This is a genomic window from Aurantiacibacter rhizosphaerae (genome assembly GCF_009807005.1).
GTDB classification, from domain to species: Bacteria; Pseudomonadota; Alphaproteobacteria; order Sphingomonadales; family Sphingomonadaceae; genus Alteraurantiacibacter; species Alteraurantiacibacter rhizosphaerae.
Genome location: NZ_WUBR01000001.1, coordinates 110,813 through 224,302 on the forward strand (window position 1 = coordinate 110,813; position 113,490 = coordinate 224,302).

At 61.9% G+C, this 113,490-nt stretch carries 112 protein-coding genes, 3 tRNA genes and 1 pseudogene (2 of these 116 only partly in view); 61 read left to right on the forward strand and 55 right to left on the reverse strand.

Translation table 11 applies throughout. The features are described 5' to 3' along the window. Positions 1-217 carry the start of a COX15/CtaA family protein gene (locus GRF63_RS00575; protein ID WP_160484085.1) on the reverse strand. The gene continues 851 nt to the left of window position 1, outside the view, so only the first 217 of its 1,068 coding nucleotides appear in the window; its start codon is at positions 215-217; the stop codon falls past the left edge of the window. A 126-nt stretch (positions 218-343) separates the two neighbouring features. Here GRF63_RS00575 and GRF63_RS00580 point away from each other — a divergent pair, with 126 nt between their 5' ends. The 3 genes from GRF63_RS00580 to GRF63_RS00590 all read left to right on the forward strand — a co-directional run bounded on the left by GRF63_RS00580 (position 344) and on the right by GRF63_RS00590 (position 2,374). Further along, entirely contained in the window at positions 344-712 is a 369-nt protein-coding gene (locus GRF63_RS00580) for a MerC domain-containing protein (protein ID WP_237392240.1), read from the forward strand. Positions 713-734: 22 nt separating this feature from the next. Next, complete coding sequence (gene thiS / locus GRF63_RS00585) at positions 735-1,730, forward strand: sulfur carrier protein ThiS (protein ID WP_160485310.1); 996 nt, start codon at positions 735-737, stop codon at positions 1,728-1,730. Positions 1,731-1,843: 113 nt separating this feature from the next. Next, positions 1,844-2,374: a hypothetical protein gene (locus GRF63_RS00590; RefSeq protein ID WP_160484087.1), complete on the forward strand. Its 531-nt coding sequence runs from the start codon at positions 1,844-1,846 to the stop codon at positions 2,372-2,374. Between the two features lie 56 nt (positions 2,375-2,430). On the opposite strand, the gene GRF63_RS00595 is transcribed toward GRF63_RS00590, so the two are convergent. Together GRF63_RS00595 and GRF63_RS00600 are read right to left on the reverse strand one after the other, a co-directional pair. After that, on the reverse strand, positions 2,431-4,113 hold the full coding sequence (locus tag GRF63_RS00595; protein ID WP_237392241.1) for a hypothetical protein: 1,683 nt from the start codon (positions 4,111-4,113) through the stop codon (positions 2,431-2,433). Between the two features lie 157 nt (positions 4,114-4,270). Further along, positions 4,271-6,067 carry an AMP-dependent synthetase/ligase gene (locus tag GRF63_RS00600; protein ID WP_160484088.1) on the reverse strand — a complete coding sequence of 599 codons (1,797 nt, stop codon included), beginning with the start codon at positions 6,065-6,067 and terminating at the stop codon, positions 4,271-4,273. A gap of 141 nt (positions 6,068-6,208) precedes the next feature. Here GRF63_RS00600 and ggt point away from each other — a divergent pair, with 141 nt between their 5' ends. Next, complete coding sequence (gene ggt, locus GRF63_RS00605; protein ID WP_160484089.1) at positions 6,209-7,939, forward strand: gamma-glutamyltransferase; 1,731 nt, start codon at positions 6,209-6,211, stop codon at positions 7,937-7,939. Here the strand turns inward: ggt and GRF63_RS00610 are convergent. Then, positions 7,936-8,973, reverse strand: coding sequence for a quinone-dependent dihydroorotate dehydrogenase (locus GRF63_RS00610; protein WP_160484090.1), 1,038 nt, complete (start codon positions 8,971-8,973; stop codon positions 7,936-7,938). The genes ggt and GRF63_RS00610 overlap by 4 nt on opposite strands. A 319-nt stretch (positions 8,974-9,292) precedes the next feature. Between GRF63_RS00610 and GRF63_RS00615 the strand changes: the two genes are divergently transcribed. From GRF63_RS00615 to GRF63_RS00670, 12 genes are all read left to right on the forward strand, one after another. Further along, the gene (locus tag GRF63_RS00615; RefSeq protein WP_160484091.1) at positions 9,293-11,098 is read left to right on the forward strand and encodes a DUF885 domain-containing protein; all 1,806 of its coding nucleotides are present in this window, start codon (positions 9,293-9,295) and stop codon (positions 11,096-11,098) included. Positions 11,099-11,125: 27 nt separating this feature from the next. Next, positions 11,126-12,019 carry a helix-turn-helix domain-containing protein gene (locus GRF63_RS00620; protein WP_160484092.1) on the forward strand — a complete coding sequence of 298 codons (894 nt, stop codon included), beginning with the start codon at positions 11,126-11,128 and terminating at the stop codon, positions 12,017-12,019. A 114-nt stretch (positions 12,020-12,133) separates the two neighbouring features. Next, positions 12,134-12,550 (forward strand): SUF system Fe-S cluster assembly regulator, encoded by a 417-nt coding sequence (locus tag GRF63_RS00625; RefSeq protein ID WP_160484093.1) that lies wholly within the window; start codon positions 12,134-12,136, stop codon positions 12,548-12,550. Further along, positions 12,547-14,043, forward strand: coding sequence for a Fe-S cluster assembly protein SufB (sufB, locus tag GRF63_RS00630; RefSeq protein ID WP_160484094.1), 1,497 nt, complete (start codon positions 12,547-12,549; stop codon positions 14,041-14,043). The genes GRF63_RS00625 and sufB overlap by 4 nt, the downstream gene beginning before the upstream one ends. After that, positions 14,040-14,600 (forward strand): DUF559 domain-containing protein, encoded by a 561-nt coding sequence (locus GRF63_RS00635; protein WP_160484095.1) that lies wholly within the window; start codon positions 14,040-14,042, stop codon positions 14,598-14,600. Before sufB ends, GRF63_RS00635 begins: the two co-directional genes overlap by 4 nt. 3 nt (positions 14,601-14,603) lie before the next feature. Next, positions 14,604-14,870: a hypothetical protein gene (locus tag GRF63_RS00640; protein ID WP_160484096.1), complete on the forward strand. Its 267-nt coding sequence runs from the start codon at positions 14,604-14,606 to the stop codon at positions 14,868-14,870. Further along, on the forward strand, positions 14,857-15,603 hold the full coding sequence (sufC, locus tag GRF63_RS00645) for a Fe-S cluster assembly ATPase SufC (protein WP_160484097.1): 747 nt from the start codon (positions 14,857-14,859) through the stop codon (positions 15,601-15,603). Before GRF63_RS00640 ends, sufC begins: the two co-directional genes overlap by 14 nt. Next, positions 15,600-16,346: a SufD family Fe-S cluster assembly protein gene (locus GRF63_RS00650; RefSeq protein WP_160484098.1), complete on the forward strand. Its 747-nt coding sequence runs from the start codon at positions 15,600-15,602 to the stop codon at positions 16,344-16,346. The genes sufC and GRF63_RS00650 overlap by 4 nt, the downstream gene beginning before the upstream one ends. After that, complete coding sequence (locus GRF63_RS00655; RefSeq protein WP_160484099.1) at positions 16,343-16,738, forward strand: hypothetical protein; 396 nt, start codon at positions 16,343-16,345, stop codon at positions 16,736-16,738. The genes GRF63_RS00650 and GRF63_RS00655 overlap by 4 nt, the downstream gene beginning before the upstream one ends. A gap of 8 nt (positions 16,739-16,746) precedes the next feature. After that, positions 16,747-17,916: an aminotransferase class V-fold PLP-dependent enzyme gene (locus tag GRF63_RS00660; protein ID WP_237392242.1), complete on the forward strand. Its 1,170-nt coding sequence runs from the start codon at positions 16,747-16,749 to the stop codon at positions 17,914-17,916. Positions 17,917-17,933: 17 nt separating this feature from the next. After that, positions 17,934-18,449: an SUF system Fe-S cluster assembly protein gene (locus GRF63_RS00665; RefSeq protein ID WP_160485312.1), complete on the forward strand. Its 516-nt coding sequence runs from the start codon at positions 17,934-17,936 to the stop codon at positions 18,447-18,449. After that, positions 18,449-18,814, forward strand: coding sequence for a HesB/IscA family protein (locus tag GRF63_RS00670; RefSeq protein WP_202131532.1), 366 nt, complete (start codon positions 18,449-18,451; stop codon positions 18,812-18,814). The genes GRF63_RS00665 and GRF63_RS00670 overlap by 1 nt, the downstream gene beginning before the upstream one ends. Before the next feature lie 18 nt (positions 18,815-18,832). On the opposite strand, the gene GRF63_RS00675 is transcribed toward GRF63_RS00670, so the two are convergent. From GRF63_RS00675 to GRF63_RS00685, 3 genes are all read right to left on the reverse strand, one after another. Further along, positions 18,833-19,774 carry a hypothetical protein gene (locus tag GRF63_RS00675; RefSeq protein WP_160484102.1) on the reverse strand — a complete coding sequence of 314 codons (942 nt, stop codon included), beginning with the start codon at positions 19,772-19,774 and terminating at the stop codon, positions 18,833-18,835. Between the two features lie 92 nt (positions 19,775-19,866). After that, complete coding sequence (locus tag GRF63_RS00680) at positions 19,867-20,301, reverse strand: hypothetical protein (protein WP_160484103.1); 435 nt, start codon at positions 20,299-20,301, stop codon at positions 19,867-19,869. A gap of 28 nt (positions 20,302-20,329) precedes the next feature. Further along, complete coding sequence (locus tag GRF63_RS00685; protein WP_160484104.1) at positions 20,330-21,064, reverse strand: EI24 domain-containing protein; 735 nt, start codon at positions 21,062-21,064, stop codon at positions 20,330-20,332. A gap of 80 nt (positions 21,065-21,144) precedes the next feature. Here GRF63_RS00685 and GRF63_RS00690 point away from each other — a divergent pair, with 80 nt between their 5' ends. Further along, positions 21,145-22,155: an adenosine kinase gene (locus tag GRF63_RS00690; RefSeq protein WP_160484105.1), complete on the forward strand. Its 1,011-nt coding sequence runs from the start codon at positions 21,145-21,147 to the stop codon at positions 22,153-22,155. Positions 22,156-22,161: 6 nt separating this feature from the next. Here the strand turns inward: GRF63_RS00690 and GRF63_RS00695 are convergent, their stop codons facing one another. Next, complete coding sequence (locus GRF63_RS00695) at positions 22,162-23,211, reverse strand: MBL fold metallo-hydrolase (protein WP_160484106.1); 1,050 nt, start codon at positions 23,209-23,211, stop codon at positions 22,162-22,164. Positions 23,212-23,372: 161 nt separating this feature from the next. On the opposite strand from GRF63_RS00695, the gene GRF63_RS00700 reads away from it, so the two are divergent. Continuing rightward, positions 23,373-23,873 (forward strand): ComEA family DNA-binding protein, encoded by a 501-nt coding sequence (locus tag GRF63_RS00700; protein WP_160484107.1) that lies wholly within the window; start codon positions 23,373-23,375, stop codon positions 23,871-23,873. Positions 23,874-23,889: 16 nt separating this feature from the next. Here GRF63_RS00700 and GRF63_RS00705 read toward each other — a convergent pair whose 3' ends face one another. Continuing rightward, positions 23,890-24,462 (reverse strand): ferric reductase-like transmembrane domain-containing protein, encoded by a 573-nt coding sequence (locus GRF63_RS00705; protein ID WP_160484108.1) that lies wholly within the window; start codon positions 24,460-24,462, stop codon positions 23,890-23,892. A gap of 17 nt (positions 24,463-24,479) precedes the next feature. Beyond that, on the reverse strand, positions 24,480-25,763 hold the full coding sequence (purD, locus tag GRF63_RS00710; protein WP_160484109.1) for a phosphoribosylamine--glycine ligase: 1,284 nt from the start codon (positions 25,761-25,763) through the stop codon (positions 24,480-24,482). Between purD and xseA the strand changes: the two genes are divergently transcribed. From xseA to GRF63_RS00730, 4 genes are read left to right on the forward strand one after another with little or no spacing between them, the layout of a single operon-like run. Beyond that, positions 25,762-27,213, forward strand: a complete 1,452-nt coding sequence (xseA, locus tag GRF63_RS00715; protein WP_160484110.1) for an exodeoxyribonuclease VII large subunit — start codon at positions 25,762-25,764, stop codon at positions 27,211-27,213. The genes purD and xseA overlap by 2 nt on opposite strands. A gap of 37 nt (positions 27,214-27,250) precedes the next feature. Continuing rightward, complete coding sequence (locus GRF63_RS00720) at positions 27,251-27,454, forward strand: DUF2093 domain-containing protein (RefSeq protein WP_160484111.1); 204 nt, start codon at positions 27,251-27,253, stop codon at positions 27,452-27,454. A gap of 50 nt (positions 27,455-27,504) precedes the next feature. Beyond that, positions 27,505-28,413, forward strand: coding sequence for a peptidoglycan DD-metalloendopeptidase family protein (locus GRF63_RS00725; protein ID WP_160484112.1), 909 nt, complete (start codon positions 27,505-27,507; stop codon positions 28,411-28,413). Positions 28,414-28,429: 16 nt separating this feature from the next. Continuing rightward, the gene (locus GRF63_RS00730; RefSeq protein WP_160484113.1) at positions 28,430-29,431 is read left to right on the forward strand and encodes an esterase-like activity of phytase family protein; all 1,002 of its coding nucleotides are present in this window, start codon (positions 28,430-28,432) and stop codon (positions 29,429-29,431) included. A 38-nt stretch (positions 29,432-29,469) separates the two neighbouring features. Here the strand turns inward: GRF63_RS00730 and rpmB are convergent, their stop codons facing one another. After that, complete coding sequence (gene rpmB, locus GRF63_RS00735; protein WP_160484114.1) at positions 29,470-29,769, reverse strand: 50S ribosomal protein L28; 300 nt, start codon at positions 29,767-29,769, stop codon at positions 29,470-29,472. A 139-nt stretch (positions 29,770-29,908) separates the two neighbouring features. Here rpmB and GRF63_RS00740 point away from each other — a divergent pair, with 139 nt between their 5' ends. Further along, the gene (locus GRF63_RS00740; protein ID WP_160484115.1) at positions 29,909-30,364 is read left to right on the forward strand and encodes a nucleoside deaminase; all 456 of its coding nucleotides are present in this window, start codon (positions 29,909-29,911) and stop codon (positions 30,362-30,364) included. A gap of 64 nt (positions 30,365-30,428) precedes the next feature. Here the strand turns inward: GRF63_RS00740 and GRF63_RS00745 are convergent, their stop codons facing one another. From GRF63_RS00745 to GRF63_RS00815, 15 genes are all read right to left on the reverse strand, one after another. After that, a complete protein-coding gene (locus GRF63_RS00745) occupies positions 30,429-31,316 on the reverse strand; it encodes an alpha/beta hydrolase (RefSeq protein WP_160484116.1) in 888 nt (295 codons plus the stop codon). 121 nt (positions 31,317-31,437) lie between these two features. Next, entirely contained in the window at positions 31,438-32,154 is a 717-nt protein-coding gene (locus GRF63_RS00750) for a ribonuclease T2 family protein (RefSeq protein WP_160484117.1), read from the reverse strand. Beyond that, positions 32,135-32,563: a hypothetical protein gene (locus GRF63_RS00755; RefSeq protein WP_160484118.1), complete on the reverse strand. Its 429-nt coding sequence runs from the start codon at positions 32,561-32,563 to the stop codon at positions 32,135-32,137. Before GRF63_RS00755 ends, GRF63_RS00750 begins: the two co-directional genes overlap by 20 nt. Further along, a complete protein-coding gene (gene nadC / locus GRF63_RS00760; RefSeq protein WP_160484119.1) occupies positions 32,560-33,423 on the reverse strand; it encodes a carboxylating nicotinate-nucleotide diphosphorylase in 864 nt (287 codons plus the stop codon). The genes GRF63_RS00755 and nadC overlap by 4 nt, the downstream gene beginning before the upstream one ends. Before the next feature lie 117 nt (positions 33,424-33,540). Further along, positions 33,541-34,335 (reverse strand): LytR/AlgR family response regulator transcription factor, encoded by a 795-nt coding sequence (locus tag GRF63_RS00765; protein ID WP_160484120.1) that lies wholly within the window; start codon positions 34,333-34,335, stop codon positions 33,541-33,543. Continuing rightward, on the reverse strand, positions 34,332-35,555 hold the full coding sequence (locus GRF63_RS00770; protein WP_160484121.1) for a sensor histidine kinase: 1,224 nt from the start codon (positions 35,553-35,555) through the stop codon (positions 34,332-34,334). Before GRF63_RS00770 ends, GRF63_RS00765 begins: the two co-directional genes overlap by 4 nt. A 79-nt stretch (positions 35,556-35,634) precedes the next feature. Next, positions 35,635-36,327 carry a DsbA family protein gene (locus tag GRF63_RS00775; protein WP_160484122.1) on the reverse strand — a complete coding sequence of 231 codons (693 nt, stop codon included), beginning with the start codon at positions 36,325-36,327 and terminating at the stop codon, positions 35,635-35,637. 9 nt (positions 36,328-36,336) lie between these two features. Next, positions 36,337-37,710, reverse strand: a complete 1,374-nt coding sequence (locus GRF63_RS00780; protein WP_160484123.1) for a M48 family metalloprotease — start codon at positions 37,708-37,710, stop codon at positions 36,337-36,339. A 47-nt stretch (positions 37,711-37,757) separates the two neighbouring features. Further along, entirely contained in the window at positions 37,758-38,810 is a 1,053-nt protein-coding gene (locus GRF63_RS00785; protein WP_337189589.1) for a phosphatase domain-containing protein, read from the reverse strand. A 148-nt stretch (positions 38,811-38,958) separates the two neighbouring features. After that, positions 38,959-40,392 carry a PAS domain-containing protein gene (locus tag GRF63_RS00790; RefSeq protein WP_160484125.1) on the reverse strand — a complete coding sequence of 478 codons (1,434 nt, stop codon included), beginning with the start codon at positions 40,390-40,392 and terminating at the stop codon, positions 38,959-38,961. A 116-nt stretch (positions 40,393-40,508) separates the two neighbouring features. Continuing rightward, entirely contained in the window at positions 40,509-40,922 is a 414-nt protein-coding gene (locus GRF63_RS00795; protein WP_337189590.1) for a DUF2141 domain-containing protein, read from the reverse strand. A gap of 32 nt (positions 40,923-40,954) precedes the next feature. Further along, the gene (locus GRF63_RS00800; RefSeq protein WP_160485314.1) at positions 40,955-41,668 is read right to left on the reverse strand and encodes a sterol desaturase family protein; all 714 of its coding nucleotides are present in this window, start codon (positions 41,666-41,668) and stop codon (positions 40,955-40,957) included. Between the two features lie 129 nt (positions 41,669-41,797). Further along, positions 41,798-42,340, reverse strand: coding sequence for an MmcB family DNA repair protein (locus tag GRF63_RS00805; RefSeq protein WP_160484126.1), 543 nt, complete (start codon positions 42,338-42,340; stop codon positions 41,798-41,800). Positions 42,341-42,429: 89 nt separating this feature from the next. Beyond that, the gene (locus GRF63_RS00810) at positions 42,430-42,825 is read right to left on the reverse strand and encodes a hypothetical protein (RefSeq protein ID WP_237392243.1); all 396 of its coding nucleotides are present in this window, start codon (positions 42,823-42,825) and stop codon (positions 42,430-42,432) included. 58 nt (positions 42,826-42,883) lie between these two features. Next, entirely contained in the window at positions 42,884-43,693 is an 810-nt protein-coding gene (locus GRF63_RS00815) for a hypothetical protein (protein WP_160484127.1), read from the reverse strand. A 167-nt stretch (positions 43,694-43,860) separates the two neighbouring features. Here GRF63_RS00815 and GRF63_RS00820 point away from each other — a divergent pair, with 167 nt between their 5' ends. The 4 genes from GRF63_RS00820 (at position 43,861) to GRF63_RS16760 (ending at position 46,297) form a co-directional block, all read left to right on the forward strand. Next, positions 43,861-44,256, forward strand: a complete 396-nt coding sequence (locus tag GRF63_RS00820) for a DUF6152 family protein (protein WP_160484128.1) — start codon at positions 43,861-43,863, stop codon at positions 44,254-44,256. 105 nt (positions 44,257-44,361) lie between these two features. After that, a tRNA-Arg gene (locus tag GRF63_RS00825) sits at positions 44,362-44,438 on the forward strand. A gap of 140 nt (positions 44,439-44,578) precedes the next feature. Continuing rightward, a complete protein-coding gene (locus tag GRF63_RS00830) occupies positions 44,579-45,520 on the forward strand; it encodes a hypothetical protein (RefSeq protein WP_160484129.1) in 942 nt (313 codons plus the stop codon). Positions 45,521-46,000: 480 nt separating this feature from the next. Then, on the forward strand, positions 46,001-46,297 hold the full coding sequence (locus GRF63_RS16760; protein WP_419865946.1) for a Rap1a/Tai family immunity protein: 297 nt from the start codon (positions 46,001-46,003) through the stop codon (positions 46,295-46,297). Between the two features lie 94 nt (positions 46,298-46,391). On the opposite strand, the pseudogene GRF63_RS16765 reads toward GRF63_RS16760, so the two are convergent. The 8 genes and pseudogenes from GRF63_RS16765 to GRF63_RS00865 all read right to left on the reverse strand — a co-directional run. After that, positions 46,392-46,547, reverse strand: a pseudogene (locus GRF63_RS16765) (hypothetical protein); the annotation flags it as partial. After that, complete coding sequence (locus GRF63_RS00835) at positions 46,492-47,172, reverse strand: hypothetical protein (protein ID WP_160484130.1); 681 nt, start codon at positions 47,170-47,172, stop codon at positions 46,492-46,494. The gene GRF63_RS00835 and the pseudogene GRF63_RS16765, both read right to left, overlap by 56 nt. Then, positions 47,172-47,987 (reverse strand): hypothetical protein, encoded by an 816-nt coding sequence (locus GRF63_RS00840; RefSeq protein WP_160484131.1) that lies wholly within the window; start codon positions 47,985-47,987, stop codon positions 47,172-47,174. Before GRF63_RS00840 ends, GRF63_RS00835 begins: the two co-directional genes overlap by 1 nt. After that, complete coding sequence (locus GRF63_RS00845) at positions 47,984-48,274, reverse strand: hypothetical protein (protein ID WP_160484132.1); 291 nt, start codon at positions 48,272-48,274, stop codon at positions 47,984-47,986. Before GRF63_RS00845 ends, GRF63_RS00840 begins: the two co-directional genes overlap by 4 nt. A gap of 192 nt (positions 48,275-48,466) precedes the next feature. Next, positions 48,467-48,655, reverse strand: a complete 189-nt coding sequence (locus GRF63_RS00850; protein WP_160484133.1) for a hypothetical protein — start codon at positions 48,653-48,655, stop codon at positions 48,467-48,469. 3 nt (positions 48,656-48,658) lie between these two features. Then, entirely contained in the window at positions 48,659-48,847 is a 189-nt protein-coding gene (locus tag GRF63_RS00855) for a helix-turn-helix domain-containing protein (RefSeq protein WP_160484134.1), read from the reverse strand. Positions 48,848-48,936: 89 nt separating this feature from the next. Beyond that, positions 48,937-49,512 (reverse strand): hypothetical protein, encoded by a 576-nt coding sequence (locus GRF63_RS00860; RefSeq protein WP_160484135.1) that lies wholly within the window; start codon positions 49,510-49,512, stop codon positions 48,937-48,939. After that, positions 49,509-50,669, reverse strand: coding sequence for a tyrosine-type recombinase/integrase (locus tag GRF63_RS00865; protein ID WP_160484136.1), 1,161 nt, complete (start codon positions 50,667-50,669; stop codon positions 49,509-49,511). The genes GRF63_RS00860 and GRF63_RS00865 overlap by 4 nt, the downstream gene beginning before the upstream one ends. A gap of 102 nt (positions 50,670-50,771) precedes the next feature. Between GRF63_RS00865 and GRF63_RS00870 the strand changes: the two genes are divergently transcribed. Then, positions 50,772-50,854: transfer RNA gene (locus tag GRF63_RS00870), tRNA-Arg, on the forward strand. 35 nt (positions 50,855-50,889) lie between these two features. On the opposite strand, the gene GRF63_RS00875 is transcribed toward GRF63_RS00870, so the two are convergent. From GRF63_RS00875 to GRF63_RS00900, 6 genes are all read right to left on the reverse strand, one after another. After that, positions 50,890-52,218, reverse strand: coding sequence for a sugar porter family MFS transporter (locus GRF63_RS00875; protein WP_160484137.1), 1,329 nt, complete (start codon positions 52,216-52,218; stop codon positions 50,890-50,892). A gap of 2 nt (positions 52,219-52,220) precedes the next feature. Continuing rightward, a complete protein-coding gene (locus tag GRF63_RS00880; RefSeq protein WP_160485316.1) occupies positions 52,221-53,096 on the reverse strand; it encodes an ROK family protein in 876 nt (291 codons plus the stop codon). A gap of 2 nt (positions 53,097-53,098) precedes the next feature. Next, the gene (locus GRF63_RS00885; RefSeq protein WP_160484138.1) at positions 53,099-54,640 is read right to left on the reverse strand and encodes a glycoside hydrolase family 32 protein; all 1,542 of its coding nucleotides are present in this window, start codon (positions 54,638-54,640) and stop codon (positions 53,099-53,101) included. Between the two features lie 2 nt (positions 54,641-54,642). Beyond that, on the reverse strand, positions 54,643-56,040 hold the full coding sequence (locus GRF63_RS00890; RefSeq protein WP_160484139.1) for an alpha-amylase family glycosyl hydrolase: 1,398 nt from the start codon (positions 56,038-56,040) through the stop codon (positions 54,643-54,645). Continuing rightward, a complete protein-coding gene (locus GRF63_RS00895; protein WP_160484140.1) occupies positions 56,033-57,559 on the reverse strand; it encodes an MFS transporter in 1,527 nt (508 codons plus the stop codon). Before GRF63_RS00895 ends, GRF63_RS00890 begins: the two co-directional genes overlap by 8 nt. Positions 57,560-57,675: 116 nt before the next feature. After that, on the reverse strand, positions 57,676-58,749 hold the full coding sequence (locus GRF63_RS00900; protein WP_160484141.1) for a LacI family DNA-binding transcriptional regulator: 1,074 nt from the start codon (positions 58,747-58,749) through the stop codon (positions 57,676-57,678). Between the two features lie 124 nt (positions 58,750-58,873). Between GRF63_RS00900 and GRF63_RS00905 the strand changes: the two genes are divergently transcribed. The 7 genes from GRF63_RS00905 (at position 58,874) to GRF63_RS00935 (ending at position 71,172) form a co-directional block, all read left to right on the forward strand. Continuing rightward, positions 58,874-59,572: a DUF6445 family protein gene (locus tag GRF63_RS00905; RefSeq protein WP_160484142.1), complete on the forward strand. Its 699-nt coding sequence runs from the start codon at positions 58,874-58,876 to the stop codon at positions 59,570-59,572. 206 nt (positions 59,573-59,778) lie between these two features. Beyond that, positions 59,779-62,580 carry a TonB-dependent receptor gene (locus GRF63_RS00910; RefSeq protein ID WP_160484143.1) on the forward strand — a complete coding sequence of 934 codons (2,802 nt, stop codon included), beginning with the start codon at positions 59,779-59,781 and terminating at the stop codon, positions 62,578-62,580. Positions 62,581-62,695: 115 nt separating this feature from the next. Further along, on the forward strand, positions 62,696-64,210 hold the full coding sequence (locus GRF63_RS00915; protein ID WP_160484144.1) for a tryptophan halogenase family protein: 1,515 nt from the start codon (positions 62,696-62,698) through the stop codon (positions 64,208-64,210). Further along, positions 64,207-66,066 carry an alpha-amylase family glycosyl hydrolase gene (locus tag GRF63_RS00920; protein ID WP_160484145.1) on the forward strand — a complete coding sequence of 620 codons (1,860 nt, stop codon included), beginning with the start codon at positions 64,207-64,209 and terminating at the stop codon, positions 66,064-66,066. The genes GRF63_RS00915 and GRF63_RS00920 overlap by 4 nt, the downstream gene beginning before the upstream one ends. Next, on the forward strand, positions 66,063-67,658 hold the full coding sequence (locus tag GRF63_RS00925) for an alpha-glucosidase (RefSeq protein WP_160484146.1): 1,596 nt from the start codon (positions 66,063-66,065) through the stop codon (positions 67,656-67,658). The genes GRF63_RS00920 and GRF63_RS00925 overlap by 4 nt, the downstream gene beginning before the upstream one ends. Then, entirely contained in the window at positions 67,655-69,691 is a 2,037-nt protein-coding gene (locus GRF63_RS00930; RefSeq protein ID WP_160484147.1) for a glycoside hydrolase family 97 protein, read from the forward strand. Before GRF63_RS00925 ends, GRF63_RS00930 begins: the two co-directional genes overlap by 4 nt. After that, entirely contained in the window at positions 69,688-71,172 is a 1,485-nt protein-coding gene (locus GRF63_RS00935; RefSeq protein WP_160484148.1) for a tryptophan 7-halogenase, read from the forward strand. Before GRF63_RS00930 ends, GRF63_RS00935 begins: the two co-directional genes overlap by 4 nt. Before the next feature lie 10 nt (positions 71,173-71,182). Here GRF63_RS00935 and GRF63_RS00940 read toward each other — a convergent pair whose 3' ends face one another. Continuing rightward, entirely contained in the window at positions 71,183-72,379 is a 1,197-nt protein-coding gene (locus tag GRF63_RS00940; RefSeq protein WP_160484149.1) for a M20 metallopeptidase family protein, read from the reverse strand. A gap of 248 nt (positions 72,380-72,627) precedes the next feature. Between GRF63_RS00940 and GRF63_RS00945 the strand changes: the two genes are divergently transcribed. Both GRF63_RS00945 and GRF63_RS00950 read left to right on the forward strand, forming a co-directional pair. Then, the gene (locus GRF63_RS00945; RefSeq protein WP_160484150.1) at positions 72,628-73,656 is read left to right on the forward strand and encodes a diacylglycerol/lipid kinase family protein; all 1,029 of its coding nucleotides are present in this window, start codon (positions 72,628-72,630) and stop codon (positions 73,654-73,656) included. Then, positions 73,653-74,546: a hypothetical protein gene (locus GRF63_RS00950; RefSeq protein WP_160484151.1), complete on the forward strand. Its 894-nt coding sequence runs from the start codon at positions 73,653-73,655 to the stop codon at positions 74,544-74,546. The genes GRF63_RS00945 and GRF63_RS00950 overlap by 4 nt, the downstream gene beginning before the upstream one ends. A gap of 3 nt (positions 74,547-74,549) precedes the next feature. Here GRF63_RS00950 and GRF63_RS00955 read toward each other — a convergent pair whose 3' ends face one another. Beyond that, positions 74,550-75,035, reverse strand: a complete 486-nt coding sequence (locus tag GRF63_RS00955; protein WP_160484152.1) for a DUF2141 domain-containing protein — start codon at positions 75,033-75,035, stop codon at positions 74,550-74,552. Positions 75,036-75,269: 234 nt separating this feature from the next. Between GRF63_RS00955 and rpe the strand changes: the two genes are divergently transcribed. The 6 genes from rpe to dxs all read left to right on the forward strand — a co-directional run bounded on the left by rpe (position 75,270) and on the right by dxs (position 83,028). Next, entirely contained in the window at positions 75,270-75,935 is a 666-nt protein-coding gene (rpe, locus tag GRF63_RS00960; RefSeq protein ID WP_160484153.1) for a ribulose-phosphate 3-epimerase, read from the forward strand. Beyond that, complete coding sequence (locus GRF63_RS00965) at positions 75,932-77,851, forward strand: heparinase II/III family protein (RefSeq protein WP_237392244.1); 1,920 nt, start codon at positions 75,932-75,934, stop codon at positions 77,849-77,851. Before rpe ends, GRF63_RS00965 begins: the two co-directional genes overlap by 4 nt. Before the next feature lie 10 nt (positions 77,852-77,861). Continuing rightward, positions 77,862-79,484 (forward strand): bifunctional phosphoribosylaminoimidazolecarboxamide formyltransferase/IMP cyclohydrolase, encoded by a 1,623-nt coding sequence (purH, locus tag GRF63_RS00970; RefSeq protein ID WP_160484154.1) that lies wholly within the window; start codon positions 77,862-77,864, stop codon positions 79,482-79,484. 322 nt (positions 79,485-79,806) lie between these two features. Next, complete coding sequence (msrA, locus tag GRF63_RS00975; RefSeq protein ID WP_160484155.1) at positions 79,807-80,481, forward strand: peptide-methionine (S)-S-oxide reductase MsrA; 675 nt, start codon at positions 79,807-79,809, stop codon at positions 80,479-80,481. Positions 80,482-80,546: 65 nt separating this feature from the next. Next, complete coding sequence (locus GRF63_RS00980; RefSeq protein WP_160484156.1) at positions 80,547-81,011, forward strand: Fur family transcriptional regulator; 465 nt, start codon at positions 80,547-80,549, stop codon at positions 81,009-81,011. Between the two features lie 85 nt (positions 81,012-81,096). Beyond that, the gene (gene dxs / locus GRF63_RS00985) at positions 81,097-83,028 is read left to right on the forward strand and encodes a 1-deoxy-D-xylulose-5-phosphate synthase (RefSeq protein ID WP_160484157.1); all 1,932 of its coding nucleotides are present in this window, start codon (positions 81,097-81,099) and stop codon (positions 83,026-83,028) included. A 95-nt stretch (positions 83,029-83,123) separates the two neighbouring features. Here the strand turns inward: dxs and GRF63_RS00990 are convergent, their stop codons facing one another. The 3 genes from GRF63_RS00990 to GRF63_RS01000 are packed head-to-tail and all read right to left on the reverse strand — an operon-like array spanning position 83,124 to position 87,525. Beyond that, on the reverse strand, positions 83,124-84,497 hold the full coding sequence (locus tag GRF63_RS00990; protein ID WP_160484158.1) for an amidohydrolase family protein: 1,374 nt from the start codon (positions 84,495-84,497) through the stop codon (positions 83,124-83,126). Then, positions 84,494-85,882 (reverse strand): amidohydrolase, encoded by a 1,389-nt coding sequence (locus GRF63_RS00995; protein WP_202131533.1) that lies wholly within the window; start codon positions 85,880-85,882, stop codon positions 84,494-84,496. The genes GRF63_RS00990 and GRF63_RS00995 overlap by 4 nt, the downstream gene beginning before the upstream one ends. Positions 85,883-85,887: 5 nt before the next feature. Then, positions 85,888-87,525, reverse strand: coding sequence for a peptide MFS transporter (locus GRF63_RS01000; protein WP_160484159.1), 1,638 nt, complete (start codon positions 87,523-87,525; stop codon positions 85,888-85,890). A 176-nt stretch (positions 87,526-87,701) separates the two neighbouring features. Here GRF63_RS01000 and GRF63_RS01005 point away from each other — a divergent pair, with 176 nt between their 5' ends. Both GRF63_RS01005 and GRF63_RS01010 read left to right on the forward strand, forming a co-directional pair. After that, entirely contained in the window at positions 87,702-88,040 is a 339-nt protein-coding gene (locus GRF63_RS01005; protein ID WP_160484160.1) for a GntR family transcriptional regulator, read from the forward strand. A 180-nt stretch (positions 88,041-88,220) separates the two neighbouring features. Then, positions 88,221-88,505: an integration host factor subunit beta gene (locus tag GRF63_RS01010; RefSeq protein WP_160484161.1), complete on the forward strand. Its 285-nt coding sequence runs from the start codon at positions 88,221-88,223 to the stop codon at positions 88,503-88,505. 133 nt (positions 88,506-88,638) lie between these two features. On the opposite strand, the gene GRF63_RS01015 is transcribed toward GRF63_RS01010, so the two are convergent. Next, positions 88,639-91,212, reverse strand: a complete 2,574-nt coding sequence (locus GRF63_RS01015) for a TonB-dependent receptor (RefSeq protein WP_160484162.1) — start codon at positions 91,210-91,212, stop codon at positions 88,639-88,641. Between the two features lie 328 nt (positions 91,213-91,540). Here GRF63_RS01015 and GRF63_RS01020 point away from each other — a divergent pair, with 328 nt between their 5' ends. From GRF63_RS01020 to GRF63_RS01065, 10 genes are all read left to right on the forward strand, one after another. Then, positions 91,541-92,353 carry a CmcJ/NvfI family oxidoreductase gene (locus GRF63_RS01020; RefSeq protein ID WP_160484163.1) on the forward strand — a complete coding sequence of 271 codons (813 nt, stop codon included), beginning with the start codon at positions 91,541-91,543 and terminating at the stop codon, positions 92,351-92,353. Positions 92,354-92,443: 90 nt separating this feature from the next. Then, the gene (locus tag GRF63_RS01025; protein ID WP_160484164.1) at positions 92,444-93,673 is read left to right on the forward strand and encodes a serine hydrolase domain-containing protein; all 1,230 of its coding nucleotides are present in this window, start codon (positions 92,444-92,446) and stop codon (positions 93,671-93,673) included. 11 nt (positions 93,674-93,684) lie between these two features. Further along, the gene (locus tag GRF63_RS01030) at positions 93,685-94,104 is read left to right on the forward strand and encodes a carboxymuconolactone decarboxylase family protein (protein WP_237392245.1); all 420 of its coding nucleotides are present in this window, start codon (positions 93,685-93,687) and stop codon (positions 94,102-94,104) included. Beyond that, a complete protein-coding gene (locus GRF63_RS01035; RefSeq protein WP_160484165.1) occupies positions 94,104-94,592 on the forward strand; it encodes a nuclear transport factor 2 family protein in 489 nt (162 codons plus the stop codon). Before GRF63_RS01030 ends, GRF63_RS01035 begins: the two co-directional genes overlap by 1 nt. Then, entirely contained in the window at positions 94,592-95,002 is a 411-nt protein-coding gene (locus tag GRF63_RS01040) for a nuclear transport factor 2 family protein (RefSeq protein ID WP_160484166.1), read from the forward strand. Before GRF63_RS01035 ends, GRF63_RS01040 begins: the two co-directional genes overlap by 1 nt. Further along, positions 95,002-95,769 carry an SDR family NAD(P)-dependent oxidoreductase gene (locus GRF63_RS01045; RefSeq protein ID WP_160484167.1) on the forward strand — a complete coding sequence of 256 codons (768 nt, stop codon included), beginning with the start codon at positions 95,002-95,004 and terminating at the stop codon, positions 95,767-95,769. Before GRF63_RS01040 ends, GRF63_RS01045 begins: the two co-directional genes overlap by 1 nt. A gap of 4 nt (positions 95,770-95,773) precedes the next feature. Then, the gene (locus tag GRF63_RS01050; RefSeq protein ID WP_160484168.1) at positions 95,774-96,919 is read left to right on the forward strand and encodes a serine hydrolase domain-containing protein; all 1,146 of its coding nucleotides are present in this window, start codon (positions 95,774-95,776) and stop codon (positions 96,917-96,919) included. Between the two features lie 13 nt (positions 96,920-96,932). After that, the gene (locus GRF63_RS01055) at positions 96,933-98,510 is read left to right on the forward strand and encodes a phytoene desaturase family protein (RefSeq protein WP_160484169.1); all 1,578 of its coding nucleotides are present in this window, start codon (positions 96,933-96,935) and stop codon (positions 98,508-98,510) included. Then, positions 98,507-98,719 (forward strand): hypothetical protein, encoded by a 213-nt coding sequence (locus tag GRF63_RS01060; RefSeq protein WP_160484170.1) that lies wholly within the window; start codon positions 98,507-98,509, stop codon positions 98,717-98,719. Before GRF63_RS01055 ends, GRF63_RS01060 begins: the two co-directional genes overlap by 4 nt. Positions 98,720-98,724: 5 nt before the next feature. Next, positions 98,725-99,516 carry an SDR family NAD(P)-dependent oxidoreductase gene (locus tag GRF63_RS01065; RefSeq protein WP_160484171.1) on the forward strand — a complete coding sequence of 264 codons (792 nt, stop codon included), beginning with the start codon at positions 98,725-98,727 and terminating at the stop codon, positions 99,514-99,516. On the opposite strand, the gene GRF63_RS01070 is transcribed toward GRF63_RS01065, so the two are convergent. The 5 genes from GRF63_RS01070 to GRF63_RS01090 are packed head-to-tail and all read right to left on the reverse strand — an operon-like array spanning position 99,513 to position 104,268. Then, positions 99,513-99,896: a hypothetical protein gene (locus GRF63_RS01070; protein ID WP_160484172.1), complete on the reverse strand. Its 384-nt coding sequence runs from the start codon at positions 99,894-99,896 to the stop codon at positions 99,513-99,515. The two genes, GRF63_RS01065 and GRF63_RS01070, sit on opposite strands and share 4 nt — an antisense overlap. Before the next feature lie 60 nt (positions 99,897-99,956). After that, positions 99,957-100,838, reverse strand: a complete 882-nt coding sequence (locus tag GRF63_RS01075; RefSeq protein WP_160484173.1) for an NAD(P)-dependent oxidoreductase — start codon at positions 100,836-100,838, stop codon at positions 99,957-99,959. Next, a complete protein-coding gene (locus tag GRF63_RS01080) occupies positions 100,835-101,659 on the reverse strand; it encodes an N-acyl homoserine lactonase family protein (RefSeq protein WP_337189591.1) in 825 nt (274 codons plus the stop codon). Before GRF63_RS01080 ends, GRF63_RS01075 begins: the two co-directional genes overlap by 4 nt. Before the next feature lie 43 nt (positions 101,660-101,702). Next, positions 101,703-102,605 carry an MBL fold metallo-hydrolase gene (locus GRF63_RS01085; RefSeq protein WP_160484174.1) on the reverse strand — a complete coding sequence of 301 codons (903 nt, stop codon included), beginning with the start codon at positions 102,603-102,605 and terminating at the stop codon, positions 101,703-101,705. Positions 102,606-102,618: 13 nt separating this feature from the next. Continuing rightward, the gene (locus GRF63_RS01090) at positions 102,619-104,268 is read right to left on the reverse strand and encodes a GMC family oxidoreductase (protein WP_160484175.1); all 1,650 of its coding nucleotides are present in this window, start codon (positions 104,266-104,268) and stop codon (positions 102,619-102,621) included. A gap of 118 nt (positions 104,269-104,386) precedes the next feature. Between GRF63_RS01090 and GRF63_RS01095 the strand changes: the two genes are divergently transcribed. The 5 genes from GRF63_RS01095 to GRF63_RS01115 all read left to right on the forward strand — a co-directional run bounded on the left by GRF63_RS01095 (position 104,387) and on the right by GRF63_RS01115 (position 109,164). Continuing rightward, a tRNA-Leu gene (locus GRF63_RS01095) sits at positions 104,387-104,472 on the forward strand. Positions 104,473-104,663: 191 nt separating this feature from the next. Beyond that, a complete protein-coding gene (locus tag GRF63_RS01100; RefSeq protein ID WP_160484176.1) occupies positions 104,664-105,293 on the forward strand; it encodes a PilZ domain-containing protein in 630 nt (209 codons plus the stop codon). Positions 105,294-105,384: 91 nt separating this feature from the next. After that, complete coding sequence (locus GRF63_RS01105) at positions 105,385-106,998, forward strand: NAD(P)/FAD-dependent oxidoreductase (RefSeq protein ID WP_160484177.1); 1,614 nt, start codon at positions 105,385-105,387, stop codon at positions 106,996-106,998. A 3-nt stretch (positions 106,999-107,001) separates the two neighbouring features. Next, positions 107,002-107,403: a GtrA family protein gene (locus GRF63_RS01110; protein ID WP_160484178.1), complete on the forward strand. Its 402-nt coding sequence runs from the start codon at positions 107,002-107,004 to the stop codon at positions 107,401-107,403. Positions 107,404-107,415: 12 nt separating this feature from the next. Continuing rightward, positions 107,416-109,164, forward strand: coding sequence for a hypothetical protein (locus GRF63_RS01115; protein ID WP_160484179.1), 1,749 nt, complete (start codon positions 107,416-107,418; stop codon positions 109,162-109,164). Positions 109,165-109,186: 22 nt separating this feature from the next. Here the strand turns inward: GRF63_RS01115 and msrB are convergent, their stop codons facing one another. Genes msrB through GRF63_RS01130 form a run of 3 tightly spaced genes read right to left on the reverse strand, consistent with a single transcriptional unit; the run spans position 109,187 to position 111,904 of the window. Next, on the reverse strand, positions 109,187-109,684 hold the full coding sequence (msrB, locus tag GRF63_RS01120) for a peptide-methionine (R)-S-oxide reductase MsrB (protein WP_160484180.1): 498 nt from the start codon (positions 109,682-109,684) through the stop codon (positions 109,187-109,189). 10 nt (positions 109,685-109,694) lie between these two features. After that, positions 109,695-110,960: an ABC transporter permease gene (locus GRF63_RS01125; protein ID WP_160484181.1), complete on the reverse strand. Its 1,266-nt coding sequence runs from the start codon at positions 110,958-110,960 to the stop codon at positions 109,695-109,697. Then, a complete protein-coding gene (locus tag GRF63_RS01130; protein WP_419865939.1) occupies positions 110,957-111,904 on the reverse strand; it encodes an ABC transporter ATP-binding protein in 948 nt (315 codons plus the stop codon). Before GRF63_RS01130 ends, GRF63_RS01125 begins: the two co-directional genes overlap by 4 nt. 78 nt (positions 111,905-111,982) lie before the next feature. On the opposite strand from GRF63_RS01130, the gene queG reads away from it, so the two are divergent. Further along, entirely contained in the window at positions 111,983-113,032 is a 1,050-nt protein-coding gene (gene queG, locus GRF63_RS01135; protein WP_160484183.1) for a tRNA epoxyqueuosine(34) reductase QueG, read from the forward strand. Here queG and GRF63_RS01140 read toward each other — a convergent pair. Continuing rightward, positions 113,016-113,490 carry the end of an NAD(P)/FAD-dependent oxidoreductase gene (locus GRF63_RS01140; protein WP_160484184.1) on the reverse strand. It continues 749 nt past the right edge of the window, so only the last 475 of its 1,224 coding nucleotides appear in the window; its start codon lies off the right edge, out of view — the gene reads right to left on this strand; the stop codon is at positions 113,016-113,018. The two genes, queG and GRF63_RS01140, sit on opposite strands and share 17 nt — an antisense overlap.

The following is a 113,490-nucleotide window of genomic DNA, read 5'->3' on the forward strand; positions in this document are numbered from 1 at the left end:
CTGCCTGCCAGTCCGCCTGGCTGAGCGGGGGGAGCGCGCCCGTCACCGGCTTCCACTGCGTGATGGAAAGGCCGCTTTCCGTCAGCCGGGTGATGCCGCCCACGGCCACCATGATCAGCACCAGCGTCGCCACGATGAACAGCCAGCCCGCAATCGCGCGCGGGCGAGCGCGCGTGATGACGGGCGGTGAAGCTGCGGGAATTGCTGTTGCGACCATAGGCCTAGCGATTTGCAACTTTGGCAGGCAAATCGCAAGCATCCCTTTGGATTGCGCAGCACCGGCGTGGCAAATGTTGCAACATTACCTCTTGCGCAATGTTATGACGTTACATACATGGTTTGCATGGCTTCGATCACCCCCTGGATTCGCGGTCGCCTTGATCGCGCCGGCGTTATGCTTTCCGCGCTGTGCCTCGTGCATTGCGTGCTTGGGCTGGTGCTGGTTGCTGGTCTGGGTATTGGCGGCACCTTTCTGCTTGATCCTGATCTGCATCGCTGGGGCCTACTTCTGGCCACCATCGTGGCAGGCGTTGCCATCGGCCTTGGCGCGATACGCCATCGGCGGGCCATGCCCTTTGTCGTGGCGATGACGGGCCTCACCTTCATGGGCGGCGCGCTGGCCGTGGGCCATGGCTTTGAAGAGGCTATTCTGACCATGATCGGTGTCACCCTTGTGGCCGCCGGGCACATCCTCAACTTGCGCCACGCCTGACAGGGCTTATGTGGCGCTGGTGATGACCCAGCTAAAATCCCTTACCGTCAACGGTGAAACCCGCCGTTCCCCCGCAGCCACCATCGCCGATCTCGTGCGCGAACTGGGCCTGAAGCCCGAAAAGGTCGCGGTGGAGCACAATGGCGAAATCGCGCCGCGCTCCACTTTGGAGGAGGCTGCCCTGGCAGAGGGGGACCAGCTGGAGATCGTGCATTTCGTGGGCGGCGGATCCGGCGCGGATAGTGCGGATGATGATAGCTGGGAAGTTGCCGGGCACCGGTTCAACAGCCGGTTGATCGTGGGCACGGGCAAGTACAAGGATTTCGCCCAGAATGCCGCCGCGGTGGAGGCTGCCGGAGCCGAGATCGTAACGGTGGCCGTGCGCCGCGTGAATATCTCCGACCCGAACCAGCCCGTGCTGATGGATCATATCGATCCCAAGAAGGTCACCTACCTGCCCAACACCGCAGGCTGCTTCACTGCCGACGATGCGATTCGCACGCTGCGACTGGCAAGAGAGGCCGGTGGCTGGGATCTGGTGAAGCTGGAAGTGCTGGGCGAAGCGAAAACGCTGTATCCCAACATGGTGGAAACCCTGCGCGCCTGTGAAGTGCTGGCCAAGGAGGGGTTCAAGCCGATGGTATACTGCACGGATGATCCCATCGCGGCACAGCAGCTGGAACAGGCGGGCGCCGTTGCCATCATGCCGCTTGGCGCGCCTATCGGTTCCGGCCTTGGCATTCAGAACCAGGTGACCATTCGCCTGATCGTGGAAGGCGCCAATGTTCCCGTACTGGTGGATGCAGGCGTCGGCACCGCGTCCGATGCGGCCGTGGCGATGGAGCTGGGCTGTGACGGCGTGCTGATGAACACCGCCATTGCAGAGGCGAAGGATCCCATCCGCATGGCCCGCGCCATGAAGCTGGCGGTGGAAGCAGGGCGAGAGGCCTACAGGGCCGGGCGCATGGGCCGCCGCAAATATGCCGATCCCAGCTCTCCGCTGGCGGGCCTTATCTGACGCGGTGAATCTCCTGCCTCGGCAGGCTTGCGAAACAATCACCTCCCGATGCACACGATAAATTAACCATAGGCGCGCAAACCTCCTTGCATATCCGCAAAGGAAGGGTCGCAATGGGGTACGAGTCGAAGACATTTTCGCTGACGATCGCAGAGATGCGGGAGTTTGCAGGCTTTGCCGAACATGAGCAGCGTTTTATCGAGCGATCACTCGATATCGCGCTGGCCCGCAACGATGCCTTCAAAAGCTGGAGCGGATCGCCCGCAGATCAGCGCGCCATTCGCGGCCAGTACCTGGCCTATCGCGAACTGCGCCAGTTGCGCGGCATGATCCCTGCCGGCGATGGTTTTGATGGGCTGGAAGGCCTGATGGGCCCGCTGATGCGTATCTCCGCGCAGGATATTGCGCTGGAACAGATCGATTGCTTTTCCGCCTACCGTTTCCTTTACGAGCGCCTGCTGGGCGCTGCGGTGCGCCCTTTCCTTCCGGCAGCATTCTGCGCTGCGGCCGCATTGCCCCAGATCCGCCCTGAACGCCGACGCATGCTGCTGCAAAGCCTTAGCGAGGCTGCGGCCACGGCGCCTGCATGGTCCGGCAAGGAACCGGCCTTCTACCCCGAAAAGGTGGAAGTCGAAGCCGCCTAAAGCTCTAAAAAGCGTGGGGCCCGCCCTCATCAGAAGGCAGGCCCCGGCCCATTCGATCAGAACGCTACCTGTGCGCCTGCCAGGATCACGTTCGTATCCACGCCCTGCTCTGACCAGGTGCTGCCATCCGGGAAGTTGCCGCCGGACAGGAAGTTGAGCGGCACGAACCCGTCCACATGCACGAACTCGCCAAACAGGTTGACGTTCGCCATGGGGAACCACGATCCGCCCAGCACGATCTGGTTCTGGCGTTCCCAAGGGGCACCGTCTTCGCCAGAGATGAACTTGGAGAATTCCGCCGAAAGCGCGAAGGCGCGGCGCTGTGCGCTGGCCACTTCCTCGCCAAAGCCCACGCGGCCACCAAGCGTGAAGGATTCCGCCTTCACCGCGCTGAACTGGCTCAGCGGGTTGGTGGGAATGGGGACCGCCGTACCGGCCCATTCATCGGTGGTGGTGGCATACTCACCCAGCAGCGTAACCGGCCCGTAAGTCAGGCGGCCATAGGCGGCGACACCGGGATTGTTGTCCGCACACGGGTTGAAGTGGAACACCGGATAGCCCTGGCAATAGGCGGTGCCGTGCTGATAGCTGGCGCCCACCATCACGGCATTGCCTTCTCCGCCAAGATCAACCGTGTAGCGTCCGTCCACGGCGAAGTTGTTGGCGCGTGAAGGGACAGAGCTACCCAGCACCGGGTTGTTGGCCGCGCGGAACTGCGAACCGCCCTGGATCAGCATGCCGCGCACGTGCAGCCCGCCCGAAACGAAGCCTGCCTGCGCACCGTAGGCGAGGCCGGCAAAGGCGTGCCAGTTGGTGGAATTGGTGAATGGGCTGACCGTGTCGTTCAGGCCGAAGGGCACATCCATCTTGCCCAGCAAAGCGTAAACGGGAAGCGCATCCAGATCGCCATACATCACCCAGCCGCGGCGCAGCTGCACCTGGTTGCGGGTGAGCGCGGTGATCGTGCCCTGGCCAAAGCTTTGCTGCGGATCATAGAGAAATTCCGCAAAGGCCGTAACACGCGGTGCAACGCGGGCCGTCACTGCCAACGATGCAGAGTGCAGCACCACTTCGGAGACATGATCGCCCAGCTGGTTGGCGCTGGTGGGGTGGCGCATCAGATAGCCGAACTTGTCGTCCGTATCGGTCCACTGGTAATTGGCGATTGCGGTAACTTGGCCCGACAGAGTTACGCGATCCGACAGCTCCCCTTCCTGCAGCGCGGCAAGCTGGATCAGCGGCTTGGTGTTCACATTCTCCGCATGGTCCAGGATGCGATAGGCATAGGTGGGGTTCGTACCCACGAAGTTCTCGGAGCCTGCAACCTGCATTTCGCGCGGATCGTCAACCTCCGTCACCGTGTCCACCGGACCGCGCGAGGCGCTGGTGTTGGCGGCCACCACGGTGCCGCCGGGAATGCCATCCTGTGCGGTGGCTGCGGGGGTATCGGCCCCTGCTGCGGATGCACCGGGTGCGGAAAGGGCGAACGCGCCATTCTCGTTTGCGGCGATATCGCCCTGCACCGCATTGTCCTGCAGCGCATCCACTTGTGCGCGCAATTGTGCGTTTTCGGTTTCCAGCTGCTGGAAGCGTGCCTCCAGTGCTTCAAGCCGCTCCAGCATCGCTGCATCCTGCGCGGCGGCAGGCATGGCGATGGCAACCGATGCACCCGCCAGCAGGCAGGCGACACGCATACGCAAACGGCCATGCATCGCATGGTCGCGAATAAACGAACTCATAATTTGTATTCCCCTATTTGCCCCGCCGCGCCCAATGCGGCGGAACAGTCCATTAGTCCCGGCAGCGCGATGGTGCGCTGCAGCGGGGCCGGTTACTTAGGGAAGGTGGTTTTAATAGAGTGCTAACGCAGTTATACACAACAATTGCAGAGTGGATTTAGTATAAATCGTCCAGCTGGTCCTGATAGTTTTCACGAATCTGCATGCGGCGAATCTTCATCGTCGGCGTCATCATGTTGTTATCGACTGTAAAAGCTTCATCCGCCAGCACGAACTTGCGGATTTTCTCGATTACCGACAGATCCTGATTGGTGCGATCGATGGCGGTTTTGATTGCAGACCGAAACGCGGGAAGTTCTTGCAGTGCCGCCATATCGAAGGGCTCGCCGTTCTCTCTTGCCCATTGCACGGCCCATTCAGGATCCGGCACCACCAGCGCCACCATGTAGGGCCGCTTGTCGCCTGAAACCATCGCCTGGCTGATCTCCGGCTGCAGGGTCAGCATCCCTTCCAGCTTTTGCGGCGCGACATTATCGCCCTTGTCGTTGACGATGATGTCCTTCTTGCGGTCGGTAATCTTGATGCGGCCCTTGCTGTCGATATGGCCGACATCGCCTGTATGCAGCCAGCCATCGCGAATGGCGTTCTCCGTATCTTCGGGCCGCTGCCAGTAGCCCAGCATTACCAGCTCTCCGCGAACCAGGATTTCGCCGTCATCGGCAATCTTCACCTCGACCCCGCGCAGCGGCGGGCCGACGGTGTCCAGCTTAATCCCGGCGCTGGGATAGTTGCAGGCGATCACCGGCGCGCTTTCGGTCTGCCCGTAACCTTGCAGCATGGTGAGGCCCATCGCTTGGAAGAAGCCGCCCACTTCGGGGTTGAGCGGCGCGCCGCCCGATACCAGCGCCTTTACCCGGCCGCCAAAGCGCTGCTTTATCTTGGGGCGCAAAGTGGCCGACAGCAGCATCTCGTCCGGCTTGGTGAGCAGACCGTCCCTGCCGGAAACCTGCTTTTCCCCCAGCGCGAAGGCGCGGCCCAACAGGAAGCGGGCGAGGCCGCCCTGCTTCTCGATCGCCTTGATCATCTTGCCGCGCAGCACTTCGAAAAGGCGCGGCACCACCACCATGACGGTGGGGGATGCTTCCTCCAGATTGCTGGAAAGCTTGTCCAGCCCTTCGGAGAACCAGATATCCGCGCCCAGGCCCAGCGGAAGGTAAAAGCCCGCCGTGTGTTCGAAAGCATGGCTCAGCGGCAGGAAGGAGAGGAAGCGTTCCTCTTCCCATCCCAGGTCGTGCTCGATCACATGCGCCGCCGCGCTGACGTTGGAGAGGATGGCGCCGTGGTGCAGCATCACCCCGCGCGGGGCGCCGCTGGTGCCGCTGGTGTAGATGATGCAGGCCATGTCGCGGCGCGTGAAACCGGCGATCCGCGCATCCACGGCCTTGCGCGCCGCTGCCGCATCGCCCGATGTCATCTCTGCCCATTGGTGGATCTCGATGGAGCCGGATTGCGAGGATGGCACGGATTCAATCGCGATAACCTGCTGGCCGCGCCCCGTTTTCATGATTGCGGGAAACAGCGCCTTGGTCAGCTTGGCATTGCCCACCACCACCGCGCTGGCGCCTGAATCATCCAGCACGTGGCTGTGATCACGCTCTGTATTGGTGGTGTAGGCAGGGGTGGTGATGCAGCCTGCCGCCATGATGGCAAGATCGGCGATGCACCATTCGGGGCGATTTTCCGCAACCACCATCACCCGGTCACCATCGCGCAGGCCTATGCTGCGCAGCTTTTCAGCCAGCAGGCACACTTGCTCTGCCGCCTCGGCATAGGAGGTGGAGGTCCATTCGCCGTCGATCTTGGCGGTCAGGAAGGGTTTGTCTCCACGCTCGCCCGCGCGCTGGAGAAACAGCGCGACGAGGCTGGTGGCGTTGTCGATATCGACGAGTTGCATTGCGCGATGCTCTCCCTAGGTGCCGGACCGCCTTGTCTTATCGTCCGGGCATTGGTTCGTTAGCGGGAGTTAGGCGGCAGGGGCGCAGGGGGCAAGCCTGCTTCATTGCCAGCAGGGGTAGAGGTGGATATGGCCATTGGCATGTCGCTCTCTCGAATTTGCGCCGCTGCTGCCGCACTCGCTCTTGCTTCCTGCACCACGCCGACGGCTGAAACTGCGGTCGAAACCTCGGCAGAGGTCGCCGCCGAGCAAAACGAGGTCGCGCCCTTCGTGGTTGCCGCCAATCCGCTGGCAGCGCGCGCCGGGATGGATGTGCTGGAACGCGGCGGCAATGCGGCAGACGCGGCGCTGGCGGTGCAGGCGATGCTTTCCCTGGTGGAGCCGCAAAGCTCCGGCATGGGCGGTGGCGCATTCCTGAACTACTTCAATGCCGAGGATGGCAGCGTCACCATCTACGACGGCCGCGAAACTGCGCCGGCGCAGGCCAGCCGCACGATGTTCCTCGATAGCAATGGCAAGCCGCTGGGCTATCGGGAAGCCGTGGTGAGCGGGCGCGCAACGGGCGTTCCCGGCGCTGTCGCCGCGCTGGCCATGCTGCATGAAGAGCACGGCGCCTTGCCGTGGAATGGCCTGTTCGACGATGCCATTCGCACGGCGGATGAAGGCTTCGTCATCAGCCCACGTTTGGGCAATTTCCTGTCGCGAGACTTTGCACAATTGTCCCAGCCCGATGCCGCTGCCTATTTCGCGCGACCCGATGGCACGCGCATGCAGACGGGCGATCTGTTGCAGAACCCCGCCTATGCCGATTTTCTTCGCCGCCTGTCGGCCCATGGCATTTCCGCCCTGTATGAAGGCAGCACGGCGGCGCAGATCGTGCAGCGCACGCGCGCCGCGCCGCGCGGCGGCACCATGACGATGGCCGATCTTGCGAATTATCGCCCGATAAAGCGCCAGCCGGTGTGCAACCCGTGGCGCGAATTTCGCGTCTGTGCCCCGCCGCCCCCTTCCAGCGGGGCTGCGCTGCTGCAATTGCTGGCCCTGCTGGAACACACCGATATCGCCGCGCGCGGGCCGGACGATCCGCAGGCCTGGTTCCTGTTCGCAGAGGCCAGCCGCCTGATGTATGCAGACCGCGATGCCTATTTCGGAGACGGGGACTTCGTGAATGTCCCGGTGGCAGGCCTGCTGGATGCAGATTACGTGGATGCGCGCGCCGCGCTGATCGGGCCGCGTGCGGCAACAAGCGTGCAGCCGGGCAATCCGGCGGGGGCAGGGCAGGTGTTGGACGATCTGACGCAGGAGCCTGCGGGCACATCGCATTTCATCGTGCGCGACGGGCAGGGCAATGTCCTGTCCATCACCACCACGGTGGAATCCATTTTCGGCACCGGGCGCATGGTGGATGGCTTCTTCCTCAATAACCAGCTGACCGATTTTGCCTTCAACCCCCTGCAACCCAATGGGGACGAATCGCCCAATGCCGTGGCACCGGGCAAGCGTCCGCGATCATCCATGTCGCCGCTGATCCTGCTTGATGAGGACGGGCACTTCGCTGGTGCCATCGGTTCTGCCGGGGGCAATTCGATCCTTGCCTATGTGGCCAAATCGCTGGTGGCCGCGGTGGACTGGGGTCTGCCAATGCAGACCGCGCTGGCGCAGCCCAACCTTGTGGCGCGCGGCGATCGGCCTGGCGGAGAGGTGGGCGCATTCGATCCGGCAATCCTTGAAGGGCTGGCGGAACGCGGGATAGACCTTGCGCCCGGACAGGGAGAGGATTCTGGCGTTCACGCCGTGCTGATCCGCAATGGCGAAGTGGACGGCGGATATGATCCGCGCCGCGAAGGCGTTGTGCTGGTGGGTGAACGCTAGGGCGCTTCGCTGCCCACGGCCTGTGCGATTGAGGTAAAGCCGTCGCGCTTCATCAGTTTTACCAGCCCCTTGGTAAGCTGCTTGGCAATGCCGGGGCCGCGATAGGTCATGGCGCTGTACAGCTGCACGAGGCTGGCGCCTGCCCGGATGCGCTCCCACGCATCTTCCGCCGTCGCGATGCCGCCAACGCCCACCAGCGGCACCGCACCGCCGGCGGCCTTGCGAAAGGCGCGCAGCGTTTCCAGCGCCAGGGGCTTTAGCGGTGCCCCCGAGAGACCGCCGGTTTCGCGTGCTGCGGCAGAGGCGAGTTCTGGCCGTGAAATCGTGGTGTTGGCCACGATCAGCGCGCCCAGTTTCTTGTCCATCGCGATGCGGGTGATCGCATCCACATCCGCCGGTTGCAGATCAGGCGCCACCTTCAGGAACACGGGCGGACCTGTCTCGCCGCGCGCTTCCAGCACACCGTCCAGCAATTCCACCAATGCCCCCTCGTCCTGCAGGGCGCGCAGGCCGGGCGTGTTGGGGCTGGAAATGTTGACGGCCAGATAGGTGGCGTCTGGCGCCATGATGCGCGTCATCGCGGCGTAATCGGCAATGCGATCCGCGCTGTCCTTGTTGGCGCCGATATTGATGCCGAGCACACCCGGCCTGTCTCCGCGCGCAGCGACTCGCACCGCGGCAGCCTCTGCCCCGCCATTGTTGAATCCCATGCGATTGATCACCGCGCGGTCTTTTTCCAGCCGGAACAGGCGCGGCTTCGGATTGCCCGACTGTGGCAGCGGCGTGATGGAGCCGACCTCCACGAAGCCGAAGCCCAGCCCCAGCAGCGCGTCTGCCACCTCAGCATCCTTGTCGAACCCGGCGGCCATGCCAACCGGATTGGGAAAGGTAATCCCGGCCACCGTGGTTTCCAGCGGACCGCCGGGACGCGCGGGTTTCCCGGCGGGCAGCGCCTTCAGCGCCTTTATCGCGATGGTGTGCGCGCGCTCTGCATCGAGCGTGAAAAGGGCAGGGCGGATAAGCGAATAGAACATGTCGCCCCCTTGGCAGCATGGCGCACTGTCGCGCAATCCCCTGCTCTCTACCACCACCATGAATTAACAAATGCTATTGCGGATTATTATTAAAATTGACGTGATTCACGTAAAATGACGCCTTCTTACAATTGCTGAGCGCAAGAATCGCGTAGCTGGTTCTTGCGACCCGAAGGGCTCGAGGCGCTTATTGCCATGAGTTCTCTACTTGAACAGGGCGGCTCACCTTTCGAGGGGAGCCGCCCTTTTTTTGTGGGCTTCCGGTAATCGCCCGCATCCTCTAGGTCTGGCGCACCAATAAAGAGGACGCAGCCCCCCAATGATCCGCCAGACATTTCGACTCGCACTGACATTTTCCAGCGCGCTTGCCCTTGCCGCCTGCGCCACCACCGCGGACATGGGCAATGGCGATATGGCCGCGGCGCAACCGCAGGTGCCAGCCGATATCGGCACGTTCTTCGAACAATATAACGAAGCGCAACTGGCGCTTTCGCCTGAGACGAAGGCCTATCGCGGCATTCGCGATGTGGATTACAGCAAGTGGAACGACCGCAGCGAAGCGGCAGACGAGGCGCGCGATGCCCTGCGCGATGAATGGCTGGAACGGATGCGCGCAGGCTATGATCTTGCCAGCCTCTCGCCAGAGGATCAGCTGTCCTATCGCCTGTTCGAAGCGACGGCAGAACGATCGGCCCTGCTTGATCCCTTCCAGGACTACGGCTGGTTCTTCGATCAGATGAATGGCGAGCAGAGCGGTATTCCCGCTTTCCTGATCAACACCCATGCCGTGCAGGATGTGAGCCAGGCGCGCGATTACATCGCCCGGATCGAGGGGATTGCCCCGCTGCTGAACACGCTGATCGCCCGTTCCGCCCTGCGCGCCGATAATGGCGTGATGCCGCCGGACTGGGTCTATCCCTATGTCCTGTCCGATATTCGCAACATGCTGGATGCGGGCACGGACAACGCCGTGCTGGAGGATTTCCGCAGCAAGGTGGCTGAACTGGATATCGACGATGCCCAGCGCGCCGCACTTGTTGCCGATGCGCAGGCCGCCTGGCGTGACAATGCGGCCCCGGCCTACGCCCGCCTTCTCACAGAAATGCAGCGCCAGCAGGCGATGGCACCGGACAAGGACGGGATCTGGCGCTTTCCCGAAGGCGCGGCCTATTATGATGCGCTGCTGGAATATTACACCACCACCGAACTGACCGCAGACGAGATCCACAATATCGGCCTGCGCGAAGTGGAGCGTATTCACAATGAAATGCGCTTCATTATGCAGGAGGTTGGCTTTACCGGCACCCTGCAGGAATTCTTCGAATTCACCCGCAGCGATCCGCGTTTCTATCACACCAGCCGGGAGGATTACCTTGCGGAGGTGAGCGGCGTGATGGACGCGATGGAAGCGCGCCTGCCCGATTATTTCATCACCCTGCCGGAATATGAATTGCAGGTAAAAGCCGTGGAGGCCTTCCGCGAACAGAGCGCGGGCAAGGCCTTCTACCAGTCGCCCGCCACCGATGGATCGCGGCCCGGCACCTATTACGTGAACCTGTATGACCTCAACTCCATGAGCCGGAACGAGCTGGAGGCGCTGGCCTATCACGAGGGTCTGCCCGGCCATCACTTGCAGCGCGGCATCCAGACAGGGCTCGGCGATCTGCCGCCCTTCCGCCGCTATGGCGGCTTCACCGCCTATACCGAAGGATGGGGCCTCTATTCGGAGGAATTGGGCAAGGACATGGGCTTCTACACCGATCCCTATTCCGATTTTGGCCGCCTGCAGATGGAACTGTGGCGCGCGGCGCGGCTGGTGGTGGATACGGGCCTCCATTCCAAGCGCTGGAGCCGCGAGGAAGCCATCGCCTATCTGCAAGAAAACACGCCCAATCCCGAAGGCGATATCCGCAAGGCCATCGAACGGTATACCGTCTATCCCGGACAGGCGACTGCCTATATGATCGGCAAGCTAAAGATCATGGAATTGCGCGAACGGGCGCGCGAGGCATTCGGGGAGGATTTCGACATTCGCCAGTTCCACGAACTGGTGCTGGCCAACGGACCTGTTCCCCTGTCCATACTGGAAGAACAGGTCGACGCATGGATTGAAGAGAAGAGCTGACGCAACATTAGCCGAGGGGGTCGCGCGATGAAACGGGAAATCATGCCGGGCGGAGAGCTTACTCCGCCCAACCAGATTGAAATCGATTATTTCGAGACTGAAGGCGACATCGCCAAGCTGGTTACCGTTTTCTATCACTTCCGCTGCGATGATCCGGTGGTGCGGGATATCCAGCCCGCTGCCATCGGCCACCTCTCGCTGTTTCCCAGGGGCAAGGGCAAGATGTTCCTGCCCGATGGCGGGCATGACACCTCGCAGGAGGTGAACCTGCTCACCCCGCTCTCCTGCGCCTTGCCGATCGAGGTGGACGGCCCGTTTCACGCTGTGGGCGCCGCGCTTTCTCCGCTGGGCTGGGCAGCGCTGACCGGGCTGCATGCGCAGGGTCATGCGAACCGGCTGTACAAGGCCGCCGACTGGATGGATCCGGAGATCGAGGATATCGGCACCGGCCTGTGCGCCGCCTATCGCGACGGAACGGCCAGCGCGGCCGACATGGTTGAGGCGCTGACCGGCTTCATCCTCACACGTGCCAAGCTGCCGCGTCCGCGCCATTTGCAACTGATGGCAAGCGTGGGTGATTGGCTGGCGGGACAGATGCTGCCCGCTGTTGAAGACCTTTATGCCGCAAGCACCTTCTCCCGCCGTCAGACGCAGCGGCTGGTGGAGCAGTATTTCGGCGTGCCGCCTGTAACCCTGCGCCGCAAATACCGCGCCCTGCGCGCTGCCGCAGCACTGTCCCGGCCTGTTCTTTCGGCAGAGGAGGAGGCGGTGATCTATGACGCGTTCTACGATCAGCCGCACATGATCCACGAAATCCGCGAATTCGTGGGCCGCACGCCTGCGCGGCTGTGCGATGACGGGTCTCCCTATCTGAAAGAACTGATCGACAAGAAGAACCTGCGCGAACTGGGCAGGGGCTGATCAGGCCGCTCGAAGGTGCAAATCGCTAACGACTCGCAACAAGCGGAAATGGCTTGATTACGTAGGTTTTACGCATAGGTGACCAATCAGAACAATTTGGTCTGATTAGAAACAATGCGCCTTTCGAACCTTGCAGATTACGCCGTCGTCACGATGAGCCAGGCTGCCCGCCATTGCGGCGGTGGGCGCACAAGTGCGGCTGAACTGGCCGAACAATCGGGCCTGCCTGTCCCCACCGTGCAAAAGGTGGTGAGCAAGCTGACGGCGGCTGGCCTGCTGCGCTCCACCCGCGGCACCGGCGGTGGGCTGCAACTGGCGCGCCCGGCGGCGGCTATTAGCCTGGCTGACATTGTAGAGGCGGTGGAGGGGCCGATTGCGCTCACCTCCTGCGTGGATGGCGGACGGCATGATTGCGCGCTGGAGGGCAGCTGCGCGGTGCAGCCGCACTGGCCGATCGTGAACACAGCTTTGCGCAGCGCACTGGCGGATGTCTCGCTGGTGCAGCTGGCAAGAACGGAAGAAATGGCATGAACGAACAAGTCGAACTGAAGGCCAAGCCCGAACGGGATGCCGAGGCACGCGAGGCAGCCGACAAGGCCGCCGAGTACGAGCATGGCTGGTCCTCCGATATCGAAACCGAATTTGCGGAGAAGGGTCTGAACGAAGACACCGTCCGCTTCATCTCGGCCAAGAAGAAAGAGCCGGAATGGATGCTGGACTGGCGCCTGAAGGCCTTCCGTCTGTGGCAGGAGATGGAGGAGCCGAACTGGGCCAAGCTCGGCTACCCGGAAATCGATTACCAGGATGCCTATTACTACGCTGCGCCCAAGAAGAAGGAGCAGCTGGAATCGCTCGACGAACTCGATCCGGAGATCAAGTCCGTCTACGACAAGCTGGGCATTCCCTTGGCAGAGCAGGAAGTGCTGGCCGGCGTGAAAGGCGCGCGCAAGGTTGCCGTGGACGCGGTGTTCGACTCCGTATCCGTCGCCACGACTTTCCGCGAGGAATTGAAGAAGGCGGGCGTCATCTTCCTTTCCATCAGTGAGGCCCTGCAAGAGCATCCTGACCTGGTGAAGAAGTGGCTGGGCAAGGTCGTGCCCACGCGCGACAACTATTTCGCCTGCCTCAACGCTGCGGTCTTTTCCGACGGCACCTTCGTCTACATCCCCGAGGGCGTTCGCTGCCCGATGGAACTGTCCACCTATTTCCGCATCAATGCGGAGAACACCGGCCAGTTCGAACGCACGCTGATCATCGCCGAAAAGGGCAGCTACGTCAGCTATCTGGAAGGCTGCACCGCGCCCATGCGTGACGAGAACCAGCTGCACGCCGCAGTGGTGGAACTGGTCGCCATGGAAGATGCGGAGATCAAGTATTCCACCGTGCAGAACTGGTATCCCGGCAATTCCGAAGGCGTGGGCGGGATCTACAACTTCGTGACCAAGCGTGGCCTCTGCCAGGGCGCACGGTCCAAGATTTCGTGGACGCAGGTGGAAACCGGCAGCGCGGTGACGTGGAAATACCCGTCCTGCGTGCTGAACGGGGTGGACAGCGTGGGCGAGTTCTACTCCGTCGCCGTGACCAACAATCACCAGCAGGCCGACACCGGCACAAAGATGATCCACAATGCCAGCGGCACCCGCTCCACCATCATCTCCAAGGGGATTTCGGCTGGCAAGAGCAACAACACCTATCGCGGCCGCGTGGCGATTGCCGCCAATGCCGACAATTGCCGCAATTATACCGAGTGCGACAGCCTGCTGCTGGGCAGCGAATGCGGCGCGCACACCGTGCCCTATATCGAGGTGAAGAACCCCACCGCCCAGATCGAGCACGAGGCAACCACCAGCAAGATCAGCGACGATCAGCTGTTCTACGCCATGCAGCGCGGCTTGGGTGAGGAAGAGGCCGTGGCGCTGATCGTCAACGGCTTCGCCAAGGAAGTGCTGAAAGAGCTGCCGATGGAATTTGCGGTCGAAGCGCAGAAGCTGCTGGCGATCTCGCTTGAGGGGAGCGTGGGGTGACCGAACGCAAGAAACTGCAACTGCGCGATCCTTCCGAAACCGCCGAAGCCCCCGCGATCAAGAAGCGTGGGCGCGGTTGGGAAATCAGCGACAAGCGGCTCGACAATTTGCATGAGCAGGCGCGCAAGATGCGGCGTCATGCCTCCGAGGCGCACAAGGCGCTGGCGGAGCGCTTTTCCAAGGCGGCTCTGGGTCGCCACACCTTCAAGCGGTTCGCCGTGGTGGGCAGCGCGATCGTCGACTTCAATTGCCACACGCTCGGCATGGCCATCGTGATTGACGAGGAAGGCGACGACGAGAAGCTTAATCGCCGCCGCGACAAGTCACTGGAAGCCGTAGGCGTGAAGGTGATGCACATCAAGGCCGCCGATATCCTTGAAAATATGGACGATGTGCTGGCCCGCATCACCGCCGGAATGCGCCTGCGCATTGCCGACAAGGGCGAGGCCCGCCGCCGCCACGAGTCCGAACATCCGCGCCAGTCCCGCCCCCGCTACGATCGCGACGGCAACGGCCCGCCGCGCGGCGATCGCGGCAACAGGGGCGAGCGAGGGTGACGCATGAGTGCATCGATCGACAGGCTGGTCGCCATGGCGAAGGGTGAGGGCATGACCGGCGAACTGGTCCACTGGACCAAGGCCGACGTGTGGACCTTCCAGGGCCCCATGCCGGACGCCATCATGGCGGCAGGCACGGCAGACCCGGCGGTCGACTATTACTGGCAGGCCGCCAACGGCCCGCATCGGGAAGACACAGGATTTATCGACGGCGCGGCAAAAATCGCGATCTCGTTTGACAAAAAGAAAGACGACAATGCTGAAAATTGAAAACCTCCACGCCGAAATTGACGGCAAACCGATCCTCAAGGGCCTTTCGCTCGAAGTGAACGCGGGCGAGATCCACGCGATCATGGGACCGAACGGCGCGGGCAAATCCACGCTGGCCTATGTGCTGGGCGGCAGGCCCGGTTATGAGGTTACGCAGGGCAGCGTCACCTTCAACGGCAAGGACCTGTTCGAAATGGAGCCGCATGAGCGCGCTGCTGCCGGCATGTTCCTGGGCTTCCAGTATCCCGTTGAAATTCCCGGCGTTTCCAACGTGCAGTTCTTGCGCGAGGCGCTGAATTCCCAGCGCAAGGCGCGCGGCGAAGAACCGCTTTCGGGCGGTGAATTCCTGAAGCTGGCTAAGGAAAAGGCCGCCCTGCTGAAGCTCGACATGGAAATGCTGAAGCGCAACGTGAACGTCGGATTCTCCGGCGGTGAAAAGAAGCGTAACGAGATGGTGCAGATGGGCATCCTCGATCCCGCCTTCGCCGTGCTGGATGAAACCGATTCCGGCCTCGATATCGATGCGCTGAAGGTGGTGGGCGAGGGCATCAATGCCATCATGCGCAAGCCTGACAAGGCCGTAATGCTGATCACCCATTACCAGCGCCTGCTGGACTATGTGCAGCCTGATTTCGTGCACATCCTGGCCGCTGGGCGAATCGTCAAAACCGGCGATGCCGAGCTTGCCAAGCAGCTGGAGGCCGAAGGCTATGACGAGGTAATGGCCGCATGAGCGAACTCCCGACAATCCGTGACGAATCCTGGCGCTATGCCGATTTCGATGCTGTCGCAAAGCTGGGCGTGGAGGCGCTTGACCAGTGGCAGGACGTGTCCGTCGCTGACGGCGAAACGCATCGCCACTGCATGATCGTGGGCGGCGATGCGCCAGAGGTGCACCGCATCCGCCTGAACATTGGCAAGAGCGCACGGGCCGAGTTCTTCGTGGTCGTGATCGGCGATGATTACACCCGCGTGGAGGTGGAAACCGACCTTGGCGAGGGCGCGCATTTCGAATTTGGCGGCGTCACCATCGGCGGCGGCGATGCCGTGCGCGAATTCGTGACCCGCACCGCGCATGACCGGCCCGATGCCACCTCCAACCAGGTGGTGCGCGCCGTGCACTGGAACGAGGCGACAGGCAATTTCCTTGGCGCGATCAACGTGGGCCGCGAAGGCCAGCGCACCGATGCGGGCCAGGATTTCAAGGCGCTGGTGCTGGAAAAGGGTGCCACCGCCAATGCCAAGCCTGAGCTGGAAATCTTTGCCGACGATGTGAAATGCGCCCACGGCGCCGCCATCGGCCAGATGGACGAAATGGCGCGCTATTACATGGCCAGCCGCGGCATCGCGCCCGATGTGGCGCAGCGCCTGCTGGTGCGCGCCTTCATCGCCGATGCTCTCGCCGCGCTGGAGGACGAGGCAGAGGCAGAACGCCTGCTGGAAGCCGCGCTGAATGTGCTGGAGGCCCGCAGGTGAAGCGCGCCCTCGCCATCCTCCTCGCACCGCTGGCACTGGCCGCCTGCGCCACCACGCCGGTGATCGATGCGCCGCCCGCCAGCGCCTATACCCCGCTGAGCATCCCGGATCGCGCCTTCCAGTCCGAGGAGCAGGTGGCCGATTTCTACCTCAACCGCGCCAACACCGATGATGCCGAGATCACCCGCGAGATTGGCCGCGATGGGACCGGCCTTGGCAGCCGCATGATCCTTGTCACCACCGATGGCTATCGCGACGATTCCGTGATCGGAGAGCAATGGCGCATCGTGCTGGGTGAGGCTGACGATGGCTATCGCGTGCTGCAGGCGGGCATCCGCTACAATTGCGCGCGCGGTGCAAATCCGGGATGGAGCCGCAACCTGTGTCCGTAACGCAAACAATGTCTCGCAAGGCTGATTTTCCCGGCCTCGTTACTGCTGAGGGCAAGCCCTGGCATTACCTCGATTCCGCGGCCACGGCGCAAAAGCCACAAGTCGTGATCGATGCCACCAGCGATGCGATGGGCAAGGATTACGCCACCGTGCATCGCGGCGTCTATTCCCGCTCTGCCGAAATGACGCTGGGTTACGAGGCCGCACGCCGCACCGTGGCCAGCTTCATCGGCGGGCAGGAGGACGAAATCGTCTTTACCCGCGGCGCGACCGAGGCAATCAACCTGCTGGCCTATAGCTATCCGGACAAGGGGCGCGTGCTGCTGTCCGAGCTGGAGCATCATTCCAACATCGTGCCCTGGCAACTGGCGGGCTGGCAGGTGGACGTTTGCCCGCTGACAGACGATGGCCGAATCGATCTGGATGCTGCAGAGGCCATGCTGACGCGCGAGCACAAGATGGTCGCTTTCGCCCATGTCTCCAATGTCCTTGGCAGCATGGTGGATGGAAAGCGCGCTGCTGATCTGGCCCATGCGGTGGGCGCAAAGCTGCTGCTGGACGGGTGCCAGGCCGTGCCGCGCCTGCCGGTGGACGTTGCCGCGCTGGATTGCGATTTCTACGCCTTCAGCGCGCACAAGCTGTACGGCCCCACCGGCATCGGTGCGCTGTGGGGGCGCGCTGACCTGCTGGCCGCCATGCCCCCGTGGCAGGGCGGCGGCGCGATGATCGACAAGGTCGGCTTCGATGCCACCACCTATGCCCCGGCGCCACAAAGATTCGAGGCGGGCACACCTGCCATTATCGAGGCTATCGGCTTTGCCGCGGCCTGCGATTACGTGTCTGACATCGGGCGGGAAGCTATCCATCGTCACGAGGCAGAGCTTGTCCGCCAGACGCGCGAAGCGCTGGGCGCGATGAACGATGTGACGCTGTTTGGCCCCGATGACAGCGCCGGGATCGTGAGTTTCCTGATCGACGGGGTTCACCCGCACGATCTGGGCACCATATTGGATGAAGAGAACGTGGCCATTCGCGCAGGACATCACTGTGCGCAGCCGCTGATGGAAAAGCTGGGTATCACCGCCACCGCGCGCGCCAGCTTTGGTATTTATTCCGACGAAGACGACGTCGCCGCGCTGATCCGCGGTATCGAACGCACCAAGAGGATTTTCGGCTGATGGAAAATCAGGAAGACATGTCTCAGAAGGACGACAAGGATTTCATCGCAGCACCTTCGCCCACGGAGAACGTGGTGGCGAAGCCGCCCCGCGCCCGCGTTTCCGACGCGCCGCTGCCGGAGGAGGAGCCGGAGGAGGAATCCGCAGGCGAGAAGCTGGAGCGCAAGCGTGATTACCTGGAAGGGTTCCTGCAGAAGAAGCCCGAGGGCGTTGCTCCGGGTGAACCGGGCGGCGAGGTGCACCAGTCGGTAATCGATGCGCTGAAGGAAATTTACGATCCGGAGATCCCGGTGAACATTTATGACCTTGGCCTGATCTATAATGTCGAAGTGGCGGAAGATGCGGACGTGAAGGTCACCATGACGCTGACGACGCCCAATTGTCCGGTTGCCGAAACCATGCCCAACGAGATCGAGATGCGCGTGATGAGCCTGCCCGGCGTTCGCGATGCAGAGGTTGTGGTAACGTGGGATCCGCCGTGGGATCCTGCCAAGATGAGCGACGAAGCGCGGCTTGAACTGGGGATGCTGTGATGAGCGATACCAAGACAAGAACCCGCCCTGCGCCAAAGGCTGCCGTCATCCTTACGCCCGCTGCGGAGCAGCGCGTGGCGGATCTGATGGCGCGCGCGCCGGACGATGCGATCGGCGTAAAGCTGTCCACACCGCGCCGGGGCTGTTCAGGCCTCGCCTATTCGGTGGACTATATTTCCGAAGAACAGGGTTTTGACGAAAAGATCGAAACGCCCGGTGGCACCTTCTACATCGACGGCGCCAGCGTGCTGTATCTGATCGGCAGCACGATGGACTGGGTGGAGGATGATTTCACCGCCGGGTTCGTGTTCGAAAACCCCAATGCCAAGGGTGCCTGCGGCTGCGGCGAAAGCTTCATGGTCTAGGCCGTCTGGCCAGACCACTTACGCTACGCCGGTTTCTTCTGCGATGAAGCCCAGCAACGCCTCGTCATAGGCGTCCACTTCGCCGCTGGCGGCGATCTGCTGGTCCAGCCATGCCTGTTCGATGCCGTTTACCTCGGCTTCTGCGGCAACCTGCTCTGACCGGCTGGGGCCTTCGTCCTTTTTGCCGAACACCACACCAAACGCATTGGGCGCGCTTTTTGCCATATTGCCCATGAAGCGGCCGATGCTGGCCTTGTTGTCGGCCACGAAGGCTTCCAGTTCCAGCATCCGTTCATGGCTGATCTGCCCGTTGGAATGGGCAAAGCCCATCAGGTAATTGCCCACGGATTGCACGAACAGGCGCTGGAATTCCGGCACATTTTCCTGTGCGGCCACGGCGTTCTTGATGCGGAACATCACCTCCGCCTCGCGCCGACTGACGGCTGCGGGGCGATCGCTGGCCTGGCCGAAGATGACGCGGCGCAGGATACGGCATTCCGCCTCTGTCACATGGCTGTCGGACAATTCTCCGCCACAGCGGGTGGGGCCGACGCCTTCCAGCACCTCACGCTCCAGCACGCCGAGAACGAAGGTTTTCAGCGTCTCCGGCACGTTGTGCGCGCGCTCTATGATGCGGGTCAGCAGTTCCAGCTCCGTCATGGAGCAGACCTTGCCATCCAGTTCCACCTGCCCAATCAGCCAATTGGCCTCCTCCGCGCTGGCAAAGCCAAGCGGATCGCTGCCATTCAGGACGAAATTCTGGATCGCCTCGACAAAAAAGTCAGACCATTCGCGCGACGGGTTTTCGATCGCGTGCTGGGTGGCGAAGACGATCTCCGCCTCCTCCCGCGTCATCCTGCCATCGGCCCAGCCGGCACCGCGCAGGGCCAGCACTTCTTCCGAAGTGATCGAACGGTCGGCAGCGGCGTGCCGGGCAATCTCGGCGAATTCAAAACTCATGGGGGTCGGTCCTCCTGTCGCGCAGGATATGCCCCAACAGGCTTAATTTCGTGTTACCATGCCCGCTAGCTTCGGTCCCTCAACCCCAAGCCTCACCGACGGCGAGAAAGGGCCTGGATACAGGCTACCCTGTCCACTGCCGCACCATCACTGGCCCGCCGTGCCTCTATCCACGTGGCCACCGGCTGCGCACCGGGGGACAGCGGGTAGAGATAGACATCCATCACGCAGGCATCGGACTTGAACTGCAGCTTGTGCATGTCCCCCTCCGGCGTATCCAGCCGCGGCTGGCCAAAGCGCGCGATGAGCGAGGAGGCCGGTTCGCGGATAATGCCGCCAAGGCCCGGACCCTGCAGAATTTCCGGCGCGCGAAAACCGGCGGCGGAGCGCGGCGGGGCCGGGGCATCCGTGGGCGGAACAACGCGCGGATCAACGGTGGAAGGCGGCGGCAAAGGCGTCTGCCGCGCCGGGATGGCGGTACAGGCCGAAAGCGAGGCGGCAGTCAGAAGGGTGATGATCAGGCGCATGTTTTGCGGCTTTCCAGAAAGGCTGTGTCTAACGCGATTTGCGGTGCACCAGGTGCGTTGCCGATGCCGCTCCCAGCACCGGGGCCAGGAAATTGGCGAAGGGTATGGCCAGCATCGCTGCGACAACGCCGCCCAGCACGAAACGTTCTCCTCTGCCAAGGGGCGCGCTGGATTTGCCTGCCTGAGCCTGCACTGGCGATGAATCTGCTAACGATGAGTCCGCGGTCGAATGGCGCAGCCACACCATGTCCTGCAACTCGCGCCCCAGCAGCACGGCATTCACCAGCAGGAATAGGGCAAAGGTGCCCACGCCCGTGAACAGCAGGACAAGGGCGAAGGGCAGCGCGATCAGATTGGCCAGCAGCGCGCGTCCGGCGCTGGCAAGGGCGGCGCGCATCTGCTGGGCGAAGGAAAGGTTGCGCGCGGTCTTGGCGGCATGCGGATAATATCGCGCTTCCACCGCCAGCACCACGTCCTCTGCATAGAACTGGATCACGGCCATCGCCACGATCCGCCACACCAGCCACAGCGCCACCAGCGCCATGATGAAGGACAGGGCCCCGCGCATGGCCCCGGCGCCGCTGAACAGTGCATCGTCCAGCCCGCCGCGCGCCAGCAGCCAGTCCAGCGCAAACCACCCGGCCACGGCCACCGCCACGAACACCGCGAGGGTAACCGCGATGCTTTTCAGCAGGATGCGCAGCACCGCGCCATCGAACATCTGGCGCAGGCCCAGCCCCAGCGATGTGACGAGAGAACCCATAGGCGCTTGCGATTGCGCGCCCCATCGGCCAAGTCAACGCCGCTTGGCGTATTCGCGCCGTAAAATGTTCAGGAGACTGCATGACTTCCCCCCGTTACGACGTAATCGCGATTGGCAATGCCATTGTCGATGTGATGGCTCCCGCTTCGGATGAACTGGTGGAAGAGCTGGGCATGACCAAGGGCGGCATGATGCTGGTGGATGCCGATCAGGCGAAGGACCTGTATGATGCGATGGGCCCGGCAAAAGAGATTTCCGGCGGTTCGGCGGCCAACACGCTGGCTGGCCTTTCGGGCATGGGAGCGCAATGCGCTTTCGTGGGGCAGGTTGCCGATGATCAGCTGGGCAATGTCTTCACCCATGATATCCGCGCCGTGGGCATCGATTTCGATGTTCCTGCGCGCCCCACCAGCGACAAGGAATCAGAGCCGCCTACCGCGCGTTGCCTGATCTTCGTAACGCCCGATGGCCAGCGCACGATGAACACCTTCCTTGGTGCCACGCAGTTCCTCCCTGCCGATGCGCTGGATGAAGAAGCCATCGGCGGCGCGCAGATCCTTTATCTGGAAGGCTATCTCTGGGACCCGGAGGAGCCGCGCAAGGCGATGCGCGCCGCGATCAAAAGCGCGCGGGACGCGGGCCGCAAGGTTGCCTTCACCCTGTCCGATGCGTTTGTGATTGATCGTTATGGCAGTGATTTCCGCGCTCTGATCGATGATGGCATGATCGATATACTGTTCGCCAACGAGCTTGAACTGGCGACCTTGACCGGAGAGACGGATTTCGACGCCGGTATCGATGCGCTGAAGGACAAGGTGCCCACGCTGGTGGTGACACGCAGCGAGAAGGGCGCGGTTTGCGCGACCGGCGGCGGAATGCACACCGTCGCGGCAGAGCCTGTGGCAAAGGTGGTGGACACCACCGGCGCGGGCGATCTGTTCGCCGCGGGCTTCCTGTTCGGCCATGTGCGCGGGGAAGAGCCTGCCCGCTGCCTGAGGCGCGGTGCAATCGCGGCGGCGGAAATCATCAGCCACTACGGCGCACGGCCCGAAGCCGATCTTGCCAAGCTGATGAACGAAAAGCTGGGATAATCGCGCCTAGAGCGGCACGACCATCCCATCCTCTGCCACGATGATCGGGCCGCTGAAGCGTTCTGCCACCCCGGCGACATAGGTGCTATCCGGCACATCCAGCAGCGCGCCGGGTGCCAGATGGGTTAACACCACCCGCTCCACGCCCGCCTCTGCCGCCATCTGGCCCACCTGTGTGGGACTCGCATGGGTATCCACCATGTGCCGCCACACGCCCTCTTCCGCCCCGGCAAAGGCGCCGCCCGCCACCATGGCATCGAACGCGCGGCGCATGGCCACAGGCTCCAGCACTTCGCACACGAACACGTCCGCGCCCCTGGCCAGAGCCACGAGATTCTCCGAATAGGTGGTGTCGCCGGAGAACACGATGGAATCGCCCCAGTCGAAGCGGAAGGCAAGGCTTCCCTGGGTTTCCAGCCCATCGATGCTGGCGGGATAGTGGGTGTTCTGCGCGCAGGAAATGCGCACCCCGTTTTGCTGCACGGGCACATCCCCGTCGGTGACTTCCACGGCCTTTATGAAGTCGAGAAAACCGGGGGGCCGCGCCTCATCCAGAATGCGGATCTTCGCATTGGGCGTCAGCGCGGCGCGCAAGCCATTAACATAGGCCTGCGTTCCTGTGGGGCCATAGATCACGACGTCCCGGTTGCGGCTTTGCGTGGCCATGTGGGTGAGAATGGCAAACAGGTCTGATGAATGATCATCGTGCAAATGGGTGAGGAAAATGGCGTCCACATCCTGATGGTGCAGCCCGGCGGCCACCATGCTGGCCAGCGTGCCATAGCCGCAATCGATCAGGAACAGGTTCTCCCCCACGCGCAGGGCATTGGCGGTTTCACTGCGGGATGGGCCGTAATTGGGGCCACCCTGCGTGCCCAGCAGGATGAGTTCCGCAGTGGAGGACGACGACGCCTGCGTGCCGCCTTGCGCCATTGCCTGCGAATTCGCCTGCGCCTGTGACACGCAGGCCGCCAGCGGCAGTGCAACTGCGCCTGCCAGGATGCTGCGCCGCGAGAGCACAGCCTGGCTCGCCCGAACGAAACCGGATTCCTTCACCTGATATTCTCCCTCTCCAGAATTGAGCACCTTAGAGAACGGATCGCATCGGGCAAGCGCGCGATACAATTGTGCAGTTGCGTTCTTGCAAAGCATTCGCAATAAGGCCCGCTCCAATCAGAATCGGGTCCGATCAGGATCGCATCAAGAAGGATTTACCTATGCGCAAACTCGTATTTGTCGCCGCATTGGCCGGCACCGCCCTTTCCCTGTCCGCCTGTGGCGAAAGCGCAGAGGTGGAAGCACCCGTGGAAGAGGACGTCAGCGTCGACCTGCCCGAAACCACCGAGATGACCGGCGTCATCGATGCCAGCACCGCCACCGTGGAAGAACTGTCCGCCGTAGAGAGCATCTCGCCCGAACTGGCAGACGCCATCGTCGCCAGCCAGCCTTATGCAGATGTCACCGCGCTCAACACGGTATTGCTGGAAAACGTCTCTGAAGACGAAGCCGGCATAATTCTGGAGCGGGTGTTCGTGCCGGTTAACCTGAACGATGCCAGTGAAGAGGCGATTGCCCTGATCCCCGGCATGACGGGCAAGATGATCCACGAATTCGAGGAATATCGCCCCTACGCCGACATGGACGAATTCGACCGTGAAATCGGCAAATATGTGGACGCCGAAGAAGTGGCGCGTTTCCGCAATTACGTAACGCTTTAACGGCTGCTGGCGCCCCCTAGCGCCGCTGTAGCCACAGCCTGACGATCTCGATCACGGCCAGTATCGCAATGTTGATATAGGCCGTGGTCGGATCGAATGCCGCCAGTGCCCAGTGCACGAACACCAGTATCGCGGCGGGATACACCAGCCGGTGCAGCCGCTTCCAAGCGCGCTTCATCGCCCGCATTGATGCATCGTTGGATGTGACTGCCAGCGGCACGAACAGGGCAAAGGCCAGCCAGCCTGTCAGCATGTCTGCCGATGCTGCCTCTTCCAGAATGGGCGCCAGCGCGGCCTTCTTCACCAGATAGACGATCAGATGCGCGCTCGCATAGGCGAAGCTGGCAACGCCCAGATCGCGCCGTCTGCGCATCAGGAATTGGGCAAAGCCATGCTGGCGAAACAGCAGGCGGATCGGCGTCACCGCCAGTGTCAGCAGCAGCAGCCAGGCCGCCCAGTCACCGGTATCGCCAATCGCATGGCCATAGCCATAGGCATCGGGCGTGAAGGTCCATTGCCCCATTATCCACGCACCGGGCAGGGCCAGCACCAGCCACAGAAGGGGGCGCGAACCGGTGATGGCTTTCATTGGCACGGCGGTTGCCCTTATCCCTCTCGCTCGATCTCGCGCCAGCCGATGTCCTTGCGATAGAACCCGTTGGGGAAATCCACCTTCGCAACCGCTGCATAGGCGGCATCCTGCGCAGATTTGGTATTTGCTCCGCTGGCGGTGACGTTCAGCACGCGGCCGCCGCTGGCGACCAGCGCGCCATCGGCAAGGCTGGTGCCCGCGTGGAATACCTTTGCGCCTGCGCTTTCCGCATCGCGCAGGTCGATCGCGCCGCCTTTCTCCGGCGTGCCGGGATAGCCGTTTGCCGCCATCACCACTGTCATTGCCGTATCTTCCGAGAAAGTGGGTTCGGGCAGCGTGGCAAGAACGCCCCTGGCGGCGGCCAGCATGTAAAGCGCAAGATCGCTTTCCAGCCGCATCATCAGCACCTGGCATTCCGGATCGCCAAAGCGGCAGTTGTATTCCACCAGCTTCACGCCATCCTGCGTCAGCATCAGGCCGGCATACAGCACGCCCACATAGGGCGTACCTTCCTCGCGCATCTGGCGCACGGTGGGAAAGACGATCCGCTCCAGCGTTTCGGCCACCAGCGTATCCGACAGCACGCGGGCGGGGCTGTATGCGCCCATGCCGCCGGTGTTGGGGCCGGTATCGCCTTCGCCCACCCGCTTGTGATCCTGCGCCGTGCCGAAGGGGATCACGGTCTCGCCATCGGTCAGTGCGAAGAAGCTGGCCTCCTCGCCTTCCATGAACTCCTCTATCACCACCTCTGCGCCGGCATCGCCGAAGGCCCCGCCAAACATATCCTCCAGCGCGGAGATGGCGTGGCCCTCGTTCTCTGCAATCACCACGCCCTTGCCCGCGGCCAGACCGTCTGCCTTCAGCACATAGGGCGGGGAGAAGGTGGACAGGGCCTGCTTCGCCTGTTCCAGCGATGTGCAATGGACATAACCCGCCGTTGGAATGCCCGCCCGATCGCACAGCGCCTTGGTGAAGTTCTTGCTGCCTTCCAGCTGTGCGGCGGCTTTAGAGGGGCCGAACACGGCGATGTTGGCGGCGCGAAGGCTGTCTGCCAGGCCATCCACCAGCGGCGCTTCCGGCCCGATCACCACCAGGCCGATGGCATTCACCGCGCAAAAGCCGATCACGGCATCATGGTTCGATGCGTCCAGCGAAACCAGCTGCGCACACTCGGCAATGCCGGGATTGCCGGGGCTTGAGAAAAGCTTGCCGCCGTTGACAACGATAGCTTCGGATTGCGCCAGCTTCCAGCACAGGGCATGCTCACGGCCGCCTCCGCCCAACACAAGGATATTCATGGCGCAACGCACTCCCTACGACGATTCTTCGGATGACCGGCTGTTAGCGACGAGTGAGGCGGGCGACAATTCCGCACCGCTCACGATCACCGAGATTTCGCAGGCATTGAAGCGCACGGTGGAGGATCGCTTTGGCTATGTGCGCCTGCGCGGGGAGCTTTCGGGCGTCAAACGCGCCGCGTCGGGCCATTTGTATCTTGCGCTGAAAGACGAAAAAGCCGTGCTGGACGGCGTGATGTGGCGCAGCGCCGTGCCGCGCCTGGCGTTTCAGCCGGAAGATGGCATCGAGGTGGTCGCCACCGGCAAGCTGACGACATATCCGGGCCGCAGCAAATACCAGATCGTGATCGAGAAGATGGAGATCGCGGGCGAAGGCGCGCTGCTGGCCTTGCTGGAAAAAACCAAGGCGCGGCTGGAGGCGGAAGGGCTGTTCGACCCGGCGCGGAAACGCCCGCTGCCCTTTGCCCCGCGCGTGATTGGCGTGGTGACGTCTCCCACCGGCGCGGTGATTCGCGATATCCTGCACCGCTTGGAGGATCGCTTTCCCAGCCATGTGATCGTGTGGCCGGTGCTGGTGCAGGGTGATGGCGCGGCAAAGCAGGTGACGGCGGCTGTGCGCGGCTTTGGTGCGCTGGAGCCAGGCGGCGCGGTGCCCCGGCCAGACCTGCTGATCGTGGCACGTGGCGGCGGTTCTATCGAGGATCTATGGTGCTTTAACGAGGAGATGGTGGTGCGCGCCGTCGCGGAAAGCCCGATCCCCGTGATCAGCGCCGTGGGCCATGAAACCGACACCACGCTGTGCGATTACGCTGCCGATCGCCGCGCGCCCACGCCCACTGCCGCTGCCGAGATCGCGGTGCCGGTGCTGCGCGAATTGCGCGCCACCATCGATGATCTGGCGCACCGGCAAGGCAAATGCGCGCTGCGCCCGGTGGAGCTGGGGCGTGAGCGCCTGTCCGCACGGGCAGACCGCCTGCCACGGGCGGAGCAGTTATTGCAACCCCATGCGCAGCGGCTGGACGAGCTGGGCGAACGCCTGCGCCGCGGGCTGGTGGACCGCGCGGCAAAGGGGCGGGAGCAATTGTCCGAAATGCGCCTGTCGCCCGCGATCCTGCGCGGCAATCTGCGCGATGCCAAGCAGCGGCTTTCCTCCGCTCGCCTCTCGCCCTTGCTGGTGACGCGCCCCATCGCCGACCGGGCACAGCGGCTGGCCGCGCTGGAGCGGCTGCGCCTGCAACTGGACCCCAAGGCCCCGCTGAAGCGCGGTTACGCGCTGGTGAGCGCGGAGGGGCACCCCGTCATCGCATCGCAGGCAGAGGCGGCCCGGCAATCGCTGCTGACGCTGGAATTTGCAGATGGCAGCATGCAGGTGATCCCAGGTTCTACCCCCAAGGCAAAGCCAAAACGCCCCAAGGCCGCGCCGGATAACGGCCAGCCCACGCTACTGTAAATTGCACTGCAAGCCTTCACCCACTACATAGGCCGCCATGTTGATGTCATCCTCTGATAAAGCCGCAACGCTGATGTATGGCCCGAACGGCTTTCGCATCGTGAAGCCCGGCCATTTCGTGGTGTGCGCCCAAAGCGGCGTACCGGTTCCCCTGGAAGAGCTGCGGTACTGGAGCGTTGAGCGGCAGGAACCTTACGCCAGCGCGGAACTTTCCACGCAGCGCGCGCTTCAGGATCTGTGACGATCAAGCAGAAGTTTTTCGCGATAACGGCCCTTTTTTCGGCGAGTGCCGTGTGTGCCGCCTGTGCCGTGGTTCCGCAATCGGACAGCGCCCCGCGCACGCCGACATCCGCCCCGCAGGCAGAAACGGTGCAGGCGATTGCCACGCCCGCGCCGACGCCCGTTCCCACTCCAACGCCAACCCCCACCCCCAGCGGCCCGTCCACCTTCATCTATGATGGCGAGTTGACGCAGGGCGGATGGATTCGCGGGCAGGCGCCCGGCGGAACTGTTTCTGCGCGTCTGGGTGAAACCGAGCTAGTCCTTGATGACGACGGCAATTTCTTTGCCGCGTTCGATCGCGATGCCGGGACGCAGGAAGTGCTGGTGGCGACATTGCAGAATGGCCGAGAGGTGCGCAGCCCGCTCACCGTGTCTCCGCGCGACTGGAACATCGAACGCGTCAACGTGGCGCGCCGCGCAGGCGGGGCGAGCGAAAGCTTCATGCGTCGCCGCCAGCCAGAGCTGGACGCGATCTGGGATGCGCGCACCGCCGAATCGGATACGGACGGCTGGAAGCAGGATTTCATCTGGCCGCTGACGGGCCGCATCTCCGGTCGCTTCGGCTCCCAGCGCATCTATCGCGGCGAACCGGGCAGCTATCATTCTGGCATCGATATCGCCACGGGTAGCTCTGGCAATCCCTTCGTGGCGCCCGCGGATGGCGTGGTGACGTTGGCGACGGATTCGCCCTTCAGCCTTGAAGGCAATTTGCTGATCATCGATCATGGTGCCGGTCTGAACAGCGCATTCCTGCATCTGTCGGATATCGCCGTTCAGGATGGTGACGTGGTGAAGCAGGGCCAGATGCTGGGCCGCATCGGTTCTTCCGGGCGGGCCACTGGGCCGCATCTGCATTGGAGCCTGAAATGGCACCTCACCCGGCTGGACCCCATTTTGTTCACCGGCCCCATGCCCTGAAACCGGGCAGGGGCAGATGAGAAAGCGCCGCCTGCTGGCCGGAGCATTGCTGGCATTGATGCTGGCGCCCGGCACCCTGCTCCGCAGCCAGGTGCGCGCAGAACCGACGGCGGACCTTGCGATAACGCGGGTTGCCGATCTGCCCGCTGTCACCAGCGAAGGAGGCTTCACGCGCGGCGAGGTGTGGCAGCTGGACAGCTCTCGCATCGATTTTGGCGGCTATTCAGCTCTTCTAGTGCTGGGCGATGCCACGCTTCGCGCTTTTTCGGATCGCGGCAGACTGATTACGTTTGCAACGCCAGGCCAGCCGGAAAACCGGACCGTAAAGTTCGCCAATCTGTGGAATCGGGGCGACCTCAGCAATACGGTGCCCGATATAGAGGCGGCCACGCGCGATCCTGCTACCGGGGATTACTGGGTGGCGTTTGAAAGCAGCAATTCGGTGATCCGCTACTCCCTCGCAAGCGAGTATATTCGCTCTCGCAGTCCGCCTAGCTGGCAGGATTGGCCGGAGAACGCCGGTGCAGAGGCGATGGCGCGATTGCCCGATGGACGGTTTTTGATTCTGCCGGAAGGCGATTCCAACGGCCTTCTCTATCCGTCCGATCCCACGGGCGAAGTCGCGCCGCAGAAATTCCGCTTCACCATTCCGGGCGGTTATGACCCCACCGATCTGGCGGCACTGCCAGACGGGCGGGTTCTGGTGCTGCTGCGCAAGCTGGACTGGGCGCTGCCACCCTTCGCCACGGCCATTGGCATAGCCGATCCGCGCGATCTGGCAGATGGCGCGGTGCTGAATATCGATGTGCTGGTGCGGCTGGACACAATCCTGCCGCGAGAGAATTACGAGGCGCTGGCCATCGCGGGCGTGGATGCGGATGGCCCGGACAAGGGCGCAGTGCGCCTATGGGTCATGTCGGACGACAATCTCGCCTCTTTCCAGCGCACCTTGCTGGCGCAGCTTGTCTGGCGAGAAGAACCGGCAGACAGCGCGCACGAAAAAGCGCGCGAGGAATGAACCTCACGCGCTTTTCAAATCCGTTTGGCTGAAGCGCCTTACGCGGCGGCTTCGGAGCTTTCGACGGCTTTCTTCAGCTCACGCTTCACGCGCTGTGCGCGGGTGGAGAGCTTTTCGTTCTTGGTCTTCAGCAGCCAGTTATCCAGACCGCCATTGTGTTCAACCGAACGCAGGCCGTGCGTCGAGACACGGAACTTGAAGCTGCGATCCAGCTTTTCGCTGATCAGCGTGACGTTCTGCAGGTTGGGCAGGAAGACGCGCTTGGTCTTGTTGTTGGCGTGGCTGACATTGTGGCCGACCTGGCGGCCCTTGCCGGTAAGTTCGCAAATACGCGACATGACGAAATCTCTCGTTAGAAACGGTTGTCTGGTGCAGCTTTTGGGCTGGGAAAGGCGCGCGCTTACAGGGCACCTGCAGATTCGTCAAGCAATCCTCGCCCCATTGCAGCGCGCACCGCAACGCTTTAGCGCGCAAGGCATGACCCGCTGGCCCCCGCCCGAACCCATGCGCCGCGCCCTGCAACTGGCCGAACAGGCCGCTGCGGCGGGCGAAGTGCCCGTTGGCGCGGTGGTGGTCAAGGATGGAAAGGTGGTTGGTGAGGGGCACAATCTCACCCGCACGAATCACGATCCCACCGCCCATGCCGAGATGGTGGCGATTCGGGCGGCGGCAGCGGCGCTGGGGGATGAACGACTGACCGGATGCGATCTCTACGTCACGCTGGAGCCGTGCCCGATGTGCGCCGGTGCGATCAGCCATGCACGGGTCGCGAGGCTCTATTACGGCGCGAGCGACCCCAAGGGCGGCGCGGTGGAGCACGGCGCGCGCGTGTTCCAGCAGGCGCAATGCCTTCACAGGCCAGAGGTTTATAGCGGTCTGGGCGAGGGCGAGGCGGCAGAACTGCTGCGCGGATTTTTCGCGGAACGGCGGTGAGAACCGCGAATGTCTGATGATGAACCAATAGCGGTCATCGCAGAAAACGATTTGTTCAGGTTCTTCAACCGCTGTTTTCCTCAAGGAACCTGATGAAAAAGTCATGGCTTTCGGCGAGGTCAGAAAGATCAGGGTCGAAACCTGGGCCTGGAATTTGTTGCTCTAGGTTTCGAGACATCAGGTGCCCCCTAGCTGGGAAACGCATCAATTCACATTTCCCGCCAAGATTGATCTGGCGCGCACAGAATTCCTCGACGGTGGGAATCGGAGCCAAGCGATCCATTTCCCCGTGCGCCATCGCAGTCGGAGGAAGAGCACTTATCATGTTGTGCAATGGAGAGTGGGCCTGTGGTTCTGCCTTATCGTGAAGAAGGCTCCGAAAGCGATCAGCGAAGCTCATCACCTCAACACTCGCCGAGTTGAGCAGCAAAGCGGAAGGAGGTGCGACGGGGTTCTCGCACCCGTGCGTAACCAGGTTGGCCGCCAGGTGCGCTCCCGCCGAGATGCCGAAGAGAGCTATCTTTTGGTCGTCGATATGATTGAAGCGCTTATCTCCACGCACCCACTGTAATGCATGGCAGGCATCGGACAGCGCTTCGATAGGCGTATTGTTTTCATCTGCTAATCGGTACTGGATCGAGATTGCTGTAATGCCTGCCGAGGCAAAGGCATTCGCTGCCATGAAAGTGGATTGCGGACTTCCCGTAAAATACCCTCCGCCATGAAAAAGAAGAATAGCGGTATCGGTAGCTTCTGTTGCATCCGGTTCGAACACAAAGGCAGAGAGCGTTTCATTATCGAGCCGCCGATAGATTAGCCGCTCGGGCGCGGCTTGTCCTGCGGCCGACTCCGAAGTGCTTACGGTGGCGCTATCTCGCTCAGCTACATTGTCGGCGCCCGTGCTAGCGCAACCTGTAAGGACGAACGAAAGTATAAGAGCAACAGATCTCATCAGACTCCCCTCCTGATTTGACTTCGACAATGTCAAATAAGGGAGGAAGGGACAAGGCACTGGCTCGGCATAAGCGATTGCAGCTCGTTCGAATGACCGCTTCCCATCCCACAATCGGACGTCAAAGCCCCCGCCAGATCCGCACCCGTTCGTCATCCGCCGGACCGAACCTCTGCCTGTCGCAAGCCGTCGGCATGAAATTCGCGCCGTAGCAGAGCCGCAATTCACGCAGCCACCCGCGATCATTCACCACCAGGCCCACGTCCTCTGCATCCCAATAGGGATTCGCGTCCGCAAAGGTGGTGCGCACATCGCCCGCCGTCAGGTCGTCTCGGCGGGAGAGGCGATCGAAGTCGGGCCAGCGCAGGCTGTTCCACAGGATGCGGGTGACGCGCAGATAGGCATCGGGGTTTGGCGTCATGCAGGCGCCGTGCTTGCTCCATTGCCGCGCCAGCAGCGCCGTGTCGGGCGTCATGCACATGGAGCGGCGCAATTCATTGTTGCTGGGCTGGCGGCGGGTGGGGCACCATTGCGGCCACTTGCCCGGCCCGCTTTCTGGCCAGAGGCCGTGGACGATGAAGGCAAATCGTCCGGCCCGCCCGCCGCATTGCCGCGCGTGGCGGGGCTGATCATCGCGGAAGCGGCAGAACTCCGGGCTCCAGCTGAGTGCAAGGGTGTATCCACGCACGGGCGACCGCCTCACCGGGCCGTCACGTTCGATCTGTGGCAATGATACAGGGCCGGAAGGCACGCGGCACTGATACGCCTGTGCCTGGGCCGTGGCAGGCAGGACAAGCGCAAGGGCAGCCAGCGTCAGCCTAGTGAATGACGCCGGCATCACGCCTCCCTCTGCTGGCCAACCAGCGGTTCGAATCGGGCGCAAACAGCAAGGCGGCGGCAACCATGGAAAGGCCCAGGGCTATCTGGTGGACCGGCAGGCCGAATACCCATGGCGCGCCATCAAAGCTGAAAAGCCGCCAACCCGCCATCACGCCAACGACGATGCGCGCGATGCGCACCGCGCGGAACCAGACGAGCGCCACGGGTATGCAGGCGATGGTGAATTCTGCGCTGAGCGCAACGATGGCAAGGTCTGTGGTGATCGCGGTGCGTGGCAGCCAGTTCAGCAAATCCGCGATCATGCGCGTGGGATCGTAAAGTCCGGCGACAAGGCGAAGCAGGGCAGCGCCTAGAAAAAGGATTGCAAACAGCCGGATCGGCCAGGGGCGCGGCCCCTCGACCTTCATTCTACGGTGAAATCCAGGCCGATATCGGCCGCAGGCGCGCTTTGCGTCAGACGGCCGACGGACACGTAATCGACGCCGCTGGCCGCCTTGGCCCTGATCGTCTCCAGGGTAATTCCGCCGCTGGCCTCTGTCTTCGCGCGGCCACCGATCATCTCCACGGCCTTTCGCAGGGTTTCAGGGCTCATGTTGTCTAGCAAGATGTGATCCGCCCCTGCGGCCAGTGCAGGTTCGATCTGCTCCAGCAGGTCCACCTCGCAGATAATGTTCTTGACCCCGGCATCACGCGCGCGGCGCACGGCCTCGCCCACGTTTCCGGCGACGAGGATGTGATTGTCCTTGATCATGGCTGCATCCCACAAACCCATGCGGTGATTGTTGCCGCCGCCCATGCGCACGGCATATTTCTCGATATGGCGCAGGCCGGGAATGGTCTTGCGGGTATCGAGCAGGGTGCAGGCCGGATTATCCATCGCATCGACATACTGGCGCACCAGCGTGGCGATGCCGGAGAGATGCTGTACGGTGTTAAGCGCGCTGCGCTCCGCCGTCAGCATGGCGCGGGCATTGCCGGAAAGGCGCATCAGATCCGTACCGGGGCCGACCTTGTCACCATCGCGCACCAGCAGTTCGATCTCCATGTCTGGATCGAGATGGCGGAAGAACCCCACGGCGATGGGCAGACCCGCCACCGTAATGGCATCGCGGCTGTCCATCACGCCCTGGAAACGCGCATCGGCGGGGATCACGCTGGTGGCGGTAACATCGGTGCCGCCGCCCGGCAGCCCTTCGCCAAGATCTTCGGCAAGCGTTTCACGGACGAATGAGGGAAGGTCGAAGCCTTCGAGTTTGAATTCTGTCATGGATCATCCCTGCATCGGTCGCGAAGCGACCGCAAGGGCGAACGCCCGCCCGCAGCGGGCGCAGCTTGCTGCGCGTCTAGCGAGGACGAACCCGCGGAGGCGGGTTCGAAAAGCAAATCAATGCACGAACCGCGCAACCACGTCCCTGTAACTGCGGCTCACTTTCACCTCTGCGCCGCTATCCAGCACCAGGAAGCATTCGCCATTGGTGTGCGGTTTCACCTGTCGCACCTGATCGAGGTTCACGATGGTGGAGCGGTGGACGCGCTGGAAATTCTTGGGGTCCAGCCGCCGTTCCAGATCCTTCATCGTTTCGCGCAGGATCAGCGAGTTGTCGCCGGTGTAGATGCACATGTAATCGCCCGCCGCCTCGATATGTTCGATGGTATCGACATCGACACGGAAGATCTGGCCGCGATCCTTCACGTTGATCATCTTTTCATACCGACCGGCAGCATCGCCATCCTCGTTCAGCACTTCCAGGCTGTCGGGGCTGACTTCGGCCAGCACGTCCTTCAGCTTCTCCGCCTCGTCGGCAGAGCGTTTTTCGGCAAGGCGCTGGCGCACGCGTTCGATGGTGTCGGCCAGCTTGTCCTCGTCTACCGGCTTCATCAGGTAATTCACCGCATTTGCTTCAAAAGCGCGGATGGCGTGTTCCTGATATGCGGTCACGAAAACGAACAGCGGCGGATCAACATCCATCACGCCTTTTACGACGGAGAACCCGTCAAAACCCGGCATCTGGATGTCGAGGAAGACGAGATCGGGTTTCTGCGTCTTGATCGCGCGAATGGCTTCGCGGCCATTGGCGCAGGTTTCGATCACCTCGATATCGCTATGCGCTTCGAGGCGCAGTTGCAGGCCTTGGACGGCAAGCTTCTCGTCATCGACGACTATGGTACGGATGCTCATGCGTTGGCTCCGGTTCTGGGGGCTGGGGCGGGTTCTCCGCCACTTCGGGTTGGTGTCATTGCCCCGCTGTTTGAAACGGTGGAGCGCCGGGGAAGTTTCGCCAGATCGCGCGGGTCTTCCTCAAGCTCCCCCTGTTCATAGGGCAGTTCGATAGTCACGGTAAAGCCGCCATCGGGCGGAGTCTGGATTTCAAAGCGGCTCTCTTCACCATAGGCCTGCGCCAGGCGATCGCGGATGTTGGCAAGGCCAACGCCGGTGGATGACGGCGTGGCTGCCAGCGTTTCAGCATTGCGCTGCGTTCCTTGCAATCCCGGCCCGGTGTCGGACACGGTCAGCCGCAGCATATTACCGATCACCTGCGCGGAAAGGCTGATCCGGGCGCCCTCTTCCTGAGCCGAAACGCCATATTTGATCGCATTCTCTATCAGCGGCTGCAGCAGGAAGGACGGGATACAGGCGCGCGAGGCGATATCGTCAACGCGGAAATCGGTGCGCAGCCGTTCTTCAAATCGCATGCGCTCGATATCGAGGTAGAGCTTCAGCGTCTCCACTTCCTGCGCCACGGTAACCTTGCCGCCCGGCTGGCTGACCAGCGTATGCCGCAGGAAACTGCTGAGGCGGGTCAGCATGGCATTGGCGGGCTTTGTTTCGCCCAGCAGCACCAGCGTGCTGATGGAATTGAGCGTGTTGAACAGGAAGTGCGGGTTAAGCTGATAGCGCAGCATGGCCAGCTGCGCGCTGGTGGCCTGCGTTTCCAGCCGCTCCAGCCGGTCTGCCTGCTGTTCCACCTGCAAAAAGAAGTTGATGGCGTAATACAGGGCGGACCATGCGCCCAGCAGCGTCATGTCGATATAGGCAACACCCAGCATCAGCTGCAGGAAACTCGCCTCGCTGCCGCCCTGATACACATCGATGGTCCAGGCGTTGATGAATGCAGACACGCCCACGGCGATCAGCAGCACGAAGGCGGTGGATGTCCATGTTACCAGCGGACTGCGATTGATGAGATTTGAATAGACGACCGATAGCACGGTGCTGATGGAAAAACCGGCGATTGCGCCGATCAGCACGGTGATCAGGAAGTCCAGCGGTCTTTCATTGGCGATAACCGTTGCTGCGCGAAAAACCGCCGCGCCGCCCCAGCCCAGCATTTGCAGGCGCCAGAACGCCTTGTTCTTGTCGGCAAAGAATGGCCGGGGGCTGATGGGCAATACGCTCATTCCGCCTCTTATACTCTCGTTGCCGCCCCTTGGCTGCGGGCCTGTGCCGGGTTTCGGCTCCCGTTCGAGGCGGTTCGCCTCAGGAATCGCGAGCCTCGTCAATCGCAGCGCCCAGCACTTCTGGCCCAACCGCGCCCGAAAGCACCTGGTCGCCCACCACCCACGCCGGGGTTCCGTTCACGCCCATGTTCTGCGCCAGAAAGACGTTGTTCTGCAGCTGGCTTTCGAAACTGCCCGCCTCGATGGCGGCCTGCGCGCGTTCAAGATCCACGCCCGCTTCCCGTGCCGCCTGCTCTATATTGCCGGCAGACAGGCCTTCTGCGGCGAACATGGCATCATGAAACTGCTCGAACCGGCCCTGCTGCGCTGCGGCCAGCGCCATGCGCGCGGCATCCGCGCTGCCGGCAGAGAGAATGGGATATTCGCGGATCACCACTTTCACATCGGGATGGGCGGCGACAATCTGCTTCACGTGGTCAAGGCTTTGACGGCAATAGCCGCAGGCGTAATCGGTGAATTCAACTAGGGTGATTTCACCATCGGGGTTACCGATCACCGCGCCGGGAAAGGGCGTTTCCAGTTCGCTGCGCAGCGGCTCTATCCGCGCCACCATGTCGCGGCGCTGCAGTTCCTGCATCGCTTCCGGCAGGATTTCGGGATTGGCAAGCAATGCCTCTCGCGTGCGGTCCGGCCCAAGCCCGGCGTAATCCCAGGCGGCAGCACCGGCAAAACCGGCAACAAGCGAGACACAAAGAGTGATGATCCAGCGCATCACACGGGCTTAGTTGCGATCCCGCTGGCGTTCAAGCAATCCGCGCGCCTGCAGCGCCACGTCCTGCGCGCGTATCCAGTCGGCAGAGCCGGTGGGCAGGCCGTTCTCCGCCGCTTGTGCATTCAGCAATGCAGCCTGCGCATTGCCCTGCATCACCAGTTGTTCCGCGCTGGCCAGCCGGGCCCGGGGAATATCGCCGCGCTGGCCGTAAACAACGCCCAGCTGATACCAGGCGGAGGGGTTTTCATGATCCCGACCAACCGCTGCGCGCAGGACGCCTTCCGCTTCTTCCAGATTGGCGGGGTCCTCGGTCGCGATCAGCGCGTGGCCAAGCGACGTGGCAATTAGCGGGTTGGAGCCCGTGATCTGCGTGGCCCGGCGCAATGGCGGCAAGGCCTCTTCCACATGGCCGGATTCCAGCAGGATCTGGCCCTTCAGCTCCAGGAAATAGGGATCATCCGGATCCGAAGCGATCAGGGCATTCACCTCCTCCAGCGCCTTATCCACCTGGGCAGACTGATGGTAGGCGTAGGCGCGGGCATAGCGAGCGGGGGCGGCAGTCATATAGGTGGGATAGGCAATCAGCGTGCGCTCCGGCTTTGCCAGATAGCCAAACAGCTTCGCCTTGGCCCGCTGGAAACGCTCCTCCATCACCGGATCGGGCGGCGTATCCCACGCGGGATCTTCCACATATTGTTCCCGCAGCCGCGCGATGCGATTGCCCGACAGGGGGTGGGTGCGCGAATATTCGCGGTCCGCACTCTGGTTGATATTGCGGCGAAATTCATAGTCTTGCAGTTTTTCAAAGAACGCCAGGCTGCCGCGCCCGCTGATGCCGGCATCGGAAAGGAATTGCGCGCCAGCCGCATCGGCGCTGGCTTCCTGTGTGCGGCTGAAGGCAAGGAAACTGCCCATCGCGGCCTGCTGTCCTGCCGCCATCACGCCCATCGCCGCCTCTCCGCCGCCGGCAAGGGCAGCGCCGACTGCCAGCAGGGTGGTGAGCAGGCTGATCTTGGAGGCATTGCCCACGCCTTCGGAAAAGCGATTGATATGGCCGCCGGTAATGTGGCCCAGTTCATGCGCCAGCACGCCTTCAACCTCATTCGCATGATCGGCGGCGTTGATAAGCCCGGAATGCACGAAGATACGCTGACCGCCAGCGACAAACGCGTTTATCGAGCCATCATTGATGAGGACGATCTCTACCGCGGCCTCTCCCAATCCGGCAGCCTCTGCCAGCGGATCGACCATGTCCTGCAGCAGGGTTTCGGTTTCGGCATCGCGCAGCACGCTGATGTTTTGCGCCATGGCGGGCTGCACGGTCAGGGCGAGCGCGGCGCATACGGCCAGCAGCCGGGCGGCGAGGGTTTTGAACGTAGCCATTTATGACGCCAGCCTAACGGTTCGTGCCATGAACCGGAACTGAAGAATTAATCCTGCGCTGCCTCTGCCGACTGGGCAGCGGCGGGATCGCTTGCCTCATCCACCACCACGCCTTCCACCGCTTTCACGATCTGCTGCGTCTCTCCGCTGGGGGTGAAGCCGTTGGCACGCAGGAATTCCAGGCCCGTGGCATAATCATCGCCCATCCACAGCGGGATGCCGGTATCGCGAATGGCGGTGATGCTGGCCTCTTCCTCGGCCGAGAACTTCTCCTCGGAAACCGTGCGCATGAACACGGCGGCAATCTGGTCAGGAAATTCCTTCACCACGCTGGCAAAGGCGGGGAAGTCGCCCTGCGTATCGTCACCGATCAGGGCGAACTTCATGTCGGGATACATCTCCAGTATCTCGAATATCGCATCGGTCTTGTGGCTGCCGTGGCTGGATTTGCCGAAGGTTTCGCGGTTCAGGCCCCAGTCGCGCAGCTTGATCGGGCCAAGCGGAAGGCCGCGCATCCGCTGAAATGCCACGAGGTAGGCAAACAGGTTCCACGGGCTGGAGGATACATAGAAGAAGGGGCGCCGCGTTGCTGGCATCTGTTCCTTCGCCAGCTTGAGGCCATCGGCCTTCGCGGCATCGCCAAGCTCATTGTAGAATGTATCCGCCCCCGGCACGATGGCGCGCTGGCCGGGCATTCGCGCAAACACGCGCTTCCAGTTCTTGGCAACCGAACCGATGCCGCCAGTGATCCCGGTTTCGATAATGGTATCGTCAATGTCGGAGATCACCGCGAGCCTGCCGTCCATGCCGGGGGCGAGGATATGGGCATCGACCTGTCGCGGGCCGTCTTCCGTATTCCAGTGAAGCTGGGCAATTTCCCAGGCCGGAAACTCCGGCAGATCCCACTCCGGATCCAGCGGAACATCGAAATGCACGAAGCCCTCGCTGTCGCTTTGCGCGGTGTGGGACAGGGAGGGACCGTCCTCGCCCTCCACGATGAGGGTGACGTCCACGCCTTTCACTTCATGGCTGATGAACTGGCCCAGCATGGTGCCGATAGCGGCAAGGCCGGTCTGTTCCTCGAACTTCGCATCGCCCACGCGCAGCGCGCGGGCCGATAGGACAAGCCGCGATCGGCTCCGATGTCCAAAATAGGGTTCGATGCGAAGCGGCCGGGTCGGGAAAATGGGCATATTTTCCCTAACCCGCCCGGCAAGCGTAAAGTTCCGCCCCGATTAGTCTGAGGGACTAGTCGAGCAATTCGCGCGCAGCCTTTTCGATCAGCGCCGCATTGGCTGGCACTTCACCCAGCATAACCACATCGCCGCTTTCGGTACGGCGGATCATCACCAGGCCGAATTCCTCGCCCTGTCCGCCAAGCGATTCGAAACGGCGCGGTTCGAGGGCGCGCAGCTTGCGGGCGAGGGATTTCTTCGGGCTGTCCGGCTTGGGCGCGGGGGGCTTGCCATCCTGTTCACGGCGGAAGGCGCGCTCTGCAGCGATAATGCCTTTCAGGCCGCCGTCTGCATCCTTCAGATGTTCTGCCAGTCCGCCGCGCGGCACTCCGGTGCGCTTTGCCCAAGCCAACACCGCGGCATATTCGGTCAGCCGCGTCTTGTCGTAATCCACGCCGAACACCAGTTTCACCACCGGAGTCATCGGGGCGCGTTCCTGCATGGTGAGGCCGGAATCCTCCAGCAACTCCCTGAATTCCTGCGGAGATTCCAGCGCCGCAATGGCAAAGTCATAGGCCCGCGATACCGCACCATAAAGCGAGGCGCGCGTGCGTTCTTCGCTGTTCTGCGCCAGTTGCGCCATTTCGCGCGCAGCGGCCAGCCAATCGGCAAGGCCCATGTCTTCCGCTTCCAGCTGCACGCCGGGGAAGGGGTCTGCGGCGGCATCGTCAACGTCCGTTTCCGCCGTGAAGTCTGCCGACTGTCCAAAGGCGTCCATCATCGATGCAGATGCGCTGGCCGGGCCATCGGCCCAGTCGACGATCTCGGACGGGGTGAGGCGCAGCGGCTCTTCATCCGCATGCTGATCAACGGGTTCGCCGTCAGCCTCGTCATCATCGCTGTCCAGCGCCTGGTCGATCTGCAGCAGCAATTCGTCTGCCACATGCGATTCGGCCATCTCTTTCCAGTTGATGACGCCGTAGATGAAATCGATGCTCTCATCATCGCTGGAGAAGGGCAGCAGGATGCCGCGATAAAGGATGTTGGCACCGCGATCGTTTACGAATTCGGCTTCGAAACCGATCGGCGCCTGATTGGCGATGATCTGCATGTAATGATCGGTAATACGGCTCAGCAGCGAGCGCGCAGGCACATCGGAAAGCTGTTCGATGTTCTGGCCGCTGACGTCACACTCTTCCGCCAGGCGATCGCCCAGGAAAGCGACTTCGGGATTTTCCAGTCCGCGAGAGAAATCCAGCAGCACGCTGTTCGGGCCGAAATCGGGCAGCGCCTGGGGATCGAGATCGTCGATCGCGGGGAAATTGCGATTATCCAGCAGGCTGGCCCAGAAATTATAGGCGCGCACCTGCATCCGGCGCTCATCCGTGCCGATCGCGGGCGGAGGGGTGTTGTCCACCGCCTCGTCATGCTCGTGATCCATCGAATCGAGACCTGGCCCCAGGTCCGCCGTGTCGAGCGCTCCGAAACTGCCGCGCAATGTGTCCATGCCGAAATCGCCTTCCCTATGTCTTTCTAGCAAAGACACATTTGGCGATTTTTGGTAAAAATTTGGTGAAGTTGTGCGGAGCTTTACCGGCGATTATCGCGAAAAAGCGCGTTCAATCAAAGCATATAGCGCATGCGAATGGTCTGGCGCATGGATGTCGCGCCTACATCGATGGCCGCCTCGGAGAAGGCCGGCGGACCCATGTTTACAGGCGCATCATTGGAAAAACCAAAGCCCTCGCGCGGCATCATGCCCAGAACGCGATCGGCCTTCCCGTTGTCATTCTCGTCATGCAGCACGGCGATGGCATATTTGCCCGGCGCCACATTGTTGAAGCGCACCGTTGTTGCCTGACCCGCGGGCACGACAACGTGATATCCTTGCGTGGAACCCTGGCAGCGGGGGAAACGGTCTGCATCGCGCGTCATGCAGGCGCGCACCACGCCTTCGTGATTGCGCATATTGGTGATTTCTATGGTCACCTGCGCCCCCGCAGGCCGCGCCGCGAGATATCCCGCGGGTGCAGCCACTGCCACGGCAGCGCCTGCGGCGAAAAGGAGTGTCAGGGCTTTGCCAGCCCGCGATCTGTTTTGCACAAGCGATCCCAAAATCGGAAGTAGAGGCCATAGTTGCAGCGATATTCATCATGATGTCGCTGGTGATGACTGGCTGTTATCACCCAATTCCCTACGCGGGAATGAACAAGCCGTTTTGGAAACATCTCCCAACCCATGTGATTGGTGACGCCCATCAGCGTCATGATGGCCAGCACCAGCCCCAGTACGCCAACATGCACGGGGATGATAAACACCAGCGCCGGGATCACGATGGCGCCCGTCAACGCCTCTATCGGATGAAAGCTCATCGCGGCCCATGCGGTGGGCGGGCGGCTGGCATGGTGCACGGCGTGGGCGATGCGGAACCACTTCGGCTGGTGCATCCAGCGATGCGTCCAGTAAAACCAGGTGTCATGGGCGAAAAGATAAAGGAACAGGGACAGCGGCAGATACCACAGCGGGTAGGCGGACAGATCGCTGTAGATCCGCGTCCACCCCAATTCCTGCCAGCCCCACGCCACGATACCGGCGGGCACGCCATAAATGGCTGCCGACACCAGTGACCATGCCACTTCCTTGCGGATCTGCGGGGTCAGGCCGTTATACAGGCCCGGCCGCACCCGGCTGGTGGCAAAGGCAAAGCCGCCGCTGGTCAGCAGATATCGCACGGCCACGATTGCCGTCATGGCAAGTGCTGAAAAGGTAATGGCGAGGAGCATTTGCGGCCGCTTATGCCGCATCGCGCCAAGGCTGGCGAGAGGGAAGCGCGGCTGAACGCAAGGATTGCGTAAGGTTTGTGAAGGCGGGCGGCGGCGACAGGGCCTTACCTCAGCCCACCTCAGCCAGCCTCAGCCTGCCAGATCGGCACCCCAGCTGTTGCAATGCGGGTCTGCCGCGACCAGCAGGCGGCGCAGCGATGTGCGGGCCAGGCGTTCCACCTCCACCCGCCTGCGCGCGGCGGCCAGCGGGTGGCTGGGGGCAGGGCGCACGATTTCCGCATCATATTCATCCGCCACGATCACGCCGCAGCATTCCGGCTTGAAATCCGCGCTGTCGAGGCAGGCGCGATCCAATTCTGGCGGCAGGCCCCAATAGAACCGGTCACAAAAATCCAGGTAATCGGGCCACTTGCCATCGCCCAGCAGATCTCCGCGCGCGGTTTTCACCTCCACGATCACGATCTTGCCCTTGGCATCAATGCCCATCAGGTCTGCCCGGCGGCCATTGCGCAGCGGCATTTCAGGCAGGGCCCAAATGTTGTTGCGCGCAAACAGACGGCCAATACCCCGGCACACCGCGCGAGATCGCAGCACCACGGGATCGGCGGCACTTTCGGTTTCGGGGCGGTCCGATGAATCGGAAGCGGGGGTTTTGATCAGCGAATCGGCCATGCCCCAAAACTGGAACGAAAAGCGAACACGGTCAAGCCCGCTGCAATGTTTTGATCACTGCCAGCTTTGTTTCTCAGCCGGAGCTAATCTCAGGCGCTGCGACGGGGGCCCAGTTGTCCGCTGGGCGGCAGCAGGGCCAGCATTGCATCGCGCGCCGCCACGAATTCTTTCCACAAGGCAAGGGCCGCAGGTTTGCAATCGGCACCGCGGGCATTGATCGCCAGCAATGCCGAGATGCCCGGCTCCATCACGGCGGCAAGATCGATGCAGCCATTGTCGGCCAGATCCCGGCGCCATTGATCCGCATCGCGTATCAGGGCGGAGAAATTGCGCACTTCCCGGCTGGGCCGTTCGGGCTCAATCCCTGCCAGCATGGCCACCACCTGTCCCGCTTCTCCCAATGCTGCCCAGCGCATGCTGGTGCTGCTGGCATTGGCGGTGGCGCGCGATTGCGAGGTTCCGAAATTGACCGAGGGTGCGTTCATACCCTGCAATATAGCGCGGCGCTGGTTGCCAATCGGTTAGCGTGAGAGCGCTGGGTGACTAATCCTGCACCGGCGGGCCAAAGGGATCGCCCTCCGCATCCAGCCCAAGATCGACATTGGCGCCGTTCTCATCATCAACCAGGCGGTTGTTTTCATTGCACACATATTCGCGGATTTCCCAGTCGGGCTGGCGCGAATAGGCCAGCGTCTGCACGAATGGCTTTGCCAGGACTGCGGGATCGGTGATGGTTGTCTCCAGCCACAGCACGCCATCGGCATCCAGCCAGAAATGTTCGTGAATGCGCATGTCATCGGACGGGGTAACGCCGGCCGTGAAGGTGACGAAGGGATTGAAGCCCACCGTATCCACCACCAGCATGTCCCCCTCCCAGAAGCCGACGGACGTGCCGTTGAACAGGGGATCGGGGTCGGCGGGCAGATCGCGCGCCTTGTCCACATAGATACGCCGCGCCTGGGAATATGTTTCGGCAAACACGGTGACGCGGCCCGGCGAATAGAGGAACTCGATCGGATAGGGTTGGCGCATGATGCCGGGCATGCCGGGCGGAATGCAATTTACCTGCAGGAACTGGTCCACGCCCTCTCGCTCCTGCTGCGCAAGGAACGCATCATAGGCAGCCTGCGCCTCGGGCGTCAGCACAGGATTTGCAGGCCTGCGCCCGTCGCGGCCGAACAGGATGGACCAGTCGGGATTCCAGACCCCGGTGAAATCGGGCCAGCTGGTGACTTGCGCATATTGCTCTGCCCGCGGAGGGGTGAAATCCGCCTCCTGCGCGGCCACCGGAAACGCCGCGCCGCACAGCGCCAGCAGCGCTGCCGCCTGCGCAAACCTCGTCTGCCGTTGCATCCCCATATGCCCTCTCCGCCCTTGACTGTGTTTGCCATTGATTGCTGCGGTTTTCAGGGTCGAGTCAAGCTTCGGGTTGATTTTGTCCGGTTTTTGCTGGCAGTATGTTTCCAAAGCACTGGCATGCGCCAACAGCACGCAGCAGACTGCTTTTGGAGAGCGATGACATGACCACTTTCTCTATCCGCCGGATCGGACTGGCTGCGGGCGCGGCTATCGCGGTTCTCGCCGGAATGAGCGTGCCCGGATCGGCCCATCATTCCACTGCCATGTTCGAATGGGGCACTGAAACCCGCCTAGCCGATATGACGGTAGAACGCTGGGTCTGGACCAATCCGCACACCTTCATTTACGCGCGCGATGATCAGGGGCGCCGCTGGGCGTTCGAGGGGATGAGCCCCAACCACCTCAGCCGCGCGGGCTGGTCACGCCGCACGCTGGCACCGGGGGAGACGATCTCGGTCGGCTATTACCCCTTGCGAGACGGCCGCCGCGGGGGCTTCAACGTCCGGGTGGTGAAGGAAGACGGCACCGAGATGAAGCAATTGCCCAGCGCCATGTAGGCGCGCCCTTTACAGGATCGCCCGATAATTGAGCGCGCGCCCGTAGCAATGGCACGATTGCGCTTGGCTCCGGCCCGTGCCATTGCTACGGGCGCGCGCTGGAATGCACCCGTAGCTCAGCTGGATAGAGCGCTGCCCTCCGAAGGCAGAGGCCACAGGTTCGAATCCTGTCGGGTGCACCAGCTTTTCAATGACTTAGCTAAGTTTTGCTCGTTCCGTATGGAATGAGTATGGAAAAAGCGGTCGCGCGTTTGCTGTGAATAGCGACGGAAGACACAACAGTTCTCTTGGCAAAATACCTTTTGTGCGCTTTCACTGCGGTATGTGGCATGATGATCTCAATCCGAGACTAACCGGGGATACCAAAGGCGAGAACAATTTCCGGACTGCAGTTCGGTCTCAAAATCGCTTGGTCAATTTTCTGGCGATACTCGGGGTTCCCACGGCTTTGGCCGTTTGGCTTGGTGTATTTGATGCAGCGACCGTAGGAGCTGGGTGGTTTTGGGGCGTGACAGCCGCCATCGTGATATTTCAAGCTGTCCTGTATCTTGTTAGCACGAAGTATTCTGAAACCGTCCCGGCGTTACATCTCGAAAATTCAGAGCTCTATATTGGCTACGAGGATGCGCTTGCCGAGATCGAGCAACTAGGTGAGGAAAAAGACTGGCTGCTGACAGCAAATCGCCTCGGCTCATATTGGGCGACGTTCCAAGGACTTATCCAAGCAACGGATCCGAGAACTGAGGAGCAGTTTTGTGAATCATGTCGGCTGGCGATTAGCCCAATGCTCGAGGCTGCCGGGATTCTCTTTAACTTCGGTTTTGACGATGTTTGGTCGGTAGCGATCTATGAGCTCGAGCCAACAAGCGAAATTCTCGAGCCAGTTTGGTTCAAGCGGACGGAAGATCATCCTTCTAGTGGTATGCCTCGATCCTGGCGAGTTGGCGATGGACATGTCGGCTCAGCTTTCATGCAAAATCGGGTCCTCTACACAATCGACATGGCAGATGCAGAAGCGTCAATGCTTTTGAAACCGAGCGCGGAGAATGGGCGAGAATATGATGATAACGTATACCGATCATTCGTGTCCGCTCCGATCACCTTAGATCTTAAATCTGGCCCTACTCAATTTGGGGTTCTCGTAATTACCAGTAATGAAATTGGCCGGTTCGATAACGAGAACCGGGCTATCGTTGGGCACGCCGCTCAGGTGCTTGCTCATCTCTTTGATTGGCGTTCTCGCTTGCAGTCGGATTCGAGATAGATTAGATTCACGATATGTCCCGCCCCAAAAAATACGCTGTGAAGCGCTCAGCGAAGTCCGGTCGGTTTGTCGAAGTGCAAGTCACTGCAAGTGAGCGAGTGCTTCCTCAAGCTAGTTCTGCCTACATTCTGAGTGGCGGCGGCGGCAGCACAGCCTATGCTTTGACAAGGGCAATAGAGCGCCCCTCATCGGTTCACGATAGACGGCGTGATGCCGTAGTGCGCGAACATTCAACGAAACCCCACGAAAACGCGTCCTAGTTAGGTATTTCGCGCCGCTACTAAGTGTTTCGAAAGAGTATCTGGCTAGTTTCTACTGGTTATGTTTCGCGAACTCTCTGACATGCTTTCACGCAGCACATTTGCATTTGGACGCGCTGTGATTGATTGTCGCCCGGCATCCGGCACCGCTGCTCCTCTATCGCTAATGAAGGTGAATACAATGTTCGTTCGGCTCTTTCTTGCTGTGGCATTGGTATTCATGCCCGCACCTGCAAGTGCGCAGGATTCAAGCGTTCCATTCTTGTTGAGTAATTGGTTTGTTCGCAACTGTGACAGTTCCACTTGGAGGGTGGGATGTGCAGCTTACGTGCTGGGATATTACCAAGGGACGCAAACGCGAGAAAAGACTGTCTGCCTTCCTGAGGGTGTAGACGCTGGGCAACTGTATGAGATCGCCTTAGCATATATGCGTGAGCATCCAGAGAAGGGGCACATTGTGGGGATGGCTCTCATGGATGAGGCGTGGGTTGCAGCATTTCCATGCCGCAATGGCTAACTGATGCGACACCCTATTCTAGGCAAATAATCTCAAAATAAAGAGCACAGCAGGCGAGCACCCACGCTGTGGGAGTTGATAACTCCCATTCGGTTTACAGCGTAGAAAGTAGGATCGCGGTAGCCTTCACATAGCGCGTGGCTCTTCGCACTTCAGCAGACCGACCTCCGTGCTTCCAAGCATTGCGATTGTTTTTAGGTGGTCCCGGGTTTGTCCCTCCGTGCATTCGGCAACGCTTCCGATCCCTTACCGCCGGTGATTGACACTCCGTTCCCTCGCGCGTCTTCGCTAAGCATCGCGGGGCTTTGGCCAGCCGTTCCGGTTGCATGGGATTGTTTGTCTGATCTTGCATTCTTCCCCTCCCCCCTGTGTTGGTGAATTTGGTCAGCAACCACGGCCTGCCCACCTTCGTTTACATGCACATGCTTGACGATTTGCTCGCGCGGCTGGTGCAGCTTTGCGAGGGCTTCGAGGGTTGCACGAGAGTTAGCCTGAGCCTTAAGTGCGAGCCGGGTATAGCGTTCCGACGCGTCGATATAGTCGCCCAAGTTGTTCGCAGCTCGCCGAGCTAGCTCCGTAAACATCGCATCGAGCGTCACTGCTTGGAGCGCAAGGGTGCGACTCGCCCGAGACAGTCTGTCCATTTCCCCTTCGTCAGCCAGCTCTAGTGCGTGATCTATATATTCCATCACCCCCGGCCCTTCCGCATCCCTTATCAATCTGTTTGCGAAAGCCGACGCTGTAACTCCGTGCCGTATGCCCGGTTCTAACATCTTGCGAGCTTTCGCATGAGAGAGGGTTTCGCCGGGGCTTTGCTCGACGGTCACCTTATTGTTCTCCGTCAAGCTGCCAGTCGGTTCTTTGCGCTTCGCCATTATGATTCCCTGCGCGCTTTCGCGCTGATATTTTGAGAGGTTCCGCAACGCTTGCCGATGATTAGTCCGCCCGGCTCATGCGTTCGGTCTATTCGATGCGTATCCAAGATCGTTTGTGGAGCCGCTTTGCAGAGATAGCCGAGGGCCACTTCAAGGTTCGCCGCAAACAACTCGGGATTGCCAATCTCAAGTCCCAGCCGGGCACCAATAGGCTTACTTAGGATGACGGTTTTTCGATATGGCCTGCCCGTAATCCTGCGAAGCCAGCTCCGCTGCAATCGAGCAACAATTGGCATAATCCGTGCTGGCACATGGATCAAAAAATGGCAGTGGCCGCCTTTTGTCTGGCCGCCCTCATGGACCCAAATGTAGGCAGTATCGCTTCCATGACGAGCAATAGCCTTGCTAAGGAGATCGATATAATGCCCGGTCGCTTTGGCCATCTGCGCCAAGGTCACGCCAGCTTCTTCCCAGTGAATTGTCACCATTCGCGTGAAAGGCATTCCGATTTTGCACGCGTGCCGAGTTGCGACCGTCAGGTTGACCACATTCTCTTCTGTAAGGGCATAGCTCTCTCTCGTTGCAGAGTTACGCGCTCCGCCCCTTCCCGAGAGTTTCGATGAATCGGCTGCCTCAACTAAATGAGAATTAATAATTGCATGAGCCGTGCCATATTCGGGAAATGCCCGTATTCTGCCGTTGTTTATGGGCAGCCGCATCGATGAAGCTTCGCCCAATCGGCTTCGCGGTGAAGTTTCAAAGGCACCGCCATGCGGCTTGCAGGCAGGCTGCTCGTGCATGGCGGCGACCTTCACTTGGCTATCCAGACGATTGCTTGCTTTCCGGTGGCATTTGGCCGTCGCTGTCCGCTATCCCGGATAAGCCCCTTGCGTTTCAATTCACTGGTGCGCGGTTGGATCGAGTAGCGATCCATCTCCAGCCTTTCGGCTAGTTCATCGGCGGTAAGGCCAAGCCAGCCCGCCGCTCGTATTGCCTCGTGAGCCAAGCGCTGCAATCGCCCCAGCTTGATAGCGAGCGCATTTGCGGCTGCTACCGAAGTGTCCACATTGCGATGGCCCGGTGCATCAGGATAGACGCTCATTAGGCACCTCCACTCGCCAGAGGGGGCATTCCAGCACGTTCCAGGAGCTTTGCCAGCCAATTGGCCTGAGCTTCACTCATCGGCGTTGCGTCAACTGCCAGCTGGCCCAAGAACTGCCCGGCCTTGCGTGTGAAACGATTGTCGCCGTTCAATAGGGCCAGCGCCGCTGCTCGCTGATTGGGGAAAGGCTGCTCAGTCATCGCGCGCCTCCCCATAACAATGGCGGGAGACTTCTTTTGCCATCTCTGAGGAAAGCCAGAAACGAATGGCTATCTGTTGCCAGCGCCAATCGGGCGCGGTAAGAGTTTTGCGCGAGCTGATACCGATTAGATCGCGCGAGACCCCGGCCTGCACGCCGGGGTTTTGCATATGTGGCGTCATTATTCATGCTCCCGCCTGATAGGTCGGAAGGCTGGCGAGATAATTTTCCAGATCGGTGAAGGCTATTAGCGTGCGCCGCCCCGCCTTCCGCGCCGTAAGATCACCTCGACGCAAAGCTTCGTAAAGGCCACTTCGGGATAGTCCGGAAGCTTGAACAGCTTGCGGGATTGTCAATGCAATTGGTGTTTGCATACTGAAGACTCCTACTCGTCCATGCAGGCGTGCCGGACGTTGTAGGACGATCAGATATACAGCACTGTCCCGCGCTCCACCTATTCGAGTTAAAGTCCGATAGGCGGTAGGCGCTCGAGAATCTCTGAGTTTAACTCTTTTGCTAAGTCACCTTGGCAGTCATGGAAGATATAGAGTTCCCTTAGTGTCGCAGCCCCGAGCTCGGCTCCACATTCAGTTTCCAATGACTTTGCGATCCAATTCCTTGCGGCGCGATAATAGTTCAAACTTTTATCGGCTTTCTTTTCTGAAATGTTGATGGCCGACGCGACTTCCTCGATTGCATGCGCTCTCAATGCGCCTTGAGATGTGAGCCCATCGATCCATTGACCGATCTCAAACCATTTATTTCGCGAAACGTAAGCGTTTGTCCTATCGCGCTGTGTTTTATTGCCTCGGAGGCTCAGAGACATGCCGCCTGAAATTTCAGGTCCGAGAAGGAGTTCAATCAATCGGTCTCGCACGAGCCGGTTAATTGGCTGATCCGTTTTGAGGAGCTCAATTAAGTCGTCTTGCGGACTGAGGCTGCTCCCCTTCAAAGCCATGAGTGCGCGCAAGTTATATCGGCGCGCCTCGTCAGACTCTACGCGCCTTGCTTCTCGCGCTTCTGGTTTGCCGTCTGTCACAACGACAGCTCGCCCAGCGCTTTAACCGCTGCATTGCTCGCCAAATGGCCATAATGCCGTTCAATCATTTCCACACTAGTGCCAGAAATTTGCGCTATCGTGAGGATGGGAAGGCCCGCGCTCACTAAGTCCGTTATCGTGCTATGTCGCAGGGTGTAGGCGGTGCTACCACTCGGCAAGCCAGCCGCTTTTACTGCGGCGGCGACCGGGAGCTTCCAAGTGTCTTTGTTCCAAGCTTTGCCGTTGGTCCGCATGAAAATGGGAGCGCCTGGAAGCTTGTCCTTAGTCTGCGCCACAAACAGCTTGGTGGCTTCAGCTGGCAACTGAATACGCCGGGGTTTACCAGTTTTATCGTTGCCAATTGTTAGTTCAGCCGTTCGCTTATCAAAGTTTGCAACCGTCAGCTTTGCCATCGCGCCGGGTCGAATTGGCAATAGGCAAAGCGCATGAATGAACGGCAATGCTTCTTCGCCAACTGCCTTAAGCAGTTTTCTGCGTTCTGATCGGTCTAGATACAATTCACGCCGCCCGTTGGCATTGGGAACAGACTTAAGCGCTTCCTGCCAAGCCGCTTCGCTATTTGGCGCGCCGGGCGATAGCACCTTGGCCAGTGCTGCTCGCAAAACGGCCATGTCGCGGTTGAGGGTGGAAGGCGCGCGATTGCGAGTGCGCTTCTCGCCATTCTTATTGCGGCTCACAAGCGAAGGCGTTTCCTCCAACCGCTTGCGCCATTCTGCAACATGGCGGCGGCGCAGCTTATCCAATTTCAGTTTGCCGAGCGGATCATCAAAGACGTAGCGTTTGAACCGCGCCTCCGCTTCGGGGCGGTTCCTAGCGTAGGCCCTGCATGCATCGGCTACGGTTTCTACTTTGGCGCGAATCTCGCCACCTGCTTCCACCAGTTCGGCCAGTGCCTCGGCTTCCTTCTTGGCCGCTGTAAAAATGGCGTTGCCTGCCAAAGTGCCAAAGTCTCCAAGTGACTTTACGCGATACTTGCGGCTGTCCTCGTCATAGACGCGAGCGATCCACGTTCCTTTGCCGCCGCGTTTCGAAGGCCGGAAGCCAAGAAAACAACCCGCACGCAATCGCTGCCAGTGCGGCTCCCGCCGCGCCTTCAGTCTCTCTCGCTCTCCAACTTTGCTGAGGTCCGTTGCCATGCCAGTCGCCCCTTTCCGTTCCGTATGTAATCCGTATGGAATACAATGCCGGATGAAACGGGACAGAGCAAGACTGAAACCCTAGGTTTTCTCCCATTCAAAGCGTCCGAGGATGTCCGAGGTTATGGCTATTCCCTGCACTCCGAAGGCAGAGGCCACAGGTTCGAATCCTGTCGGGTGCACCAGCTTTCCCCAACAGCTTGCTGCGCCCTGTCAGCATTCAACCAAGACTGGCTGCAGAACTCTCGCGCGAGATGTCTTCAAGGCTTCGCCCGCGCGTTTCGAACATGGCGAAATGCACCCACACAAGTTGCAGAACCATCATTGCGCCAAAGGCGAGGAAGATCGTTGACGGGGCGACCGATGCAAGGATGCTGGGCATGACCAGCGTCAGCGCGGCGGCGAACACCCAGTGGGTGCCGGCGCCCAGCGATTGGCCCTTTGCTCGTGCGGCGCTGGGGAAGATTTCGCTGATATAGACCCAGATCACCGCACCCTGGCCGATGGCATGCGCGGCGATGAACATGAGGATGAAGGGCAGGACGAGGGCGAATTGCCCGCTGGCAAAGCCATAGGCCGTCATGCCGAGCGAGATGATATAGCCGACGCTGCCAAGATACATCAGGAACTTGCGGCCCGCGCGATCAATCAAGGCTAGGCCGATCAGCGTGAAAAGCAGGTTGATTGCGCCGATGCCCACCGTCGCCAGCAGGGCCACCGATGCGCCGGAGCCTGACAATTCGAAGATGCGCGGGGCATAATAGATGATGGCGTTGATGCCTGACACCTGGTTGAAAAAGGCGATCAGGAAGGCGAGGAAAATCGGGCGTTTCAGCGTGCCGGAAAAGAACTCGCCCCAGCTGATCTGGCGCTTTTCTCGGCGCGCCTCTTCCTTGATGGCGACGATGGTTTCATCGACGGTGGCGGGATTGATCCTGTGCAGGATGTCGCGCGCGGCATTTTCCTCCCCGCGCGTGACCAGAAGCCATCTCGGGCTTTCGGGGATGGCGAAAGTTGCCAGCAGATAGGCGATGGCAGGCAGCACTTCTGCACCCAGCATCCAGCGCCATGCCTCTGCGCCGATACCGCCAAGCAGGTAGTTCGAGAGATAAGCGATCAGGATGCCCAGCACGATCATGGTCTGGAACAGAGCCACCAGCCGCCCGCGCACTTTGCCCGGAGCGATCTCGGCAATATAGGCTGGGGCGGCCACCGAACTGGCGCCCACGCCAAGCCCGCCGATAAAGCGGAAAATCATGAAGCTCGACGGATCCCACGCCAGCGCCGATCCGATGGCGGAGAGCGCATAGAGTATGCCGATCCACACTAGCGTTTTCTTGCGTCCAAAGCGATCCAGCGGCCAGCCTGCGGTGAGCGCGCCGATCACCGTGCCCCACAGCGCGGCAGAGATGGCGAGACCATGCAGCAGGTCGCTCATCGACCATTCGGCCTGCACTGCCTGTTCCGCGCCTGAAATAACGGCTGTATCGAAGCCGAACAGGAACCCTGCCAGCGCCGCGACCAGCGCCCAGCTGCCACTCTTGCCCATGATTAACCTTCTCCCACGGCCGCGCGGCCCAGTGCGATTGCGCCGGTTATCCCGGCGTCGTCTCCCAATCCCGGTGGCAGGATCCGTTGCGTCAGGTCTCCATCCCACTGGGTGACATATCCGTTTAGCTTTTCGCGCGTCGCCTTTCGCAGCGCGTCGAGCAGCCCCGGCGCCTTCATCACCCCGCCGCCGAAGATCATTTTTTCCGGCATGTGCAGCAAGACCAGCGTGGCGGCGAGTTCGGCGATATATCCCGCGACAGTCTGGATTTGCTCTGGCGTTGCGGCGGAAAGATCATGCCCCCAGCGCGCCTTGATGGAGGGGCCGCAGGCCAGCCCTTCCAGGCATGCACCGTGAAACGGGCAGCTGCCTTCCCAGTCATCCCCGGCGGGTCGCTGCGGCCGGATATGGCCGCTTTCGTAATGCGAAATGCCGGCAAGCGGCTTGCCGTGCGTGACTATCCCCGTGCCGATGCCCGTGCCAATGGTGGTATAGGCCAGCGTGCGCGCACCCTTGCCTGCGCCTGCAAGATATTCGCCCAACGCCGCGCCGTTCACATCCGTATCGAGAGCAATGGGAGCTTCGAAACGCTTCAATGCATCGGCAAAGCTCGCGCCGCTCCAGCCGGGCTTCGGCGTGTTGCCGAAGGTGCCGTAAGATGGTGAAGCAGAGTCGATGTCGATCGGGCCGAAACTCGCGATGCCGAAGGCGCCGATCGGGCCATGCTCTCGCTCTGCCGCTGCGAACCATGCGGCCATGTCGGCAAAGGTTTCCGCCGGGCTGCGCGTGTCTATCTTCACCCGGTCGAGCAGCGCCCCGTCCGGCGCGGCGATCGCGAGGACGAACTTGGTCCCCCCGGCCTCGATGGCGCCGATCATGCTCACTGGCCGAAATCCGCAGGTTTCAGCGGCCAGCCCTGGCCCGATACCAATTGCGCGCCACCTTCCGTCTGCAAGCTTATCGATGTGAAGGGTTCCGACGGAAAGAAGATCTCCGTCATCACCGTCGCGCCGTCGTCAGGAAACAGTTCAACAGAGGCATTGTCGACGAAAAGCCGTACACGGGCGCTTTTGTCCTCACGCAAGCGCGGCGCAGTGTGAATCGCCGCGAAGGCCGGATTGAAGCCGCTGTCGCCAGCGTTCGTCCGGTCGACGAACCAATGGCCCGCGTCATTAAGCCCAAGGGCAAGGCGTTCACCCTCATCATTCGAGAAAGTGAGCGTGAAGCTGCTGTCGCTATCGGGAAGGCGAAACTGCAGGTCATACTCCGCTGCACTCGGTACGGTCTGCGCGCTGGCATTAGGGGCCAGCGCGAATGCCATTTCGCGAAGCTGCTGAAGTTCAGCAACCGGTTGCTGCCGCAGTTCAAGCCCGTTGAGGCTGATCTCGCGCGGAATGGTCATCGCGCTGCGCCACGCCTGCGTCGGCACTTCCTGCGCGTAGAGCCAGTTGGACATCCAGCCGATGAACACGCGGCGGGCATCGGGCGCATTGTCCCACGTGATCCCGGCGTAATTGTCCGCGCCGTGATCCAGCCAAACGGGATCGCTGCCGAAATCGGGATCGGGTGTGAACCTTGTTCCGTCCCAGTCGCCGACGAAATAGAAAGTGCCGCTGCCGCCCTGTGGGCCGCCGGGGTTGATGTTCTGGATCAGCACCCAGCGCGTTTCGCCGCTTGCCTCATCGGTGATGGGAAAGAGATTGGGGCATTCCCACACGCCGTCAGGGCCGCTTTCGCCTGCGCCAAAGCTGGAGAGATAGGTCCATTCCTTCAGGTTTGTCGATGCGTAGAAGCGGACATGATCGTGAACTGATAGCGACATGACCCAGCGCCCCCGCGCCTCGTCCCGGAAGACGTTGGGATCGCGGAAATCCTGCGTTTTGCCGGGATTGGGCAGCACCGGATTGCCGGAGAATTTGCGAAAGGTCCGGCCGTTATCGAAGCTGACGGCGATGCCCTGGCTCTCGTGATCGCGAGTGTTCGCCGCGCCGCGCACGGGATCGTGAATGGTGTAGAGCGCCACCATGGCGTCTTCACCAAAGCCAGCGGTATCGCGCGTATCGATCACCGCGCTGCCGGAGAAGATATAACCCTGATCGTCCGGCGCGATGGCGATGGGCAGCGTCTGCCAGTTCACCAGATCGCGGCTGACAGCATGCGCCCAGTGCATCGGCCCCCACACGGTATCATGCGGGTAATACTGGTAGAACATGTGCCACTCGCCGTCGTGATAGACGAGGCCGTTGGGGTCATTCATCCAGCCGCCCGGCGGGGTGTAGTGATAGGCGGGACGATACTGCTCGTCATATTGCGAAACCGGCATGGCAGGCGCGCCCGCTGCCGCGTCGCCCGCATCGAGTTGCGGCGTAGTAGCGCAACCGCACAGCAGCGTCGCGGCAAGGATGGGGGCAAGTCCGCGCAAGTTTATTGCCCGCCGGCCGAAAGCAAGCGGAAGCCCCAGGCGGGCAGGGACACGGTATCGCCGGCGGCAATCGTCACCTCGTCCCCGGACCGGAACTCGCTGTAGGTGCCTGCCGCAAGGCCGTCCGCCAAAGTGGCGTTGACCGGTTCGCCCGACAGGTTGAACAGACCCACCACCTTGTTGCCATCCTGCTGGCGCACCCAGCCAAACAGTTGCTGCGGCTTGTCATTCACCACCTGCTGCATGATTGCGCCCCACGCACCGTTGGCAAGAGCGGGGTTGGCGTCGCGGAAATCGATCAGGTCGGCCAGCAGATCTCCATAGGCGCAATCCTCGCCCTGGCTCCAGTCGATGGCGTCCTTCTCGAAGAACTCCAGCCGCTTGGCATTGCAGGCTTCCTGTCCATTGTGGATCATCGGCAGTCCCTGGTGGGTGAAGCTGAGCGCAGTCATCGCGTCCAGCGCCGGGCCGTAATTCTCGTAGATTGTGCCTTCCCACGCATTGCTGTCGTGGTTCTCGATATAGGTGAGGCGCATCGCCTCGCGCGGCCAAAGGCTTTCATCCTCGGCGTAATAGCCGAAGAAGCCGGTGGCATCGGCATCACCCCTGGCGATATCTTTGGAGGTGTGGTGCCAGTCCCACCCATATGTCGCATCGAATGCGGCGCGGTGGTAGCTTGACTGCTGCACCTCACCCAGCATGAAGACAGGGCGAATGGCATCAAGGCGCGCGCGCATCGTCTCCCAGAAATCGACGGGGACATAGCCCGCTACGTCCGCGCGGTAGCCATCCACGCCCACTTCGCGCACCCAGTATTCCATCGCCCCGCCAACATGCTCCCGCACACCGGGCTTCGTCCAGTCGAGATCGATGATATCGGACCAGTCCCACCACGGGGTGGGGCGAAAATGGCCGTCCCAGGTCTTCTCATACCAATCGGGGTGATCGGCTGCGAGCTGGTTGTCCCACGCCGTGTGATTGGCAACGAGATCGAGGATAACGTGGAAGCCCTGCGCATGCGCGGCGTCGACGAAGCTCTTCAGGTCCTCTTCCGTGCCGAATTCGGGATTTACGGCGTAATAGTCCTGCACCGAATAGGGGCTGCCCAGCGTGCCCTTGCGGTTCACCTCGCCAATCGGGTGGATCGGCATCAGCCACAGGATATCGACGCCCAGTTCCTTCAGCCGCGGCAGCTCGCGCTCGGCAGCGGCAAAGGTGCCCTCTGGTGTGAATTGCCGGGTGTTGATCTGGTAGAGCACCGCATCGCGAGACCATTCGGGCGCTTCGATCTGCACATACTTCTGCGGCTCCCATGGGCTGGCGGTCTGCGCGGCAGGCGCGGTTGCGCAGCCTGCGGACAGCAGCGCCACCGGGAGAAGAGTGCTGACGATTTTACGCATGGGAAGCCTCTGCTTTGATAGAGGGAAGCGCCGCCTTGACGCGCAGCATGGCAGCGGCAGCCACGACCCAGGCAAGCGCTGCGAACAGCATCGTCCAGATCGGCTCGCCGGGGAAAAAGGCCTGCATGATCGATCCCATCACCGTCGCCACCAGCAATTGCGGCACCACGATGAAGATGTTGAACAGGCCCATGTAGATGCCGAGCTTCTGCTGCGGCAGGTTACTGGCAAGGATCGCATAGGGCATGGCAAGGATGCTGGCCCAGGCGATACCGATGCCGATCTCTGCCACCAGCAGCATCTGCGCATCGCGCACCACAAAGAACATCAGGAAGCCCGCCGCGCCCAGCATCAGGCAGATCGAGTGGGTCATCACCTGCCCGAACCTGCGGCTGAGCACCGGTAGCAGCGCCAGCGCGGCAATGGCGGCCACGCCGTTGTAGACCGTGAACAGGACGTTCACCCAGTTTGCACCCTCGTTATAGGCGGCGCTGGTGGTATCGGTGCTGCCGTAAACATATTGGGTCACCACAGGCGTGGTGTTGATCCACATGATGAAGAGCGCGGACCAGCTGAAGAACTGCACCAGCGCGAGGCGTTTCATCACCTCCGGCATGCCGGAAAAATCGCCGACGATGCTGGAGAGCATGTTGGTGGTCTTGCCCTGCTTCGCGAGGTTGATCGCGATGATGCTGATCACGCCGTACAGAACCAGCAGGCCGCCCAGTAGATAGACTTCCTTTTCGAGGCCCAGCGCGTTGACCAGCGCCACTACGATCGCGCCCAGCACGATCCACACGCCCGCAGAAAAGAGCGTCTTGTCGGCCAGTAGCCGCACGGGCTGGCCACTGTCGGTCGCTTGCCCTTCGCTGAAAGCCGCCTGTTCTTCGGGGCTATATTCCTTGGTGAAGAGGACGGTCCACATGACGGCGATGAACAGCGCGGCCGCCCCTGCCCAGAAGCTCCACCGCACGGTGTCGGGCAGGCCGCCACCGGGCGCGACGTTGCTCACGCCAAGCTGCTCCAGCAGGAAGGGGAAGATCGAACCGACCACGGCGCCTGCGCCGATGAAGGCGGTCTGTACCGCGTAACCGGCGCTGTGCTGGTCGGTGCGCAGCATATCGCCCACGAAGGCGCGAAACGGCTCCATCGAGATATTGAGGCTGGCGTCCAGCACCCACAGCATGGCAGCAGCGAAGAACAGCGGCGCGCCCATTTCGGGGCTGAGCGGCATCACCAGCAGCGCCAGAGCGGAGAATATCGCGCCGGTGAGGAAATAGGGGCGGCGGCGACCGAGCCTGTTCCACGTCTTGTCGGACAGGTGGCCGATAATCGGCTGCACGATAAGCCCGGTGAGCGGTGCGGCAACCCAAAGCGCAGGCAGATCGTCCATGCTGGCGCCCAGCGTCTGGAACACCCGGCTCATGTTCGAATTCTGCAGGGCAAAGCCGATCTGGATACCGAAAAAGCCGAAGCTGATGTTCCACAGCCCCCAGAAACTCTGACGCGGTTTTTCCATGATTCAGCCTATCCTTGCCCATTGCGCAGGACGGTCTTTGGCCGTCCTGCGCGAATGCACATTGGCTGGCACGAAAGGTGCGCGCCGACAACACGTATACGAATGTATTGGGCCGATCAGGCGGGTTGTGCCGGTCCCTCCGGCGGGCGGCTGGCGCAGCTGCCGCTGCTGCCACGCACGATCAGCTTGGTGGGCAGTCTGCTGTCAGGGCCATCGCGGCCCTGAACCTTCGCCAGCAATGTCTCGACAAGCCGTTCGCCGGCACCCTTCATATCCTGCATGATCGTGGTCAGCGGCGGATTCGTATGGCTGGCGGCGGGGATATCGTCGAAACCGACAATGGCGACATCGCCAGGCACTTTCAGCCCCGCCTCGGCAAGCGCGCGCATCGCGCCGACGGCAATCAGGTCGCTGGCAGCGAAAATGCCGTCGAACGCCTGCCCGCTCTCGATCAGGCTGACCATGGCGGCATGGCCCTCCTCCTCAGTGGTGATGGCATCGCGTTGCAGCGCTGCGTCGGGCGTGATGCCAGCCTCCTGCATTGCCTTGCACATACCGCGATAACGCTGCGCGAATTCGGGATAGTGATCGTCGCAATGGCCAAGAAAGGCGAGCTTCCTGCGACCCTGCGCGATCAGGTGCTCGCCCGCCAGCTTGCCCGCCCCAAAATTGTCAGAGCCTATTGTGGAGCCAGACCCGTCACTGGTGACAGACCCCCAACGGGCGAAATGCGTGCCCTGCTTCTCAAGCTGGTCCAGCCGTTCGCGGTAAAGCGTGTAATCGCCATAGCCCAGCAGGATCAGGCCATCTGCCCGGTGGCTGTCCTGATATTGCACGTGCCAGTCGTCCTCCATCTTCTGGAAGGAGATCAGCAGGTCCAGCTTGCGATTGGCGCAGGCGCGCGTGATCGATCCCAGCATGGCCAGGAAGAACGGGTTGATCATGCTTTCATCGGGCGTCGGGTCTTCGAAGAATAAGAGGGCGATGGTGTTCGATCTTTGCGACCGCAGTGACGATGCATTCTTGTCGACCGTGTAATTTAGGTCGCGCGCGATCTGCTCTATCTTTTCGCGGGTCTTCTGGCTGACTGATTTGTCTCCACGCAGGGCGCGGCTGACGGTGGGTTGGGAGACCCCTGCCAGATAGGCGATATCGAAACTGGTTGGCCGTCCAGTCGGGGTGCGTCCCATGTCTTCTCCCGCTATGGAAAACCTGTTTTTCCACGGCATGGCGGCAGTCTAACGCCAGACAGCCTGATTGCAAACATGCGCGCCCGGTTGCATGGCAAGTGTGACATTTTCTCAAAGCAACGCCATGACGCAGTCTCCACTAACCCTTTCGCCATCGCATCGCGCCAGCCTTCTGCATTTTGGCGAGGAGGCGCAGCCCATGCTGGTGGTGGATGATGCGCTGGCGGACCTTGATCTGGTGCGCGAAATCGCCGCCAAGCACAGCTATCGCCCGATCGGGCCCTTCTATCCGGGCGTTCGCGCGGCCATTTCGGAAAAGATCGCCATGCCGCTGGTCGCGCCGCTGTTGCCGCGGTTTCAGGAAATTTTCGGACTGGCGAGGGAGCCTGCCTATCTGGAATGCTTCCTCAGCCTGGTAACCAAATCTCCGGCTGAGCTCGCGCCGATCCAGCGCCTGCCGCATTTTGACGGGACGGAGCCTGAACGGATTGCCGTCCTGCTTTACCTGTCCGACGATCGGGATGGCGGCACGGGCTTTTACCGCCAGCGCGCAACCGGCTTCGAAAGCGTGGATGCCGAACGTTATGATAGCTATCTGGCGGCCCTTGAAACGGGCACGAAAGAGCATGGCATTCCGCCTGCCCGGTTCATCGATTCCAGCTCGCCGCTGTTCGACCGGACCTTCAGAATCGAGGGCGTTGCAAACCGCCTCGTCGCCTATCGCGGCAACACTCTGCACTGCGCTGCAATGCCCGCCGATTTCGCGCCCGATCACGATCCCCAAAGCGGTCGGTTGACCATGAACCTCTTTCTAAGAGGCTGAATTCAAACGATTGCCGCGCGACATTTTTGCCACGCCACGCGCTGGGCGCGGCTTGCGTATACGTATGCTGTCTTCCCCATCTGGCGATCGTCCCCGTAAGTGAAGGGCAAGCGAGCAGGGCCAAAGGTCCATAGACCGCGAGTGTTTGGAGCAGGACAGCCGAAAGGGACCAGCGAGTCTCTTGGCTAAAGATCCGAGGGACTAAAATGAAAATTCGTAACACCCTTCGCGTTGGTGCCAGCAGCACCGCATTTGCCATTGCCGCATTGACGCTTCCGGGCGCTGCTCTTGCGCAGGAAGAGCAGACCCAGACGCCAGCCGACGCCGAAGAGGCGGACGCGATGGAAAACACCATCATCGTAAGCGGCTATCGCCAGGCGCTCGAATCCGCCATCGGCGAAAAGCGCAACAACACCGCTATCGTGGAAGCCTTCTCGGCTGAAGACATCGGCAAGCTGCCCGACGTCTCGATCGCCGAAACGCTGGGCCGCCTCCCCGGCCTTGCCGTGCAGCGTGTGGATGGCCGTGCGCAGAGCCTCTCGATCCGCGGCCTTGGCCCCGACTATTCCACCTCGCTGCTGAACGGCCGCCAGCTGGTGTCTTCAGGTGACAACCGCGCGGTGGAGTATGATCAGTATCCTTCCGAACTCATCAACAGCGGCGTTGTCTACAAGACGCCTTATGCGGGCCTGATCGGCCAGGGTCTTGCCGGTACGGTCGATCTGCGCACCATTCGTCCGCTCGATCAGAACGAAACCGTGCTGTCCGTCAGCGGTCGCCTGGAATTCAACGAGGGCGGTTCGCTCAATCCTGATATCGAGGGCTGGGGCTATCGCGCCACAGCCACTTACGTGGACCAGTTTGCCGACGATACTTTGGGCATTGCGCTGGGCGCGGCTTACCAGTCCAGCCCCAGCCAGGTTGAGCGTTTCAACGCCTGGGGTTACCCCAATGACGCCGGTTTCACCGTGCTTGGCGGCATGAAGCCTTTCGCCCGCTCGGTGGATCTCGACCGCCTTGGCCTGTTCGGCACGCTGGAATATGAACCCTCCGATCAATGGAACAGCACGCTGGACGTGTTCTATGCCGATTACCGTGAGCGTATTCCACAGCGCGGCATCGAATTCCCGCTCAATCCGGGTTGGGGTGCCGGCACCACCATCATCGATAACAGCGGTGGCGATTTCCCTGACAGCGTGACCTTTGCAGGGGTGCAGCCGGTTGTCCGCAACGATTACGATCGCAAGGATACAGAAACCTTCGCCATCGGCTGGAACAACTCTTACGAAACTGACGATGTCATCCTCATGGTGGACGTGGCCTATTCACGCTCCGACCGCCGCCTGCAGCAGATCGAAAGCTATTCCGGCCTGAGCTATGCTGCCGATCCCACGGCACCTTCCGACACGGTGACGTATAATCGCAATGCCGATGGTTTCCCCTACCAGTTCAGCAATCAGATCGATTATTCCGACACCAACCTTATCCAGCTGACCGATCCGCGCGGCTGGGGTGCCGGCGGCATCGTGCAGGCAGGCTTCATCAACGACACCGAAACCGAGGACGATCTGTGGACCGTCCGCGCCGAAGCGGCCTTCCCCTCCGATCGTATTTCCTTCCTCGATCAGGTGGTGTTCGGCCTTGCATATGACGATCGCAGCAAGTCACGCGATATCACGCAGAACTTCATCAGCCTTGCTGGCGGCCCCTCGGTTTATGCCGGGCAGGGCGCGGTAACCCGCGCACCGATCCCCAGCTCTGCCTTGCTGGAGCCAACGGCTTCGCTGTCCTTCCTCGGCTTCGGTCCGCAGGTCGCCTACGATCCCTTCGTGCTGCTGGAAGATGGCACCTACGTCCTCACCGACGTGCAAAGCTCCAGCCTGCCGTTCCCCGGCGACTGGACGGTGAATGAAAAGGTCTGGACAGGCTATGTCCGGGCAGACCTGGATGGCATGATGGGTTCCGTTCCGTTCACCGGCAATATCGGCGTCCAGTTCGTGCAGACGGACCAGAGCTCCAGCGGGTTCAACTCGCCCGGCGGCATCGGCGCAACGCTGATCCCGGTTACCGATGGCGATGAATATCTGGACGTGCTGCCCAGTGCCACGCTGAACTTCGAAGTTGCCCCTGGCACGATGGTGCGCCTTGGCGCGGCGCGTACACTGGCCCGTCCGCGCATGGACCAGCTGAACGCTTCCTCCAATGCCTCTATCGCCAACCAGCCGCAGCAGCCCCTGGGCTCGATCTTCAGCGGCAGCGGTGGCAACCCGCTCCTGCGCCCCTATGTCGCGGACAGTGTGGACCTTTCGGTGGAGCACTATTTCGCCGGTGGCCAAGGCTACGTCAGCGTGGCGAGCTATTACAAGTGGCTGGACGATTTCGTGAACCCCGGTGCCTCCGTCATTCGTGACTTCGGCTACCTCGTGCCCTCGCTTTCCGGTGCGCAACTCGATGCTTTCGAGGCCAGCGGCCGACAGACGCTGGGCATTGTTTCGGGGCCGGATAACGGTGCCGATGGTCATATCTTCGGCATCGAAGCCAGCGCGGCCCTGCCGTTCGGCATCTTCTCCGACGCTCTGGAAGGCTTCGGCGTGCAGACCAGCGTGTCCTACACCGATAGCAAGCTGACGATTAACCCGACGCAGGGCCCGTCCTTCGAAACCGATGTTCCAGGTCTGTCGGAATTCGTCGTCAACTCCACCGCCTTCTATGAGAACGGTGGGTTCGAGGCGCGCATCAGCCATCGTTACCGGACTGAGTTCCTCGCGGAATTCATCGGTATCTCGGCCAGCCGTTCCTTCCGCGAAACCTATCCGGAATCGATCTTCGATGCCCAGATCGGCTACCGTTTCGAAGGTGGTTCGCTCGATGGCCTCTCGTTCTCGCTGCAGGCACTCAACCTGACCAACGAGCCTTTCATCTCGTTCCAGAACGGCGATAAAGTGCAGATCATCGATTACGAAGAGTACGGTCGCACATACCTGATCGGAGCATCTTACCGCTTCTGATCGGACCTTGGCCGGCGGGGAATTGCTCCTCCTCTTTGATTTCCCGCCGGTTCACTGTTGCGAACATGCCCCGTGATGCGATGGTCCTCCCTGCCGAGGCGAAAGGGGCGGAATTATGCAAGACTCAGTAACAGCACGATATGTGATCGCCGGTGGCGGAACTGCTGGCTGGATGTCTGCCGCGGCGCTATCCCGCTTCGCACCGCCGGGCACGCAGATCACCCTTGTTGAAAGCGAAGCCATCGGCACCGTCGGCGTGGGTGAAGCCACGATCCCGCAGATCCACCTGTTCAACAGCGCGCTGGGTCTCGATGAGGCGGAATTCCTCAAAGAAACGCGCGGCAGTTTCAAGCTGGGCATCGAGTTCGACGGCTGGCAGCGCGAAGGCGAAAGCTACATGCACGCCTTTGGCGATATCGGCCGCCCCCTGGGCCTGTTGCCTTTCCAGCATTACTGGCTGCGCGCGAAACAGCTGGGCTTTGCCAAGCCGCTGCAACGCTATTCGCTGAACGAATTGGCGGCGCGCACCATGCGCATGCAGCGCGGCAAGACCGCCGCCGGGCGGGAGATGCCTTATGCCTATCACTTCGATGCGGGCCTCTACGCTGCATATCTGCGCCGCTATGCCGAGGCGAACGGTGTTAACCGCATCGAGGGCAAGATCGCCAATGTTAAGCAGAATGGCGAGAGCGGCGATATCAGCGCGCTCGAACTCGAAGGCGGGGAGAAGATCGAGGGCGATTTCTTCATCGACTGCACGGGCTTTCGCGCTCTGTTGATTGACGGCGCGCTGGGTGCGGGTTTCGAAGACTGGTCGAACTTTCTGCCCTGCAACCGGGCGATGGCCGTGCCCTGCGAAGGCGGGGGCGATTTCACGCCTTACACACGCGCCATAGCGAGCAAGGCCGGGTGGCAATGGCGCATCCCCCTGCAGCACCGCATCGGCAATGGCCTGGTATATTGCAGCGATTACTGTTCGGACGACGAAGCGCGCGAAACGCTGCTCGCCAATCTGGACGGTGCGCCGCAGGCAGAGCCAAGGCCGATCCGCTTCACGACGGGCAAGCGCCGCGTCCACTGGAAGAACAACTGCCTCGCCATCGGGCTTTCTGCCGGTTTCATGGAGCCGATGGAATCGACATCCATCCACATGATCCAGAGCGCGATCAGCCGCTTCATGGCCTTGCTGCCACAAGGGCGGGCCGAACCGGCGACCATCGACTGGTTCAACGCGCAAAGCACCTTCGAATGGGAGCGTATCCGCGATTTCCTGGTGCTGCATTACACCGCCAACCAGCGCCACGGCGAACCCTTCTGGGACCTCGTTCGCAGCATGGAACTGCCCGCAACGCTGACCGCCAAGATCGAGCAATGGCGCGCATCAGGCTTCATCCATCGCGAACACGAGGAACTCTTCACAGAGGTCGCCTGGTTCCAGGTGTTTGCGGGACAGGGCGTGGAGGCGGACAGCTATAACCCCATCGCCAATGCCCTGCCCGAAGCGGACCTGCGCGCGCTGCTGAACGATACCGAAGTGGCGCTGGTCGAACAGGTGCAGCCAATGCCGCGCCATCTCGATTTCCTGCAATCCTACGTCAACGGTGCAGCCCGCACGGAGATATCTGCATGACAATTCGTACCGCCATAGCCATCGCCTTGGCGACCACGGCACTGCCCGGATGCGCCACCGCGCAGCAGGCCACGCCGCCCGCCGCGCACACTGCGCCCGCTGTCGATGCCAGCTATCTTGACCGGAAGCCAAGCGAAGAGATCGTCTATTTCGTGCTGCCCGATCGCTTTGAAAACGGTGATCCGTCCAATGACACCGGCGATTTTACGGGCGACCGCCTCGCCACCGGATATGATCCCACGGCGCGCGGCTTCTTTCATGGCGGCGATCTTGCCGGGCTAACCGGCAGGCTCGATTACCTTGAGGGGCTGGGCGTCACTGCGATCTGGTTCGCGCCGATCTTCCAGAACAAGCCCGTGCAAGGCCCCGCAGGGGATGAAAGCGCCGGATACCACGGCTACTGGGTCACCGATTTCACCCGTCCCGATGGCCATTTCGGCACGCGCGAGGAGTTCGCCGCCTTCGTGGATGCCGCCCATGCGCGCGGGATGAAGGTCTATATGGACATCATCACCAATCACACCGCCGATGTCATCACCTATGCCGACGGTGCGGAAACCAATTTCGAATACCGCAGCCTGGGCGACTATCCATATTCCACCCGCGGCGGACCGGACGGCGAAGCGATCAATACAGGTTTCATGGGGCACGAGGATTCAAGCGAGGAGAACTTCGCCAAGCTTACCGATCCGAATTACGCCTATATCCCCGAAGTGCCGGAGGCCGAGCGCGATGTGAAAGTACCCGCTTGGCTCAACGATCCGATCTATTACCACAATCGCGGCAACAGCAGCTTCACCGGTGAAGACAGCCGCTTTGGCGATTTCGCCGGGCTGGACGACCTGTTCACAGAGCATCCGCGCGTGCGGGCCGGGATGATCGAAATCTTCTGCGACTGGATCACCGAAACCCGCGTGGACGGCTTCCGCATCGATACCGCGCGCCATGTCGATCCCGGCTTCTGGCGGGAGTTCGTTCCGGCCATGGAAAGCTGTGCTGGTGAGGCAGGCATTCCCAATTTCCACATGTTCGGCGAAGTCTACAAGGATGTGCCCGATAATGGCTACATCGCGGAATACACGCGGCGCGACGGTTTGCCCGCGGTCCTCGACTTCGCGTTCCAGGCCGCCATGCGCGAGATTATCGGGCGGGAGCAGGGCACGGTGGTGCTGGCGCACATGTTCGATGGCGATGTGCTGTATGAAGGCGGCGAAGACACCGCGCTGACACTGCCTACTTTCCTTGGCAATCACGACATGGGCCGCTTCTCCACCCTGATCCGCGAGGACATGCCCGATATTTCGCAGGAGGAATTGCTAGCGAGGGTGATGCTGGGTCACGCCATGATGCTCAGCACGCGCGGCTCTCCGGTGGTGTATTACGGTGACGAGCAGGGTTTCGTGGGTGACGGCAATGATCAGCGCGCGCGAGAGGACATGTTCCCCAGCCAGACGGGCGAATATAACGACAATGTGCTGATCGGCACCGATGCCACCACGGCAGACAGCAATTTCGATACAGATCACCCGCTCTATCGCCTGATTGCAGAGTTTTCCGCCATCCGCCGCGCCCACCCCGCCCTGACGCGCGGCCTTCAGCAGGTGCGGCATTACGAGCAGGAGCCCGGCATCTTTGCCGCCGCGCGCTTCGATCCTGACGACGGGACCGAATATCTCGCCGTGTTCAACACCACGGCTGAGGAACGGTCTGCCAATATCTGGCTGAATTACGAGGCGAGAGGTCTGGAAACCCTTGCCGGTTCCTGCCCCGCCGCCGTCAGCGCGCCGGGCAGCGCGGCCTTTACCCTGCCGGCTTTCGGCTGGGCGCTGTGCCGGGTCAGCGAGGTGGCGGAATGAGCGAACAGGCCAACGCAATGCCATGGTGGAAAGGCGCGGCGATCTACCAGATCTATCCGCGCAGCTTCATGGATTCCAATGGCGACGGTATTGGCGATCTGCCGGGCATCACCTCGCGGCTGGATCATGTCGCTTCGCTGGGCGTGGACGCGATCTGGGTCAGCCCCTTCTTCACCTCCCCGATGAAGGACTTCGGCTATGACGTTGCGGATTACCGCGATGTCGACCCGATTTTCGGAGAACTGGCGGATTTCGACGCGCTGGTCGCGCGTGCGCACGAATTGGGCCTCAAAATCCTGATCGATCAGGTCTATTCACACACTTCCGACGAACATGAATGGTTCACGCAAAGCCGGTCCAGCAAGGATAATGACAAAGCGGACTGGTACGTGTGGGCAGATGCCAAGCCCGACGGGTCGCCACCGTCAAACTGGCAGTCCGTCTTCGGGGGCCCCGCATGGACGTGGGACGCCCGGAGACGGCAATATTACCTGCACAATTTCCTGTCATCGCAGCCGCAGTTGAACCTGCACAACCGGGCGGTTCAGGATGCGGTGCTGGATGTGATGCGCTTCTGGCTTGATCGGGGCGTCGATGGCTTTCGCATCGATGCGCTCAATTTCGCCATGCATGACCTCGATTTCCGCGACAATCCTCCCGCGCCGGACAATGGCAAGCCGCGCACGCGGCCTTTCGATTTCCAGCTGCGCATCCATAACCAGTCGCACCCCGATATTCCGCAATTCGTTGCCCGCATCAGGGCGCTGACCGATGAATATGGCGGAACCTTCACGGTCGCCGAAGTTGGCGGAGACGATGCCGACGCGGAAATGAAGGCGTTCACCGCCGATAACCGGCATCTGAATTCCGCCTACGGGTTCGAATTCCTTTACGCCGACCGGCTGACGCCTGACCTCGTTTGCAAGGCGCTGGCCCTGTGGCCGGAGAAGGACGGGGTTGGCTGGCCGAGCTGGGCCTTTGAAAACCACGACGCGCCACGCGCGCTTTCCCGCTGGATCGACAATGGCCAGCGCGACGCGTTTGCCCGGATGAAGGCGCTGCTGCTGGCGGTGCTGCGCGGTAATATCATTCTCTACCAAGGCGAAGAACTGGGGCTCACGCAGGTCGATATTCCCTTCGAACAGCTGCACGATCCCGAAGCGATCGCAAACTGGCCGCTTACCCTCAGCCGCGATGGCGCACGCACGCCGATGCCGTGGGATGACAAGGAATGTGGCGGGTTCGGCAGTACCGAGCCATGGCTGCCGGTGGGCGAGGAGAATCGCGCCCGCGCCGTCGCCACGCAGAACGCGGATCCAGAGTCGCTGTTGAACCACACGCGCGCAATGATTGCCTTGCGCAATGCCCATCCGGCGCTGCGCCAAGGGGACGTTTCCAAATGTGAGGTGCGCGACAATTTGCTGCTGCTGGAACGGCGATCTGACAAACAGACGATCCGCGCCGTGCTCAACCTGGGCGACACGGAGACGCAGCTTGGTGCCACCGACGCGCAGGGCACTGTGCTTGCCACGATAAACGGCGCTTCTCCCGCCAGCCTTCCACCCTTCGCAGCCATCGTGGTGCAGCTATGATCCCAATCCGCCTTGCCCTAGCAATCGCCGCCATTTTCGCGCTGCCCGCATCTGCACTGGCAGGCACGGTCAGCTCTCCCGACGGGCGCATTCAGGCTACTGTCGAGGCGGATGGAGAAGGCATCCCGGTCTATGCCGTCAGCTTCGATGGGGAGCCGGTGATCACCAGCTCCACCATCGGTTTCACCTTCACCGATGCAGACCCGATGCGGCGCGGTTTCGCCGTGATTGAGGAAAGCACCGACAGCGTCGATACCACTTGGGAACAGACCTGGGGCGAGCGAAGGATGGTGACAGACCGGCACAACGAACTGGCCGTCACCTTCCGCCAGCAGGACGACGCCGCGCGCGTCATGACCGTGCGCATGCGCGTGTTCGACGATGGCGTGGGCTTCCGCATGGAATTCCCGCAGCAGGACGGCCTGCCCGTTGCCAATATCGCAGAGGAACTGACCGAATTCCGCATCGCCAGCGATGGCGAGGCATGGTCTATCCCCGCGGGCGACTGGAACCGCTACGAATATCTCTACGAACGCGCGCCCATCAGCGCGCTTTCCACCGTCCACACGCCGGTGACGATGGTGCTGGAGAACGGCACGCACCTTTCCTTCCACGAGGCTGCGCTGGTGGATTACGCAGGCATGTGGCTGCGCCGGATGGAAGGCACGCGCCTGCGCGCGCAGCTTGCGCCCAGTCCGCGCGGGCCGAAAGTCATTCGCGAAGGCGCGTTCCACACGCCGTGGCGCACGATCCAGATTGCCGATGGACCCGCTGGCCTGTTCGAAAGCGCGATGATCCTCAACCTGAACGAACCCAATGTGCTGGGCGATGTCAGCTGGTTCGAGCCGCATAAATACATCGGCATCTGGTGGGAAATGCATCTGGACGAAACCACCTGGAACAGCGGAGAGCGGCACGGTGCCACCACCGAGAATGCCAAGCGTCATATCGACTTCGCTGCCGAGAACGGCTTTCGCGGCGTGCTGATCGAAGGCTGGAATGTCGGATGGGACGGCACCTGGTTTGGCAATGGCCGCGACTTCGATTTCACGCAGGCCTATCCCGATTTCGATATCGAGGAAGTGGCTGCCTATGCGGCCGAGCGCGGCGTGCGGATCATCGGCCACCATGAGACAGGCGGGAATATCGACGTTTACGAGCGACAGCTGGAAGACGCGATGGCGTTTTACGAACGGCTTGGCATCGATGCTGTGAAATCCGGCTATGTCGCGGATGCGGGCGGCGTGATCGCGCCCGATGGCGAGGGTGGCGAAGTGTTTGTCTGGCATGACGGACAGGAAATGGTGAACCACCACTTGCGCGCCGTGAAGGTCGCCGCCGATCACCACATCGCGGTCAATCCGCATGAACCGATCAAGGACACCGGCCTGCGCCGCACCTATCCCAACTGGGTAAGCCGTGAAGGCGCGCGCGGCGCCGAATACGATGCATGGGCCGTGCCAAAGAATGGCCCTGACCATGTACCCGAACTGATCTTCACCCGCCTTCTGTCTGGCCCGATGGATTATACGCCCGGCGGGTTTTCCCTGCGCGGGCGCGGGGCGACAGCGCCGGACATTCCCTCTACACTGGCAAGGCAACTGGCCTTTTACGTGGCGATCTATTCACCCATCCAGATGGTGGCCGACCTGCCGGAAAACATCGCCGCCTATCCGCAGGCGCTGGACTGGGTGCAGCGCGTTCCGGCGGATTGGAACGAGAGCCTGCTGCTGGATGGCGCCGTGGGCGAATTCGCCGTGATCGCCCGCCAGGATCGCAACTCGCAGGCTTGGTACATTGGCGGGGTGACGGATGATCAGGCGCGCGATGCCACCATCGCTCTGGACTTCCTCGACCCCGGCACCGAATATGTCGCCACCATCTGGGAAGATGGAAAGACTGCCGATGGCTTGGGAGAGGATCGCCACGCGATGGATGTGCGCAGCTATACCGTAACCGCCGCTGACAGCCTGACCTTGCACATGGCCCGCGCGGGCGGCTTTGCCGTAGAGCTTTCCCCGGCTGGCGAGTGAGCGAGGAGACCCCACCGCGTATCGTCGTGCTGGGCGGCGGCAGCGCAGGCTGGATCACCGCCTGCCTGCTGCATCATCGCTGGGCCGCGAAGGGTGGCCGGGTTACCGTCATCGAAAGCCCGCAGATCGGCATCATCGGCGTGGGCGAGGGATCGACACCGCAGCTCAAAGCCATGTTCGATCACCTTGGCATTGCCGAGGCGGAATGGATGGCCGCTTGCGATGCGACATACAAGCTGGGCATCCGCTTCACCGGCTGGAGTGAACGGCCCGGTTTCGAGAGCTATTTTCACCCCTTCCCCGGCCCGGTCGATCTTCATACGGAACCTGCCTTCACCCACAGCTGCATGCTCGCGCGGCGCGGCTTTGACGTTGCTGCCCATCCCGATGACTGGTTCCTGGCCACCAAACTGGCCAGCGAAGGCAAAGCGCCGCAGCCTAGCCCGAGTTTTCCTTTCGCACCAAGCTACGGCTATCACTTCGATGCCTTCAAGCTGGGGGCATTCCTGCGCGAATGGGCCGTGGCGCGCGGGGTCAGACACCTGCCGCTGAAGGTGGAAGAGGTCGTGCTTGGCGACGATGGTGATGTCGCCGCTCTGCAATGCGAGGACGGGCAGCGGATCGAAGGGGACTTCTTCGTCGATTGCTCCGGCTTCCGCGCCATGATCGCGCAGGGCGCTTTGGGCGGAGAGTTCCTCTCCTTTGCAGACAATCTTTTCAACGATCGTGCCGTGGTGGTGCCGACAGAGCGGATCGCAAACTACCGCCCGCAGACCGAGAGCGTGGCGATGAAAGCGGGCTGGCGCTGGCAAATTCCGCTGACCACCCGCACCGGCAATGGCTACGTCTATTCTTCCAGCCATATTTCGGATGATGATGCGGCAGCCGAACTGATCGAGGCCGTGGGCCTGAAAGGGGGCGATGCCGAACCGCGCATCCTGCAGATGAAAGTTGGCCGCATGGCTGAAAGCTGGCGCGGCAACTGCCTTGCCGCAGGACTGGCGCAAGGCTTTATCGAGCCGCTGGAGGCAACCGCGCTCCACATCGTGATCGCCACCGCGCTGGAATTTGCCGAGACGTATGAGAACGCCGGTTTTACCGCAGAGGGGCGCGACACTTTCAACCGCAGCATCGCCGCGCGTTACGAATCCATTCGCGACTATATCGTCGCGCATTATCGCATGAACCAGCGCAACGACAAGGGCTACTGGCGCCAGAACGCATCCAATCAGGCGCTTTCAGACGGGTTGAAATCGTTGATGACAGCCTGGTTCACGCATAAGGATATTGCCGAGGCCAACAGGCAGGCTTACGCGCAGCCAGCCTATTCAGCTGCAAGCTGGCATTGCCTCTTTGCAGGCTATGGCACTTTCCCGCCGACGGCCAAGATGCAGCCACTACCCGCAGGCGTGGCTGCGCCGGACCGTGACAATGTGGACAGCATGCTGCAGGCCTGCGCGGCGAATTTTCCCGCGCTTTGAGGGCGGGAGGTCAGTCCCAGCCGTTTTCCAGGAAGTTCAGCGCGCAACCTGCAAGGAAGGCGCTGCCGCGCGGCATCACGCTTTCATCCAGCACCATCCGGCTGGAATGCAGGCCGCAGCAGCCCTTCCAGTCCACCCCTTCGGCAGCGGCGCCCAGGAAGAACATCGCGCCCGGCACTTTTTCCAGCACGTAGGAGAAATCTTCCGCGCCCATCGTGGGGGCGGGCCGGTCCTCCCACGGATTTTCTCCGCCAAGGCCCGTTGCCACCGCCTTGCCCAGCGCCACGGCGCGCGGATCGTTGATGGTGGCGGGGAAGCCATCGGTAAAGCGTACCTCCGCCTCGCACCCATGCGCGCGGGCCACGTTCTCCACCACGCGGGTTATCATCTCGCGAATGACCTTGCGCCGTTCGGGCGACAATGTGCGGATGGTGCCCTTCATTTCCACGCTGTCCGGGATGATATTGTGCGCCGATCCGGCATCGATCCGGGTGACGGAGACGACGGCAGCTTCGGAGGCATCGAAGCGGCGCGTCATCATGGTTTGCAGGGCCAGCACGATTTCCGCGGCAACGGGAATCGGATCGACCGCGTCATACGGCATGGAGGCATGGCCGCCACTGCCGCGCACGGTGATATCCAGCTGATCGGCGGAGGCCATCATGGCCCCGGCGCGCGCTTCCAATCGGCCATGCGGCGCGTTGGGCCACACGTGCAGGGCAAAGGCGGCATCGGGCAGTGGATCGATCAATCCGTCTTCCAGCATGAAGCGCGCGCCGTGATAGCCTTCTTCTCCCGGTTGGAACATGAATTGCACCTCGCCCGTCAGGCTTTCCTGTCGCGCGGCCAGTACGCGCGCCGCACCCACCAGCATGGCGGTGTGCGCGTCATGGCCGCAGGCGTGCATCCGGCCCGGCGTCTGCGATGCAAATTCTAGGCCGGAATGTTCATCCATCGGCAGCGCGTCCATATCGCCGCGCAGCAGCACGCTGCGCCCGGCCGTTGCGCCTTTCAGCACGGCCACTGCGCCGGTGCAGGAGGGGCCTTCGCGCCATTCCAGTGGCAGATCGGCCAGTGCCGCCTTCACCTTGGCCAGCGTCTTGGGCGTATCCAGGCCCAGTTCCGGTTCGGCATGAATGGCGCGGCGCAGGGCGGTGATGGCCCCTTCGTGCGAACGGGCGGCGCTCAATAATTCCTCGGTCAGCATGACAGTCCCCGGATTGGTTAGGGCGGAGGATGCAGCCCCCGCAGGTGATTGAAAACGTAACTATGCCACCCATCTTGCATTTCTGCACCACACAAACCGATGGAAACGTGGCGCGATACGATCAATGCCAAGGCAAGTTATCGCCGATTGGCACCGAAAGGCAGGGCGGTTGCGGCAAGGCCACGGCAGGCTGGCTTTTGCAAAAACCGTGGCATTTGGCGCAGCCTCATGTTTAAGGCGATCAGGTAATGGACGGTAGCATTCATCTTTTCGAGCGCTTGCCGCAAGTCGATTCGGTTCCGCAATCCGAAAAACAGATCGCGCAGCCGTCTGCCCGCGCGCGCCCGCTGGTGGGGCTTATCCGAAATGTGCGCAGCCATCGCAACGAAGGGCGTCAGCAGGCAGAGGTGCTGGGCGACAATGTGCTGCTGGCAACGCCGCACCGCCGCAGCGAGCTGGCAGGCGTGCTGGCCGATTTCGCGGCGCAGCAGGTGGATTATCTTGCCATAGATGGCGGCGATGGCACGGTGCGCGATGTGTTGACCTGCGGTGCGGGCGTGTTTGGCGAAAGCTGGCCGACGGTGATTATTCTGCCGGGCGGCAAGACCAATGCGCTGGCGCTGGATCTTGGCGTTCCTACCGACTGGTCTTTCGACGACGCGCTGACTGCCATTGAAAACGGCAGGCTGGTGCACAGGCACCCGCTGGTGATCGCCCAGCGTGATAATGAACGCGCGCAGGTGCGCGGCTTTGCCATGGGGGCAGGCGTCTTCAACCAGGTGATCGCACTGGGGCAGCGCAGCCACGATCTTGGCGCTTTCAACCATGCGGTTGTGGCCATCACTGGGTTGTGGAGCGTGGGTCAGGCGATTCTGGGCTTTTCCGGCAACAAGTGGCGGCAGGGCACGCCCATGCGCATCCAGCAGTCGGATGGCACGGAATTGCCGCATCTCGGCGGTCTGCCCGCTAGCGAGCGGTACATGCTGTTTGCATCCACCCTGCAGAAATATCCCGCCGGGCTGGATCCGTTTCACGATGTTGACGGACCGCTGCAGGTGGCGGTGCTGGACAATGCGCGTCGCCGATTGTTGTTCGGCCTGCCGGCCATGCTGCGCGGCAGCGCCAGCGCCAAGACCCGTCGCCGCGGCTATCACGCCTTTGGCGATACCGCGGTGGATCTGGATCTCAGCCAGTCTTTCATCCTTGATGGAGAGGCATTTCCTGCCGGACAATACCGCGTTTCCGCAGGGCCGAAACTCCGCTTCGTCGTGCCATGATGTTGCGGTCGCGCATCGGCGGGGTGCTTTCGCGCGAGGTTGACCCGGCGGTATCGTCCTTCGCGGAACGACTGGCGCAGGAAAGCGCCGCGCTTGGCGTGTTGTTCTATGGATCGAACCTGCGCACCGGCCTTCGCGAAGGGGTGCTGGATTTCTACGTCCTGGCAGATGGGGCGGCGGAGAAGGGGTTGTGGCCCACCGTATCCTATCGCGAGTGGGATCATGAAGGAGAGGTACTGCGCGCCAAGATCGCCACCATGACGCTGGCCAAGTTTTCGAAAGCCGCGCGGGGCGAAACCATCGATACCACCATCTGGACGCGCTTCGTGCAGCCCAGCGCGCTGGTGTGGTGCCGCAACGATGCGGCGCAGCTGCAGATCAGCGCGGCGATAGAGGCCGCCGCCATCACCGCCGCGCGGCTGGCCGTGGCTGTCGGCCCGGAAGCGGGGGTGGAGGAGGATTACTGGCGCGCGCTGTTCCGCAACACCTATCGCGCCGAATTCCGCGTGGAGAAACCGGGGCGGGAAGATTCCATCCTGTCCCTGAACCCGGATCATTTTTCCGGCTTGCTGCCCGATGCGCTGGCGGCGGGCAGCATTCCATACGGGCGCGAGGGTGAAATCCTGACCCCGCGCATCACCGTGGCCCAGCGCGCCGATATCCTGTCATGGTGGGAAAAGCGCCGCCGGATGGGCAAGCCGCTGAACATCGCGCGACTGGCGCGGGCCACGCGCACCTTCGATGGCGCAGCACGCTATGCCGCCTGGAAGGTGGAGCGGCACACGGGCCAGGCTATCGAGGTGACCCCGTTCAGGGAAAAACACCCGATCCTGTCCGCGCCTTCCGTCGCGTTCCAGCTGTGGCGAGCACGGCGCAAGGGCCGCGATTAGGCTCTACATATAGCGCATGCGGATGGACATCGGCAGCACTTCGCGGCCGATGGAAAAGCGCGTCTTGTCGATGCCGGGCTTGCCCAGGTTGAAGATGTTGATGCTGGGATTGTTCGACATTCCGCCGCCGTCACTGGTAATATCGGTGCGGCCATTGTTGTTCTTGTCGTGCCGGATTGCGATCGCATAGTTGCCGGGGCGCGGCACGGGCATGCACACCTGCATGGTGCTGCCGCGGGCAGGCACCTCGATCCGGTTCAGCCAGCGCCCGTTTTCCAGCCAATCGGCCTTGGTGCCGGGGTAGAGCTGAAGCCGCAGGGTGCCGCTGCCGCCCTCGATATTGGTCACATTGATCCACACGGCCGGCCCATTGCCCTGACAGGGGGTGACCGAATGGCGGATTTCGTTGCGGTACTGGGCGTGTGCAGGCGCGCTTAATCCGATGGCGATTGCCGCCATGGCGAAAAGACGAAGAAATTGCCTGGTCATTAAACTTCAGTTCCTTTGGCCAGATTATATCGCAAGCACCACAAAAGGCGGCCAATTCGGCGATATTCACTGACAATAGCTGTTATTTGCCAGACTCTTGCCACTTGAGCAGTGAACCGGGGCTGAAGCGCCCTGCAAGCCCGCGCTAAGGACGTTGCAGTGCAACACTGGTGGAAAACGCTCTTGACGCAGCTTGTTACACGATTCGCGCACCTATAACGCGGGAAGTTGATTATGACCCAGCCCCTTATCTCTCCCTCGATCCTTTCTGCCGACTTTGCAAAGTTGGGCGAGGAAGTGCGCGCAATCGATGCAGCCGGTTGCGACTGGGTGCACGTGGACGTGATGGATGGCCACTATGTGCCCAACCTTACCATCGGTCCGGCAGTGGTAAAGGCCCTGCGGCCACATTCCGCAAAGACATTCGATGTGCACCTGATGGTGTCGCCTGTGGATCTGTGGATCGATCAATTCGCCGATGCGGGCGCCGATATTATCACCGTTCACCCAGAGGCCGGTGCCCATGTGCATCGCAGCATTCAGGCGGTCCGCGCCGCTGGTTGCAAGGCGGGCATATCGCTGAACCCTGCCACGCCTGCCAAGATGCTGGATTACCTGCTGGAAGAAATCGATCTTGTGCTGATCATGAGCGTGAACCCCGGTTTCGGTGGGCAGAGCTTCATCCATTCGCAATTGCGCAAGATCGAGGCCGTGCGAAAGATGATCGACAAGGGCGGGCATGACGTCCTGATCGAGGTGGACGGCGGGGTGAATGTCGAGACCGCCCGGCTTTGCGTTGATGCAGGGGCCGATGTACTGGTGGCGGGCTCTGCCACCTTCAAGGGTGGGCCGGATTGTTACGCTGCCAACATTTCCGCACTTCGGGGAGACGCCAGTTGAACGCACACTCGGCCGAGCTTGCAGGCAAGGCCCGTCGCCAAGGCGGCACAAAGATCGGGCGCAGCGACCTGGAAAAGAACGGCCAGTTGGCCATCCCCCTGGGCAGGGAATCGCGCGAGGACCTGATCGCGCAATCGCCTGAAATTCAGCCTGACACACAGCCTGACCCCGAGCCCACCGGCGACCAGTCTCATACCGATCTGGCCACCGATCGCGCGCTGGTGATCACCGATTTCGCCCCGCCATCCACCACCGCATCGGAACGGCTGATGCGGCTGGCCTTCAGCATGGGCGTTTCCCACAGCACCATCGTTGCGCCGTTTCGCAAGCCCCTGCGCCCGCGCCTGCTGGCCACGGTAAACACTCCGCTGGAGGGTGATCGCGCTGCCGGAATGGCGCTGCGTGCCGGGCATTTCTACATCTACGGGGTGAAGGCATCCTTCGCCCAGGTGGACATGGGGCCACTGGGCAATCTCAGCCCACCGTTCGAACGCGTGGTGCAGGGCTTCACCTGGCTGCGTGATCTCGCCACATCCGGCACTCCGCCGCAATGCCGCCAGGTTGGCGAACGCCTGCTGGTATCCTGGCTGGATGCCAATCCCGTGATCGGCAAGGGGCCGGCGTGGAAGGTGGAGAATGTCGGACTGCGGCTGCTGGCGTGGCTGGTGCATGCACCGCTGCTGATTTCCGGCGAAGACCGCGCTTTGCGCCACCGCGCGCTGAACGCCATTTCCGATACCGCGCGCTGGCTGGATCGCCATGTCGGCAAGGCGGATGATCGGCTGGGCGAAGTGGCCGGGTGGTGCGCCATCACGGCTGCGGGATTGCTGCTGCCCGAAGGCAAGCCGCGCCGCCTTTACGGAGAGGCGGGCCTGGCGCGCGCATTGGGTGAAGCCGTTGGCGAGGATGGCGGATTGCTGTCACGCAGTCCCGATGCGCAGATGCAGGCCATCGCCAATCTGATAGACCTTCGCGCCTGTTACGCGGCTGCCGGGCATGAACCGCCTAAACTGCTGGCCACCATGCTGCACATGCTGGTGCCGCCACTGCTGGCGCTGACCCACAGCGACGGCGGCTTGGGCAATTGGCAGGGCAGCGGCGCGACAAAGGCATCGCGGCTTGCGCAACTGATCGGCGCAAGCGGCGTGCGTACACGTCCGCTCAAAGAGCCGAGCGGATGGGGCTATCAACGTGTTACCGCGCGCAAGGCCACCTTGCTGATGGATGGATCTCCGCCGCCGCTGGGCCAGCATGCCCGCCACGGCTGTGCGTCCACGCTGGCGCTGGAATTCAGCCATGCGGAACATCGCCTGATCGTGAACTGCGGCGGTGCGGCGCTGGCGGGCGGACAGGTGCCGGTGCGGATCGAGCAGGGCCTGCGCGCCACGGCGGCCCATTCCACCATGGTTCTGGGCGATGCCAACTCCACATCCGTGCTGATCGATGGGAAGCTGGGCTCCGGCGTTGGCGAAGTGCAGATCGACACGCGGCAGGTGAAGCTGGAAAACGGCTCTGCCACGCGGATCGAGGCCAGCCATGATGGCTATGCCGGCCGCTTTGGCCTGATCCATCGCCGCATCGTGATGCTGCGCGAGGATGGGCAGGAATTGCGCGGGGAAGATGTGCTGGTGCCATCGGGCCGCAAGGGCAAGCGCGGCAAGGTGCCCTTCGCTATCCGTTTCCACCTTGGCCGCAATGTCGAGGCGACACTGGCCGAAAGTGGCAAGGGTGCTAGCCTTTCCCTGCCCGACGGCAGCCTGTGGCAATTCGTCACCGGGGCAGACAGCCTGTCGATCGACGAAAGCATGTGGGTCGATGGCAATGGCAGGCCGCATCCGGTACAGCAGTTGGTGATAGAGGGTTTGGCCTCGCGCGGCGGCGGCAATTTTGCCTGGCTGCTCAAACGAATGGGATAGATTACACAGCATGACGGACGTTGCGATCAAACGGGCACTGCTTTCGGTGTCCGACAAGGCAGGTATTGTGGAATTGGGCGGCAAGCTGGCGAAGGCCGGGGTCCAGCTGGTTTCCACCGGCGGCACGGCGCGCACCCTGCGCGATGCGGGGCTGGATGTGCTGGACGTATCCGACATCACCGATTTCCCCGAGATGATGGATGGCCGCGTGAAGACGCTGCACCCCATGGTCCACGGCGGGCTGCTGGCCGTGCGCGATAATGAGGATCATACCGCTGCGATGGACGCGCATGATATCGGCGCAATCGATCTGCTGGTGGTGAACCTCTACCCGTTCGAGGAAACCGTGGCGCGCGGTGCCAGCCGTGACGAGATCGTCGAGAATATCGACATCGGCGGCCCGGCCATGGTGCGCTCTGCGAGCAAGAACCACCAGTTCGTGACCATCGTCACCGATCCTTCGGATTATGACGAGCTGACTACGGAGCTGGCAGAGCACGATGGCGCCACCACGCAGGCCTTCCGCACGCGCATGGCGGCGAAGGCATTCGCCAAGACGGCCAGCTATGATGCGGCAATTGCCAACTGGTTTGCCTTTGGCGATGCCTACACCAACCCGCTGGGGGCAGAGGCGCTGAAGGCGACGCCGTTCGTAGAGAAGATGCCGCTGGCGTTCTCCAAGAAGGATGAATTGCGCTACGGCGAAAATCCGCATCAGACCGCTGCTGTCTATCTGCCGCAGAATGCCGGTGTGCAGGGCGTTCCGCAGGCGGTGCAGGTGCAGGGCAAGGAATTGTCCTACAACAATTACAACGATGCCGATGCCGCGCTGGAACTGGTGGCGGAATTTGCCGGTGGCGATCCGGCGGTGGTGATCGTGAAGCACGCCAATCCTTGCGGCGTTGCGCAAGCCTCAACCTTGCTTGAGGCGTGGCAGCAGGCACTGGCGTGCGACAGCGTTTCGGCCTTTGGCGGCATCGTGGCGGTGAATCGCCCGCTGGATGGGCCAACGGCGCAGGCGATCTGCGAAATCTTTACAGAAGTGGTGATTGCGCCCGGCGCCGATGATGCCGCGCGGGAAGCTTTCGCCGCCAAGAAGAACCTGCGGCTGCTGCTGATCGAGGATTTTCCGCAGGCGGATCGCGAGGGCTTCCAGATCAAGACCATTGCGGGCGGCATGCTGATGCAATCGCGCGACAATGGCGTGATCGGGGCAGACGATCTGAAAGTCGTGACGAAGCGCCAGCCCAGCGAGCAGGAAGTGGCCGATGCTCTGTTCGCGTGGAAGGTGGCAAAGCACGTGAAATCCAACGCCATCGTCTATGCCAAGGACGGGGTAACGGCGGGCATCGGTGCAGGCCAGATGAACCGTCGCGATTCGTCCCGCATCGCCGCCGTGCGCGCTGCCGAGGCTGCTGAGGCGGCAGGGTGGGACGCGCCGCGCACGAAAGGCAGCGCAGTCGCATCAGACGCCTTCTTCCCCTTTGCCGACGGCTTGCTGAGCGCGGTGGAGGCGGGCGCCACCATGGTGATCCAGCCCGGCGGCTCCATGCGCGATGACGAGGTGATTGCAGCTGCCGACGAAGCTGGCATCGCCATGGTCTTCACCGGGATGCGCCATTTCCGCCATTAATTGCTTGTGACGGGGCGGGCCGCGACCGGCCGCCCCTCGCAGCTGGCAAGCTTAAAGCTCAGCCCGTGCCGCCGTTGGCTGGCTGCGGCACGTTGAATCGTGCCTTAGCTGCGATGGAGCCAGCGCAAATGCCGCCCGAATTCAGCGGCTTGAAAGTAACCTGGTGGTAGGTTCGTGAGGAAATAAGCAATAAACACAGAATTTCGGGACAGCCCCACATGGAACTTTTCAACGCCGAACTCTATCGCTCCTTCCTTGCAGGATTTGCAGTAACCGCTGCAGTGCTCGCAGCGAATATCCTTCCGAACCTCGGAGGAATTTGATGAATATTAAATCGCTTTTCGCTGCAACCATGCTGAGCCTTTCGGTTTGCGCGCTGCCCGCCACTGCATCTGCCGAAGAGGTATTTGATGCACCCGTGGCCGCACGCCAGGCGAAGGAAACGGGCTTGCAGACGGCCATTTTCGCTGGCGGTTGTTTCTGGGGTATCGAAGGTATCTTCAGTCACACGCGCGGCGTGACCAGTGCCGTAGCAGGCTATCACGGCGGCAATTCCGGCACGGCCACGTACAGGCAGGTGTCTTCCGGGATGACGGAGCATGCCGAGGCCGTGCGTGTAACCTACGATCCGTCGGTCGTGCGCTATGACCAGCTGTTGCAGATCCTGTTCTCCGTTGGTGCGGACCCCACGCTGCACAACCGCCAAGGCCCGGACCGCGGCCCGCAATATCGCGCCGCCATCGTGCCGGTAACAGCAGAGCAGCGCGCCGTCGCGCAGGCCTATGTGGCGCAGATGGAACGCTCCGGCGTGTGGGACAAGCCGATGGCCGTAAAAGTTGAGAAGCACCGTCGTTTTTACGAGGCGGAGGCCAACCATCAGGACTACATGCTCAACAATCCCAACAGCGGCTATATCCGCCGCTGGGATGCGCCCAAGGTGGAGGCGTTGCAGGAGCATTTCCCGCAGCTTTACCGCGCACGTTTTCGCACCGGCTGATTGCCGCGCGGATGCAGCCCAACGGCTAGATTGCCGTTGGGCACTTGCGCGCCTATGTAATGCCCATGGCAACACGGCATAATCATTCCGAACATTCCGGCGACCAGCTTGTTGATGAGGCTGGCAAAGTCCTTTCCGATGCTGGCGAGCAATGGACCGCCATGAGGGAGGACGTGTTCCGCGCGCTGGCCGATCAGCAGCGCCCGGCATCCGCCTATGACATTGCAGAAGAGGTGGGCAACCGCCGCGGCAAACGCGTGGCCGCGAACAGCGTTTATCGTATTCTGGACCTGTTCGTGCGCACCAATCTTGCCAACCGGATCGAGAGCGCCAACGCCTATCTCGCCAATACCCACCCCGGCTGTCGCCATGATTGCGTATTCATGATCTGCGACGATTGCGGGCAGGCCGATCATTTTGATGACGACAAGCTGACCAATGCCTTGCGGGAGGCCGGCAGGGCGCATGGCTATGCAAATGTCAGCCCGGTGGTGGAACTGCGCGGCCTGTGCAGCGATTGCGCCGGATGACACCGGTACGACCTGCGCCAAGCCGTGCAATTTCATCGATGAACCGTTCATCGACAGGCCAGATTTCTGCGTGTAGACCCAAGTTATGACAACGCGCCCGCAAACGCCATTGCTCGACACGGTCGACACGCCAGCTGACCTCCGTAAGCTCAAGCCGGAGCAGTTGCGCCAGCTTGCCGATGAGCTTCGTACAGAGATGATCGACGCCGTGGGTTCCACCGGCGGGCACCTTGGTTCCGGCCTTGGCGTGGTGGAATTGACCACCGCCATTCATTACGTTTTCAACACGCCCGAAGATCGCCTTATCTGGGATGTTGGCCACCAGGCCTATCCGCACAAGATCCTGACCGGGCGGCGTGATCGCATCCGCACCCTGCGCCAGGCGGGCGGGCTGTCCGGCTTTACCAAGCGTAGCGAGAGCGAGTACGATCCGTTCGGCGCCGCGCACAGCTCCACCTCCATCTCGGCAGGCCTTGGCTTCGCCGTTGCCAACAAGCTGAACAAAAAGCCGGGCAAGGCGATTGCCGTGATCGGCGACGGCGCGATGAGCGCGGGCATGGCCTATGAGGCGATGAACAACGCCGAACAGGCGGGCAATCGCCTGATCGTGATCCTGAACGATAACGACATGTCCATCGCCCCGCCGGTGGGGGGCCTGTCCGCCTATCTGGCGCGCATGGTCTCCAGCAGCGAATACCTGGGCCTGCGCTCGCTCGCGTCCAAGGTGGCCAACAAGATCGGCCGGCGCGTGTACAATTCGCTGCACAAGGCAGAGGAATACACGCGCGGCATGGTGACGGGCGGCACGCTGTTCGAAGAGCTGGGCTTCTACTACGTCGGCCCGATTGACGGGCATAATCTGGATCACCTGATCCCCGTGCTGGAGAACGTGCGCGATTCCGATCAGGGCCCCGTGCTGGTCCATGTCGTGACCACAAAGGGCAAGGGCTATGCGCCCGCAGAAGACAGCGCCGACAAGTATCACGGCGTGCCCAAGTTCGACGTGGTGACCGGCGAGAAAGCAAAGTCCAAGGCTGGGCCGCCGGCCTATCAGAACGTGTTTGGCGAAACATTGGCAAAGCTTGCCGAAACCGATGATCGCATCTGCGCCATCACCGCGGCAATGCCCAGCGGCACCGGGGTGGACAAGTTTGCCAAGGCGCATCCTGATCGCGCCTTCGACGTCGGCATTGCAGAACAGCATGGCGTCACCTTTGCTGCCGGGCTTGCCGCTCAGGGGATGCGTCCGTTCGCGGCGATCTATTCCACATTCCTGCAGCGCGCCTATGATCAGGTGGTGCATGACGTGGCGATCCAGAACCTGCCGGTTCGCTTTGCCATAGATCGCGCCGGCCTTGTTGGTGCCGATGGTGCGACCCATGCAGGCAGCTTCGATGTGACATATCTCGCCAGCCTGCCCAATTTTGTGGTGATGGCCGCCGCTGACGAGGCGGAACTGGTGCATATGACCTATACCGCTGCCGAGTATGACGAAGGGCCCATCGCCTTCCGCTATCCGCGCGGGAATGGCGTGGGTGTGGATCTGCCCGAAATCCCGCAGAAGCTGGAAATCGGCAAGGGCCGCATCGTGCGCGGAGACGAGTCCGGCGGCAAGGTCGCCATCCTGTCTCTGGGCGCGCGACTGGAAGAGGCGCGCAAGGCGGCTGACCAGCTGGAGGCAAAGGGCCTTGCCACCACGGTTGCCGACATGCGCTTTGCCAAGCCGCTGGACGAAGAAATGATTCGCAAGCTGGCCGCCACGCATGATGTGCTGGTGACGGTGGAAGAAGCCTCCATCGGCGGGCTGGGCGCGCATGTGCTGACCATGGCGAGCGACGAGGGTTTGACCGACGGCGGGCTGAAAATCCGCACCATGCGCCTGCCTGACATGTTCCAGGATCATGACGATCCGGCAAAGCAATATGACGAGGCCGGACTGAACGCACCGCAAATCGTGGACCGGGTGCTCAGCGCACTGCGGCACAATTCGGCAGGTGTCGAAGAGGCCAGAGCCTGAGGCTCGGCCTCAATCGCTCTTGAGAACAGAAGTCTGAACAGCAAAAGGGCGGAACCCGCAGATCCCGCCCTTTCCCCCTGTCCAGCGCCTTGAGCTTATCGCTCGTAGGCGCGCGGTAACTTGCTTTCATCCAGCGACCTGTAGCGGTCGCGAAGGCGCGTCTGGTGATTGACAAGCGGCTGTTCCACCCCGTCGATAAACACGCGTACGGGGGCGGAGCTGGTTTCCAGCGGATCGCCATCCCACACCACGATATCGCCATGCGCGCCCTGCGCCAGAACGCCCACGCGGCCTTCCAGGCCAGCAATGGCGGCGGGCACGGATGTGATCGCGGCGAAAGCTTCGCCCCAGCTCATGCCGGTGGCGCCGGGCACGCGGTTCAGCGCAACCATGTTGCCCGCCATCTGCGGCAATCCTCGCGGATGATCTCCGCTGCTGTCATAGCCGCCGATGGCCACGGTAACGCCCGCGTCCAGCATGCGGCCCACATTGCTTTGCGTGGCGGCCAGTTGCTCGAATGAAACGGGCAGATCGCGCAGCGCGGCGGAGATTACCGGCACCCCGGCGGCAGCGATGCGATCCGCCACCATCCAGCCTTCGGCCACGCCCACCAGAACCATGTCGAGCGCGGGAAATTCTTCCTTCAGGGCAAGGATGGAAAGAATGTCACTGGCGCGTTCCACTCCGACGTAAAGCTTCTGTTCGCCATTCACGACGGGCACCAGCGCGGCAGCATCGAAACGCGTCAGCAATACATCGCTGGACCGGTCGGCATCGGGCGTGAAGCGCGCATCGAGGCCGATGGTCTGGCCCAGCCTGTTGCCGTCCGTCTTGCGTCCGCCGGTAAGCTGCGCGGCATCGCCGAAGGATCCGGCTTCCAGCAAGGCATTGCGCAGCAGGGCGTGGGCAGAGGTTCGGCTGCCGCCTGCCAGCCATGCCCCGCGCTCGCCCATTTCCACGTACTGGAAGGCGCGCGGATGGCGCACGGCATCGTAATCCGCGCCAAGATCCACGATAGCGCCTTGGCCTGCGAAGATGGAGGCACCCGCGCCCGGCATCACGCTGGCGCGGGTCACCCCGCCAGCGCGGCTGTAGGCGAAATCCTGCGCATTGGGATTGATCACCGGCGATACGTCCAGCGCCGCGCCGAAGGGCGAATCGCTGGCGTTCACATCATTGCTTTGCGCAACGGCATCCACATCCACCAGACCGAGATTGGTGATGGAGGCGAAGATGCCGGGCGTCACCCACATCCCGCTGCCGTCCACGGTCTGCATGCCCGCCGGCACGGCAACGCCGCTGCCTGCGGCCACCACGCGGCCGTTCTGCACCACGACGGTGGCGTTGGTGATCGGATCGCTGCCATCGCCGGTAGCGACGGTTGCACCGGTGATGGCGATATCCTGCGCGGCGACCGGCGTTGCAGCCAGCGCGAGGGCAAAGGTGGCGAGCGTGAGGAGGCGCTTCATTTCACGTCTCCTTCGCCGGGCTGGCCCAGCTCAAAATCGCTGACCGGGCGCATCGCGGAATCGTTCATGTCATACATCATCGCGCCATCGATCCACACCATTTCGGGGCGTGAATAGACGGACAGCGGATCGCCGTTCCACAGCACCACGTCGGCCATCTTGCCCGCTTCCAGGCTGCCGGTCATATCGGCAATGCCCATGGCGCGCGCGGCGTTGAGGGTGATCCACGAAATCACATCGGCATCGGCAATGTCTATGCCCATGCGGCGGCCATCGGCCTGCGCCTTTGCCGCTTCCTGATTCAGGCGCTGGATGCCGTTCTCGTCATCGGAGTGGATCACCACGCAGGCACCCTGGTTCTGGATCAGGGCGGCGTTTTCCGGGATGGCATCGTAGGCTTCCATCTTGAAGCCGTACCAGTCCGCCCACACCGCGCTGCACACGTCATTATCGCGCAGCATATCGGCGATTTTGTAGCTTTCCACCGCGTGGTGGAAGGCGGCGACCTTGTAGCCGAATTCTTCAGCCATGCTCATCACCAGCGCCATCTCGTCTGCGCGATAGCAGTGGTTCTGGATCATGATATCGCCCGACAGCACGCCAGACAGCGTTTCCATTGCCAGGTCACGATCGGGATCATCCTCGGCCATGTAATCCTGCGCCTCGATCCAGGTTTCGCGATTGACCGCGAAATTGCCCATGCGGGTGGAGGGCGCGCGGCCCCTGCCCCCATAGACACGCTTTGGATTTTCGCCGCAGGCCATTTTCATGGAATAGGGCGCGCCGGGAAATTTCATGCCCTGCACCGTGCGGCTGGGCACGTTCTTCAGCGTGACGGAGCGGCCACCCATCAGGTTTGCCGAGCCGGGCAGGATCTGCAGGGCGGTGATGCCGCCATTGGCCAGCGCGCGGCTGAAGCCGGGGTCCTGCGGCCACACGGAATGCTCTGCCCAGACTTCGGGCGTTGTGGGGCTGGTCGCCTCGTTACCGTCGCTGTGAGCGTCCACGCTGGGGGTGGGATAATCGCCGAGGTGGGAATGGATATCGATGATGCCGGGCGTCACGAAGCGGCCCGTGCCATCCACGCGGGTATAGCCCGCCGGAATGGCAAGGCCCGCATCGCCAATGCCGACGACCTTGCCATCGGCAAACAGCACGGTGCCGTTCTCGATCCTGCCGCCTGCCCCATCATAGATGGTGGCGCCCACGATGGCCGTGGGCTGGCCGGGATAGGCCTGGTAGGTGGAGGCGTAAGGCTCCTCCCCCGCAACAGGCGCGGCGCCGGTTGCCGGACGCTCTTCACCCGCGGTGGTACACCCGGCCATGGCCAGCGCCGTTGCGGCCAGCAGGGCGGCGGTGCCGCCCTTGTTAAAGTGACGACCCATATCGCTTATCCCTTCGGACGGGTTGTGGGATGGATGCCGGCGCCCTGCGGCTCACCCGGACCTTCGGACTGGCCTTCAAGGTCGTCGCCCACATCGTCATCCGCAAGCGTATCGAGATGCATCAGCTTCTTCACCCAGCGGGCGATCAGGATAACAACGATACCCACGGCAATCGCGACCCAGCCGATCTGCTGGTAGATTGCCATGGTGCCTTCACGGGTCATCTCGCCATCTTCACCGCCGGTAGCGGCGCCGATCATACCGGCGACGAAGTTGCCGCCAGCCGTGGCGAAGAACCATGCACCCATGATCAGCGATGCAAGGTGCCGCGGTGCCAGGTGATTCATTGCGCTCAGCCCGACAGGCGAGAGGCAAAGCTCACCCGTGGTGTGGAACAGGTAGATACCGAACAGGAAGATCACCGGGATCAGCTCGTTCGCCCCAACCGATGCCGCGCCCCATACAAGCACGAGGAAGCCGAAACCGAGCTGCACGAGACCAAGGCCGAACTTGGCAGGCGTGGAAGGCTCCAGCCCGCGGCGGCCAAGCCAAGTCCACAGGCCGGCGAATACAGGTGCCAGCAGGATGATATAGATGGGGTTGATCGACTGGAAAATCGGGGCAGGAACGCCGCCCAGATCGATGAAGCGATCGGTGAACAGGTTCAGCGAACCGCCGGCCTGCTCGAACAGGCCCCAGAACAGGGGCTGCAGGGCGATCAGGAAGAGGATGGCGAACATGCGTTCACGCGGATGCTTGTCCAGCTTGAACGCTTCGACCAGGACATAGGCCAGCAGCGCCACGCCGCAGACCAGCATCAGCCCGCCGACAACGGACTGGTACTGGATCAGCAGCCACATGATGGCAACGCCGATGGCACCGATGCCGTACATCGTCCATTCCGTGCCCTTGGCCAGCGGCTTTGGCGGTTCGCCCTGGCCCAGCAGCAGCGGCTTGCCGAGGATGAAGACGATGAGGCCCAGCAGCATGCCGATACCCGCAGCGCCGAAGCCGTAGGCCCAGCCGATGGTAACGCCCAGGTAACCGGCGATGATCGTACCGATCGCGGCACCCACGTTAATGCCCATGTAGAAGATGGTGTAGGCACCATCGCGGCGCACGTCCGTGCGCGGATACAGCTGGCCCACGATCACCGAGATATTGGCCTTCAGGAAGCCCGAACCCACGATGATGAAGCTGAGCGCCAGCCAGAAGATGTTGATCGTGGGGTCGTTCTGTCCGCCCGTCCCCTCAAACGCCATGAAGAAGTGACCCAGCGTCAGCAGAACCGCGCCGAACAGCACGGCCTTGCGCTGGCCCAGATAGCGGTCTGCCAGCCAACCGCCCAGCACCGGCGTGATATACACCAGGCTGACGTAGGCACCGTAGATGATGTTGGATGCGCTATCGTTATAGAGCCAATGCTGCGTGAGGTAGAAAATCAGCAGCGCACGCATGCCGTAGTAGGAGAAACGCTCCCACATCTCGGCGAAAAAGAGGATGTACAGGCCCTTGGGATGGCCGCCGACTTCGGGTTGCTTGCGCGTTACCGCCCAGGCGCCGGCTATCAGGAAAAGCGCAAGAACGACTGACGCGATTGCCACGATCCAGTCGCCCTCGTTCCACAGGGCCATGTCTTTCATTCGTACGTCCTCAAATGATTCGCGATCCGGCTCTATCCAGACTCGTCGCTAAAAACGGGCACCCTAACGATAGTTTTGCTCATGTGAAGCCAAGTTGCGATTGAAACCGTCTAAGCCATGCATTTTTCTGGCCATCTGCTTGACCTGACCCGCTGTATTATGGCACTCACTCACCCATGGCCGATACACGCCCTGTCTACCTGCGGTTGCGAGAGCAGATTGCCGCCGCCATCATCGACGGTAGCTATCCCGAAGGCGAGATGCTGCCATCGGTGCGCGCCTTTGCGGCGCAGCAGGGGGCCAATCCGCTGACGGTGGCCAAGGCTTATCAGCAATTCCAGTCGGACGGGCTGATCCGCGTGCAGCGCGGTGTGGGCATGTTCGTGCGCGAAGGCGCGGCCGATCGTTTGCGCCAGGCGGAGCGGGATCTTTTCCTGCAGGAGGAGTGGCCGGAAATCCGCAAGCGCATGGATCGCCTTGGCCTGAAACCGGCCGATTTGCTGAAGCTTGCCTGATCCCGCTTGATCAGCCCTATGCCCCGCTGCGCATGGCGAATTTGCCGTTAACAATTATCGCCCATGGCGATTGCGAAACGGACGTCTTTCTGGCAGTTTGATATCAGCAACGCGCTTCGGGTCTGCGCATCCATGCAACAGGGCTGCCATTCGTATGCCCAAACCCGTGGGGGAAAATAATTGATACGGTCGGAACTTCTCCAGGCCCTTTGCGCAGACAATCCTGATCTGCGTCCAGAGGAAATCGAACAGGTTGTGGATGTCTTCTTCGAAGAGATCACGCAGCGTCTTGCCGAAGGGGGCCGTGTTGAATTGCGCGGCTTCGGCACATTTTCCACCAGAGAGCGCGAGGCGCGCACGGGCCGTAACCCGCGCACCGGTGCATCGGTGGATGTTCCAGCAAAGCGCGTGCCCTATTTCAAACCGGGCAAGGAAATGCGCGAAAGGCTGAACCCGGAAAGCTGATCCTTTCCGGCATTGGCTGCACATAAAAGGGGCGCGGACTTGATCAAGTCCGCGCCCCTTTTGTTTTGGTATTCACTGCGGAGAGAAACCTCCGACCCGGCGCTGGCCGGATCGGGGTGTCGTTCTCTCCAGATCAGAAGTCGCGCTGTACCGAGACGGCGAAGGTACGCGGCATGCCGGGCACACCGGTCACCACGCCCAGCGAACCCGTCACGTCGCTGACACTGAGGTAGTAATACTTGTCCAGCAGGTTCCGCACTTCCAGCGCGACCGTCCAGTCCTCGTCAGGCGTGGTGTAGGCCACGCGTGCATTGGCCAGGAAGCGGCTGTCGATACGGCTCCAGATGGAGTTGTTGGCTTCAGTGAAGATCTTGGACTGATAGGCGCCGTCCAGGCGGGCCATCATCGAACCACCACTGAAATCGTAATCGTACTGGATGCCAAGGCTCCCAGACCATTCCGGCGTGTACGGCGTGATCTCGTCACCCGTCAGGCCCGACGTACCCGTGTCGGTATACTGGAAGTCGAGATAGGCGATACCGCCGTCAAGCGACAGTCCGTCCACCGGATAGGCGGAGAATTCCAGCTCGAAACCCTTCACCTCGGCAGAACCGACATTGTTCGGCTGCAGACATGGCGAGCCGGGGCACGCCGTCAGCTGCAGGATGATGTCACTGTAATCATTCCAGAACGCGGCACCGTTCAGGCGCAGCGTACGATCCAGAAGGTCAGCCTTGAAGCCGACTTCATAGGTGATGATCGTTTCCGGATTGAACGAGTTGATCTGGTTACACGGTGCCGTCGATCCGGGGGGCAGGGCAGAACAATCGCCGGCCGATGGGCCGAAGAACGGACGCGGGTTCACGCCGCCGCCCTTGAAGCCCGTGGTAACGGAAGCATAGGTCAGGAACTGGTCGGAGAAGCGGTAATCCGCCGCAATGCGCCAGTCCCAACGATCGCCCTTGAATTCACCCGGTACGTCAAACAGGCCGGTCAGCAGGCAGTTCGGCGTGTTGCCGATGCCGGTTGGACCTGCGGTTGGCGCGCCAAGGAAGAACTCACACGCCGGGATGCCCGGAATGAACAAATTGTCTGCTTCGCGGAAGGGCACCGTGCCATCCGGGTTCGACCGGAAGTAGGTGTAGGTCTTCTTATCCTTCGTATAACGGATGCCGCCGGTAAAGCTGAGCATGTCCGTTGGGCGGACGGTTGCCGTGGCGAACACGGCCTTGGTGGTGCTGGGCGTGGTGTCCGGCCCGTGGATGAAGTCAATCCCGGCGTAGTTCAGATCCACGCGCGCCGTGTATTCACCATCCTGATCGAGGTAGAAGCCGCCCACCGTGCCTTCGACGAAGCCATCGGCCACTTCGAAGTTGAGGCGCACTTCATGGCTCCACGCGCGGTGGTTCAGCTGGTTATCCAGCTGCGCGACCGGAACCGGCGTCGCATCCTGATCCTGGCCCCAGATGGATTCATATTCACGCCACGAAGCAATCCACACCAGCTGCATGTTGTCGGACACGTCATAGGTCATGTTGCTGTGCACGCCCCAGCCGCTGAAATCCTGGTTCTGCAGGGCGAAATAGGGCTTGTAAGGCGCCTGCTGTGTAGGCTCCTTCGCGTCGAGGAAGTTGGAGTAGGCGATGAAGCCCGGATCGCCGTAATCCCCGCTCAGCGTATCACAGCTGTAGGGGCCGGTAGGCACGAAGGCGCAGTTTACAGGAACGTTGGTGCCGTCCACGCCCACCAGCCACGGGTTGCCATTGGCATCGGTGGCGGGGTTGGAGGAGAACGGATCGAACGGGAATGCGCCGCCGGTTGGTTGACCGGCTGCGATCAGGACGGTCGGCCCTGCTTCACCCTGTGTCGAGGTGTAGTCGGCAGAAATGTTCCATTCGAAGCGATCGCTCGGCTCCCACCGCAGCGCGATACGCCCTGCCGCGGTAGAGCTGCCACCCATGGTGATCCGGTCCGCATTGTCGCGTCCACGCGCAAGGTTGCTGGGAACGTTGGAGCCGGGGTGGGTGAGGCCGTAATCGAGCTGCGTGACATAACCATCCACGCTGCGACCGAAGCCCGACACGCGCACGGCCACATCTTCCGTAACGGCGAAATCGGCCATGCCGCGCATTTCGATGCGATCGAAAGAGCCATAGGTGGCACGCAGGTAGCCCGAACCGTCACCCTTGGGGCGCGCGCTGAACAGCTTGATCGAACCACCGATGGAGTTCTTGCCGGCCAGCGTACCCTGCGGGCCGCGCAGGACTTCGATACGGTCAAGGTCCATCAGTTCCAGCAGAGAAGCGGACAGCGTCGGGATGAAGACATCATCGACATAAACGCCAACGCCCGGATCGAGCGCGTAGTTGAAGTCCACCTGGCCCACGCCGCGGATAAAGGCGATCAGGCCGGAGCCGCCGTTCTGGGGCTGCGGCGTCAGCGTGACGTTCGGGGCCTGGTTGGCGACCTGCGAGATATCGGTCTGGCCGCGTGCTTCCAGCATGTCGGCATTGACGGCCGTGATGGCGATTGGCGTGTCCTGCAAATTGGCTTCGCGGAATTCCGCCGTCACCACGATGACGTTGGTCTGGTTCTGGCGGGTTTGCGAATCTTCCTGCGCTGCCGATTCGTCCTGGGCAAAGGCTGGCGTGCCAATGCACGCGGCAATCGCCAGCGACGACGCGACGCTGAGCTTCTTAAACTTCATATTGCATCCTCCCTAAGGCAAGCCGTTGAAAACGACCTGCAAATGCTATGGCTTCGTTCACCCTATTGGTGGGTGTTGCGAATTGCTGGAAAGGACGATGCAACAATGCCACGTCCGCATCGCGGGCAGCATGTCTCAAAATTTCCTCTCCAGTCGCCTTTGTACAATCACGACCGTTACGATCAAGCCCATTGCGCAGGAAAGAAATACGTGGGACAAATTTGTCGCAATCAAGCAACACGCAGTGGCCGCCATCTGAAACGAATGGGTTGCGACGGGCTGTCTTTGAAGAATGCTGCTGTTGCGATTCGGAGGAGAGGCCAGGCCCATGCAGGCGGACGCAGAAACGATCACTCGCGATGTAGAGGCCGATATCCGTTATATCGTGCGCGGCGAGAAGGCGACGTTCTACGCAGGTGACAGGGATCGCAGTTACTGGCCGGGCGAAGAGCACACCGTCACCATCCACGATATCCGCAGCGAAAAGCCGCTGCTGGCATTTGATCGTAACGGCTTTGTCGTGCTGGACGAAGCCGCACCGATCACCGATTTCGATGATCCCGCAAATCTGGAAACCTACAGCCGTTATTGCGAGGACACGGTTCAGCGGCTGACCGGCGCATCAAAGGTCGTCAGCTTCGGAGGAATTCGCCGCACCAGTTCCACCGGCACCCACGGGCACAACCAGCCCGCCGTAGGCGCACATGTGGATTATGGCGCAAAGACCGTGGCCGATTACACGCGCCAGATCCTTCCTGCCGATGAGGCGGAGGAGCGGCTGGCGAAGCGGCACATGCTGTTCAACCTCTGGCGCCCGCTTGCCACGGTGGAAAGCGCGCCCTTCACGCTGTGCGATGCCAGCACGGTGCGGCGCGAGGATCTGTTTCCCAGCGAGATCGTGGGCGGTCTCGGCGGGGTGGATTTCTCGCTCTGGGGTTTCAACCTTGCCTATCGGCCCGATCATCGCTGGTGCTGGCTGCCGCAGCAGCGACCGGAAGAGATGATGGTGTTCAAGCTGTTCGATACAGATCCGCAAGCGGTGCAGTTCACCGCCCACACCAGCTTTACGCCGCCCGATGTGTCCGATGATGCGCCCCCGCGCTCCAGCATGGAGCTGCGCACCATCGCTTATTTCGACTGAACCGGAGAAGCCGCTTGTCGGCGGGGCACTGCCTCGCTTACGCTAACGATCGTTAGAGTCTAAAAAGACCGGACATAGGGAGAGCGAAGCTTGGCGCAGATCGATTTCGCGCAGGACGTAACCGCACGCGGTGCAACATTCCCGCTGCACGGCCATGTTGCCGCAGGCTTCGAAGGCGTTGCCGAGGCCTTTGCCACCAACTTCAGGGAAGAAGAGGAGCTGGGCGCCGCCTGCAGCGTGGTGATCGACGGGCAAACCGTGGTGGACCTGTGGGGCGGATATGCGCGGGCGGATCATTCCGCCCATTGGGACAAGCACTCCACCGTCTGCATGATGAGCGTTGCCAAGGGCGTGACCGGCATCGCCTTCAACATGCTGGCCGATCGCGGCCTTGTCGATTTCGATGAACCGGTGGCGACATACTGGCCGGAATTTGCGGCTGCCGGGAAAGAGGCGATCACCGTACGGATGATCCTGGATCACACGGCCGCGATCCCCGTGCTCACCAACGATGTGATGTATCCCGGCGGCCTGCTGGATTACGACAATTACATCCGCGCGCTGGAGGTGCAGGAGCCGCTGTGGCAGCCGGGCACCGTGGCGGCCTACCACGTGCATAACCAAGGCTTCCTGCTGGGTGAGATCATGCGCCGGGTCACGGGCATGACCGTTGGCCCCTTCCTGCGCCAGAATGTTACCGGCCCGCTGGGCGCGGAATATTACATCGGCGGGATGGACGCAGAAGAGCAATCGCACGTGGCGGAAGTTCTGCCCAACACCAAGGCCCGCCTGTTCGCGGCAAAGGATCAGGCCATGCCGGATAAGCCCACCACGCCCGAAGGGTGGCAGGATGGCGCGGTTCTGCGCAGCTTTGCCTTTCTGCAGAACGCGAAGGAGCCGTGGTACGACACGATGAATTCCGCCCGCTGGCGCGAGGTGGAAATCGCCAGTGGATCGGGCCACGGCAATGCCCGCGGCGTGGCCCGCATCTATGGCGCGGCCACGGGCGAGGTGGACGGGGTGGATCTGCTGTCCGATGCGCAACTGGAAGCCATGATCGAAGAACAGCACAACCAGGTGGAACTGTTGCAGGACCGTCCTTATCACCAGGCGAACAGCGTGCTGCTGAATTCGCCGGTGGCGGTTTACATGGGGCCGAACATGCGCAGCTTTGGCCATCACGGCCTTGGCGGTTCGATCGGCTTTGGCGATCCCGACGCGAAGCTCGGCTTCTCTTACTGCTGCAACCAGATGCACGCCGTGGGTGACAACGGCCCGCGCGCGCGCCGATTGATCGATGCCGTTTACGCGGCTGTTTGAAAGGATAGACGATGAGTGATGACAAGCCTGCACCCGATATGACCGGACAGGAAATGTTCGACCGGGGCATGGAAATTCGCCGCAAGGTGCTGGGCGATGAATATGTCGACAAGGCGCTGGCGAAAAGCGGCCCGTTCAACGAGCCTTTGCAGGAATTGGTCACCACCTATTGCTGGGGCTGGAACTGGGGCCGCGATGGCCTGCCGCTGCGCGATCGCAGCCTGATCAACCTCGCCATGATCGCCGTGCTGGGGCGCGAGAACGAGCTGAAGATCCATATTCGCGGCGCGCTGAACAATGGGCTGTCGAAAGAGGAAATCCGCGAGGTGTTGCTGCAGGTGGGCATTTACGCCGGCATTCCTGCCGCCGTGGACAGTTTCCGCATTGCGAACGAGGCATTCGCCCAGATCGAAACGGAGGAAGCCGAGTAATGGATCCCGGCCAGCGCCTCGCCATAGAGCTCGCCTGCGGCAAGCTGCCGCTCCTGTTTGCGAAATATGCCGACAATGGCGATGCCGGGGCGCTGGCCCAGCTATTCACCACCGATTGCGAATTTTCGCGCCCGTTTCAGCCCGAATACCCGTTTTATGGCCGCGCGGCGGTGGAGAATGTGTTCCGCAATCGCCCGCCGATACTGGTGCGCCACATCGTCACCAATGTGCTGGTGGAAGCGGTGACCGAGACGCGTGCGAAGGGCACCAGCTATCTCACCATGCTTTCCAGCCACGCCAGCACGCAACCGCCGCAGGAGGCGGGCGCGCTGTATGTGGGCGGGTTCGAGGATGAATATGTGCTCGACCAGTCGGAGCCGGGCGGCGTGTGGCGCTTTGCCAGGCGCGCCGGGATGGTGGCGCTGCACATGGGCGCCGCGATGCCGGATATTCCGCCGCCAAGCGATGAAATGAGAGGGATTTCCTGATGGTAAAAGCCGCGAATGCCAATGAACAGCTGGTGCTGGATTTCTTCGAGGTGTTGTCCTCCGGCGATCTGGAAAAGCTGCGCAGCTTCTATCACGAAAATTCCGTCTGGGAGCCCAAGGTGAAGGGCATCGCGGGCTCCGGTAAGCATGTGGGCATGGACATCATCGACAAGTTCCTGGCCCCGGTGCGCGGCATGTTCGCGCCCGGCGATCCCAAGATCCACGTGCACAACATGTTCTCCACCGGCCCGTGGGTATGCGTGGAAAGCAACTCCACCGGCAGCACGGCGGACGGCAAGCCTTACGACAATGATTACTGCTGGGTGTTCGAAGTGTCGAACGGCAAGATCGATGCGATGCGCGAATATATGGATTCGCACTACACCGCCAAACTGTTCGGGATGGAGTGATGGCCGCACCCGCAACAACCCGTTATGAAGGCCAGCCGATTCTGATCTCCGGCGCCGGGCGCGGGCTGGGTGAAGGCATCGCGCAGCGCCTCGCCAGCGAGGGCGCGATTATCGGCATCGTCGATATCGACGGAGACACCGCAATGAAGGTGGCGCAAGGGATCGGTTCGGCTGGCGGGCAGGCCTTCGCTTATGGTGCCGATTGCGGCAGCCGCGCTGCCTTCATGCAGGTGGCGGCCGATTTCGCGAGGGATGCAGGCCCGCTGCGCGCGGTGATCAACAATGCATCTGTGCTGGTGTACGAACCCATCGAGCAGGTGACGGAGGACACGCTGGACCAGATGCTGTCCGCTGGCCTCAAAAGCGTGTTCTGGGGCGTGCAGGCCTTCCTTGCCCACCGGGACGACAGCGCGCCCGGCAATATCCTCAACTACTCCTCCCCCGTCGCCTATCGCGGGCGGCCAAACACGGGGGCCTACACCACCATCAAGGCAGGGATCGCGGGGCTGACGAAGGTGCTGGCGGGCGAGCTTGGCCCGCGCGGCATTCGCGTGAACGCGATGGCGCCGGGCAGCGTGCCGACGCCTGCGACCGAGGGGTTCGTGACGCCCGAGCAATATGAGCAGCGGGCGAAGTACATCCCCTTGCGCCGCAACGGCACGGTCGAGGATGTCGCCAGCGCAGCGGCCTATCTGCTGAGCGACGAGGCGAGTTTCATCAATGGAGCGATGCTGGCCGTGGACGGCGGCATCATTGCGGCGGGGTAGTGGCATGACGGCAATGTGGCAGGAACGGCTCGATCAATTGAAGGCCGTTATCGAGGCGGACATAAAGCGCGGCGATTACTTCGGTGCGGTGGTGAAGATCGGGCGCGGCGGCGAAGTGGTGTTCGACGAGGCTATCGGCCACGCCTATGACGGCGGCGAGCGTTCGCTGAAGCGCGACGATGTGTTCTCGCTGTTCTCCGTCACCAAGGCCTTCACCAATGTGCTGATGATGAAGGCGATAGAGGAAGGCCGCTTCCAGCTCACCACCAAGGTGCGCGACATGTTGCCCGAATTCACCGGAAAACCGCGCGAGGATGCGACCTTCTACCATCTCCTCACCCACCAGGCCGGGATGCCGGGGGTGTGGAGCCCGAAGCCTGGCATGTATCTGGACCGGTTGCAGGAACTGTTCGAGGAAAGCATCGCCAACGTCCACGGCGCAACCCCGCCGGGGGAGCGCTGCGATTATTCCCCGCTGGTGAATCATGTGCTGATGGGCACCGCGCTGGTGCGCACCGATCCCAAGGGTCGAAATTTCCAGACTCTACTGGCCGAAGACCTGTTCCAGCCGCTGCAAATGCACGACACCAGCATGGGCCTGCGCGCCGATCTGAACGAGCGCCATGTGCGCCCCGACATGCGCGGCACGGTGCCGATCAAGCACCTCAGCCGCAATTTGGAGGGCGACCATGCTTTGTTCGAGGATCCGGACGTGGAAGCACCGCATGTCGGGTGCGCATCCACCACCGGCGACCTGTGGCGCTTTGCCGAAATGCTGCGGCGCGAGGGCGAACTGGACGGGGTGCGCATCCTCTCCCCACGCATGGTGCGGCTGGCGCGGCGCGTGCATTCGGGTGACAAGCCCAACGAACTCTATCGCAGCGTGGCCCTGCGCGCTGGGTGGGAGGTACCGCCGGCCAACCAGGGCATCGGCTTCCAGGTGCGCGGGACGGGCGTGTTCCAGCACCTGTTCGGACAACTCTCCAGCCCGGAAACTTTCGGCAATTATGGCGCCGGATCCACGATGTTCATGGTCGACCCGGAGGCAGACCTGTCGTTCAGCTTCCTCAGTGCGGGCGTAATGGCGCAGGGGCCGAATATCGAACGCATGGGCAAGCTTTCCGACATCGCACTTTCCGCCTGTTTATAAAGGTTTACCGCATATGGCAGACGCAGATATCATCATCATCGGATCGGGGCACAATGGCCTTGTCGCAGGCGCATATCTGGCTGTGGCGGGCAAGAGCGTGCTGGTGCTGGAACGCAATGAATGGCACGGCGGCGGTGTGGTGACGCGCGAACTGACGCGGCCCGGCTTTCTTCACGATCAGCACGCCATGAGCCACATCTTCATCCAGGGCAATCCGCTGCTGGCGAATGACGATCTTGGCCTGCTATCGAAATACGGCCTGCAATATATCTTCCCCGATGTGCCGATGATGAGCGTGTGGGAAGACGGCACCACCCTGCCGCTGCATCGCGACGCGGCGAAATCGGCGGCGGCTATCGCGCGTTTCAGCGAAAAGGATGCGCAGACTTTCCTCGAAATGAGCCGACAGGCCGCAGAATGGCTGCCGATGATCCAGGCGGGCCTCTATTCCCCGCCCATGCCGCAGGGCGCGCAGGCCGCGATGATGGACCAGTCCCCCGAAGGCCGCGAGATGTGGCGCACGACGCAGGTCTCCACCTTCGACCTGATGGAAGAGCTGTTCGAGCATGAAAAGGTGCGCGCGCATTTTGGCCGCGTGGCGGGCGAAAACCTCGTCTCTCCCGACGAAAAGGCCACTGGCATCGGTGCCTATGTCTTCCTGGCGTTTCTGGAGAAATACGGCTTCGGCGTGCCCGTGGGCGGATCGGGCAGTCTCACCAACGCACTGATCGCCTGTATCGACGATCACGGCGGCAGCGTGCGTGCCAGCGCCAGCGTGCGCGAGGTTACCAGCGAAGGCGGCCGCGCCAGCGGCGTGGTGCTGGACGATGGCGAGCGACTGACGGCGGGCGATTGTATTATCGGCGCGCTGCACCCGCATATCCTGCCCGACATGGTGGACGGTCTGCCGACAGACGTAGGCCACCGCGCCAAGCGCACCCACATTACCGATGCCGCCTGCTTCACCGTACACGCCGCGCTGGATGCACCGCTGAAGTTCAAGGCGAAGACGCATGACGGGCAGGACCTGTCTGCAGTCATGTACGAGCTTATGCCCGCAGGATATGAGGAGATGCGCCGCGCTTTTGACGAGCTGCGCTATGGCAATATGAGCCCCACCCCGCTGGTGGGCGTGGGCCAACTGACGCAGCATGATCCAACGCGCGCTCCCGATGACAAGGCGATCTTCCACGCCTGGGACTACGTGCCCTACACCCGCGAGGATGGCCGCAGCTGGGACGAGGCGAAGGGCGAGTTCGCGGAAAAGATGATCGCGCAGATGGGCAAATATATCGAGAATGTGCCCGATGTTTTGCTGGACTATCACTGCGACAGCCCTGTCGATATGGAGCGGACCAGCCCCAGCTTCTATCGCGGCGACCTGCACGGCATTGCCACCACCACCTACCAATCCGGCAGCCATCGCCCCACGCCTGACCTTGGGCAATATCGCGTGCCGGGCGTGGACCGTCTCTACCTTGTCGGCCCGTTCCAGCATCCTGGCGGCGGTGTGTTCGGCGCAGGGCGTGCCACGGCGATGGTGGCGGCAGACGACCTCGGCATCGATTTCGACGAAGTGCGCGTCGCATGAAAATCCACGCCGCCGACAAGTCCGAACTGATGCAGGTTTCGAAGATAGAGCGGAAGGGCAACGACCTTGTCCTGAAAGGCAAGGTCTATGGCACCATGCCGATGACGGCCACGCTGACGCCGGAGGAGGCGAAGAACTTCCTCAAGCTGATGACGCCAAAACTCGCATTCTTCCTCCTCACCCTGCCATTCCGCAAATCGAAAGGCTGACCGTCATGGCGCAACGTCACGAAGGCAATTCCATCATCGTAACCGGGGCCGCAGGCTCCATCGGATTTGCCACCTGCGAGATTCTCGCCCGCGAAGGCGCGCAATTGCTGATGGTTGATATCGACGGTGATCGGCTGGAGGAGCGCGTTTCGCAGCTTTCCGCCAAGGGCCACACGGCCATCGGCCACGTGGCAGACTGCGCGGACGAGGATGCCGTGGCAGGCTACGCCAAGGAAGCGATTACCGCGTTCGGCAAAGTGGACGGCTTCTTCAACAATGCCGGGATCGAAGGCGACCTTGCCCCGACGCATGAATACGACATCGCCATGTTCGACAACATCATCCGCGTAAACCTGCGCTCCATGTTTCTCGGCCTGCGTTTCGTCATCCCGCACATGGTCGCCGCGGGAAAGGGCGCGGTGGTGAACACCGCCAGCATTGGCTCCGAACGCGGGCTGGCAGGGGCCTGCGCCTACAATGCGGCAAAGCACGGCGCCGTCGGCCTTACGCGGACGGCGGCGAGCGAGGTGGCACAAAAGGGCGTGCGCGTGAACTGCGTGATGCCCGGTGTGATCGAGACGCCGCTGCTGGTGGGCATGCTGGAACAGATGTTCGATGGCGATGTGCAGGCGGGCATGGACAAGCTGGGGCAGACGGCCACGCTGAACCGCGTTGGCCAGCCGCGCGAAGTGGGCGATGTCGTCAGCTTCCTACTTTCGGACGAGGCCAGCTACGTTAACGGCGCGAAATGGGAGATAGACGGCGGCGCGCTGGCGACCATTCGCAACGATATCTAAAGCCGCGACACCACGAAATTTGCAGCAATCGCGCCGCGGTTCGATGATGCTGTGCAGGCGACTGTGGAAACCGCATCGTTGGAGAAATACACTTCGCACACGCCGCGTACATCCACGTTCCGGCCATTGGGCAGAGTGACAGTATCCACCGTCAGCCGTGTGCCCTCGAAAGTGCCGTTGAAGCGGGTGCGCGTTTCCCAGCCGCGCCTGCCGAAGCTGATGGAACCATCGGTAATGCGCACCTGGTTGCAGGAGACAAGCTCACCCGGCGCAGCGCGCAATTCCACCGCTTCTGGATAAAGACAGGTGCCACTATAGGTGCCGGTGGGCAGGACATCGGCGGCGAATTGCGCGGCGAAGATGAAGGCGAGACTCAGCATGTGACTGAACATGCGCCCAAATTGTGCCGCCCGCAATCGCGGTAAGCATGATTCGTGCGGCTAGCGATCCGGGTCCAGCCCGGCGGCTTCCTCCACCACCTTTGCGATGGCGGTGAAATCCGCATCCGCGCCCTCGCGTTCCAGCGTTCGCTGGAGGTAATCGGCCACGATCTGGCCCAATGGCAGCGGCACCTCTGCTGCCTCAGCCTCGCTCAACAGCAGCTTCGTGTCCTTCAGGCTGAGTGCGGCGGCGAAGCCGAAGTCGAAGGTGCGCGGCAGAACGCTGCGCGGCCATTTGTCGCGCGTGGCGGAATTGACGCCGGTGGACTGGTTGAGGACGTCAATCATCTTTGCAGGGTCCAGCCCCTGCTTGATGCCGAAGGCCATGCCTTCCGCCGTCACCCCGATGGCGACCGCGCCCAGCAGGTTGTTCACCAGCTTCATGGTCTGCCCTGCGCCGGGTGTTTCGCCCATATGCGTGGGCTTTCCCATCGCCTCCAGCATGGGGCGAACCTCGTCGAAAGCAGCCTCCGGCCCGCCGACCATGATGCTGATCGTGCCAGCCTTAGCCCCGGCAATGCCGCCCGATACCGGCGCATCGAGGCAGGCGGTCTTGCCCGCCAGCGCTTCGGCCAGTTCGGCGGCAAGTTGCGGGCCGCTGGTTGAAAGGTCGCAGATGATTCGCGGGGCAGCCTCTGCGGTGACGCCGTCTGCCCCCAGCACAGCCTCCCGCACGATTTGTGGAGTGGGCAGGCTGGTGAACACGACATCGCACCGCTCACCCAGTGCCGCTGCACTGCACGCAGCCTCTGCCCCCTTGGCCACCAGCGCGGCCACGGCTTCTTCCGACACATCGTGAACCAGCAACCGGCCGGTATGCGCCAGCAGATTTTCGGCCATCGGGCCACCCATGCGGCCAAGTCCCAAGAAACCGACAATCATAGCATCTCCGCAACAGGGGTGTGCGGGGCGAGATCGACCCGCGCGATATTGTTTTCGGTGGGGAAGCAGGCCAGCACCAGTGGATCGTGACCGGGGATCAGGTGGTCCAGCGAACCGCCCGCCAACTCCATGACGCGGTTCTGTGCGCGGGCATACTCGCCCTCGTCGATGAAGATGGGGAAGGGCAGCTTGCGCGTAATATTGGCATAGAGATGCGCGGCATCGCTGGCGAGGACCACGGCCCCGCGCGCCGTATCGCACACCACCGCCTGCAACCCTGCCGTGTGGCCGGGCACCAGGCGCAAGCCGATGCCGGGGGCGAATTCCGCATCGCCATCGTGAAACACCACCTGGTCTGCATAGAGGCGGCGCACCAGTTCGGCGACGGGTTCGCCATCGAAGGGCGCGCGGGTCGGCGCGTCGCAAACATGGCGGCTGGTGGCGAAGGCCATTTCGGCGTCCTGCACGTGGAAGCGGGCGTTGGGAAAATCGCCGAGCCCGCCGGCGTGGTCATAATGCAGATGCGTCAGGATCACGTCGGTCACGCCCAGCCTGTCGATACCTGCATCGCGCAGGCTCTTGCGGATGGGGCGAGTAATCTCGCGCCCGCGTGCGGCGGCGGCCGCTGCGCCAAAGCCGGTATCCACGATGACGGGGGGATGCCCCTCGCGGTGGATCGCCCAGACGAAGTAATCCAGCGGCATCGGCAGATCGTGATCGTCCGCCTGGGCGGCAAAGTTCTCCGCCGCATTGCGATCGTGCCGGGCGTAACGAATGGCCTGGATCGCCGTGACAGGTGCAGGATTCGCGGGAGCAGCCACGGTTAACTCAGCTTCGCTTGAGGTATCGGGGCAAGCTGCTGCGTCACCTGTCGGCCACGCCTAGCCCGCGAAACCATGTCTCGCCATCGCTGCCGGTGACGAAGTGGCCCGCAGTCGGCTCAAAGAAATGCATGCCCACCACCAGCGTGTCTGTATCCCTGTGCTTGTCGACAAAGGCCTGCCGCGTCTTGCTGCCGGTTTCGCGGTCCATGTCGAAAGTGGCGTGGCGATGCGGCATGGCGCATTGCATGGGGTGATGCATCAGGTCGCCCGTGATGACGGCGCGCTCGCCCCGGCTTTCGATCATCACGTGGATGTGGCCGGGCGTGTGGCCGTGGCTGGGTTCTGCCCGGATGCCGGGCGCGATTTCGTGGTCCGTGTCGATGAATGCCACCAGCCCTGCCGCAATGATGGGGTCCACGCTTTCCACCATGTGCTTGTCATCATGGTGATCGTCATGCCGCAGATCGTTCTGCCATGCTTCGTATTCGGTCTTGCCGAACAGGTATCGGGCATTGGGGAAGGTGGGCTTGAACTCGCCTGTCTCGGAATCCCGATAGGTGTTCCAGCCAACGTGGTCGAAATGCAGGTGGGTGCAGAACACCGTGTCCACATCCTCGCGCGCAATGCCGAGCGATGCGATGTCTTCGACGAATCCTTCGGGCAAATCGGTGAACACCTCATATTCGCGCTCTCTCCCGGCGCCGATGCAGGTGTCGATCATGATATTGCGATCGGGGGTCTGGAGCACGATGGCCTGAAAGTTCATCCGCATGCGCCCCTCCGGCGTGGCATAGTGCGGGTGCAGCCAGTCCAGCGCCTTCACCTCGTCCGGCGTGGCGTTGGGCATGGCCATGTGGATGTCGTCCTGGAAATCCCAGATCTCCACGATGCGGCTGATCCTCACATCGCCCACCTGCCAGCTCTTGATATGTTCCTTGGCCATGGTCCCTCTTTCCCTATTTATACCGCGCGACGCTTTCCGGCGGCAGTTGCGCGGGTTCCAGCGGTGGCTTGCCGAGGATGAAATCGGCGCATCGTTCACCGATCATCACGCTGGGCGCATTGGTGTTGCCGCCGATCACGCGGGGCATCACGCTGGCATCGGCCACGCGCAGACCCTTGATGCCCTTCACCCTCAGCTGCGGATCGACCACGGTGGCGGCATCGGCAGGGTCGCCCATGCGGCACGTGCCCACGGGGTGGTGCACGGTATAGCCTGTCTCGCGGATATAGGCGTCCCACTGCGCATCGCTCTCAACATCCGGGCCCGGCGCAACTTCGGTGCCCTCATATCGGGCGAACGGCTGGCTGGCGAAGGCTGCGCGCGATATCTTCAGCGCGCGGATCAGCGGCTTGATATCGTCGGGATGCTCCAGCAGATGGGGATCGATCACCGGCGCTGCGGCGGGGTCCGCCGATCCCAGTCGCACCGTGCCGCGGCTCTTGGGATAGAGGGCCACCGGGCTGATGGCGTAACCATGGCCCAGCGGGAAGGGCACCTTGGGATTGGTGAGGCGCCGGGCCGGCTGAAACACGAATTGCACATCGGGCCTTTTCAGCGCGGGATCGGTGCGCAGAAAGGCCACGCTTTCAAACACATTGCCCGCCAGCGGGCCCTTGCGCGTCAGCAAGTACTGGATGCCGTGCAAAATATCGCGCGGCAGCACCTTCCAGCTGATGCCATAGCTGGTGGTGTCGTCCGTCTCCATATGCATCGGGCTGGCGACGTGATCCTGATAATTGCCGCCCACGCCTTCCAGATCGTGCAGCACATCGATGCCGTGATCCTGCAAATGCGCCGCGGGGCCGATGCCTGACAGCATGAGGATCTGCGGCGTCTGCACCGTGCCTGCGCTAATCACCACTTCGCGGCGGGCGCGGATGATGCTGCCATCCACCAGTTCCACGCCCGTTGCCCGGCCATCCTCCACGATAATGCGGGCGACCCGCGCACCGGTTTGCATATGCACCTGCCCGCCCGCGATGGCCGGTTTCAGCATGCTGGTGGCGGTGCTTTCGCGCCGTCCGTCGCGGATCAGGCCCTGCCGCCTGCCATAGCCTTCGGGATCAGGCCCGTTAAAATCCCCGCAGGCGGGATATTGCAGCGATGCCAGCGCATCCATGAAGGCGTAATTCAGCGGGTTGGGGTTCTCCACCAGCTTGACGTTGATCGGCCCCTGCTTGCCGTGAAACACGCTTTCGGGAAGATCCTCATTATGCTCAGTCCGGGTGAAATAGGGCAGCACTTCGCGGTAGGACCAGCCTGCGCACCCTGCATCTGCCCAATCATCGTAATCGGTGGGGTGGCCGCGAAAATACACCATCCCGTTGATCGCGCCCGATCCGCCCACCACGCGCCCGCGCGGCACAGGGATTTCCCTGCCCGCCATGCTCGCCTGCGGCACTGTGGCAAAGCGCCAGTTGGTTTCCTCCCGCCCGATGGCGGCGGCCACGAAACTGGGAATGTGGATGAAGGGGTGACTGTCAGGCCCGCCTGCTTCCAGCACGCATGTGGTGGAGGTTTCATCCTCCCCCAAACGCGCGGCAAGCGCAGCACCGGCGGAACCGGCGCCGATGACGACGAAATCGAACTCTCCTGCGCTCATATATCCGGCGCCTCTCCCTAACGATCGTTAGAGTGCGCGAGGTGGGGGGTGAAACGCAAGAGCCAATTGGCAATTGATACACGCAAGGCTAGGCAGCGCGTGGTTGTTACCGTGGAAAGCGGGCGTGGCGGAATGGTAGACGCCGGGGACTTAAAATCCCCTGTCCTTTGTGACGTGCGGGTTCGAGTCCCGCCGCCCGCACCAGGCATGAATTACAAATTACACGTATCTGCTGCATCGCTGGATCAGCTGAAACCTGCCAGTTGGTTAACCAACTGGTGCAGGGTTTTGCGCATATCCATCTCATACTTCCCGCAAGGACACAGCGATAGGACTTAGGCTTGTTACACAAGGGTTTGGCCGTGGTGGGCCAGTCTTGCAGTTTGGGGAGTCGTATGCAGAACGCCTTGAAATTCGGTGCAGCGCCTCGACGGGCTGTCGGCGCGCCTTACGGCGAAGTCGAACAGCGCATTGCAGAGCGTTTCACACTGCTGATCCGCGCGGCAAAGCTGGTGACCGACAGCGGCGAATTTCTGTGCGTCATTCGCGACGTATCCGAAACCGGCATCAGCGTGCGCATCTTTCACAGGCTGCCCGATACCCATCGCATCTTCGTGGAATTGCAGAACGGGGATGGATATGAAGTCGATCTGGTGTGGCAGGATGAAGACCGCGCAGGCTTCCGCTTTGCCGATGATGTGAACATCATGCGGATCATCGAGATGCCCAGCAGTTTCACCAAGCGCGCGATTCGTCTCAACCTTGCGGCGCGGGCATCGGTGGTGACGCTGGAAGGCCGTAGCGAGATCGTGGAGATTACCGATCTTTCGCAGCAGGGCGCGAAGATCACCTGTTCCTGCCAGTTCGCGATAGACGAGCGGGTGAAGATTTCGGCAGATGGCCTGCCCGAAACCTATGCCAAGGTGCGCTGGCGCAAGGATGGCAGCTGCGGCCTGATATTCGAAGATACCTATCAATATGGCGATCTGGCCCGGATTGCAGAGCATTTGCAGCGCGCCGGATAATCGCTTCCGGCTGGCCTGCGGGCATGGCGCGTTAACCACCCCATAACCATTTTCCTTCACTCCCGGTCAGGACGGAAAGCCGGGGGCACGAATGCGAAATTCCACAGCAGGCAACGCGCAAGAGATCACGGTAGACGTGGCGATCATCGGGGCCGGTCCTGCGGGATTGACGGCGGGATACCTGCTGACGAAGCAGGGCAAGAGCGTTGCCATCATCGAGAAGGACAAGACCTATGTCGGCGGCATCAGCCGCACGGTGGAACACGATGGCTATCGCTTCGATATCGGCGGCCACCGCTTCTTTTCCAAAAGCGCCGCCGTGGTGGACTTGTGGAACGAGATCCTGCCCGACGATTTCATCCAGCGCCCGCGCATGAGCCGCATCTATTACGAGGGCAAGTTCTACTCCTATCCCCTGCGCGCGTTCGAGGCGTTGTGGAACCTGGGCCTGTGGCGCAGCGCCATGTGCATGTTGAGCTATGCCAAGGCCAAGGTTCTGCCCAAGCGCGAAATCCGCAGTTTCGAGGATTGGACCAGCAACCAGTTCGGCAAGAAGCTGTATTCCATTTTCTTCAAGACCTACACCGAGAAGGTGTGGGGCATGCCCTGTGACGAGATGAGCGCCGACTGGGCCGCGCAGCGGATCAAGGGCCTTTCGCTGTGGGGCGCGGTGGTTGACGGGCTGAAGCGTTCGCTGGGTCTCAACAAGCTGAACGATGGCAGCGGTTCGCAGGCAAAGACGCTGCTGGAAACCTTCCGCTATCCGCGCCTTGGCCCCGGCATGATGTGGGAAGCCGCGCGTGACAAGATCGAGGCGACGGGCAAGGGGCAGGTCATCATGGGCCATGCGCTGGAACAGCTTGCTGCCGATGGGCAAGGCGGCTGGCGGATGACGGCCAGCGCCGAAGACGGCGGCAAGGTGGTGATCCGTGCGAAGGATGCCATCAGCAGCGCGCCCATGCGCCAGCTGGCCGCCCGCATGCACCCGCTGCCCGAAACGACGCTGGAAGCCAGCAATCTGAAATACCGCGATTTCCTGACCGTGGCCCTGATGATCAAGTCGGAAGACCTGTTCCCCGACAATTGGATCTACATCCACGACAGCAAGGTGCAGGTTGGCCGCGTGCAGAACTTCCGCAGCTGGTCGCCCGAAATGGTGCCCGATGCCGATGTTGCCTGCGTGGGCCTCGAATACTTCTGCTTTGAAGGCGACGGGCTGTGGTCGATGGCGGATGATGATCTGGTGGAACTGGCGAAGAAGGAGATGGATATCCTCGGCCTCGTCAGCCCGGACAAGGTTATCGGCGGCGCCGTGGTGCGGCAGGAAAAGGCCTATCCCGTTTATGACGAGGATTATGCCGCCAATGTCGATGCCATGCGCGCCGAACTGGAAGAGAAATACCCGACGCTGCACCTGGTGGGCCGCAACGGCATGCACCGTTACAACAACCAGGATCACGCCATGATGACCGCCATGCTGACGGTGGAGAACATCATCGCCGGCACACGCGTTTACGACACCTGGTGCGTCAATGAAGACGCAGAATATCACGAGGCCGGAGACGAGGGCGCGCAGAAGAGCCTGCCCGATGGCCGCAAACAGGTTTCGGCAGATCAGGCCGCAGCGCTATCCTCCGTCCGCGATGTGCCAGAGCGCGTTTCGGGCAGTACGCCTGACGATAAGCCTGCTCGCGAAGCTGCCTAATAGATGACGGCGCTGATCTCCCGGCTGACGGATATCCGGCTTATCCGCTATGTGCTGGCCAGCATTGGCGCACTGGCGGTGGATGTCGGCACCTTTCTGGCGCTGCTATCGGTGGGCATGTGGGCCACCGGCGCCTCCGCCATCGGATACTGCCTGGGCATCGCTGCGCATTGGCTGATGAGCAGCCGCGCGGTTTTCATCGGCAATGTCGCCGCACCCGGCGCCGCGCGCACCCGGCAAAAGGCGCTGTTCGTCATATCCGCCCTTATTGGCCTGGCCATCACCACTGCCATCGTGTGGACGGGCGACAACAGCGGCATCGACCCGCGCATTGCCAAGGTCATCGCCATCGCCATAAGCTTTTTCGCCACATGGATCCTGCGCAGCCGCGTGGTATTCCGCTAGGGACTGCTCCCCATGGGTGAGCGCATTTTTCACTGGCACCACTTTGTGCGCACGGTGTGGGCCGTGCTGGCCGTGTGGCTGGCCTATGGCCTGATCCGTTTGGCGATACAGCCCATGCTGGGGTGGGAGCCTGTCGGCCCCGATGACTGGACCCGGCTGCTGCAAGTGCGCAACTGGCTGGATGGGCAGGGCTTTTGGGACGTCACCCAATATCGCATGAACCCGCCCGAGGGGTTCTCCATGCACTGGTCGCGGCTGGTGGATATGCCGCTGGCGCTGCTTGCGCTGATGTTTGGAGAGACGGCGGCCATGGCCCTGGTGCCGCTGGTGTGGCTGCTGCCCGCCCTGCTGGCCCTGCGCGCCATCATGCTGCGGCTGCAATTTACCCCGCTGGCCATGGCTTTCGGCCTTGTCATCCTGCCGCTGTTCCCCCTGCTGCCGGGCAATTTCGCACCGATGCGAATAGACCATCACGCGCCACAAGCCGTGCTGGCACTGGTGTGCGCGGCGCTGCTGATCCGCACCAGCCGATGGAGCGCGGTGGTGTGCGGCATTTGCGCCGCGGCCTGGGTGGTGATCTCTCTGGAAGGGTTGCCGCTGGTGGCCGTGCTGGCCGGGTTGTACGGCCTGCGATACTGGCTGAACCGGCAGAGCCTGCTGCCGTGGTTCCTTGGGTCGCTGGCGATTGCCTCTGCCGCATTGTCTCTCACCACGCGCGGACCGGTGGAGGCGTTGTACTGCGACATCCTGCTGCCCGGCCACATGATCACCTTTGCCGCCGCTGCCGTGATTTCAGCGATCATTCCATTCTTGCCGTGGCAGGACAGGGCGCCAGTGCGCCTTGCTGCATTGGCAGGCATGGGGGCGGTGTGCCTGATCATGGCTGCCAGCCTGCTTGGCCCCTGCGCCACCAATCCGATGGCAGAGCTGGAGCCGGTGCTGCAGACATACTGGCATGGCTATATCGCGGAAGGCCTGCCGATCTGGCGGCAGCCCGTCTCCGTCGCGCTGATGCTGCTGTGGACCGTGGCGATCATCGCTTTCGGCTGGTGGCGGGCGCGTGGCAGCGGCCTCTTCCGGCCACAGGGCGCAGAACCTGCTGTCAGCACGCTATATGCCCTGTTTGCTCTGGCCGCAGGCGGATATTCGCTGCTGGTGATGCGCGAAGGGGTGGTTGCGCAATTGCTGGCCATTCCCTTTGCCGCACTACTGCTGGCTGAATTTCTGCCAAGGGCGCGCGCAATCACAGCGCCATTGCCGCGCATCCTGGCAACGCTGGCGGCCGTGGGGTTGACGACGCCCCTGTTCGCCAGCGCCTTTGCAAAACCGCTGGACCAGAAATTTCCCGTGGCCACCATGGCACCCGATGTCATTGCCCTCAGGCAGCCGGGGGAATGCCGGTATGACAGTCTGGCCGATCTACCCGCCGGACTGGTGCTGGCCCCGCTGGACGCCGGGCCGGAGATCTTGGGGAAGAGCAACCATACGATCGTCGCCGCAAGCTATCATCGCAACCAGCGGCCCATGGCCGATGTGCTGTCCGCGCTGATCGGGCCTGTCGAAAACGCACGTGCCACCATAGCGCTCTATGATGCGGAATATGTCGTCATCTGCGGCGCGGCGCCCGATGTTGCGCTCTATCGCACGGCCAATGCCGATAATTTCGCCAATGCGCTGGTATCGGGCAAGGTGCCGCGCTGGCTGGAACGGCTTGACGCAGCGAGCGAAGGCCCGCTGCAGGTCTACCGCGTTATCCGTTAGGGGTGTGAACCCGGCCCCTGCGTCAGGCAGGGCGGAATTTCATCGCCACGCCGTTGATGCAGTGGCGCTTCCCCGTGGGCTGCGGGCCATCGTCGAACACATGGCCCAAATGCCCGCCGCAATCGGCGCAGTGCACTTCGCGGCGTGTGTAACCCAGCTTGCGATCCGTGGAATAGCCCACGGCACCGCTGCCGATCGGCTGCCAGAAACTGGGCCAGCCGGTGCCGCTGTCGTATTTCTGGCGGCTGGAATACACTTCGTTATCGCAGCCGGCGCAAAGATAGGTGCCGGTGCGCTTTTCCTTGTTCAAAGGAGAGGTGTATGCCCGTTCCGTGCCTTCCTCGCGCAGGATGCGAAACTGCTGGGGGGTCAGGCGCTTGCGCCATTCGGCCTCGCTAAGCGAAACGCGAAAATCCTGCGCTTTGGCTTCCGTGCCGCCACAGGCAGCCAGAATGGGAACGGATGCTCCGGCACCAAGCCATGCGAGGGCGGAGCGGCGGGTGGAATTGGCTTTGATCATGACAATACTTCTATCCTGCAGAAGACGAACTGTTCCTGAACATCCCGCCCACCAGCTTCGTCAGCGAACGCCTGCCCTTCTTGCCGCGCGGGCCCGATTGCATCACGCGCCTGCGGAACAGGCTGGCGCCTGCCTTCACGAACACCGCCACGCACAGGGCCTGCCACGCCAAGGCCACGATGTGCGGCCAGATGGCATCATCCATCGCGGCACGCGCAACCATCGCAAAAGGAGAGCTGAGGGGGAATGCCATGGCCGTGTATTCGAGCCAGCCCCCGCGATCGGTTACAGCCAGGCTGGCGAAGAAGAACACCAGGATCTGGAACATGGTGGCCGGCATGGACAATGTCTGCACTTCGCGCACCGTCGCTGCCAGCGAACCCACCGCCAGGAAGATGGAGCCCAGCAGCAGGTAACCCATGCCGAAATAAGCCGCGAACAGCAGGAAGAACATCGGCCAGCCAACGCCCGGATTGGCATAGTCGGACAGCGATACGCCGCCCGCCGTCAGAATGGCAAAGCCGGTGCTGCCCCACACCGCGATGCCCACAACGGATATGCCCAGCATGGCAAACAGCTTGCCCAGGAAAACCGCATCCATGGGAATGGCGGCGGCCAGGATCTCGATGATCTTGTTGCCCTTCTCCTCCACCAGGTTGGACAATACCATGCTGGCCAGCAGCATGATCAGCAGGAACAGCAGCAATTGCCCGCCCTGCGCTGTGCGCATGCGCCCGGTATTTTCAGACGCGCCGCTGGTTTCCACCAGTGTGGTGCCGACCGCTGGATAGCTTTGCGCGCCGGGGCTGTTGGCATGGGCCGCCACCAGCGCGACCATGCCCTGCCAGCGGGCAAGCCTGCCTTGGGTAGCGGTGAGTTCGGGCTGCTGCGGCGTGCCGGTGACAATCGCGGCAAGTCCGCTTTCCTCGTCAGCCAGATGGGCCGCTGCATCGAATGTTTCGCCGGGCGCCAGCCGCTTCAGCTCCACCATGCGCGGCAATGACGGGCCGACAAGGCTGCCCACCTCCTCGCGCGCGGCCAGCATCGCATCGACGTGCTGCGCTTCCATGGCGATGCCGACATCGGCGGCAGAGGCTTCGGATTGCACCTGCGCGCCCACGCTGCCCGCCAGCGCCATCACCGCCACCGGGAACAGGGGGCCAAGCAGGAAGAAGATAAAGGCGCGGCTGAACAGGATCGCGGTGAAATCGCGCCGCGCCACCACATAGGCCGCGCGCCAGATGGACAGGCGGCTGCCGTTTTTTGCGCCCCTCATGCCGCGTCTCCTGCGCCTTGCGTCACCATGTCTCGCGCCGCCGCTTCTCCGGCAATGGCGACGAAGGCATCGTGCAGGCCGGCCCGCTCTATAGAAAGGGACTGGATGCCAGCATCGCCTTCGATCAGGGCCTTCAGCAATGGCTCCACCCCGCTATCGGGCAGGGGGAAATCCCAGAATGCGCCGTTGCGGCGCGCGCTGCTTGGCAGGGCAGAGCGCCAAGGGCCTTCGCTGTTGCGGGTTTCCAGTCGCACCTGCGCGGGGATGCGGTCGCGCGCTTCCTCCACGCTGCCGGCATAGGGAACCTTGCCACCGGCGATGATGGCGATGTTTTCGCACAACCGTTCTGCATGGGCGATCACGTGGGTGGAGAAGATCACCGTCGTCCCCTTTTCCGCCAGCCCGCGGATCAGGCCTTCCAGCTTGCCCTGATTGATCGCGTCCAGCCCGCTGAAAGGCTCGTCAAACACCACCAGCTTCGGCTCATGCACCAGCGTGCCCAGCAATTGTACGGTCTGCGCCATGCCCTTGGATAGCTGGCGGATCTGCTTGTCCACCGCGTGGCCAAGGCCGTGTTCTTCCATCAATATCTTGCCCCGCGCGCGCCCCTGTTTCAGCGGCAAGCCGCGCAGCGCGCCCATGAAGCCGATCGCTTCATAGGCTTTCATGGATGGATAAAGACCGCGTTCTTCGGGCAAATAGCCGATGCGCCGCGCCACGTGCTGCGGATTCTCCGCGCCCAGCACGCGGCGATACCCCTCGTCAGGGTCAATAATGCCCAGCAGCATGCGCAATGACGTGGTCTTGCCTGCACCATTGGGGCCAAGGATGCCGTAGATCGCCCCTTCGGGCACGGCGATATCCACGCCGTCCACCGCCAGAACGCCGTCGAACCTCTTCACAAGGCCGCGCGCCTCGATTGCCAGATTGCGTGTGCTTTCCACGGGGGTTGAAAATTCGCCTGTCGCCATATCCATCCCCTATCAGCTAATGCCGATGAATGAACGAGGGCAACCCGCATAATGGTTAACAAGGCCGAAACCCATTCGATTGAGAATGCGCTGAAGGCCAAGGCGCGCGAGCTGGGTTTTGCCGCCGTCGGCATCGCGCCCGCAGCCGATGATCCGCAGCAGGCGCGGCGGCTGCATGAATGGCTGGATGCAGGCTTTCACGGCGATATGGGCTGGATGCAGGACCGTGCCGATGTGCGCCAGGGGCCGCAAAGCATGTGGCCAGAGGCCCGCAGCGTGATCGCGCTGGGAATGAGCTACGCCCCCGATGCCGATCCGCTGGCGGATGGAGAGGCGAAGATTTCCGTCTATGCGCAGGGGCGCGATTATCACGACGTTGTGAAGAAGGCTCTGAAGGCGCTTGCCCGCTGGCTGGTGGAACAGCGGCCCGATACGCAGCTGAAAGTGTTCGTGGATACGGCGCCCGTGATGGAAAAGCCGCTGGGCGAACAGGCCGGGGTCGGCTGGCAGGGGAAGCACACCAATCTGGTTAGCCGCGATCACGGCAGCTGGCTGTTCCTCGGCGCCATATACACCACGCTGGAACTGGCGGCTGATGCGCCGCACGACGATCGCTGCGGATCATGCCGGGCGTGTCAGGATGCTTGCCCCACGAATGCCTTTCCCGAACCATACAGGTTAGATGCGCGGCGCTGCATTTCCTATCTTACCATCGAGCACAAGGGCCCGATACCGGAGGAGTTTCGCGAAGCCATCGGCACCCGCATCTATGGCTGTGACGATTGCCTGGCCGTGTGCCCGTGGAACAAGTTTGCGCAAACCGCCGCGCGCCATGCGAAATTCGCCCCGCGTGATGATCTGGTTGCGCCCCGGCTGAGAGAACTCCTGGCGCTGGACGATGCGGCATTCCGCGCCAAATTCTCCGGTTCGCCCATAAAAAGGGTGGGCCGGGATCGCTTCGTGCGAAATTGCCTGATCGCGGCGGGGAACAGCGGCGATGCGGCGCTGGTGCCGCAGGTAAAGGCTTTGGCCGAAGACCCCGATCCGGTGGTGGCAGAAGCGGCGCGCTGGGCGCTGACGCGGCTCAGCGCATCTCCTTGAGCGGGACCTCTTCGTTCATCAACAGCTCCGGGTCCACCTGCGCGCGGGCTTTCACCAGCTTGCCGCCCTGCACGTAATCCTTGGTGCGGTTCACCGCATCCACCGCGATCACCACGCCATCGCGCAAATAAATCACGGAAAAGCTCCGCTCTGCCGGATCGCCGCGCAGCACGGTGGTATCATGATCGACATTCAGCCCCGCGGTCTGCAATTTCAGGTCATACTGGTTGGACCAGAACCACGGCATCGCATCGTAGGGCTGCGGATCGCCGCAGATGGCCTTGGCCACGGTATTCGCCATGTCATTGGCGTTCTGCACGCTTTCCAGCCGCACCACCGCGCCATTGGCGTATGGATTGGCGTGGGCGGCACAATCGCCGATGGCGTAGACCTTCTCCAGGCTGGTGCGGCAAATGTCGGATACATCCACACCGTTTGCGCCCGCAGCACCTGCGGCC

Coding starts and splice junctions, on each gene's coding strand:
- GRF63_RS00580 (WP_237392240.1), top strand. CDS start 344: ATGGCTTCGATCACCCCCTGGATTCGCGGTCGCCTTGATCGCGCCGGC.
- thiS (WP_160485310.1), top strand. CDS start 735: ATGACCCAGCTAAAATCCCTTACCGTCAACGGTGAAACCCGCCGTTCC.
- GRF63_RS00590 (WP_160484087.1), top strand. CDS start 1,844: ATGGGGTACGAGTCGAAGACATTTTCGCTGACGATCGCAGAGATGCGG.
- GRF63_RS00595 (WP_237392241.1), bottom strand. CDS start 4,113: ATGAGTTCGTTTATTCGCGACCATGCGATGCATGGCCGTTTGCGTATG.
- GRF63_RS00600 (WP_160484088.1), bottom strand. CDS start 6,067: ATGCAACTCGTCGATATCGACAACGCCACCAGCCTCGTCGCGCTGTTT.
- ggt (WP_160484089.1), top strand. CDS start 6,209: ATGTCGCTCTCTCGAATTTGCGCCGCTGCTGCCGCACTCGCTCTTGCT.
- GRF63_RS00610 (WP_160484090.1), bottom strand. CDS start 8,973: ATGTTCTATTCGCTTATCCGCCCTGCCCTTTTCACGCTCGATGCAGAG.
- GRF63_RS00615 (WP_160484091.1), top strand. CDS start 9,293: ATGATCCGCCAGACATTTCGACTCGCACTGACATTTTCCAGCGCGCTT.
- GRF63_RS00620 (WP_160484092.1), top strand. CDS start 11,126: ATGAAACGGGAAATCATGCCGGGCGGAGAGCTTACTCCGCCCAACCAG.
- GRF63_RS00625 (WP_160484093.1), top strand. CDS start 12,134: ATGCGCCTTTCGAACCTTGCAGATTACGCCGTCGTCACGATGAGCCAG.
- sufB (WP_160484094.1), top strand. CDS start 12,547: ATGAACGAACAAGTCGAACTGAAGGCCAAGCCCGAACGGGATGCCGAG.
- GRF63_RS00640 (WP_160484096.1), top strand. CDS start 14,604: ATGAGTGCATCGATCGACAGGCTGGTCGCCATGGCGAAGGGTGAGGGC.
- sufC (WP_160484097.1), top strand. CDS start 14,857: ATGCTGAAAATTGAAAACCTCCACGCCGAAATTGACGGCAAACCGATC.
- GRF63_RS00650 (WP_160484098.1), top strand. CDS start 15,600: ATGAGCGAACTCCCGACAATCCGTGACGAATCCTGGCGCTATGCCGAT.
- GRF63_RS00660 (WP_237392242.1), top strand. CDS start 16,747: ATGTCTCGCAAGGCTGATTTTCCCGGCCTCGTTACTGCTGAGGGCAAG.
- GRF63_RS00665 (WP_160485312.1), top strand. CDS start 17,934: ATGTCTCAGAAGGACGACAAGGATTTCATCGCAGCACCTTCGCCCACG.
- GRF63_RS00670 (WP_202131532.1), top strand. CDS start 18,449: ATGAGCGATACCAAGACAAGAACCCGCCCTGCGCCAAAGGCTGCCGTC.
- GRF63_RS00675 (WP_160484102.1), bottom strand. CDS start 19,774: ATGAGTTTTGAATTCGCCGAGATTGCCCGGCACGCCGCTGCCGACCGT.
- GRF63_RS00680 (WP_160484103.1), bottom strand. CDS start 20,301: ATGCGCCTGATCATCACCCTTCTGACTGCCGCCTCGCTTTCGGCCTGT.
- GRF63_RS00685 (WP_160484104.1), bottom strand. CDS start 21,064: ATGGGTTCTCTCGTCACATCGCTGGGGCTGGGCCTGCGCCAGATGTTC.
- GRF63_RS00690 (WP_160484105.1), top strand. CDS start 21,145: ATGACTTCCCCCCGTTACGACGTAATCGCGATTGGCAATGCCATTGTC.
- GRF63_RS00700 (WP_160484107.1), top strand. CDS start 23,373: ATGCGCAAACTCGTATTTGTCGCCGCATTGGCCGGCACCGCCCTTTCC.
- GRF63_RS00705 (WP_160484108.1), bottom strand. CDS start 24,462: ATGAAAGCCATCACCGGTTCGCGCCCCCTTCTGTGGCTGGTGCTGGCC.
- xseA (WP_160484110.1), top strand. CDS start 25,762: ATGGCGCAACGCACTCCCTACGACGATTCTTCGGATGACCGGCTGTTA.
- purD (WP_160484109.1), bottom strand. CDS start 25,763: ATGAATATCCTTGTGTTGGGCGGAGGCGGCCGTGAGCATGCCCTGTGC.
- GRF63_RS00720 (WP_160484111.1), top strand. CDS start 27,251: ATGTTGATGTCATCCTCTGATAAAGCCGCAACGCTGATGTATGGCCCG.
- GRF63_RS00730 (WP_160484113.1), top strand. CDS start 28,430: ATGAGAAAGCGCCGCCTGCTGGCCGGAGCATTGCTGGCATTGATGCTG.
- rpmB (WP_160484114.1), bottom strand. CDS start 29,769: ATGTCGCGTATTTGCGAACTTACCGGCAAGGGCCGCCAGGTCGGCCAC.
- GRF63_RS00740 (WP_160484115.1), top strand. CDS start 29,909: ATGACCCGCTGGCCCCCGCCCGAACCCATGCGCCGCGCCCTGCAACTG.
- GRF63_RS00745 (WP_160484116.1), bottom strand. CDS start 31,316: ATGAGATCTGTTGCTCTTATACTTTCGTTCGTCCTTACAGGTTGCGCT.
- GRF63_RS00750 (WP_160484117.1), bottom strand. CDS start 32,154: ATGCCGGCGTCATTCACTAGGCTGACGCTGGCTGCCCTTGCGCTTGTC.
- GRF63_RS00755 (WP_160484118.1), bottom strand. CDS start 32,563: ATGAAGGTCGAGGGGCCGCGCCCCTGGCCGATCCGGCTGTTTGCAATC.
- nadC (WP_160484119.1), bottom strand. CDS start 33,423: ATGACAGAATTCAAACTCGAAGGCTTCGACCTTCCCTCATTCGTCCGT.
- GRF63_RS00765 (WP_160484120.1), bottom strand. CDS start 34,335: ATGAGCATCCGTACCATAGTCGTCGATGACGAGAAGCTTGCCGTCCAA.
- GRF63_RS00770 (WP_160484121.1), bottom strand. CDS start 35,555: ATGAGCGTATTGCCCATCAGCCCCCGGCCATTCTTTGCCGACAAGAAC.
- GRF63_RS00775 (WP_160484122.1), bottom strand. CDS start 36,327: ATGCGCTGGATCATCACTCTTTGTGTCTCGCTTGTTGCCGGTTTTGCC.
- GRF63_RS00780 (WP_160484123.1), bottom strand. CDS start 37,710: ATGGCTACGTTCAAAACCCTCGCCGCCCGGCTGCTGGCCGTATGCGCC.
- GRF63_RS00790 (WP_160484125.1), bottom strand. CDS start 40,392: ATGGACACATTGCGCGGCAGTTTCGGAGCGCTCGACACGGCGGACCTG.
- GRF63_RS00800 (WP_160485314.1), bottom strand. CDS start 41,668: ATGCTCCTCGCCATTACCTTTTCAGCACTTGCCATGACGGCAATCGTG.
- GRF63_RS00805 (WP_160484126.1), bottom strand. CDS start 42,340: ATGGCCGATTCGCTGATCAAAACCCCCGCTTCCGATTCATCGGACCGC.
- GRF63_RS00810 (WP_237392243.1), bottom strand. CDS start 42,825: ATGAACGCACCCTCGGTCAATTTCGGAACCTCGCAATCGCGCGCCACC.
- GRF63_RS00815 (WP_160484127.1), bottom strand. CDS start 43,693: ATGCAACGGCAGACGAGGTTTGCGCAGGCGGCAGCGCTGCTGGCGCTG.
- GRF63_RS00820 (WP_160484128.1), top strand. CDS start 43,861: ATGACCACTTTCTCTATCCGCCGGATCGGACTGGCTGCGGGCGCGGCT.
- GRF63_RS00830 (WP_160484129.1), top strand. CDS start 44,579: ATGTGGCATGATGATCTCAATCCGAGACTAACCGGGGATACCAAAGGC.
- GRF63_RS16760 (WP_419865946.1), top strand. CDS start 46,001: ATGCCCGCACCTGCAAGTGCGCAGGATTCAAGCGTTCCATTCTTGTTG.
- GRF63_RS00835 (WP_160484130.1), bottom strand. CDS start 47,172: ATGGCGAAGCGCAAAGAACCGACTGGCAGCTTGACGGAGAACAATAAG.
- GRF63_RS00845 (WP_160484132.1), bottom strand. CDS start 48,274: ATGAGCGTCTATCCTGATGCACCGGGCCATCGCAATGTGGACACTTCG.
- GRF63_RS00850 (WP_160484133.1), bottom strand. CDS start 48,655: ATGACGCCACATATGCAAAACCCCGGCGTGCAGGCCGGGGTCTCGCGC.
- GRF63_RS00855 (WP_160484134.1), bottom strand. CDS start 48,847: ATGCAAACACCAATTGCATTGACAATCCCGCAAGCTGTTCAAGCTTCC.
- GRF63_RS00865 (WP_160484136.1), bottom strand. CDS start 50,669: ATGGCAACGGACCTCAGCAAAGTTGGAGAGCGAGAGAGACTGAAGGCG.
- GRF63_RS00875 (WP_160484137.1), bottom strand. CDS start 52,218: ATGGGCAAGAGTGGCAGCTGGGCGCTGGTCGCGGCGCTGGCAGGGTTC.
- GRF63_RS00880 (WP_160485316.1), bottom strand. CDS start 53,096: ATGATCGGCGCCATCGAGGCCGGGGGGACCAAGTTCGTCCTCGCGATC.
- GRF63_RS00890 (WP_160484139.1), bottom strand. CDS start 56,040: ATGCGTAAAATCGTCAGCACTCTTCTCCCGGTGGCGCTGCTGTCCGCA.
- GRF63_RS00895 (WP_160484140.1), bottom strand. CDS start 57,559: ATGGAAAAACCGCGTCAGAGTTTCTGGGGGCTGTGGAACATCAGCTTC.
- GRF63_RS00900 (WP_160484141.1), bottom strand. CDS start 58,749: ATGGGACGCACCCCGACTGGACGGCCAACCAGTTTCGATATCGCCTAT.
- GRF63_RS00905 (WP_160484142.1), top strand. CDS start 58,874: ATGACGCAGTCTCCACTAACCCTTTCGCCATCGCATCGCGCCAGCCTT.
- GRF63_RS00910 (WP_160484143.1), top strand. CDS start 59,779: ATGAAAATTCGTAACACCCTTCGCGTTGGTGCCAGCAGCACCGCATTT.
- GRF63_RS00915 (WP_160484144.1), top strand. CDS start 62,696: ATGCAAGACTCAGTAACAGCACGATATGTGATCGCCGGTGGCGGAACT.
- GRF63_RS00920 (WP_160484145.1), top strand. CDS start 64,207: ATGACAATTCGTACCGCCATAGCCATCGCCTTGGCGACCACGGCACTG.
- GRF63_RS00925 (WP_160484146.1), top strand. CDS start 66,063: ATGAGCGAACAGGCCAACGCAATGCCATGGTGGAAAGGCGCGGCGATC.
- GRF63_RS00930 (WP_160484147.1), top strand. CDS start 67,655: ATGATCCCAATCCGCCTTGCCCTAGCAATCGCCGCCATTTTCGCGCTG.
- GRF63_RS00940 (WP_160484149.1), bottom strand. CDS start 72,379: ATGCTGACCGAGGAATTATTGAGCGCCGCCCGTTCGCACGAAGGGGCC.
- GRF63_RS00945 (WP_160484150.1), top strand. CDS start 72,628: ATGGACGGTAGCATTCATCTTTTCGAGCGCTTGCCGCAAGTCGATTCG.
- GRF63_RS00950 (WP_160484151.1), top strand. CDS start 73,653: ATGATGTTGCGGTCGCGCATCGGCGGGGTGCTTTCGCGCGAGGTTGAC.
- GRF63_RS00955 (WP_160484152.1), bottom strand. CDS start 75,035: ATGACCAGGCAATTTCTTCGTCTTTTCGCCATGGCGGCAATCGCCATC.
- rpe (WP_160484153.1), top strand. CDS start 75,270: ATGACCCAGCCCCTTATCTCTCCCTCGATCCTTTCTGCCGACTTTGCA.
- purH (WP_160484154.1), top strand. CDS start 77,862: ATGACGGACGTTGCGATCAAACGGGCACTGCTTTCGGTGTCCGACAAG.
- msrA (WP_160484155.1), top strand. CDS start 79,807: ATGAATATTAAATCGCTTTTCGCTGCAACCATGCTGAGCCTTTCGGTT.
- GRF63_RS00980 (WP_160484156.1), top strand. CDS start 80,547: ATGGCAACACGGCATAATCATTCCGAACATTCCGGCGACCAGCTTGTT.
- dxs (WP_160484157.1), top strand. CDS start 81,097: ATGACAACGCGCCCGCAAACGCCATTGCTCGACACGGTCGACACGCCA.
- GRF63_RS00990 (WP_160484158.1), bottom strand. CDS start 84,497: ATGAAGCGCCTCCTCACGCTCGCCACCTTTGCCCTCGCGCTGGCTGCA.
- GRF63_RS00995 (WP_202131533.1), bottom strand. CDS start 85,882: ATGGGTCGTCACTTTAACAAGGGCGGCACCGCCGCCCTGCTGGCCGCA.
- GRF63_RS01000 (WP_160484159.1), bottom strand. CDS start 87,525: ATGAAAGACATGGCCCTGTGGAACGAGGGCGACTGGATCGTGGCAATC.
- GRF63_RS01005 (WP_160484160.1), top strand. CDS start 87,702: ATGGCCGATACACGCCCTGTCTACCTGCGGTTGCGAGAGCAGATTGCC.
- GRF63_RS01015 (WP_160484162.1), bottom strand. CDS start 91,212: ATGAAGTTTAAGAAGCTCAGCGTCGCGTCGTCGCTGGCGATTGCCGCG.
- GRF63_RS01020 (WP_160484163.1), top strand. CDS start 91,541: ATGCAGGCGGACGCAGAAACGATCACTCGCGATGTAGAGGCCGATATC.
- GRF63_RS01030 (WP_237392245.1), top strand. CDS start 93,685: ATGAGTGATGACAAGCCTGCACCCGATATGACCGGACAGGAAATGTTC.
- GRF63_RS01035 (WP_160484165.1), top strand. CDS start 94,104: ATGGATCCCGGCCAGCGCCTCGCCATAGAGCTCGCCTGCGGCAAGCTG.
- GRF63_RS01040 (WP_160484166.1), top strand. CDS start 94,592: ATGGTAAAAGCCGCGAATGCCAATGAACAGCTGGTGCTGGATTTCTTC.
- GRF63_RS01045 (WP_160484167.1), top strand. CDS start 95,002: ATGGCCGCACCCGCAACAACCCGTTATGAAGGCCAGCCGATTCTGATC.
- GRF63_RS01050 (WP_160484168.1), top strand. CDS start 95,774: ATGACGGCAATGTGGCAGGAACGGCTCGATCAATTGAAGGCCGTTATC.
- GRF63_RS01055 (WP_160484169.1), top strand. CDS start 96,933: ATGGCAGACGCAGATATCATCATCATCGGATCGGGGCACAATGGCCTT.
- GRF63_RS01060 (WP_160484170.1), top strand. CDS start 98,507: ATGAAAATCCACGCCGCCGACAAGTCCGAACTGATGCAGGTTTCGAAG.
- GRF63_RS01065 (WP_160484171.1), top strand. CDS start 98,725: ATGGCGCAACGTCACGAAGGCAATTCCATCATCGTAACCGGGGCCGCA.
- GRF63_RS01070 (WP_160484172.1), bottom strand. CDS start 99,896: ATGCTGAGTCTCGCCTTCATCTTCGCCGCGCAATTCGCCGCCGATGTC.
- GRF63_RS01075 (WP_160484173.1), bottom strand. CDS start 100,838: ATGATTGTCGGTTTCTTGGGACTTGGCCGCATGGGTGGCCCGATGGCC.
- GRF63_RS01085 (WP_160484174.1), bottom strand. CDS start 102,605: ATGGCCAAGGAACATATCAAGAGCTGGCAGGTGGGCGATGTGAGGATC.
- GRF63_RS01090 (WP_160484175.1), bottom strand. CDS start 104,268: ATGAGCGCAGGAGAGTTCGATTTCGTCGTCATCGGCGCCGGTTCCGCC.
- GRF63_RS01100 (WP_160484176.1), top strand. CDS start 104,664: ATGCAGAACGCCTTGAAATTCGGTGCAGCGCCTCGACGGGCTGTCGGC.
- GRF63_RS01105 (WP_160484177.1), top strand. CDS start 105,385: ATGCGAAATTCCACAGCAGGCAACGCGCAAGAGATCACGGTAGACGTG.
- GRF63_RS01110 (WP_160484178.1), top strand. CDS start 107,002: ATGACGGCGCTGATCTCCCGGCTGACGGATATCCGGCTTATCCGCTAT.
- GRF63_RS01115 (WP_160484179.1), top strand. CDS start 107,416: ATGGGTGAGCGCATTTTTCACTGGCACCACTTTGTGCGCACGGTGTGG.
- msrB (WP_160484180.1), bottom strand. CDS start 109,684: ATGATCAAAGCCAATTCCACCCGCCGCTCCGCCCTCGCATGGCTTGGT.
- GRF63_RS01125 (WP_160484181.1), bottom strand. CDS start 110,960: ATGAGGGGCGCAAAAAACGGCAGCCGCCTGTCCATCTGGCGCGCGGCC.
- queG (WP_160484183.1), top strand. CDS start 111,983: ATGGTTAACAAGGCCGAAACCCATTCGATTGAGAATGCGCTGAAGGCC.